At 71.6% G+C, this 113065-nt stretch carries 105 protein-coding genes, 1 tRNA gene, 1 pseudogene and 1 riboswitch (2 of these 108 cut by a window edge); of the genes and pseudogenes, 43 read left to right on the forward strand and 64 right to left on the reverse strand.

All coding sequences use genetic code 11. The annotated features are described in order from the left end of the window. Positions 1-637 carry the 5' portion of a class I SAM-dependent methyltransferase gene (locus tag ACX25U_RS11790; protein WP_454391299.1) on the reverse strand. It extends 143 nt beyond the left edge of the window, so 637 of the gene's 780 nt are visible here — the first part of the coding sequence; it begins with the start codon at positions 635-637; the stop codon falls past the left edge of the window. A gap of 102 nt (positions 638-739) precedes the next feature. On the opposite strand from ACX25U_RS11790, the gene ACX25U_RS11795 reads away from it, so the two are divergent. Next, entirely contained in the window at positions 740-1369 is a 630-nt protein-coding gene (locus ACX25U_RS11795) for a CGNR zinc finger domain-containing protein (RefSeq protein ID WP_454391301.1), read from the forward strand. On the opposite strand, the gene sodX is transcribed toward ACX25U_RS11795, so the two are convergent. Then, complete coding sequence (gene sodX / locus ACX25U_RS11800) at positions 1273-1707, reverse strand: nickel-type superoxide dismutase maturation protease (protein WP_454394217.1); 435 nt, start codon at positions 1705-1707, stop codon at positions 1273-1275. The genes ACX25U_RS11795 and sodX overlap by 97 nt on opposite strands. 145 nt (positions 1708-1852) lie before the next feature. Here sodX and sodN point away from each other — a divergent pair, with 145 nt between their 5' ends. The 3 genes from sodN to ACX25U_RS11815 all read left to right on the forward strand — a co-directional run bounded on the left by sodN (position 1853) and on the right by ACX25U_RS11815 (position 3233). Further along, positions 1853-2248: a superoxide dismutase, Ni gene (gene sodN / locus ACX25U_RS11805; protein ID WP_109539088.1), complete on the forward strand. Its 396-nt coding sequence runs from the start codon at positions 1853-1855 to the stop codon at positions 2246-2248. 142 nt (positions 2249-2390) lie between these two features. Beyond that, a complete protein-coding gene (locus ACX25U_RS11810; protein WP_454391304.1) occupies positions 2391-2801 on the forward strand; it encodes a helix-turn-helix transcriptional regulator in 411 nt (136 codons plus the stop codon). 9 nt (positions 2802-2810) lie between these two features. Then, positions 2811-3233, forward strand: coding sequence for a VOC family protein (locus ACX25U_RS11815; protein WP_454391306.1), 423 nt, complete (start codon positions 2811-2813; stop codon positions 3231-3233). A gap of 318 nt (positions 3234-3551) precedes the next feature. On the opposite strand, the gene ACX25U_RS11820 is transcribed toward ACX25U_RS11815, so the two are convergent. Continuing rightward, positions 3552-4136 carry a dihydrofolate reductase family protein gene (locus ACX25U_RS11820; RefSeq protein WP_454391308.1) on the reverse strand — a complete coding sequence of 195 codons (585 nt, stop codon included), beginning with the start codon at positions 4134-4136 and terminating at the stop codon, positions 3552-3554. 122 nt (positions 4137-4258) lie between these two features. Between ACX25U_RS11820 and ACX25U_RS11825 the strand changes: the two genes are divergently transcribed. Further along, positions 4259-4849 carry a TetR/AcrR family transcriptional regulator gene (locus ACX25U_RS11825; protein ID WP_454391310.1) on the forward strand — a complete coding sequence of 197 codons (591 nt, stop codon included), beginning with the start codon at positions 4259-4261 and terminating at the stop codon, positions 4847-4849. Here the strand turns inward: ACX25U_RS11825 and ACX25U_RS11830 are convergent. From ACX25U_RS11830 to ACX25U_RS11840, 3 genes are all read right to left on the reverse strand, one after another. Next, positions 4846-5448, reverse strand: coding sequence for a GNAT family N-acetyltransferase (locus ACX25U_RS11830; protein ID WP_454391312.1), 603 nt, complete (start codon positions 5446-5448; stop codon positions 4846-4848). The two genes, ACX25U_RS11825 and ACX25U_RS11830, sit on opposite strands and share 4 nt — an antisense overlap. 179 nt (positions 5449-5627) lie before the next feature. Then, positions 5628-6830, reverse strand: a complete 1203-nt coding sequence (locus tag ACX25U_RS11835) for a family 2 encapsulin nanocompartment cargo protein polyprenyl transferase (RefSeq protein WP_454391314.1) — start codon at positions 6828-6830, stop codon at positions 5628-5630. Between the two features lie 139 nt (positions 6831-6969). Beyond that, positions 6970-8376, reverse strand: a complete 1407-nt coding sequence (locus ACX25U_RS11840) for a family 2B encapsulin nanocompartment shell protein (protein WP_454391316.1) — start codon at positions 8374-8376, stop codon at positions 6970-6972. Positions 8377-8564: 188 nt separating this feature from the next. Between ACX25U_RS11840 and ACX25U_RS11845 the strand changes: the two genes are divergently transcribed. Further along, positions 8565-9482 (forward strand): 1-aminocyclopropane-1-carboxylate deaminase/D-cysteine desulfhydrase, encoded by a 918-nt coding sequence (locus ACX25U_RS11845; RefSeq protein WP_454391318.1) that lies wholly within the window; start codon positions 8565-8567, stop codon positions 9480-9482. Positions 9483-9513: 31 nt separating this feature from the next. Here the strand turns inward: ACX25U_RS11845 and ACX25U_RS11850 are convergent, their stop codons facing one another. Next, positions 9514-11109 carry a Na+/H+ antiporter gene (locus ACX25U_RS11850; protein ID WP_454394219.1) on the reverse strand — a complete coding sequence of 532 codons (1596 nt, stop codon included), beginning with the start codon at positions 11107-11109 and terminating at the stop codon, positions 9514-9516. A gap of 75 nt (positions 11110-11184) precedes the next feature. Here ACX25U_RS11850 and ACX25U_RS11855 point away from each other — a divergent pair, with 75 nt between their 5' ends. The 3 genes from ACX25U_RS11855 to ACX25U_RS11865 all read left to right on the forward strand — a co-directional run bounded on the left by ACX25U_RS11855 (position 11185) and on the right by ACX25U_RS11865 (position 13346). Beyond that, positions 11185-11445: a UBP-type zinc finger domain-containing protein gene (locus ACX25U_RS11855; protein WP_454391320.1), complete on the forward strand. Its 261-nt coding sequence runs from the start codon at positions 11185-11187 to the stop codon at positions 11443-11445. A 270-nt stretch (positions 11446-11715) separates the two neighbouring features. After that, on the forward strand, positions 11716-12132 hold the full coding sequence (locus ACX25U_RS11860) for an anti-sigma regulatory factor (protein WP_454391322.1): 417 nt from the start codon (positions 11716-11718) through the stop codon (positions 12130-12132). Between the two features lie 17 nt (positions 12133-12149). Then, positions 12150-13346, forward strand: a complete 1197-nt coding sequence (locus tag ACX25U_RS11865; RefSeq protein WP_454391324.1) for a SigB/SigF/SigG family RNA polymerase sigma factor — start codon at positions 12150-12152, stop codon at positions 13344-13346. Between the two features lie 45 nt (positions 13347-13391). On the opposite strand, the gene ACX25U_RS11870 is transcribed toward ACX25U_RS11865, so the two are convergent. Then, complete coding sequence (locus tag ACX25U_RS11870) at positions 13392-13850, reverse strand: hypothetical protein (RefSeq protein ID WP_454391326.1); 459 nt, start codon at positions 13848-13850, stop codon at positions 13392-13394. Positions 13851-13965: 115 nt separating this feature from the next. Here ACX25U_RS11870 and ACX25U_RS11875 point away from each other — a divergent pair, with 115 nt between their 5' ends. Both ACX25U_RS11875 and ACX25U_RS11880 read left to right on the forward strand, forming a co-directional pair. After that, positions 13966-14934, forward strand: coding sequence for a diacylglycerol/lipid kinase family protein (locus ACX25U_RS11875; RefSeq protein WP_454391328.1), 969 nt, complete (start codon positions 13966-13968; stop codon positions 14932-14934). Positions 14935-15252: 318 nt separating this feature from the next. Next, positions 15253-15510, forward strand: coding sequence for a WhiB family transcriptional regulator (locus tag ACX25U_RS11880; RefSeq protein ID WP_003992873.1), 258 nt, complete (start codon positions 15253-15255; stop codon positions 15508-15510). A gap of 201 nt (positions 15511-15711) precedes the next feature. Here ACX25U_RS11880 and ACX25U_RS11885 read toward each other — a convergent pair whose 3' ends face one another. Continuing rightward, positions 15712-17178 (reverse strand): sensor histidine kinase, encoded by a 1467-nt coding sequence (locus ACX25U_RS11885; RefSeq protein ID WP_454394221.1) that lies wholly within the window; start codon positions 17176-17178, stop codon positions 15712-15714. 680 nt (positions 17179-17858) lie between these two features. Between ACX25U_RS11885 and nagB the strand changes: the two genes are divergently transcribed. Next, positions 17859-18644, forward strand: a complete 786-nt coding sequence (nagB, locus tag ACX25U_RS11890; protein WP_454391329.1) for a glucosamine-6-phosphate deaminase — start codon at positions 17859-17861, stop codon at positions 18642-18644. 304 nt (positions 18645-18948) lie between these two features. Here nagB and ACX25U_RS11895 read toward each other — a convergent pair whose 3' ends face one another. From ACX25U_RS11895 to ACX25U_RS11910, 4 genes are all read right to left on the reverse strand, one after another. Further along, positions 18949-20433: a glycoside hydrolase family 3 protein gene (locus tag ACX25U_RS11895; protein ID WP_454391331.1), complete on the reverse strand. Its 1485-nt coding sequence runs from the start codon at positions 20431-20433 to the stop codon at positions 18949-18951. Between the two features lie 9 nt (positions 20434-20442). Further along, positions 20443-21294 (reverse strand): carbohydrate ABC transporter permease, encoded by an 852-nt coding sequence (locus ACX25U_RS11900; protein WP_454391333.1) that lies wholly within the window; start codon positions 21292-21294, stop codon positions 20443-20445. Then, positions 21291-22277 (reverse strand): carbohydrate ABC transporter permease, encoded by a 987-nt coding sequence (locus tag ACX25U_RS11905; RefSeq protein ID WP_454391335.1) that lies wholly within the window; start codon positions 22275-22277, stop codon positions 21291-21293. Before ACX25U_RS11905 ends, ACX25U_RS11900 begins: the two co-directional genes overlap by 4 nt. A gap of 127 nt (positions 22278-22404) precedes the next feature. Beyond that, positions 22405-23691, reverse strand: coding sequence for an extracellular solute-binding protein (locus ACX25U_RS11910; protein ID WP_454391337.1), 1287 nt, complete (start codon positions 23689-23691; stop codon positions 22405-22407). Between the two features lie 459 nt (positions 23692-24150). Between ACX25U_RS11910 and ACX25U_RS11915 the strand changes: the two genes are divergently transcribed. From ACX25U_RS11915 to ACX25U_RS11940, 6 genes are all read left to right on the forward strand, one after another. Beyond that, entirely contained in the window at positions 24151-24915 is a 765-nt protein-coding gene (locus ACX25U_RS11915; RefSeq protein WP_454391339.1) for a GntR family transcriptional regulator, read from the forward strand. A gap of 73 nt (positions 24916-24988) precedes the next feature. Beyond that, entirely contained in the window at positions 24989-25303 is a 315-nt protein-coding gene (locus ACX25U_RS11920; RefSeq protein ID WP_454391341.1) for a DUF3311 domain-containing protein, read from the forward strand. Next, complete coding sequence (mctP, locus tag ACX25U_RS11925; RefSeq protein ID WP_454391343.1) at positions 25300-26910, forward strand: monocarboxylate uptake permease MctP; 1611 nt, start codon at positions 25300-25302, stop codon at positions 26908-26910. Before ACX25U_RS11920 ends, mctP begins: the two co-directional genes overlap by 4 nt. A 74-nt stretch (positions 26911-26984) precedes the next feature. Beyond that, positions 26985-27494 carry a GNAT family N-acetyltransferase gene (locus ACX25U_RS11930; RefSeq protein ID WP_454391345.1) on the forward strand — a complete coding sequence of 170 codons (510 nt, stop codon included), beginning with the start codon at positions 26985-26987 and terminating at the stop codon, positions 27492-27494. A gap of 72 nt (positions 27495-27566) precedes the next feature. Beyond that, a riboswitch (cobalamin riboswitch) is annotated at positions 27567-27703 on the forward strand. A 122-nt stretch (positions 27704-27825) separates the two neighbouring features. Then, positions 27826-30231, forward strand: a complete 2406-nt coding sequence (locus ACX25U_RS11935) for a ribonucleoside-diphosphate reductase subunit alpha (RefSeq protein ID WP_454391347.1) — start codon at positions 27826-27828, stop codon at positions 30229-30231. After that, positions 30231-31241, forward strand: coding sequence for a ribonucleotide-diphosphate reductase subunit beta (locus tag ACX25U_RS11940; RefSeq protein ID WP_454391349.1), 1011 nt, complete (start codon positions 30231-30233; stop codon positions 31239-31241). The genes ACX25U_RS11935 and ACX25U_RS11940 overlap by 1 nt, the downstream gene beginning before the upstream one ends. Here ACX25U_RS11940 and ACX25U_RS11945 read toward each other — a convergent pair. Then, the gene (locus tag ACX25U_RS11945) at positions 31154-31414 is read right to left on the reverse strand and encodes a hypothetical protein (RefSeq protein ID WP_454391351.1); all 261 of its coding nucleotides are present in this window, start codon (positions 31412-31414) and stop codon (positions 31154-31156) included. The two genes, ACX25U_RS11940 and ACX25U_RS11945, sit on opposite strands and share 88 nt — an antisense overlap. Before the next feature lie 93 nt (positions 31415-31507). On the opposite strand from ACX25U_RS11945, the gene ACX25U_RS11950 reads away from it, so the two are divergent. Then, positions 31508-32473 carry a helix-turn-helix domain-containing protein gene (locus ACX25U_RS11950; RefSeq protein ID WP_454391353.1) on the forward strand — a complete coding sequence of 322 codons (966 nt, stop codon included), beginning with the start codon at positions 31508-31510 and terminating at the stop codon, positions 32471-32473. 24 nt (positions 32474-32497) lie between these two features. Here ACX25U_RS11950 and ACX25U_RS11955 read toward each other — a convergent pair whose 3' ends face one another. The 11 genes from ACX25U_RS11955 to ACX25U_RS12005 all read right to left on the reverse strand — a co-directional run bounded on the left by ACX25U_RS11955 (position 32498) and on the right by ACX25U_RS12005 (position 42717). Next, positions 32498-33871, reverse strand: a complete 1374-nt coding sequence (locus ACX25U_RS11955) for a bifunctional albaflavenone monooxygenase/terpene synthase (protein ID WP_454391354.1) — start codon at positions 33869-33871, stop codon at positions 32498-32500. Further along, a complete protein-coding gene (gene cyc1 / locus ACX25U_RS11960) occupies positions 33868-34959 on the reverse strand; it encodes an epi-isozizaene synthase (protein WP_454391356.1) in 1092 nt (363 codons plus the stop codon). The genes ACX25U_RS11955 and cyc1 overlap by 4 nt, the downstream gene beginning before the upstream one ends. Before the next feature lie 327 nt (positions 34960-35286). Next, complete coding sequence (gene def, locus ACX25U_RS11965) at positions 35287-35937, reverse strand: peptide deformylase (protein ID WP_454391358.1); 651 nt, start codon at positions 35935-35937, stop codon at positions 35287-35289. 59 nt (positions 35938-35996) lie between these two features. Continuing rightward, positions 35997-36977 carry a tetratricopeptide repeat protein gene (locus ACX25U_RS11970; RefSeq protein WP_454391360.1) on the reverse strand — a complete coding sequence of 327 codons (981 nt, stop codon included), beginning with the start codon at positions 36975-36977 and terminating at the stop codon, positions 35997-35999. A gap of 105 nt (positions 36978-37082) precedes the next feature. Further along, the gene (locus ACX25U_RS11975) at positions 37083-38315 is read right to left on the reverse strand and encodes an HD-GYP domain-containing protein (protein ID WP_454391362.1); all 1233 of its coding nucleotides are present in this window, start codon (positions 38313-38315) and stop codon (positions 37083-37085) included. Beyond that, the gene (locus tag ACX25U_RS11980) at positions 38312-38473 is read right to left on the reverse strand and encodes a hypothetical protein (RefSeq protein WP_454391364.1); all 162 of its coding nucleotides are present in this window, start codon (positions 38471-38473) and stop codon (positions 38312-38314) included. Before ACX25U_RS11980 ends, ACX25U_RS11975 begins: the two co-directional genes overlap by 4 nt. Beyond that, the gene (locus ACX25U_RS11985; RefSeq protein ID WP_454391366.1) at positions 38470-39777 is read right to left on the reverse strand and encodes an HD-GYP domain-containing protein; all 1308 of its coding nucleotides are present in this window, start codon (positions 39775-39777) and stop codon (positions 38470-38472) included. Before ACX25U_RS11985 ends, ACX25U_RS11980 begins: the two co-directional genes overlap by 4 nt. A gap of 129 nt (positions 39778-39906) precedes the next feature. Further along, positions 39907-40218 carry a mycothiol system anti-sigma-R factor gene (rsrA, locus tag ACX25U_RS11990; protein WP_454391368.1) on the reverse strand — a complete coding sequence of 104 codons (312 nt, stop codon included), beginning with the start codon at positions 40216-40218 and terminating at the stop codon, positions 39907-39909. Continuing rightward, positions 40215-40910 (reverse strand): sigma-70 family RNA polymerase sigma factor, encoded by a 696-nt coding sequence (locus ACX25U_RS11995; protein ID WP_454391370.1) that lies wholly within the window; start codon positions 40908-40910, stop codon positions 40215-40217. The genes rsrA and ACX25U_RS11995 overlap by 4 nt, the downstream gene beginning before the upstream one ends. Before the next feature lie 309 nt (positions 40911-41219). After that, positions 41220-41846, reverse strand: a complete 627-nt coding sequence (locus ACX25U_RS12000; protein WP_454394223.1) for an alpha/beta hydrolase family protein — start codon at positions 41844-41846, stop codon at positions 41220-41222. A 55-nt stretch (positions 41847-41901) separates the two neighbouring features. Further along, positions 41902-42717, reverse strand: coding sequence for an SOS response-associated peptidase (locus tag ACX25U_RS12005; RefSeq protein WP_454391371.1), 816 nt, complete (start codon positions 42715-42717; stop codon positions 41902-41904). A 50-nt stretch (positions 42718-42767) separates the two neighbouring features. Between ACX25U_RS12005 and ACX25U_RS12010 the strand changes: the two genes are divergently transcribed. The 4 genes from ACX25U_RS12010 (at position 42768) to ACX25U_RS12025 (ending at position 46344) form a co-directional block, all read left to right on the forward strand. After that, a complete protein-coding gene (locus tag ACX25U_RS12010) occupies positions 42768-43490 on the forward strand; it encodes a M50 family metallopeptidase (RefSeq protein ID WP_454391373.1) in 723 nt (240 codons plus the stop codon). 55 nt (positions 43491-43545) lie between these two features. Continuing rightward, positions 43546-44862, forward strand: coding sequence for a 3-phosphoshikimate 1-carboxyvinyltransferase (gene aroA / locus ACX25U_RS12015; RefSeq protein WP_454391375.1), 1317 nt, complete (start codon positions 43546-43548; stop codon positions 44860-44862). A gap of 18 nt (positions 44863-44880) precedes the next feature. Continuing rightward, complete coding sequence (gene rsgA, locus ACX25U_RS12020; protein ID WP_454391377.1) at positions 44881-45891, forward strand: ribosome small subunit-dependent GTPase A; 1011 nt, start codon at positions 44881-44883, stop codon at positions 45889-45891. Positions 45892-46020: 129 nt separating this feature from the next. Beyond that, a complete protein-coding gene (locus tag ACX25U_RS12025) occupies positions 46021-46344 on the forward strand; it encodes a DMT family transporter (protein WP_100568156.1) in 324 nt (107 codons plus the stop codon). 20 nt (positions 46345-46364) lie between these two features. Here the strand turns inward: ACX25U_RS12025 and ACX25U_RS12030 are convergent, their stop codons facing one another. Continuing rightward, entirely contained in the window at positions 46365-46973 is a 609-nt protein-coding gene (locus tag ACX25U_RS12030; protein WP_454391379.1) for a TetR/AcrR family transcriptional regulator, read from the reverse strand. Between the two features lie 240 nt (positions 46974-47213). On the opposite strand from ACX25U_RS12030, the gene hisN reads away from it, so the two are divergent. Both hisN and ACX25U_RS12040 read left to right on the forward strand, forming a co-directional pair. Further along, positions 47214-48014 (forward strand): histidinol-phosphatase, encoded by an 801-nt coding sequence (gene hisN, locus ACX25U_RS12035; protein WP_454391381.1) that lies wholly within the window; start codon positions 47214-47216, stop codon positions 48012-48014. A 148-nt stretch (positions 48015-48162) separates the two neighbouring features. Continuing rightward, positions 48163-48564, forward strand: coding sequence for a CBS domain-containing protein (locus ACX25U_RS12040; RefSeq protein ID WP_454391383.1), 402 nt, complete (start codon positions 48163-48165; stop codon positions 48562-48564). 80 nt (positions 48565-48644) lie between these two features. Here ACX25U_RS12040 and ACX25U_RS12045 read toward each other — a convergent pair whose 3' ends face one another. After that, positions 48645-50096, reverse strand: a complete 1452-nt coding sequence (locus ACX25U_RS12045; RefSeq protein ID WP_454391385.1) for a catalase — start codon at positions 50094-50096, stop codon at positions 48645-48647. Positions 50097-50238: 142 nt separating this feature from the next. Between ACX25U_RS12045 and ACX25U_RS12050 the strand changes: the two genes are divergently transcribed. Next, the gene (locus ACX25U_RS12050) at positions 50239-50655 is read left to right on the forward strand and encodes a Fur family transcriptional regulator (protein WP_454391387.1); all 417 of its coding nucleotides are present in this window, start codon (positions 50239-50241) and stop codon (positions 50653-50655) included. A gap of 130 nt (positions 50656-50785) precedes the next feature. Here the strand turns inward: ACX25U_RS12050 and ACX25U_RS12055 are convergent. From ACX25U_RS12055 to ACX25U_RS12065, 3 genes are all read right to left on the reverse strand, one after another. Beyond that, positions 50786-50859, reverse strand: a tRNA-Met gene (locus ACX25U_RS12055). 88 nt (positions 50860-50947) lie between these two features. Further along, positions 50948-52792, reverse strand: a complete 1845-nt coding sequence (locus ACX25U_RS12060) for a sel1 repeat family protein (RefSeq protein ID WP_454391389.1) — start codon at positions 52790-52792, stop codon at positions 50948-50950. A gap of 216 nt (positions 52793-53008) precedes the next feature. After that, on the reverse strand, positions 53009-55981 hold the full coding sequence (locus tag ACX25U_RS12065; protein WP_454394225.1) for a UPF0182 family membrane protein: 2973 nt from the start codon (positions 55979-55981) through the stop codon (positions 53009-53011). Between the two features lie 176 nt (positions 55982-56157). Between ACX25U_RS12065 and ACX25U_RS12070 the strand changes: the two genes are divergently transcribed. Beyond that, complete coding sequence (locus ACX25U_RS12070; RefSeq protein WP_454391391.1) at positions 56158-56700, forward strand: PPA1309 family protein; 543 nt, start codon at positions 56158-56160, stop codon at positions 56698-56700. Positions 56701-56755: 55 nt separating this feature from the next. Here ACX25U_RS12070 and ACX25U_RS12075 read toward each other — a convergent pair whose 3' ends face one another. From ACX25U_RS12075 to ACX25U_RS12090, 4 genes and pseudogenes are all read right to left on the reverse strand, one after another. Then, positions 56756-57196 (reverse strand): S16 family serine protease, encoded by a 441-nt coding sequence (locus ACX25U_RS12075; protein WP_454394227.1) that lies wholly within the window; start codon positions 57194-57196, stop codon positions 56756-56758. 90 nt (positions 57197-57286) lie between these two features. Continuing rightward, positions 57287-57853 (reverse strand): annotated as a pseudogene (locus ACX25U_RS12080) (PDZ domain-containing protein); the annotation flags it as partial. A gap of 415 nt (positions 57854-58268) precedes the next feature. Then, positions 58269-58730 (reverse strand): molybdenum cofactor biosynthesis protein MoaE, encoded by a 462-nt coding sequence (locus ACX25U_RS12085; protein WP_454391393.1) that lies wholly within the window; start codon positions 58728-58730, stop codon positions 58269-58271. Positions 58731-58766: 36 nt separating this feature from the next. Next, a complete protein-coding gene (locus tag ACX25U_RS12090; protein ID WP_454391395.1) occupies positions 58767-59879 on the reverse strand; it encodes an SDR family oxidoreductase in 1113 nt (370 codons plus the stop codon). A 192-nt stretch (positions 59880-60071) separates the two neighbouring features. On the opposite strand from ACX25U_RS12090, the gene ACX25U_RS12095 reads away from it, so the two are divergent. Next, positions 60072-61520: a zinc-dependent metalloprotease gene (locus tag ACX25U_RS12095; protein ID WP_454391397.1), complete on the forward strand. Its 1449-nt coding sequence runs from the start codon at positions 60072-60074 to the stop codon at positions 61518-61520. Next, positions 61517-62038 carry an NUDIX hydrolase gene (locus tag ACX25U_RS12100; protein ID WP_454391398.1) on the forward strand — a complete coding sequence of 174 codons (522 nt, stop codon included), beginning with the start codon at positions 61517-61519 and terminating at the stop codon, positions 62036-62038. The genes ACX25U_RS12095 and ACX25U_RS12100 overlap by 4 nt, the downstream gene beginning before the upstream one ends. A gap of 51 nt (positions 62039-62089) precedes the next feature. Here the strand turns inward: ACX25U_RS12100 and ACX25U_RS12105 are convergent, their stop codons facing one another. The 4 genes from ACX25U_RS12105 to ACX25U_RS12120 all read right to left on the reverse strand — a co-directional run bounded on the left by ACX25U_RS12105 (position 62090) and on the right by ACX25U_RS12120 (position 66024). Continuing rightward, entirely contained in the window at positions 62090-62845 is a 756-nt protein-coding gene (locus tag ACX25U_RS12105) for an AIM24 family protein (protein ID WP_454391400.1), read from the reverse strand. A gap of 17 nt (positions 62846-62862) precedes the next feature. After that, on the reverse strand, positions 62863-63543 hold the full coding sequence (locus ACX25U_RS12110) for an AIM24 family protein (RefSeq protein WP_454391401.1): 681 nt from the start codon (positions 63541-63543) through the stop codon (positions 62863-62865). Positions 63544-63555: 12 nt separating this feature from the next. Next, a complete protein-coding gene (locus tag ACX25U_RS12115; protein WP_454391403.1) occupies positions 63556-65292 on the reverse strand; it encodes a TerD family protein in 1737 nt (578 codons plus the stop codon). Positions 65293-65427: 135 nt separating this feature from the next. Further along, the gene (locus ACX25U_RS12120; protein ID WP_454391405.1) at positions 65428-66024 is read right to left on the reverse strand and encodes a M48 metallopeptidase family protein; all 597 of its coding nucleotides are present in this window, start codon (positions 66022-66024) and stop codon (positions 65428-65430) included. A 181-nt stretch (positions 66025-66205) separates the two neighbouring features. On the opposite strand from ACX25U_RS12120, the gene ACX25U_RS12125 reads away from it, so the two are divergent. Beyond that, positions 66206-67438 carry a TOMM precursor leader peptide-binding protein gene (locus ACX25U_RS12125; protein WP_454391407.1) on the forward strand — a complete coding sequence of 411 codons (1233 nt, stop codon included), beginning with the start codon at positions 66206-66208 and terminating at the stop codon, positions 67436-67438. Beyond that, positions 67431-68819, forward strand: coding sequence for an ABC1 kinase family protein (locus tag ACX25U_RS12130; RefSeq protein ID WP_454391409.1), 1389 nt, complete (start codon positions 67431-67433; stop codon positions 68817-68819). Before ACX25U_RS12125 ends, ACX25U_RS12130 begins: the two co-directional genes overlap by 8 nt. Before the next feature lie 13 nt (positions 68820-68832). Here ACX25U_RS12130 and ACX25U_RS12135 read toward each other — a convergent pair whose 3' ends face one another. From ACX25U_RS12135 to ACX25U_RS12155, 5 genes are all read right to left on the reverse strand, one after another. After that, positions 68833-69042: a hypothetical protein gene (locus ACX25U_RS12135; protein WP_454391410.1), complete on the reverse strand. Its 210-nt coding sequence runs from the start codon at positions 69040-69042 to the stop codon at positions 68833-68835. A gap of 146 nt (positions 69043-69188) precedes the next feature. After that, positions 69189-69512 carry a hypothetical protein gene (locus ACX25U_RS12140; protein WP_454391412.1) on the reverse strand — a complete coding sequence of 108 codons (324 nt, stop codon included), beginning with the start codon at positions 69510-69512 and terminating at the stop codon, positions 69189-69191. After that, positions 69509-69886 (reverse strand): WhiB family transcriptional regulator, encoded by a 378-nt coding sequence (locus ACX25U_RS12145; RefSeq protein ID WP_454391414.1) that lies wholly within the window; start codon positions 69884-69886, stop codon positions 69509-69511. The genes ACX25U_RS12140 and ACX25U_RS12145 overlap by 4 nt, the downstream gene beginning before the upstream one ends. A gap of 174 nt (positions 69887-70060) precedes the next feature. Then, positions 70061-70381: a hypothetical protein gene (locus tag ACX25U_RS12150; protein WP_454391416.1), complete on the reverse strand. Its 321-nt coding sequence runs from the start codon at positions 70379-70381 to the stop codon at positions 70061-70063. 164 nt (positions 70382-70545) lie between these two features. Then, complete coding sequence (locus ACX25U_RS12155; protein ID WP_454391418.1) at positions 70546-72753, reverse strand: ATP-dependent DNA helicase UvrD2; 2208 nt, start codon at positions 72751-72753, stop codon at positions 70546-70548. A gap of 193 nt (positions 72754-72946) precedes the next feature. Here ACX25U_RS12155 and ACX25U_RS12160 point away from each other — a divergent pair, with 193 nt between their 5' ends. After that, positions 72947-73204 carry a mycoredoxin gene (locus ACX25U_RS12160; RefSeq protein ID WP_454391420.1) on the forward strand — a complete coding sequence of 86 codons (258 nt, stop codon included), beginning with the start codon at positions 72947-72949 and terminating at the stop codon, positions 73202-73204. A 93-nt stretch (positions 73205-73297) separates the two neighbouring features. On the opposite strand, the gene nudC is transcribed toward ACX25U_RS12160, so the two are convergent. From nudC to ACX25U_RS12185, 5 genes are all read right to left on the reverse strand, one after another. Continuing rightward, positions 73298-74242 carry an NAD(+) diphosphatase gene (gene nudC, locus ACX25U_RS12165; protein WP_454391422.1) on the reverse strand — a complete coding sequence of 315 codons (945 nt, stop codon included), beginning with the start codon at positions 74240-74242 and terminating at the stop codon, positions 73298-73300. Between the two features lie 154 nt (positions 74243-74396). Next, positions 74397-75800, reverse strand: coding sequence for a dipeptidase (locus ACX25U_RS12170; protein ID WP_454391424.1), 1404 nt, complete (start codon positions 75798-75800; stop codon positions 74397-74399). A 10-nt stretch (positions 75801-75810) separates the two neighbouring features. Next, positions 75811-79332 carry a UvrD-helicase domain-containing protein gene (locus ACX25U_RS12175; protein WP_454391426.1) on the reverse strand — a complete coding sequence of 1174 codons (3522 nt, stop codon included), beginning with the start codon at positions 79330-79332 and terminating at the stop codon, positions 75811-75813. 100 nt (positions 79333-79432) lie between these two features. After that, positions 79433-82789 carry an ATP-dependent helicase gene (locus tag ACX25U_RS12180; RefSeq protein WP_454391428.1) on the reverse strand — a complete coding sequence of 1119 codons (3357 nt, stop codon included), beginning with the start codon at positions 82787-82789 and terminating at the stop codon, positions 79433-79435. A 302-nt stretch (positions 82790-83091) separates the two neighbouring features. Beyond that, positions 83092-83478 carry an MGMT family protein gene (locus ACX25U_RS12185; protein WP_454391430.1) on the reverse strand — a complete coding sequence of 129 codons (387 nt, stop codon included), beginning with the start codon at positions 83476-83478 and terminating at the stop codon, positions 83092-83094. Positions 83479-83664: 186 nt separating this feature from the next. Between ACX25U_RS12185 and ACX25U_RS12190 the strand changes: the two genes are divergently transcribed. Together ACX25U_RS12190 and ACX25U_RS12195 are read left to right on the forward strand one after the other, a co-directional pair. Further along, entirely contained in the window at positions 83665-86415 is a 2751-nt protein-coding gene (locus ACX25U_RS12190) for a lysylphosphatidylglycerol synthase domain-containing protein (protein ID WP_454391432.1), read from the forward strand. 72 nt (positions 86416-86487) lie between these two features. After that, positions 86488-88059 (forward strand): alpha/beta hydrolase, encoded by a 1572-nt coding sequence (locus ACX25U_RS12195; RefSeq protein ID WP_454391434.1) that lies wholly within the window; start codon positions 86488-86490, stop codon positions 88057-88059. 260 nt (positions 88060-88319) lie between these two features. On the opposite strand, the gene ACX25U_RS12200 is transcribed toward ACX25U_RS12195, so the two are convergent. The 10 genes from ACX25U_RS12200 to ACX25U_RS12245 all read right to left on the reverse strand — a co-directional run bounded on the left by ACX25U_RS12200 (position 88320) and on the right by ACX25U_RS12245 (position 99935). After that, on the reverse strand, positions 88320-88934 hold the full coding sequence (locus ACX25U_RS12200) for a hypothetical protein (protein ID WP_454391436.1): 615 nt from the start codon (positions 88932-88934) through the stop codon (positions 88320-88322). Between the two features lie 154 nt (positions 88935-89088). Then, complete coding sequence (locus ACX25U_RS12205) at positions 89089-89760, reverse strand: hypothetical protein (protein WP_454391438.1); 672 nt, start codon at positions 89758-89760, stop codon at positions 89089-89091. A 557-nt stretch (positions 89761-90317) separates the two neighbouring features. Further along, positions 90318-90518 (reverse strand): hypothetical protein, encoded by a 201-nt coding sequence (locus tag ACX25U_RS12210; RefSeq protein ID WP_454391440.1) that lies wholly within the window; start codon positions 90516-90518, stop codon positions 90318-90320. A 255-nt stretch (positions 90519-90773) separates the two neighbouring features. Further along, on the reverse strand, positions 90774-91952 hold the full coding sequence (gene moeZ / locus ACX25U_RS12215) for an adenylyltransferase/sulfurtransferase MoeZ (protein ID WP_454391442.1): 1179 nt from the start codon (positions 91950-91952) through the stop codon (positions 90774-90776). A gap of 63 nt (positions 91953-92015) precedes the next feature. Next, positions 92016-92765 carry a spherulation-specific family 4 protein gene (locus ACX25U_RS12220; RefSeq protein ID WP_454391444.1) on the reverse strand — a complete coding sequence of 250 codons (750 nt, stop codon included), beginning with the start codon at positions 92763-92765 and terminating at the stop codon, positions 92016-92018. Beyond that, on the reverse strand, positions 92753-93715 hold the full coding sequence (locus tag ACX25U_RS12225) for an NAD-dependent epimerase/dehydratase family protein (protein WP_454391446.1): 963 nt from the start codon (positions 93713-93715) through the stop codon (positions 92753-92755). Before ACX25U_RS12225 ends, ACX25U_RS12220 begins: the two co-directional genes overlap by 13 nt. Positions 93716-93922: 207 nt before the next feature. Next, a complete protein-coding gene (locus ACX25U_RS12230; protein WP_454391448.1) occupies positions 93923-95131 on the reverse strand; it encodes a hypothetical protein in 1209 nt (402 codons plus the stop codon). Next, complete coding sequence (locus ACX25U_RS12235; RefSeq protein WP_454391450.1) at positions 95128-96846, reverse strand: DUF3492 domain-containing protein; 1719 nt, start codon at positions 96844-96846, stop codon at positions 95128-95130. Before ACX25U_RS12235 ends, ACX25U_RS12230 begins: the two co-directional genes overlap by 4 nt. A 219-nt stretch (positions 96847-97065) precedes the next feature. Continuing rightward, the gene (locus ACX25U_RS12240; RefSeq protein WP_454391452.1) at positions 97066-98688 is read right to left on the reverse strand and encodes a DUF3152 domain-containing protein; all 1623 of its coding nucleotides are present in this window, start codon (positions 98686-98688) and stop codon (positions 97066-97068) included. Positions 98689-98900: 212 nt separating this feature from the next. Continuing rightward, on the reverse strand, positions 98901-99935 hold the full coding sequence (locus tag ACX25U_RS12245) for an alpha/beta fold hydrolase (RefSeq protein WP_454391454.1): 1035 nt from the start codon (positions 99933-99935) through the stop codon (positions 98901-98903). A 189-nt stretch (positions 99936-100124) separates the two neighbouring features. Here ACX25U_RS12245 and ACX25U_RS12250 point away from each other — a divergent pair, with 189 nt between their 5' ends. From ACX25U_RS12250 to ACX25U_RS12265, 4 genes are all read left to right on the forward strand, one after another. Further along, entirely contained in the window at positions 100125-100337 is a 213-nt protein-coding gene (locus ACX25U_RS12250; RefSeq protein WP_454391456.1) for a hypothetical protein, read from the forward strand. Between the two features lie 230 nt (positions 100338-100567). Beyond that, entirely contained in the window at positions 100568-101215 is a 648-nt protein-coding gene (locus ACX25U_RS12255) for a TetR/AcrR family transcriptional regulator (RefSeq protein WP_454391460.1), read from the forward strand. A 121-nt stretch (positions 101216-101336) separates the two neighbouring features. Further along, entirely contained in the window at positions 101337-101564 is a 228-nt protein-coding gene (locus tag ACX25U_RS12260) for a DUF3107 domain-containing protein (RefSeq protein ID WP_454391462.1), read from the forward strand. A 172-nt stretch (positions 101565-101736) separates the two neighbouring features. After that, positions 101737-102006 (forward strand): hypothetical protein, encoded by a 270-nt coding sequence (locus ACX25U_RS12265; protein ID WP_454391464.1) that lies wholly within the window; start codon positions 101737-101739, stop codon positions 102004-102006. Between the two features lie 67 nt (positions 102007-102073). On the opposite strand, the gene ACX25U_RS12270 is transcribed toward ACX25U_RS12265, so the two are convergent. Beyond that, positions 102074-102820 carry a ferritin-like fold-containing protein gene (locus ACX25U_RS12270; RefSeq protein WP_454391466.1) on the reverse strand — a complete coding sequence of 249 codons (747 nt, stop codon included), beginning with the start codon at positions 102818-102820 and terminating at the stop codon, positions 102074-102076. 495 nt (positions 102821-103315) lie between these two features. Here ACX25U_RS12270 and ACX25U_RS12275 point away from each other — a divergent pair, with 495 nt between their 5' ends. After that, positions 103316-105439, forward strand: a complete 2124-nt coding sequence (locus ACX25U_RS12275) for a DEAD/DEAH box helicase (RefSeq protein WP_454391468.1) — start codon at positions 103316-103318, stop codon at positions 105437-105439. Positions 105440-105588: 149 nt separating this feature from the next. Beyond that, positions 105589-106494, forward strand: coding sequence for an alpha/beta fold hydrolase (locus ACX25U_RS12280; protein ID WP_454391470.1), 906 nt, complete (start codon positions 105589-105591; stop codon positions 106492-106494). On the opposite strand, the gene ACX25U_RS12285 is transcribed toward ACX25U_RS12280, so the two are convergent. Then, on the reverse strand, positions 106491-107396 hold the full coding sequence (locus ACX25U_RS12285; protein ID WP_454394229.1) for an NYN domain-containing protein: 906 nt from the start codon (positions 107394-107396) through the stop codon (positions 106491-106493). The two genes, ACX25U_RS12280 and ACX25U_RS12285, sit on opposite strands and share 4 nt — an antisense overlap. Before the next feature lie 194 nt (positions 107397-107590). Here ACX25U_RS12285 and ACX25U_RS12290 point away from each other — a divergent pair, with 194 nt between their 5' ends. Further along, positions 107591-107767 carry a hypothetical protein gene (locus ACX25U_RS12290; RefSeq protein WP_157977486.1) on the forward strand — a complete coding sequence of 59 codons (177 nt, stop codon included), beginning with the start codon at positions 107591-107593 and terminating at the stop codon, positions 107765-107767. 115 nt (positions 107768-107882) lie between these two features. Here the strand turns inward: ACX25U_RS12290 and ACX25U_RS12295 are convergent, their stop codons facing one another. The 3 genes from ACX25U_RS12295 to ACX25U_RS12305 form a co-directional block, all read right to left on the reverse strand. Beyond that, entirely contained in the window at positions 107883-108488 is a 606-nt protein-coding gene (locus ACX25U_RS12295) for a MarC family protein (RefSeq protein ID WP_454391472.1), read from the reverse strand. A gap of 71 nt (positions 108489-108559) precedes the next feature. Then, positions 108560-109417 (reverse strand): PHP domain-containing protein, encoded by an 858-nt coding sequence (locus tag ACX25U_RS12300; RefSeq protein ID WP_454391474.1) that lies wholly within the window; start codon positions 109415-109417, stop codon positions 108560-108562. A gap of 96 nt (positions 109418-109513) precedes the next feature. Next, positions 109514-110155 (reverse strand): DUF6758 family protein, encoded by a 642-nt coding sequence (locus ACX25U_RS12305; RefSeq protein WP_454391476.1) that lies wholly within the window; start codon positions 110153-110155, stop codon positions 109514-109516. Positions 110156-110315: 160 nt separating this feature from the next. Between ACX25U_RS12305 and ACX25U_RS12310 the strand changes: the two genes are divergently transcribed. Then, positions 110316-111608 carry an MFS transporter gene (locus ACX25U_RS12310; RefSeq protein ID WP_454391478.1) on the forward strand — a complete coding sequence of 431 codons (1293 nt, stop codon included), beginning with the start codon at positions 110316-110318 and terminating at the stop codon, positions 111606-111608. A gap of 30 nt (positions 111609-111638) precedes the next feature. Here the strand turns inward: ACX25U_RS12310 and ACX25U_RS12315 are convergent, their stop codons facing one another. Next, positions 111639-112223, reverse strand: coding sequence for a suppressor of fused domain protein (locus ACX25U_RS12315; protein ID WP_454391480.1), 585 nt, complete (start codon positions 112221-112223; stop codon positions 111639-111641). Between the two features lie 494 nt (positions 112224-112717). On the opposite strand from ACX25U_RS12315, the gene ACX25U_RS12320 reads away from it, so the two are divergent. Then, positions 112718-113065, forward strand: the 5' portion of a protein-coding gene (locus ACX25U_RS12320) for a magnesium and cobalt transport protein CorA (protein ID WP_454391482.1). Its footprint extends 768 nt past the window's final position; the window shows 348 of its 1116 coding nt (coding positions 1-348); it begins with the start codon at positions 112718-112720; its stop codon lies beyond the right edge, outside the window.

Consider the following 113065-nt stretch of genomic DNA (forward strand, 5'->3'; position numbering starts at 1 on the left):
GGCGGGCCGTCGGCTCGGCGAGGACCGGGTCCTTGGCGGCCAGGTCCCACCATTCCGCCCAGTCGAGGGCGCCGTTCTTCATGGCCCGGTCCCTGCGGGCGCGGCTGTAGGAGGCCTCGGCGGCGTCGATCCTCGGCGTGCTGTCGTCGATCATGTGGTCGGCGTTCATGAAGACACCGCCGTAGCGGACGAGTTCCGCGACCTGACCGTAGAGGACCTCCAGGGCTTCCGCGCGCAGCCAGTGGAGGGCCGTGGCGGTGAGGACCGCGTCGTACGTGTCGTACGGGAGCCTGGCGGGCCAGCCGGGGTCCTTGAGGTCGGCCTCGACGAGGGTCACCCGCTCGTCGCCGGTGAAGGTGCCCCGCGCGATGGCGAGCAGGGCGGGGTCGAGGTCGACGCCGGTGCTGGTGGCCCCCGGGAACCTGTTCAGGAGGCGGGCGGTGATGCTGCCGGTGCCGCAGGCGAGGTCGAGGACGCGCGGCTCGGGCCCCACGAAGGCCTCCACCATGTCGAGCATGGTGCGGAAGCGGTCCTCCCGGTCGGGCATGTACCACTCCTGCTGGCGGTCCCAGCTCTCCTGCCAGGCCTGCCAGTCACTGCCGGCGGCGGTGGTGGCCCCCGTGTCCGTGTCCGTCATCGCGAACCCCTCCCTCACGCATGCCACGTAATACCCTGGAAGCGCGACCGTCTGTTACTCGACCACGTGACGACCATAGAGCCCCGCCCGTAAGGACTACAAGTGGAACTGGCCTATTACTCGGATTACGCCGTACGTCTCGTCAACAGCGAGGAACCGGCCCGGGGCAAGGACACCCTGACGTCGGTGGACGCGGTCCGGGACCTGTTCGGCGCCAACGCCTCGGCCGCCCGCCGCGCCACCGACGCCGACGTCACGCGCTTCCGCTCGGTACGGGCCCGGCTGCGCGCGGTCTTCGAGGCGGCCGACACGGGCGACGAGACGCTCGCGGTGGCCCTGCTGAACTCGCTGCTGCTGGAGTTCCCGGTGAGCCCGCAGATCTCCGGGCACGACCACCGCGACGAGGACGGCCGCCCGCTGTGGCACATGCACCTGGCCGACCACCCGTCCAACGCCACGGCCGGCTACGCGGCGATCGCGGCGATGGGACTGGCGTTCCACCTGACGGAGTACGGGGTCGACCGCCTCGGCCTGTGCGAGGCCGCGCCGTGCCGCAACGCCTACCTCGACACCTCGACCAACCGCTCGCGCCGCTACTGCTCCGACCGCTGCGCGACCCGCGCCAACGTGGCCGCCTACCGGGCCCGCAAGCGCCTGGAGGCCGACCGGTCGGTGAAGACGGGCCTGGCCGCCGACAGCGCCCAGCGCACCAGCGCCAGCGGCGAGCGCTGAGCGGGCTTGCGCGGCCGGTAGCGGAACCACACCTTGCCCAGGACCAGGTCCTCGGGCACGGTGCCGTAGTCGGTGCTGTCGCCCCCCGCGTACGCGTTGTCCCCGAGCACCCACCAGCCGCCCTCGCGCAGCTCCGCCGCGCGCTTGACGACCAGCAGGTCCTGCTGGAAGGGATGCCGCAGGACCACCACGTCACCCGGCCGGATCCGTGCGCCGTACTGCACCACGAGCCGGTCCCCGTGGTACAGCGTGGGCACCATGGACGGCCCGGTCACCTCGGCCAGCCCGAAGGGCAGTACGGCCCCCCTGCGCTCGCTCTCCTGCGACAGATCCGGCATCCCCGGCACCTCCCCGGTCCGTTCCTCCACCAGTCTCAGTCTCACCCGGGACTTTTGTCCTAAGCCCCAGGGGGCACCCGCGAAAACACGCCTTGCAGGGAGTAATGTCCCACCTGAGAAGACGATCACGAGGAAGGAATGCTCCATGCTTTCCCGCCTGTTTGCCCCCAAGGTCAAGGTCAGCGCGCACTGTGACCTCCCCTGCGGTGTGTACGACCCGGCCCAGGCCCGTATCGAGGCGGAGTCGGTGAAGGCCATCCAGGAGAAGATGGCCGGCAACGACGACCCGCATTTCCAGGCGCGTGCCACCGTCATCAAGGAGCAGCGCGCCGAGCTGGCGAAGCACCACGTCTCCGTGCTCTGGAGCGACTACTTCAAGCCCCCGCACTTCGAGAAGTACCCGGAGCTGCACCAGCTGGTCAACGACACGCTGAAGGCCCTCTCCGCCGCCAAGGCCTCCACCGACCCGGCCACGGGCCAGAAGGCGCTGGACTACATCGCCCAGATCGACAAGATCTTCTGGGAGACCAAGAAGGCCTGACCGCAGGTGTCGCCCGCTGATCGGCGGTCGGTGCACCACCGCGGGTCGGTGAGGACTGCGCAGGGGGTCCGGTCGGTCGTCCGGCCGGGCCCCCTCTGCTGCGCCGGGGCTCTCCTCCGTCGGCTCGTGCCAAGCTGGCGGGATGACACCCGAAGACCTGGTACGGCTGCGGCGGGCCCGTGACCGGATAAACCGTGAGTACGCCGAGCCGCTGGACGTGGCCGCGCTGGCGCGGACCGCGCTCATGTCGCCGGGGCACTTTCAGCGCAGTTTCCGGGCCGCTTTCGGGGAGACGCCGTACGGGTATCTCATGACCCGGCGTATCGAGCGGGCGAAGGCGCTGCTCAGGCGGGGGGACATGAGCGTGACGGAGGTGTGCCTGGCGGTGGGGTGTACGTCGCTGGGGTCGTTCAGCTCGCGGTTCACCGAGCTCGTCGGGGAGACGCCGAGCGCCTATCGGGCGCGGTCGCACGAGGACAGCGCGGTGATTCCGGCGTGCGTGGCCCGGACTTTCACGCGCCCGAGGCGCACGGGACCGCCGCCCGCGCCCTAACGTGAGGGGATGGACCTCAAACTCCACCAGTGCTTCATCGCCGTCGACGATCACGACAAGGCGCTCACCTTCTACCGCGACGTGCTGGGGCTGGAAATCCGCAACGACGTCGGGTTCGAGGGGATGCGGTGGGTGACCGTGGGGTCGCCGCTGCAGCCGGACGTGGAGATCGTCCTGGAGCCGCCCGCAGCCAACCCCGACGCCTCCCCCTCCGACAAGGAGGCCATGGCCCGGCTGCTGGCCAAGGGCATGCTCCGCGGGGTCATCTTCAGCACCGCCGACTGCGACGCGCTCTTCGCCCGCGTCCAGGAGTACGGCGCCGATGTCGTCCAGGAGCCGATGGACCAGCCGTACGGGGTCCGCGACTGCGCGTTCCGCGACCCGGCCGGAAACCTGCTGCGGTTCATGGAGCGGGCCGAGGGTCAGAGGTGATCCACGTACGCACACGCGTACACGCTCTGACCCTCCGCGGGCGGGGGCGAGGAGCCCGGGGGTGGACATGGGCCGAAGCCGTCGAAGCCGTCCTGGCCCGGCGCCGGCGTTTCGTTCGCGTCCTGCCAGACGTACGGCCCCCGTGGCTCGTTCGATTCCTGCAGCCACAGGGTGAGCCCACCGCCCACAACCACTGCGGTCGCCCACACAGTCACGGCCCACCGCCACACCCTGCGGCGCCGCTCCCCGCCCCGCTCCACCTCAACTCCTCCCCGCTCAACCGGATCCGACGGCAACGCTGCCGCCGGGCCGGGGCACTCAGCGCTTTCTGCGGTAGGTGCGGACCAGTACGCCGTTGCCGAAGGTCCGTACCTCGTCGAGGGTGAACTCCGTGACGCGGAAGCCGGAGCCGAACATCGGCATGCCCGAGCCCAGAACGACCGGGTAGGTCTTGATGACGAGTTCGTCGACCTCGTCGGCCAGCTCGCCCGCGAGCTTCGAGCCGCCGCACAGGTAGATGCCGAACTCGCCGGCCTCCGCCTTCAGTTCCCGGATCCTGCCCAGCAGGTCCGTGGAAATGATCTCCACCTTCGGGTCGGGAGACTCGCCCAGGGTGCGCGAGGCGACGTACTCGCGCAGGTGGGCGTAGGGGCTGGTGACGCCCTCCTTGAGGGCCACGTCGTAGCTGGCCCGGCCCTGGACGATCGTGTCGAACCGCTTGTTCTCCAGGTCATCGATGCCGAGCGCGCGGCGGCCGTGGGTGGCCACGGTCTCCGGGTACTCCGCCTTCAGGAAGGCGAGGAACTCCTCGTCGACGAAGGGGTAGAACATCCGCGCGTCGCCGCCCGGGTCCCCGATGAAACCGTCGATGGAGCAGGCGATGAAGTAGGTGAGCTTTCGCAAGCCGGTCCCTTTCCGTAGGCTGCCGTAACCACTCTGCTTGTAGTGCTTCAGTTGTAGTACTTCACTCGTAGTGGTTGCAAGGGGTTTCCGTGAGCCCGGGCAAGTGAGAGAAGGGATTCCGCATGGCCGGCAATCCGGAACGGCGGGCGGCGCTGGTCGACGCCGGGGTCGAGGTGCTCGCGCGCGAGGGCGCGCGCGGGCTGACGTTCCGCGCGGTCGACGCCGAGGCCCGCGTGCCGGTGGGCACCGCCTCGAACTACTTCACCAGCCGCGACGACCTGCTGCGCCAGATCGACGCCCGGCTGCACAGCCGCCTCGCGCCCGACCCCGAGGTGTTCGCCGCGCTGATGAACCGCCCCAAGGACCGCTCCCTGGTCGCGGCCTTCATGCACGACCTGCTGGCCCGCGCGACCCGTGACCGCACGGGCTACCTGGCCCTGATGGAGATGCGTCTGGAGGCCACCCGGCGTCCCGGACTGCGCGCCTCCTTCACCAAGTCGGTGCGCGGGGACCTGGAGGAGGCTCTGGAGCACCACCGGGCCGCCGGTCTCCCCGGCGGCGACGAGACCGTGACGGTGCTCTACCTCGCCGTGCTCGGCCTGCTCCTGGAGCACCTGACCCTGCCGGACGTCCTGGACGGCGTACTGCCCGGGGTGAGCGTGCCGGACGGCCTGGTGGACCGCATCGTGGCGACGGTCGTGCCGGAGGGCTAGGGCGTGCGGGATTCCCGCCACATCGGCCACATCCGGGGGCCGCCCGGGAGGTCGAGGGTGGTGCCGGTGAAGGTGAAACCCAGGCGTTCGTAGAGTTTGGTGCTGCGCTTGCTGCTGGCCTCCAGGTAGGCGGGCAGACTCTCGCGGTCACAGTGGTCGAGGACGTGCCGGATGAGCGCACTGCCCAGGCCCTCGCCCTGGCGGCCCGGGGTGACGCCGATCATCCACAGGTACTCGTGGGCGCGGTCCGCCGGGTGGGAGTCGGCCATCAGGCGGGCGATCTCCTCCACGCGCGCGTTGGCCGGGTCGACCGTCTCGCGCAGGCGTACGGCGTCGTCGGGGTCGTCCGGGCCGTCGGGGACAGCCGCCGGGATCGACAGCCACAGTGCGCACGCCGTGCCGTCCTCCGTCACGTCGATCCGGCCCTCTTCGAGCACGATGTCGGTGAAGGCGGCCATCAGCCGGTGGTGGGTCGTGCGGCGGTACTCCTCTCCGGGGAAGACCCAGCCGCTCACCGGGTCGTCCTGGAAGGCCTCGTCCAGCAGCCGTACGACCAGTGCGCGGTCGTCCTGCCCCGCTGACCGGATGCCTACGCCCATCTTCCGCCCTCTCAGCTCAAGTGACCCTGGAACTACGGGTGTTGAGCCTAGGGGAAAGGAGCGGGCCCCGCACACCGTGGGGCAGTGCGGGGCCCGCCGGACCGGAGTGCCGGCGGCCGTACGGGGTCAGGAGCCGTACGGGCCCGGTGGCTCCGGGGTCTTTCCCGGTGGGGCGGGTGTCAGCTGGTGCGCCTGGTCACGAACTCGGCCAGGGCCAGCAGGCCGCCCGCGTGCGCGGGGTCGGGGACGGCGCGGGCCAGGTCGTCCACGGCCCGGGCCATCCGGTCGGCCGCCTGGGCCTGGGCCCAGTCCCGGCCGCCGGCCCGCTCCACCGCCAGCGCGGTGCGCTCCAGCTCCCCTTCTCCTTCACGCCCTTCCCGGTGCGGCCGGGAGTACAGCTCGGCGAGTTCGGTGGCGGCCGGGGTGCCGGAGGTGAGCGCGGCGACCACCGGCAGGGACTTCTTGCGGGCGGCGAGGTCGGCACCGGCCGGCTTTCCGGTGCGGCCCGGGTCGCCCCATATGCCGATCACGTCGTCGATCAGCTGGAAGGCGAGCCCCGCCTGCCGGCCGAACGCGTCCAGCGCCTCGACCTCCTCCTCGCCCACTCCCGCGTACAGCGCGCCGACGGCGCAGGAGCAGCCGAGCAGTGCGCCCGTCTTGGCCTCGGCCATGGCCAGCACCTCGACGAGCGTGACCTCGTCGGGAGCCCGGTGCTCCAGGGCCGTGTCCGCCTGCTGGCCCGCACACAGCTCGACCACGCAGGCCGCGAGCCGGGCGGCGGCCGCCTGGGACGCCGGATGCCTGTCCTCGGCGAGCAGCCTCAGGGCCAGCGCCTGCAGGGCGTCCCCGGCGAGGATCGCGTCGGTGTCACCGAACACCGTCCACGCGGTGGGCCGGTGCCGGCGGGTGGCGTCCCGGTCCATCACGTCGTCGTGCAGCAACGTGAAGTTGTGGACCAGTTCCACCGCCGCGGCGGCCCGCGCCGCCGCGGCCCTCGCCTCCGGCCCGCCGAGCGCGGCGGCCGCCGTGAGGACGAGTGCCGGGCGGATCGCCTTGCCCCCGTTCCCCGCGGCCGGCGTGCCGTCCACGTGCTCCCAGCCGAAGTGGTAGCGCGCGACCCGGCGCATCGAGGCGGGCAGGGAGGCGACCGCCGCTCGCAGTTCGGGATCGACCGATCTCCGGGAGTGCTCGAGGATCAGCGCCGCGTCGTGCCCGTCGGGCGCGTCCGCCGGGCCGCCCGCGCGGCTGCCGGCGGCGCGTCGCGGGGGCGGCGGATCGGCGGAGCCCCCCGTCCCTCCCGGCCGCTCCGTCCCTCCCGGCCGGGGCACGGCCGCAGGACGCTGTGCCGTCCGCTCTGTCGTCCGGTGTGTCGTCTCCGTCATGAACTCAGCCATCCGATCCACATCCGATCCCCCTCGGAAGAGACCGCGGACGGTGGGGCTTCCGCAGCCGGAACCTGGCGCGTACCCCCGGGGTGTACCCGGCCCGGAGGGCCGGGACACCGGGAGGCGGCGCGAGTCGTCAGCGCCAACGGCCGACCTCGATGTTCTCCAGGACGCCCAGCGCGTCCGGCACCAGCACCGCCGCCGAGTAGTAGGTCGTCACCAGGTACTTGATGACCGCCTGCTCGTTGATGCCCATGAACCGCACGGACAGGCTCGGCTCGATCTCGTCGGGGATGCCCTTGGCGCGCAGCCCGATGACGCCCTGATCGTCCTCGCCGGTGCGCATCGCGATGATCGAGCTGGTCCTGGCCTCGGTGACCGGGATCTTGTTGCACGGGAAGATCGGCACCCCGCGCCAGGTGGGGATGCGGTTGCCGCCCATGTCGACGGTCTCCGGGACCAGCCCCCGTTTGTTCAGCTCGCGGCCGAACGCTGCGATCGCGCGCGGATGGGCGAGGAAGAGCTTGGTGCCGCGGCGCCGGCTGAGCAGCTCGTCCATGTCGTCGGGGCTCGGCACGCCGTCGTGCGGCTGGATCCGCTGGTCGTACTCGCAGTTGTGGAGCAGGCCGAAGTCGCGGTTGTTGATCAGCTCGTGCTCCTGGCGCTCCTTCAACGCCTCGACGGTCAACCTCAGTTGCTGCTCCGTCTGGTTCATCGGCTGGTTGTAGAGGTCGGCCACGCGCGAGTGGATGCGCAGGACGGTCTGGGCGATGCTCAGCTCGTACTCGCGGGGCCTGGCCTCGTAGTCGACGAAGGTGTGCGGGATGTCCGGCTCACCGTCGTGGCCGGCGGCGAGCTCGACCGCCTTCTCGCCGTACTTGTTGGCGCGCTGCCCCGGGATCGAGCGCAGCCGCTGGAGATGGGCGCGCAGCGACTCGGCACGGTCGGCGACCTGTTCGAAGTCGTGGCGGGACAGGACGAGGACGGTGCACGTGGTGTCCGCGCGGGCCGTGTACTCCCAGATGGCGTCCGGGTCGAGGAGCGCCTGGTCGCCGAAGTACGCGCCGTTGGCGAGGACGCCGAGGACCTGGTCGTCGCCGTAGGGGCCGGTACCGATCTTCTGGACCCTGCCGTGCGCCAGCAGGTACACCTCCTCGGCCTGGTTGCCGAACGAGGCGATCACCTGGCCGGCCCCGATCTCCCGCTGCCGGCAGCGCTGGGCGAGCTCCGAGAGCACGTCGTCGTCCTCGTACCCGCGCAGGGCCGTCAGTTCGCCGAGTTCGGCGGGGATGACCTCGACGCGGTCGCCGGTCTTCACGAAGGTGATACGCCCGTCGCCGACGGCGTAGGTGAGCCGCCGGTTCACCCGGTACGTGCCGCCCTGCACGTCGACCCAGGGCAGCATGCGCAGCAGCCAGCGCGAGCTGATCTCCTGCATCTGGGGAACGGACTTGGTGGTGGTGGCCAGGTTCCGCGCGGCCGCGGTGCCGAGACTCTGCTGCGGCCGGCCCTGCTCCGCGCGGACCTCTTCGCCTACCGACATAGAGAATTGCCCTCCCGCTCATGCCCGGCACGCTCGGCGCCGCGCATCGATTTGCGGGCACCAGCCTTCCATCACGGAGCGTGGCCGTGCCATTACCCGAACGAGCGGGAATGGATCACCACCGCCACGGGCAGACAGGGGGACCCCTCCCGGCTGCGGGCGGATCCGCGGCCCCGGACAATGGCCGGGTGACCAGCTCCGCCGTCCCCGATCTCGCCGCGCTCTCCCCGAGGCTCCCCTCGCCCCTGCAGGAGGTCGCCGACGACCGCTTCGCCCGGCGCGGTCTGCGGCTGCTCCTCAAGCGCGACGACCTGATCCACCCGGAGCTGACCGGCAACAAGTGGCGCAAACTCGCCCCGAACCTCGAGGCCGCGGCCGGACGGACGGTCGTGACCTTCGGCGGCGCCTGGTCCAACCATCTGCGCGCGACCGCCGCCGCGGGCCGCCTGCTGGGCCTGCGCACGGTCGGCGTGGTCCGCGGGCAGGAGCTCGCCGACCGCCCCCTCAACCCCTCCCTGGCCCGGTGCGCGGCCGACGGGATGCGGCTGCACTTCGTCGACCGGACGACGTACCGCCGCAAGTCCGAGCCGGAGACGCTCGCCGCCGTACTGCGCGACATCGGGGTCGAGGAGCCGTACGTCGTCCCCGAGGGCGGCAGCAACGCCCTCGCCGTACGCGGCTGCCGGGCCCTGGGCGAGGAGCTCGGCGCCCACGCCGACGTCGCCGCCCTGGCCTGCGGCACCGGAGGCACCCTGGCCGGACTGGCCGCGGGCCTCCCGCCCGGCCGGCGCGTCCTGGGCGTACCGGTCCTCAAGGGCGGTTTCCTGACGGCGGAGGTACAGGCCCTGCAGGAGCGGGCCTTCGGCACCCGCCGCGGCACCTGGTCGCTCGACGAGCGCTTCCACTTCGGCGGCTACGCCCGCGTCACACCCGAACTCGACTCCTTCGCCGAGGACTTCACCGCCCGGCACGGCGTCCCCGTCGAGCGCACCTACGTCGCCAAGCTGCTGTACGCCCTGGTCGCTCTGGCCGGCGAGGGCGCCTTCGCGCGCGGGACGACGATCGCCGCGGTCGTCACGGGCAGCCCCTTCCCGGCGCAGTCCTGACCCATGCGCCCGTCCGCGTGCCCGCCCCCGCTCACACCGTCTCCCGGTAGGCGGCCGCCTCCTCCAGGTCCAGCCTGCGCAGCAGGGTGCGCAGCATCTCGTCGTCGATGTAGCGCCCGTCCCGCAGGCGTACGAAGACCTCGCGCTCGGTGCTGATCACGTCCCGGGACAGCCGGCGGTAGGTGTCGTCGACCGACTCGCCGGTGACCGGGTTGGCCTGGCCGAGGCGCTCCCACACGGAGTTGCGACGGCGCTCCAGGACCGTGCGGAGCCGGTCGGCGAGCGGCTGGGGCAGGGCGTTGCGCTCGTCCTGGAGGAGTTCCTCCAGGCGCTGCTCGGCGGCTCGGGAGGCCTGTGCCTGGGCGTTCGCCTCGGCCAGGGTCTCCGCCTGCGCACTCCGGCCGGGGAACTTCAGCAGGCGGATCAGCGGCGGCAGCGTCAGGCCCTGCACCACCAGCGTCCCGATGACCGTCGTGAAGGTCAGGAAGAGCAGCAGGCTGTGCCTGGGGAACGGCTCGCCGTCGTGCAGCGTGGCCGGGATCGAGAAGGCGATGGCCAGGGACACCACGCCCCGCATCCCGGCCCAGGCGGTGACCATCGCGCCCCTCCAGGTGGGATTCTCCTCCCGCGCGCGGACGCTCCGGAACAGCAGGCGGGGCAGGAACGCCGCCGGGTACACCCACACGAACCGGGTGGCGACGACCACCAGGAAGACGGCGACCGCGTACCAGGCGGCCTCGGCGCCCGCGTGCGTCCTGAGGCCCCTCAGGACGATCGGCAGCTGCAGTCCGATGAGGGCGAACACCGAGGACTCCAGGACGAAGGCGACCATCTTCCACACTGCCTCCTCCTGGAGCCGGGTGGCGAAGTCGACCTCCCACGCGCGGTGGCCGAGGTAGAGGGCGACCGTGACGACGGCGAGCACACCGGAGGCGTGCAGCTGCTCGGCGACGCCGTAGGCGACGAACGGGATGAGCAGGGAGAGCGTGTTCTGCAGCAGCGGTTCCCTCAGGCGGGTGCGCAGCCAGTGCAGCGGCGCCATCAGCACCAACCCGACGCCGACGCCCCCGACGGCCGCGACCAGGAACTCCTCGACGCCCCCGGCCCAGGTCGCGCCCTCGCCGACCGCGGCGGCCACCGCCACCTTGTAGGCGGTGATCGCGGTGGCGTCGTTGAACAGGGACTCCCCCTGCAGGATCGTGGTGATCCGCGAGGGCAGCCCGACCCGGCGGGCCACCGCCGTCGCCGCGACCGCGTCCGGCGGCGCCACCACCGCGCCCAGCACCAGCGCCGCCGTCAGCGGCAGCCCCGGCACGATCAGGTACGCGGCCCAGCCGACCACGAAGGTCGCGAACAGCACATACCCGACCGAGAGCAGCGCCACGGGCCGCAGCTGCGCGCGCAGGTCGAGGTAGGAGCTGTCGCGGGTCGACGTGTACAGCAGCGGGGGCAGCAGCAGCGGCAGGACCACTCCGGGCTCGAGGGTGTAGACGGGGACTCCGGGGACGTAGGAGACCGCCAGTCCGACCGCGACCAGCAGCAGGGGTGCCGGTACGGGGGTGCGCCGGGCGGCCCCGGCCACCGCGGCACTGCCCGCGACCAGCAACAGCAGCGGCATCACGTCCATCGTCCTCACCCGCCCGTCGTTCTCGCCGCCCGCTTTCCGCACGGTCACCCGCACGCCCGTCGTAACCTGGCAATCATGAAACAGTGCACGCACGCCGGCACGCTGCCGCGTCCGGAGCCCGCGCCCGAGAGCGAGACCTGCCCGGAGTGCCTGGCGGACGGCACGGATCCGGTGCAGCTGCGGCTGTGTCTGACCTGTGGGCACGTCGCGTGCTGCGACTCCTCGCCGAGGCAGCATGCGACCAAGCACCACAAGGACACCGGGCATCCGGTGATGCGGACCTTCGAGCCCGGCGAGGACTGGCGTTGGTGCTTCGTGGACCACGTGCTCGTGTGACCGCGCTCCTGCGACCGGGGGTCGGGCGGTTCGACGGTTCGACCCTCTGACGTCTGGGTACGACAATCCGGCCCGCGCTGTTCCCATTTGGGCCCGCAGACCCCTAGCCACGGAGCGTATCCGTAGCTTTACTATGAGTGACAACAAGGGGTTGGGGTCCCGGGACAGGAATGCCGAGAGCGCGGTAGCGTCACCGCTGAACCATGTATCGCGTTACCCCGGGGGGCGACCCTCGGCCCTGAGAGAGCTTGTACCACCTTGGAGGTGAGGGTGTCCCAGATCGCAGGCGAGCCCGTGGCGAACCAGGACTTCGTGGAGGTCCGGCTGCCGGCTGCGGGTGCCTACCTGTCGGTGCTGCGGACGGCCACGGCCGGCCTTGCGGCCCGTTTGGACTTCACCCTCGACGAGATCGAGGACCTGCGCATCGCGGTGGACGAGGCCTGCGCGATCCTGCTCCAGCAGGCCGTGCCCGGCTCGGTGCTCAGTTGTGTCTTCCGGCTGGTCGACGACTCGCTCGAGGTGACCGTCTCGGCCCCGACCACGGACGGTCACGCGCCCTCGCGGGACACGTTCGCCTGGACCGTCCTGTCCGCGCTCGCGGGCAAGGTCTCCTCCGCCGTGGACGAGGACAAGACCGTGTCGATCAGCCTCTACAAACAGCGCGGCGCGGGACCCGGGCCGACGTGAGGAACGGGGACGGGCCGGTGCGGGACGAAGAGCGCGGCACACGGGAGCTGCCGGCCGAGGGCGGGATTCCCGCCCGCGCGGAAGGGGCCACAAGCCCGGGCGGGACCGCCCCGGGCGGCCCGGCCGTGCCCCGGTGCACGGCGGGCGGCATCGACGGCATCCCGGAGCAGGCCAGGCCGCATCCGGAGGACGAGCCGTCGGCGGCCGGCCTCCCGGGCGACGGGCGGGCGCGCGGGGACGCCGTGCGGGGCACGCCCGCGCCGGCGCGGAGCGGAGCCGGTGCCGGCCATGGAGGTCCTCCCCCTCACGGGGATTCCCCCTGTTCACGCGAAGGCGAGAACGCGGGGAAGGAGGCGGGGGCTCGGGGAAGGGCAACGGGCGGGACGATGAGCGAGCACGAGCGAAACTCCGAGGGCGACGGGCAGGGCGTGCCGAGCGTGCACGGCGCGCAGCACGGTCCTCAGGACCGCAGCGGCGCACGCGCGATGTTCGTCGAGTTGCGCACGCTGAAGGAGGGCAGCCCGCAGTACGCGGAGCTGCGCAACCAGCTGGTCCGCATGCACCTGCCGCTCGTCGAGCACCTCGCGCGCCGTTTCCGCAACCGCGGTGAGCCGCTGGACGACCTGACCCAGGTCGCCACCATCGGTCTGATCAAGTCGGTCGACCGGTTCGACCCGGACCGCGGCGTGGAGTTCTCGACGTACGCGACCCCGACGGTCGTCGGCGAGATCAAGCGGCACTTCCGGGACAAGGGCTGGGCGGTACGCGTGCCGCGCCGGCTGCAGGAGCTGCGCCTGGCGCTCACCACGGCGACGGCCGAGCTGTCCCAGCTGCACGGCCGCTCCCCCACGGTGCACGAGCTGGCCGAGAAGCTGGCCATCTCCGAGGAGGAGGTCCTGGAGGGCCTGGAGTCGGCCAACGCCTACTCCACGCTGTCCCTGGACGTCCCCGACACCGACGACGAGTCCCCGGCGGTCGCCGACACCCTCGGCGCGGAGGACGAGGCGCTGGAGGGCGTGGAGTACCGGGAGTCGCTCAAGCCGCTGCTGGAGGGCCTCCCGCCGCGCGAGAAGCGGATCCTGCTGCTGCGCTTCTTCGGCAACATGACCCAGTCGCAGATCGCGCAGGAGGTCGGCATCTCGCAGATGCACGTGTCCCGGCTGCTGGCCCGCACGCTGGCCCAGCTGCGGGAGAAGCTGCTGGTGGAGGAGTAGAACGAGGGGCCGCACCGAAAGGGTCGTACCGCTCCTGCCGTACGGCTAACGCCGTTCGGTTTCCCGGGTGCGGCCCGGGCCCTTGATGCCGAGGGCCTGGGTCGTCGCCGGGTTCACGAGCAGCACCAGCGAGGTCACGGCCACGACGGCGAGCGCGATGCCGGCCGGAATGGCCGCACTGTCGGCCTGGAGCAGGTTGTAGGCCACGGGCAGCGCCAGGATCTGTGTGATGACCGCCGGTCCCCGGCTCCAGCTGCGGCGCAGCAGCAGCCCCCGGGCGGCGAGCAGCGGCAGCAGCGCGAGCACGAGCACCGTGATGCCGCCGGTGATGCCGGTCTGCCGGTCGCCCCCGTCGCCGAGGACGCCGAGGACGAGCATCCAGATCCCGCCCACGAGCAGAGCGAGCCCTTCCAGCGCGGACAGCACCGCCGCGCAGGTCAGCCGCCGCGGGCGCGGGCCGGCGGCGTCCGTGGTTTCCTGGGTGGGGTTCTGCTCACTGCTCACCCCAGCAGGGTAGCCCTCGCGGCACGGATCACCGTGCGCAGGTTCACGTCCGGATCCTTACCTGATCCCTACCTCGGTGTGGGCCGGGTACTGCCCGGTAGGTACGCTGCACCCCATGCGTGCACTTCTCGTGGTCAATCCGGCGGCAACCACCACAAGCGCACGTACGCGCGATGTGCTGATCCACGCGCTCGCCAGCGAGATGAAGCTGGAGGCGGTCACCACCGAGTACCGCGGCCACGCCCGCGACCTGGGCCGGCAGGCCGCGGACAGCGACGACATCGACATGGTCGTGGCCCTCGGCGGCGACGGCACGGTCAACGAGGTCGTCAACGGCCTGCTGCACCGCGGCCCCGACCCCGAGCGGCTGCCCCGCCTCGCCGTGGTCCCCGGCGGCTCCACCAACGTCTTCGCGCGCGCCCTGGGTCTGCCCAACGACGCCGTGGAGGCCACCGGCGCGATCCTGGACGCCCTGCGCGACGGCAGCGAGCGCACGGTCGGCCTGGGGCTGGCCTCGGGAACGCCGGACACCGACGACGCGGCCGTCCCGGAGCGCTGGTTCACCTTCAACGCCGGGCTCGGCTTCGACGCGGGCGTGGTCGGGCGGGTGGAGCAGCGGCGCGAGCGCGGCAAGAAGTCCACGCACGCCCTGTACGTACGGCAGGTGGTCCGCCAGTTCCTCGGCGAGCCGAGCCGGCGGCACGGGGCGATCACGCTGGAGCGGCCCGGGGAGGATCCGCTCGCCGAGCTGGTGGTGGCCATAGTGTCGAACACCTCGCCGTGGACGTATCTGGGCAATCGCCCGATGTACACGTCTCCTAAGGCCTCGTTCGATACGGGGCTCGACGTGCTCGGTCTCAGCCGTCTGTCCACCGCCGCGGTTGCCCGGTATGGGACCCAGTTGCTCACTTCGTCCCCCGAGCGCGGCCCTCATGGCAGGCATGCTGTTTCACTGCACGACTTGAGCCGCTTCACCTTGCATTCGAAGGTGCCGTTGCCCCTTCAGATGGACGGTGACCACCTCGGGCTGCGTAAGAGCGTGACGTTCACAGGCGTACGCCGTGCACTGCGTGTGATTGTGTGAGTGGAAGGGCCTAAAGTCCTTTCACTCGAACGTTTAGGCCAGGATCCACCCCATGGAAGTACGGCTGTGACCTAGTCGACACCGAGGAATCAAAAAAAACTTTCCGGAAGGGGTTGTATCCGCCGCCGAGGTTTGCGAGTCTCTACGTGGCGATCGGGGCGGCCCGTCACACGGGCCCCAGAGATCACCGAGAACCCCTCTTCAATCCACAGGACCACGCCAGGGAACCTGGCGATCGGCCCTTCACTTGTCGAGGGATTCGTGAAAGCGTTCACATTCACAAGCAACCTGCACGTCACACAAGGAGAGGTAGCAGCCATGGACTGGCGTCACAACGCCGTTTGCCGCGAGGAAGACCCCGAGCTGTTCTTCCCCATCGGCAACACCGGTCCTGCGCTGCTGCAGATCGAGGAAGCCAAGGCCGTCTGCCGTCGCTGCCCGGTTATCGAGCAGTGCCTGCAGTGGGCGCTCGAGTCCGGTCAGGACTCCGGCGTCTGGGGTGGTCTCAGCGAGGACGAGCGCCGCGCGATGAAGCGCCGTGCCGCCCGCAACCGGGCCCGTCAGGCCTCCGCCTGACCACAGCCACCCCGCTGACAGCCTGAGCTTGGCGGCGCGTACAGCGAGTACGCATCCCCCGCCCCCGAGCCGCAGCGCGCAGTACCCCCGATGCGCAAACGAGCCGCAACGAGCGACTAGCCCCGGACCGATCCCGGTCCGGGGCTCTTTGCTGTGTGCGCTGCTTGTGCGCCCCGAAGCGCTGCTTGTACGCCCGAGCCGCTACTTGTGCGCCCGCACCGGAATGTCGAGGATCACACGCGTGCCGCGCTCCGGGGCCGGCACCATGTCGAAGGTGCCGCCCAACTCGCCCTCGACCAGGGTGCGCACGATCTGCAGGCCGAGGTTGCCGGAGCTGTGCGCGTCGAAGTCCTCGGGCAGGCCCACGCCGTCGTCCTGGACGGTGACGAGCAGGCGGGCCTCGCGCGAGGTGCCGCCGCGGACCGCGGAGACCTCCACGGTGCCCGTGTCGCCCTCGCGGAAGCCGTGTTCCAGGGCGTTCTGCAGGACCTCGGTCAGCACCATCGACAGCGGGGTGGCGACCTCGGCGTCCAGGATGCCGAAGCGCCCGCTGCGCCGGCCGGTCACCTTGCCCGGCGAGATCTCGGCGACCATCGCCAGCACCCGGTCGGCGATCTCGTCGAACTCCACCCGCTCGTCCAGGTTCTGAGACAGCGTCTCATGGACGATCGCGATCGACCCGACCCGGCGGACCGCCTCCTCCAGGGCCTCCCGGCCGCGCTCGGACTCGATGCGCCGGGCCTGCAGCCGGAGGAGGGCCGCCACCGTCTGCAGGTTGTTCTTGACCCGGTGGTGGATCTCCCGGATGGTCGCGTCCTTGGTGATCAACTCCCGCTCGCGGCGCCGCAGTTCGGTGACGTCCCGCAGCAGCACCAGCGAACCGATACGCGTGCCCTTGGGTTTGAGCGGGATCGCCCGGAACTGGATCACTCCGCCGTTGGTCTCGATCTCGAACTCCCGGGGTGCCCAGCCGCTGGCCTGCTTCACCAGCGCCTCGTCCACCGGGGCCAGGGACGGGGCGAGTTCGGCGGTGGTCTCGCCCAGGTGGTGGCCGACGAGGTCGGCGGCGAGGCCGAGACGGTGGTAGGCGGACAGCGCGTTGGGCGAGGCGTACTGGACGATGCCGTCCGCGTCCAGCCGGATCAGTCCGTCGCCGACGCGCGGCGAGACGTCCATGTCGACCTGCTGGTCCGGGAACGGGAACGAGCCGGCCGCGATCATCTGCGCCAGGTCCGAGGCGCTCTGCAGATACGTCAGCTCGAGACGGCTCGGGGTCCGCACGGTCAGCAGGTTGGTGTTGCGCGCGATGACGCCGAGGACGCGGCCCTCCCGCCGTACCGGGATGGACTCGACGCGGACCGGGACCTCCTCGCGCCACTCGGGGTCGCCCTCGCGCACGATCCGGCCCTCGTCGAGCGCGGTGTCCAGCATCGGGCGGCGGCCGCGCGGGACGAGGTGGCCGACCATGTCGTTCTGGTAGGAGGTCGGGCCGGTGTTCGGCCGCATCTGGGCGACGGAGACGTAGCGGGTGCCGTCGCGGGTGGGGATCCACAGGACCAGGTCGGCGAAGGAGAGGTCGGAGAGCAGCTGCCACTCCGAGACCAGCAGATGGAGCCATTCGAGATCGGAGTCGTCGAGGGCGGTGTGCTGGCGTACGAGTTCGTTCATGGAGGGCACGAGTGCGAGCGTACCCGGGCGTTTGTACGGTTCTGAAATGGTACGGCCGCGTACGGCGGTGAACGGTGGCGTACGGTCCGGAGGCCCCGGAGACACCCGCGGGCCGCGGCGCCTGGGAGGGACCCTCAACCCTCCCGGCACCGCAGCCCGGAGCAGTATCGGCCTTGGGGTGTGCGGTCCCGGTCGGCCGAAGGATGAGGAGCCGGGGCAGTCAGGGCAGAGAGCTCCGGATCCTCGGTCCGCCTTCCTGTGCGGGGAAGACGGAGGCTCGTGCGTTGGCCGTTCCGAGCATTCTGGACTAGACCACTTGGCCTGTCCATGCGCCGGACGGCGGTTGTTGTGGTTTCTTCATCGGTCGGTCGGTCGGCCGAGCCGGGTCCGGGCCCGGACGGATCGGCCAACCGGCCGGAGCTTCCCGGCGTGCACCACGCAGCCTAGCCCGCCCGGCTCGGCAGCGGGACCAGATGGTCGGGGCGATTTCCGCGTGCGCCTCGAGCGCCTCGGGTTCCTCATGGCCCGCGCCGTCGCGCGCCGGTCGCGCACCTGGCCCTCATGGGTACGGACGTGCACGTCTCTGTTAGATTGGACGTAGGCTGGATTGGTCTAAACCACCTACTTGTCGACCCTCGTCAACGGGTCCCGTCCCCTCTCCTCAGATCGGCAGGCTCAGCGTGGAAGTTGTCATCGTTCCGGACGCCAGAGCAGGCGGCGAGCTCGTCGCGGAGGCCATGGCGCAACTGCTCAGGCGCAAGCCCGACGCCGTGCTCGGCATGGCCACGGGTTCGACGCCGCTGCCCGTGTACGAGGCACTGGCGGACAAGGTGAGCTCCGGCGCCGTGGACGCCTCACGAGCGCGGATCGCCCAGCTCGACGAGTACGTGGGGCTGCCCGCCGGTCACCCGGAGTCGTACCGCGAGGTCCTGCGGCGCCAGGTGGTGGAGCCGCTCGGCCTGGGGATGGACTCCTTCCTGGGGCCCGACGGCACCGCGGAGGACGTGCAGGCGGCGGCCGACGCCTACGAGAAGGCGCTGGCCGAGGCCGGTGGTGTGGACCTGCAGCTGGTCGGGATCGGAACGGACGGGCACATCGCGTTCAACGAGCCGTGCTCCTCGCTGTCCTCGCGCACCCGGATCAAGGTACTGACCGAGCAGACCCGCGCCGACAACGCACGCTTCTTCGACGGTGACATCACGCAGGTGCCGCACCAGGTCATCACGCAGGGTGTCGGCACGATCCTCGACGCGCGGCACGTGGTGCTGATGGCCACGGGCGAGAGCAAGGCGGAGGCGCTCGCGGCGACCGTCGAGGGACCGGTCGCCGCCATCTGCCCGGCCTCGGCCCTGCAGCTCCACCGGCACGCCACGATCGTCGCCGACGAGGCCGCCGCCTCCAAGCTGAAGTTCGCGGACTACTTCCGTTACGCCTACGCCAACAAGCCGGCCTGGCAGGGTATTTAGCCTCCGCACGCACGCGCCCAGGTGCCGGTCACCCCGAGTGGGGTGACCGGCACCTGGCCGTTGGGGCCGCGTCCCTGGGGGAAGGCAGCGGAACACCCGCCTCTACGACGATCGTGGCCGGCGTCACGGACAGCGAGGGGCCGGTCCGTCCCCGGGGTACGGCGTCCGGCCCCCTGGTCGTCCGGGCCACGCCCCCGCGACGGCCTCCACCGCCCGGCCGCAGACGCGCGCCGCGCCGTGGGTGGCGATGTGGAGGGGGGCTCGGGGGGCAGGGGCCCGCGACAGCCGTGGCCGGCGACGTCGGCTACACCCCCACGATGACCTCCGCCGCCGCCCGGCCGCAGACGCGCGCCGCGCCGTGGGTGGCGATGTGGAGGGGGGCTCGGGGGGAGGCCTGGGGGACGCCCATTTCCACGACGATCGTGTCGGGGCGGGCGGCGAGCAGGGTGTCGAGGGCGGAGACCATCCACGGGTGGCGGTGCTCGTCGCGGACGACGGCGACCACAGGCCGGTCCCCGGCCGCCTCCAGGGCCGCGCGGCCCGCGCCCTCACCGGCGAAGCTGCCCGTCTCCGTGCCCGGCAGGAGACGGGCGAGCTCGGCGGCCACGCCCCAGGGGGTCTCCTCCCCGACCGCGATGTTGGCGACCGGGGTGAGGGCGGCGACGTAGGGCGGCTCGGTGAGCGGGGTGAAGGTCTCGCCGCCGGTGATCCGCAGCGCGCGCCTGGCCGCCCGCAGGCCGACCTCCTCGTCGGCGGTGCCGGGCGCTCCCGAGGCCGCGGACGCCGTCCAGCGGGCGAGCGCGCGCACGCGTGCGGCCGCGTCCGCCAGCCGTTCCTCGGGCAGTTCACCGGCGCGGACCGCGGTGACGAGGGCGTCCCGAAGGCGCCGTACCGTCTCGTCGTCCGCCAGGCCGCCGCCCACGCAGATCGCGTCGGCGCCGGCCGCGACGGCGAGGACGCTGCCCCGCTCGATGCCGTAGGTGCCGGCGATGGCCCGCATCTCCATGCCGTCGGTGACGATCAGGCCGTCGTAGCCCAGTTCGCCGCGCAGGAGACCGGTCAGGATCCGGCGGGACAAGGTTGCCGGGCGGTCCGGGTCCAGCGCGGGGACCAGGATGTGCGCGCTCATCACGGCCTTGGTGCCCGCGTCGATCGCCGCGCGGAACGGCGCGAGTTCGCGCTCCCGGAGCACCGCGGGGTCCACGTCGATGCGCGGCAGTGCGTGGTGGGAGTCGACCGCGGTGTCGCCGTGCCCGGGGAAGTGCTTGGTGCAGGCGGCGACGCCCGCGGACTGCAGTCCGGCCACGTAGGCGGCGGTGTGCCGGGCGACCAGCTCGGTGTCGGCGCCGAAGGAGCGGACACCGATGACCGGGTTGCCGGGGTTGGAGTTGACGTCGGCGGACGGCGCCCAGTTGAGGTTGACGCCGCACTCCGCGAGCCGCCGGCCGAGCTCCAGGGCCACGCTCCGGGTCAGCTCCACGTCGTCGACCGCGCCGAGCGCGTGGTTGCCGGGGAAGCTGGAGCCGGTGCGCACTTCCAGGCGGGTGACGTCGCCGCCCTCCTCGTCGATGGCGACCAGGACGTCGTCCCGTTCCTGGCGCAACCGTGCGGTCAGTGCGGCCAGTTGCCCGGGCGAGGCGATGTTGCGGCCGAACAGGCCGACCGAGGCCAGGCCCTCGCCGAGGCGGCGCAGCAGCCAGTCGGGGGCCGTGGTCCCGGTGAAGCCGGGCTGGAGGACGGTCAGCGCGTCGCGGGTGAGAGTGTCGGTGCCGCTGGCGAGTGTCGTCATCGGGTGGCGTTATCCCTTCACTGCGCCTGCGGTCAGGCCCGCGGCCATCTTGCGCTGGACGAGCAGGAACAGGACGACGATCGGTACGGCCATCATCGTGGCTCCGGCCATCATCGGGGCGTATTCGGTGCCGTGCTTGGTGGTGAAGTTGGCGAGCCAGACGGTCGCGGTCTGGTGCTCCTGGCTGAGCAGCATCAGGGCGTACAGGTACTCGTTCCAGGCCTGGATGAAGCCGTAGACCGAGGTGGCGACCAGGCCGGGGGCCAGCAGCGGGAAGACGACCCGGACGAACGCACCGGTGCGGGAGCAGCCGTCGACCATGGCGGCCTCCTCCAGCTCCCGGGGGATGTTGACGATGAAGCCGCGCAGCGTCCACACCGTGAAGGGGAGGATGAGGGTCAGGTAGGTGATGATCAGGCCGGTGAGCCTGTCGTACTGCTTCAGGTCGTTCAGCAGCAGGAAGACCGGGATGATCATGGCCACCAGCGGCACCATCTGGACCGCCAGGATGCCCACGATCACGACCTTGCGGCCGCGGAAGGCGAAGCGGGAGATGGCGAGCGCGGCCAGCATGCCGACGACCATGCCGATCGCCACCACCGACAGCGACACCACCAGGCTGCGGCCGACCGGGCCCCAGAAGTCGGCGATGTCCAGCGCCCGGCGGAAGTTCGACAGGGTGATCCCCGTCGGCAGCAGGCTCGGGTCCGGGTCGATGGCGTCCTTGGCCGGCTTGAACGCCGTGTTGAGCATCCAGTAGAGGGGGAAGCCGACGGTGACGAAGACGAGCAGGCCGAGCAGGTTCCAGCCGATCCTCGCCCTCCGGCGGCGGGGAGCTGCGAGGGTACTCGTCCCGCTCATTCGACTTCTCCGATCTTCAGCATCTGGCGCATGTAGACGGCGACCACGCCGAGCAGCAGCAACACGGTGATCAGGGCGATCGCCGAGCCCTGCGCGTAGTCGTTGACCACGAAGGCGCGGTCGTAGGAGTAGGTGTTGAGGACCTGGAACTCCGCCTCGGGGTGGCCGCCCCGCATCACGAACACCTGCGGGAAGACGCCCATGTCCCAGATCACCGACAGGGTCGTGAGCATCACGATGATCGGCTTGAGGATCGGCAGGGTGACGTGGCGGAAGACGCCCCAGGCGCCCGCGCCGTCCAGCCGCGCGGCCTCCTCCAGCTCCTTGGGCACCTGGGTCAGGCCCGCGCCGAGCGTGATGACCACGAAGGGAACGGCGCCCCACACCACAAGGAGCATGATCACGGCCAGGCCCTCGGGTCCGCTCGCGAACCAGTTGTGGCCGACCATCTCGACCCCGGGCAGCTTGCTGAGCAACGCGTTGAAGACACCGTAGTCGGAGTCGAAGAGCCACTTGAAGACGGTGGTGGCCACGATGACGGGCATGCCCCAGCTGGCCACCAGCACGATGTTGATCAGGACCTTGAGCCAGGTCGAGACCCGCTGCAGCAGCAGTGCGATCGCCATGCCGGCGACCATGGTGAAGACCACGCAGCCGACGGCGAAGACGATCGTGCGCAGAACGACCGCCCAGAACTCGCCGTCGCCCAGCACATGGGTGAAGTTGGCGAACCCGGCCCACTCGGCCGGCTGGAAACCCCACAGCTGCGGCTGGCCGAACTTCTGGAAGGACAGGGTGACCAGGCGTGCCAGCGGATACGCCATGACCAGGGTCAGCACCAGCAGGCAGGGCGCGAGCAGCAGCCAGGGGGTCGCGGCCTCGCCGGAGGTGCGCTGTCCGCGCGGGCGGTCGGGGACGGCTGGTGGTGGCGCCTGCCGTGGTGGCGGCGCCTTGGCAGGGGTGGTCGTGTCTGCGGCACTCATCGCGCGCTCCTCAGCGGTCCCTCAGGTCGTACGCAGGCAAAGCCCCGTACGACCGTGCGCGGGCCGGGCCGTCGCACGGTCGTACGGGAAGCAGGGCCCCGCCCGGCGGCAGAGCCCTGCACGCAGGTCATTTGGTGTTGATGACCTTGTCGATCGCGGCGTCCGCCTCCTTGGCGGCCGCCTCGACCGACTTCTTGCCGGTGCCGATGTTCTGCAGCATGGTCTGCAGTACCTGGGCCTTCTCGACCTGGCCCCAGCCGGGGGCCATCGGAACGAACCAGTTGGACTCGGCCGCGGTGGCCGGGACGGCCGTCGCCGGGTCGTTCTTCAGCGTCGTGAGGTCGGTCTTGTTGTTGGGCAGGTTGCCCTTGCCCATCAGTCCCTTCTGGCCCGAGGGACCGGTGAAGGCGTCGATCCACTCGGCGGCGAGCGCCTGCGCCTTGGACTTCACCGGGACGGCGAGGTCGGAGCCGCCCAGGAAGACCGGCATGTTCTTGCCGGACGGGCCGGGCATCACGAAGTTCTCGATGTTGTCCTTGAGCTTGCCGGTCTTGTCGTTCTTCGGGTCGGCCGAGGTCGCGCCCTCCCAGGCGGCGCCGAAGATCATGCCGGACTTGCCCTGGCCGTAGACGATGTAACGGTCCGACTCGTCCTTGGTCTTGTCGCCGTGCATGTACTTGTCGACGACGTTCTTGAACTCGTTGAGTCCCTTGAGGGACTCGGGCGAGGAGAGGTCGGCCTTCCACTGGCCGCCCTCCTCCTTGGCGATGGAGCCGCCGGCGTCGTAGACGAAGGACATGGCCGCGTACCAGTCGCGGGTGGGCTGGTACCAGGCGCTGAACTTGTCGCCCTGCTTCTTCTGGACCTTGTCCAGGTCGGCCGTGAGTTCCTGGTATGTCTTCGGCACGGACTTCACACCGGCCGCGGCGAAGACGTCCTTGCGCCAGTTGGCGACCCGGCCACCCGCGTAGTACGGGACGCCGTAGGTCTTGCCGTCGTAGGTCACCGAGGCCTTCAGGCCGTCCAGCCAGGCGTCGGACCCGGCGAACTTCGCCGGGTCGACGGGGGCGAAGGCGCCCTTGACCATGTAGCCGAGCATCTCGGTGTTGCCCATCTCGACCACGTCGGGGGCCTTGTCCGTGGCGAGAACGGCGTCCAGCTTGGTGTTCTTGTCCGGCCAGCCGTAGTACTCGTGCTTGATCTTCAGGCCCGGGTGCTTCTTCGTCACCGCGTCGTCGGCGGCCTTGACCAGCTCGGGCCAGTTGTTCTGGGCGTCCACGGTGAGCCAGACGGTCAGCTCCTTGGCGTCGGCGCCGCCCTTGTCGGAGCCCCCGTCCTTGTTGTCACTCCCACACGCCGCGATGGAGACCATCATGCCCGCGATACAGATCGCGGCAACCAGCTTGCGCTTCACGCCATCCTCCTCAGGGATGCCACAAACCCCCCTGCCTCCCCGCGGTTGAGCGACATACGAGCGTCGGCGCATCACCGCCCGTGGGGCCGGGACCTGGACCAATGGTGTAGACCAGTAGGGGGAGCTTGGCCCAGACCAATAGGGCTGTCAAGGGCGCGCAAGCAGGCTCGAGAAGGCCGTTACGGGACCGCGATATGCAGGGACCTTTCATTGCCCATCCGGCCAAACGGACGCGTCCGCTCCCCTGGACCACTGGCGACCGCCTCCCGTCCGGGGCATGTCCGCCGACGTGGACCACCGGGCTCGCGCCGGGGATGGACTAGACCAACCGCGGTCACGACGGTATACAGAGGAGATCACGGAGCGTGCGGGTGACCACCGCGCACCAAGCCGTGCCACGATGTGAGCCGTGGCCGATGGATGTCGGTCGCTTCGGCACAGGAGCCGGGAAGGCAGAGCATGAGCACCGACGTCAGCAGTGCGGAGAACGAGGGTGGGACGACCGTCCGTACCGCGCGCGTGCCCAAGTACTACCGCCTGAAGAAGCACCTGCTCGACATGACGGAGACCCAGGCGCCCGGCACGCCGGTCCCGCCGGAGCGGACGCTGGCGGCCGAGTTCGACACCTCGCGCACCACCGTGCGCCAGGCCCTGCAGGAACTGGTCGTCGAGGGCCGGCTGGAGCGCATCCAGGGCAAGGGCACCTTCGTCGCCAAGCCGAAGGTCTCCCAGGCCCTGCAACTCACCTCCTACACCGAGGACATGCGCGCCCAGGGACTGGAGCCGACCTCGCAGCTCCTCGACGTCGGCTACATCACCGCCGACGACCGGCTGGCCGACCTGCTCGACATCACCGCCGGCGGGCGCGTGCTGCGCATCGAGCGGCTGCGCATGGCCAACGGCGAGCCCATGGCCATCGAGACCACGCACCTGTCGGCCAAGCGCTTCCCGGCGCTGCGCCGCAGCCTGGTGAAGTACACCTCCCTCTACACCGCCCTCGCCGAGGTCTACGACGTCCGTCTCGCCGAGGCCGAGGAGACCATCGAGACCTCGCTGGCGACTCCGCGCGAGGCGGGTCTGCTGGGCACCGACGTGGGCCTGCCGATGCTGCTGCTCTCCCGGCACTCGGTGGACCGGGAGGGCCGGCCGGTGGAGTGGGTGCGGTCGGTGTACCGCGGGGACCGCTACAAGTTCGTGGCCCGCCTCAAGCGCCCGCAGGAGTAAGGATCTTGTGACGGAGCAAGGCTCTTGTGGCACGCGTGCTCAGCGGTGAACAGCGAGGGGACGGAGTCGCCACATGTCGAATGCCCCGGATATCACCAGAGCGGCGGTGACACCCGCACGGGTGGTCATCGCCCTCTGTCTCGTCGCACCCTTCGTGGCGCTGTTGTGGGTGGGTTCCTACGCCAGGACGGAACCCACCTTCATCGGCGTCCCGTTCTTCTACTGGTACCAGATGCTGTGGGTGGTCCTCTCCACGGTCCTGACCATGGTCGCCTACCGGCTGTGGCAGCGTGACCGGCACGCCCGGACCGCAGCGACCGCCCCGTCCGCCGCGAGCGGCCCGTCCGCCACGACCGCCGCGACCGAGGACGGGGGTGCGGACCGGTGAAGGACGGCGTCAACGGCGTCGCGCTCGGCGTCTGCATCTTCTTCTTCGTGCTCGTCACCGTCATGGGATTCCTGGCCGCGCGCTGGCGCCGGGCCGAGAACGAGCACAGCCTGGACGAATGGGGCCTGGGCGGCCGGTCGTTCGGCACCTGGGTCACCTGGTTCCTGCTCGGCGGCGACCTCTACACCGCGTACACCTTCGTGGCCGTGCCCGCGGCGATCTACGCCACGGGCGCGGCCGGATTCTTCGCGGTGCCGTACACGATCCTGGTGTATCCGCTGATCTTCACGTTCCTGCCGCGGCTGTGGTCGGTGTCCCACCGGCACGGGTACGTGACCACCTCGGACTTCGTCCGCGGCCGGTTCGGCTCCAAGAGCCTGTCGCTGGCGGTGGCGCTCACCGGCATCCTCGCCACCATGCCGTACATCGCGCTCCAACTCGTCGGCATCCAGGCCGTGCTGGACGTGATGGGCGTCGGCGGCGGCGACAACACCCACTGGTTCGTGAAGGACCTGCCGCTGCTGATCGCCTTCGGCGTGCTGGCGGCGTACACCTACTCGTCGGGGCTGCGCGCGCCCGCGCTGATCGCGTTCGTGAAGGACTCGCTCATCTACATCGTGGTGGCGGTGGCGATCATCTACATCCCGATCAAGCTGGGCGGGTTCCACAACGTATTCGCCAAGGCGGGCGAGAAGTTCACCCAGGCGGGAGCGGGCGGGGTGGTGCCGGCGCCGGCCGGCCAGTGGACGTACGCCACGCTGGCCCTGGGCTCCGCGCTCGCGTTGTTCATGTACCCGCACTCGATCACCGCGACGCTGTCCTCGCGCAGCCGTGAGGTGATCCGCCGCAACACCACGATCCTGCCGCTGTACTCGCTGATGCTGGGCATGCTCGCCCTGCTGGGCTTCATGGCCATCGCGGCCGGGGTGAAGGTGAGCAACGGTCAGCTCGCCATTCCGCAGCTGTTCGAGAACATGTTCCCGGACTGGTTCGCGGGCGTGGCGTTCGCGGCGATCGGCATCGGCGCGCTGGTGCCGGCGGCGATCATGTCGATCGCGGCAGCGAATCTGTTCACCCGCAACATCTACAAGGACTTCATCCGGCCGGAGGCGACGGCGAAGGAGGAGACCCGGGTCTCCAAGATCGTCTCCCTGCTGGTGAAGGTGGGCGCGCTGGCCTTCGTGCTGACCATGGACCGGACGGTGGCCATCAACTTCCAGCTGCTCGGGGGCATCTGGATCCTGCAGACCTTCCCGGCCCTGGTCGGCGGCCTGTTCACCCGCTGGTTCCACCGCTGGGCGCTGCTGGCGGGCTGGGCGGTCGGCATGGTCTACGGCACGGTCGCGGCCTACGGGGTCGCCTCGCCGACGCAGAAGCACTTCGGCGGCTCGGCCAAGGAGATCCCGGGCATCGGCGAGATCGGCTACATCGGTCTGACGGCGTTCGTGGTCAACGTGGCCTTCGTGGTGGTCCTGACGGTCGTCCTGAAGGCGGTCAAGGCACCCGAGGGCGTCGACGAGACCAGGCCGGAGGACTACACGGCGGACGCGGGCGACCCGGGGGTCGAGGTCGAACTCCCGCCGGCCACCGCGGGAGCCGCCCACTGAGGAGCGGGCACAGCACGGGCCGCCGGAGGAGAACCGGCGGCCCGCTGTCGTACCCGTGCGGCACACTCACCCCCATGGACATCGCGATCCGGCCGGTCGAGCCCGGCGAGTACGACACCCTCGGGGAGATCACCGCCCAGGCCTATCTCCAGGACGGGCTCCTCGACTTCGGGGAGAGCGACACGTACCTCGTCGAGCTGCGCGACGTGGCCAAGCGGGTGGCCGCCGCCGAGGTGCTGGTGGCCGTGGCGGACGGGAAGGTGCTCGGCGGCGTGACCTTCGTGCGCACCGGGGGCCCCATGGCCGACATCTCCGGCCCGGGCGAGGCCGAGATACGGATGCTCGCGGTCGCGCACGCGGCACGCGGCCGGGGCGCCGGCGAGGCGCTCGTGCGGGCCTGCCTGGACCGGGCGCGGGCCACGGACGGCTGTGTCCGCGTGGTGCTGTCGACCCAGAGCTCCATGCGCGCCGCCCACCGGATCTACGAACGCCTGGGCTTCGTCCGCGCGCCCGAGCGGGACTGGAACCCGATGCCGCACGTCGACGACATCTCTCTGCTCGCCTACGAACTGAACCTGAGCTGACGCCGAGTTGCCGCCCTGACACGGACTCGGCACAACATCTGGGGGTGTCTTCCCCCGCCCGACACGACATGTATGCTCATGCTCGCTGTCACCGCAGGGGAATCCGGTGCGAATCCGGAACTGTCCCGCAACGGTGTACTCGTACACGTATGCCCGCATGGCCGTGTACGTGCGTCAGTCCGAGGACCTGCCGACAGTGCGCCCGGCCGTCCGGTCCGGGTGCCCTGACGTCCGGGCCTCGTGGAATGGGCCGGTGGACGCGACGCCACGTGCGCTCGTGTGCTGCCCCCTGCCCTCGGCGAGGCCCCGTGCCGAGCGAGGGAGACCCCACGTGACCATCGCGCCAGCCGACCCGGCCTCAGCCGCGGCCCCGGAGCCCGACAGTCCCGGCACCGCACTGCTGCGGACCCTGACCGAGCTGACCGCCGACCTCCCCGACGCCGACCCCGGCCGGGTCGCCGCCGCCGCGCTGCGCGGCCGGTCGGCGCACGCCGACGAGGCCGAGCTGCGCGAGCTGGCCACGGAGGCGGCCGCCGGGCTCATCTCCGAGGACCCCTCCTACTCGCGGCTGGCCGCCCGGCTGCTGACCATCGGCATCCGCGCCGAGGCCGCCTCCCAGGGCGTCACGTCGTTCACCGGGTCCATCGCCGTCGGCCACCGCGAGGGCCTGATCGCCGACCGGACCGCCGCGTTCGTCCGCGTGCACGGCGAGCGCCTGGACGCGCTGGTCGACCCGGCCGCCGACGACCGCTTCGGCTACTTCGGCCTGCGCACCCTGCACAGCCGCTACCTGCTGCGGCACCCGATCACCCGCAAGGTGATCGAGACGCCCCAGCACTTCATGCTGCGGGTGGCGAGCGGCCTCGCCGAGGACGACACCGCGCGCTCCCTCGACGAAGTCGCGGCACTGTACGGGCTGATGAGCCGCCTCGACTACCTGCCCTCCTCCCCCACGCTGTTCAACTCCGGCACCCGACACCCCCAGATGTCGTCCTGCTATCTGCTGGACTCCCCCAGGGACGAGCTGGACTCGATCTACGAGCGCTACCACCAGGTCGCCCGTCTGTCCAAGCACGCCGGCGGCATCGGCATCGCCTACTCCCGCATCCGCTCGCGCGGTTCGCTGATCCGCGGCACCAACGGGCACTCGAACGGCATCGTGCCGTTCCTGAAGACCCTGGACGCCTCGGTGGCCGCCGTGAACCAGGGCGGCCGGCGCAAGGGCGCGGCGGCGGTCTACCTGGAGACCTGGCACTCGGACATCGAGGAGTTCCTGGAGCTGCGGGACAACACCGGCGAGGACGCCCGCCGTACGCACAACCTGAACCTCGCGCACTGGGTCCCGGACGAGTTCATGCGCCGGGTGAACGCCGACGAGCGGTGGTCGCTGTTCTCCCCCTCCGACGTGCCCGAGCTGACCGATCTGTGGGGCGAGGAGTTCGACGCCGCGTACCGGGCCGCGGAGGCGAGGGGCCTGGCGAGGAAGACGATGCCGGCCCGCGACCTGTACGGCCGCATGATGCGCACCCTGGCGCAGACCGGCAACGGCTGGATGACCTTCAAGGACGCCGCCAACCGCACCGCCAACCAGACGGCCGAGCCGGGCCACGTGATCCACTCCTCCAACCTGTGCACGGAGATCCTGGAGGTCACGGACGACGGCGAGACGGCGGTCTGCAACCTCGGGTCGGTCAACCTGGGCGCGTTCGTGCACGACGGGGACATCGACTGGGAGCGGCTGGACGAGACGGTGCGTACCGCCGTCACGTTCCTGGACCGGGTGGTCGACATCAACTTCTATCCGACCGAGCAGGCGGGCCGGTCCAACGCCCGGTGGCGCCCGGTGGGTCTGGGCGCCATGGGCCTGCAGGACGTGTTCTTCAAGCTGCGGCTGCCCTTCGACTCCCCGGAGGCGAAGGCCCTGTCCACCCGGATCGCCGAGCGGATCATGCTCGCCGCGTACGAGGCCTCCACCGATCTCGCCGAGCGCCCCCAAGCACCTACGACAAGCTCCGGTGCAGGGGGGACCCCCATCGGCCCTCTTCCGGCCTGGGAGAAGACCCGTACGTCCCGGGGTGTGCTGCACCCCGACCACTACGGCGTCGACTTCTCCTGGCCCGAGCGCTGGGCGGCCCTGCGCGAGCGCATCGCGGCGGTCGGCATGCGCAACTCGCTGCTGCTCGCCATCGCCCCGACCGCCACCATCGCCTCGATCGCGGGCGCGTACGAATGCATCGAGCCGCAGGTCTCCAACCTGTTCAAGCGCGAGACGCTGTCCGGGGAGTTCCTGCAGGTCAACTCCTACCTGGTGGCCGATCTGAAGAAGCTCGGTGTCTGGGACGCCCGGACCCGGGAGGCGCTGCGCGAGGCGGGCGGCTCGGTGCAGGACTTCGCCTGGATCCCCGAGGACGTACGGAAGCTGTACCGCACGGCGTGGGAGATCCCGCAGCGCGGCCTGATCGACATGGCGGCGGCCCGCACCGCGTTCCTGGACCAGTCGCAGTCCCTGAACCTGTTCATGGAGACGCCGACCATCGGCAAGCTCTCCTCGATGTACGCGTACGCGTGGAAGCGGGGCCTGAAGACGACGTACTACCTGCGCTCCCGCCCGGCCACCCGGATCGCCCGCGCGGCCCAGGCGCAGAACCGCGCCACCGCCCCCGTACAGCAGGTGACCGAACCGGACGCCGTCGCCTGCTCCCTGGAAAACCCCGAGTCCTGCGAGGCCTGCCAGTGATGACCAGCAACCAGAATCTCCTCGACCCCGGCTTCGAGCTGACTCTGCGTCCGATGCGCTACCCGGACTTCTACGAGCGCTACCGGGACGCCATCAAGAACACCTGGACCGTGGAGGAGGTCGACCTCCACTCGGACGTCGCCGACCTCGCGAAGCTGACGGCGGGCGAGCAGCACCTCATCGGCCGGCTGGTCGCGTTCTTCGCCACCGGCGACTCGATCGTCGCCAACAACCTGGTGCTGACCCTCTACAAGCACATCAACTCCCCCGAGGCGCGGCTGTACCTGAGCCGGCAGCTCTTCGAGGAGGCGGTGCACGTCCAGTTCTACCTGACGCTGCTGGACACCTACCTCCCCGACCCGGACGACCGCGCCGCGGCCTTCGCGGCCGTGGAGAACATCCCCTCCATCCGCGAGAAGGCCGAGTTCTGCTTCAAGTGGATGGACTCGGTGGAGAAGCTGGACCGTCTGGAGACGCAGGCGGACCGCCGTCGCTTCCTGCTCAACCTGATCTGCTTCGCCGCGTGCATCGAGGGCCTGTTCTTCTACGGCGCCTTCGCCTACGTCTACTGGTTCCGCAGCCGGGGCCTGCTGCACGGGCTGGCGACCGGCACCAACTGGGTGTTCCGGGACGAGACGATGCACATGTCGTTCGCCTTCGACGTGGTGGACACCGTCCGCAAGGAGGAGCCGGACCTCTTCGACGACGAGCTGCGGCGGCAGGTCACCGACATGCTGAGGGAGGCCGTCGAGGCCGAACTGCAGTTCGCGCGCGACCTGTGCGGTGACGGCCTCCCGGGGATGAACACCGACTCGATGCGGCAGTACCTGGAGTGCGTCGCCGACCAGCGCCTGACGCGCCTCGGCTTCGCCCCGGTGTACGGCTCGGAGAACCCCTTCTCCTTCATGGAGCTCCAGGGCGTTCAGGAGTTGACCAACTTCTTCGAGCGGCGTCCGTCGGCGTACCAGGTGGCGGTGGAGGGCACCGTCGACCTGGACGAGGACTTCTGACCGTCGCGGTCCACTCGGGATTCCTGGGCCTCCCGGTCCTCCTGGGCCTGCCTGATCCGGCGGTCGATACGGCGGTCGTGGACGATGCCGATCGCCGCCGGCAGGACCATGAGGACCAGGAGCCCGAGGACGGCGATCATGGTGATGAGGCCTTGCAGCTGTGTCGTATTCATGAACACCACTGTCGCGCCGGACGCTCCTTACCGTGAGTGGCAGGACTGCCGTACATCTTCAAATTCCTGCCACTGCCGGGGCACACTGGCAGCATGCTGAGCAACGTGGCCGCCGTCCTGCTGGACGGAGTGCATCCCTTCGAGCTCGCCGTCGTCTGCGAGGTCTTCGGGCTCGACCGCAGTGACGAGGGGCTGCCGGTGTACGACTTCGCGGTCGCCTCCGCGGAGGGCGCGTCACTGCGCACCCACGTCACCGGCCTCACTCTCTCGACACCGTACGGCCTGGAGCGGCTGGAGGAGGCCGACCTGATCGCGGTGCCGGCCTCGGACGCGAACGTCTCGCGTGACCACCCGCCCGCGCTGCTCGACGCGCTCAACCGGGCCGTGGGGCGCGGCGCGCGGGTACTCAGCGTCTGCTCGGGCGTGTTCGTGCTGGGCGCCGCCGGGCTGCTGGACGGGCGGCGCTGCGCCGTGCACTGGCGGCACGCGGACGAGCTGGCCCGGCGCTTCCCGCGGGCAGTCGTCGAGCCGGACGTGCTGTACGTGGACGAGGACCCGGTGATCACCTCGGCCGGGACCGCGGCCGGCATCGACGCCTGCCTGCACATCGTGCGCAAGGAGCAGGGCCCGGAGGTCGCCAACAAGATCGCCCGGCGGATGGTGGTGCCCCCGCACCGGGACGGCGGGCAGGCACAGTACATCGAGCGGCCGCTGCCCAAGTCCCCGTGCGACACGGTCGGCGAGGTGCTGACCTGGATGGAGGAGCACCTCGACCAGGAGGTCACCGTCGAGCAGCTCGCCGCCCGCGCACACATGTCCCCGCGGACCTTCGCCCGCCGCTTCCAGCAGGAGACGGGCACGACCCCGTACCGCTGGATCCTGCGTCAACGTGTGCTGTTGGCACAGGAGTTGCTGGAGGCGACGGACGAGACGATGGACGCGATCGCGGACCGGACGGGATTCGGGACGGCGGCGGCGCTGCGGCACCAGTTCGTCCGCGCGCTGGGCACCACCCCGAACTCCTACCGGCGCGCGTTCAGGGGCCCGCGGGCCGCCTGAACGCGCGGTACGTCCCCGCTCGCCTCACCTCGGCACCGGCCGCACCAGCAGCTTGCGCGGGCGCAGGGTGATGCCGATCTGGGGGGTGTCGTTCGACCCGGCGACCTGCTCCAGGCGGAACCTCGTCGCCACCGTCGCCGTGAAGAGGCTCAGCAGCGCCGTGGAGAAGTGGTCGGCGGGGCACTTTCGGTTGCCCACGCTGAACGGGCTCATGGCGTATTTCGGTACGTCCTTGGACCGCTGAGGAAGCCAGCGGTCGGGATCGAACTCCAGGTGGTCCGGGTACGATCGCGGATCGCGCTGGATGGCGTACGGACTGTAGATGATGTCCGCCCCGGCGGGAATGCGCCGGCCACCGAGTTCCGTGTCGGTGACCGCCCGTCGCGTCAATACCCATACGGAGGGCCGCAAGCGCATCGTTTCCACGACGACATTGTTGGTGTGCGTGAGCTTGCGGACGTCGTCGAATGCCACGGGCCTGCCGCCGGTCACGGATTCGACCTCCGCATGGATCCGGTCCGCGTGTTCCGGGTGGTTCGCGAGTGTCTGAAGCAGCCACATGATCGTGGCGCCCACCGATTCACCGCCGGGAGTGAGTATCGCGACCACCTGATCGTGGATCTCCTGCTCCCCGATGGGCTCGCCATTGTCGTTCTTGGCCGTCAGCAAAGCCGTCAGCAAATCGTCCGGATTTCGCCCGGACGCCCGGCGGTCGGCGATGATCTCGTCGACGAGGCGGTGCAGATCGGCCAGCGCGCGGTTGAATGCGCGGTTGGCCGGCAGCGGCAGCCGGTACAGCGGCCCGAGCGGCAGGACCATCCGCCGGTACATGCCGCGGAAGACGGTGGCGAACGCGTCGCACAGCCTCTCGGCCCACTCGTCCGTGTACTGGCCGCGCAGCAGGCAGCGGGCCGAGACGCGTACGGCGATCCGGAAGGCCTCCGAGGTGCAGTCGACCGGCCGGCCGGAGCTCCAGCGCTCGGTCAGCGCGTGCGTCTCCTCCTCCATGATCGGACCGTAGGCGGGGAGGGCGTCGAGCCGGAAGGCGGGCTGGACGGTGCGGCGCCGGCGACGGTGCAGGGGGCCGTTGGCGGTGGCCACGCCCTCCTTGCCGAGCAGGCCCTCCAGGGACTCCCACAGCGGGCCGGAGATGATGTAGTCGGGGCTCAGGGCCACCGCCCCGGTGAGGGCGGGGGTGGTGACGGCGTACACCGTCTTGGGGCCGAGCCTGAGGCGGACGACGTCGCCGTGGTCGCGCAGCCGGCACATGAAGGCCAGTGGGTCGCGGGCCAGTTTCAGGCCGTGGCCGAGAAGCGGTACCGCCCCTCCGGCCATCGGTGGCTCGTGCGGTTCCTTCGTATTCTGCCGGGCTTCGGGATTCACCGACTCGACGGTCATTTCTCACCTGCCGCTTCGTTGTTGACGTACGGGGGCGTGGACCGGTCGTCCCAGCCGTCGACCATGTACCGGCCGGACTCGTGATGGAACCAGTAGACGGAACTGAACCAGTTCCGCATGTTGCCGAGGCAGTCCCTTACGGTGGCACTCAGTTCCTTTCCCCGCACCGTGCCGTCCGCGAGGTCGTCGGCGAAGCGCAATCCCTCCTGCTCGGCGACGAGGAATTCGGAAATGCACTCCTCGATGCGCCGGCGCATTTCCTTCACCGCCTCCTCGAGGGTCAGTCCGTCATGTCTGACGAGACTGATCCCGAGATTGTGCACCTCGCCGCCCGCCAATTCCTTGGGCAGCGAGCACAGGTCGTTGTACCAGGCGGCGAATTCCTGGCTGAGCAGTGCCGGGCGCCGGTAGGCGGGGTTCTTCCGGACGGTGTCCGGGAGTTCGCAGCCGGCACTCGGCTCCAGCAGGTCGGTCCAGATCCAGTGCGCGAAGGTGAGCCGGCGCAGCGCGAGGTACTCCTCGACCGTGGGCACCACGCCCTCGGTGCGGTTGTGGAACTCCCGGTCGTACGCCTCGATCACCGCGTGGAAGTGCCGGGCGAAGCGGGCGTTCCACTCCGGCGACAGGAACGAGTGGAGCCGCAGCACGCTGTCCGCGAACCCCGCGACCAGGGCGTCCCGGTGGTGCAGGTGGCTCCGGGGGGAGTCCAGGGCCGTGTGCAGCGCACCGCGCAGCCGCCGCCAGGCGGCGGGCCGGCCGTGGACGATGTCGCGGTCGTGACGGTCGTCCCAGACGAAGAACCACGCGCTGTAGTCCGCTATCGCCTGGAGCACCTCGTCCGGGGCGCCGATGTAGTACCCCGCCATGAGGTCGGTGTAGCACAGGCGGTCGGCGTGTTCCTCGACCTTGTCGGCCGGCATGAGCCGCTTTTCCAGCAGCCAACCGCGGGTCTTCTCCTGGAGTTGGGGCCAATAGGAGTGCAGCTGCCTGGGAAACGCGGCCTCGATCACCGGGAGAGCGAGCTGTGGCGGGACTGCGACCGCCGTCGGTGTGGATGTCGTTGTGGTGCTGTGTGGGAAAGCCGGCACGAACAAACCCCTCTCAGCCGCCGGTGACGTACACCCCTTCCGTTGTGCCGGGCGCACGCCGTCGCGTATCCCGCACCCCCATTCAGCACCACAACTGACCATTCTGGGAACGGATTTGCCTCATTCACCACTCCGGGATGCGGAGAATCTCCCCTTGTGTGACCGAATACGAATCGGCGGAAACGCACAAAGGATCGAATGCGCGAGGCATCTGCGACACATGTGCGAGGGCAGTGCGACGGCACACGAACGGCGCCCGGCCGGCTTTTCCTGCCGGCCGGGCGCCGTACGGGCGGGTCACCCCCGCCCCAACTGCCGTGACGCGTATCAGTCGTTGGCGACGACGGGGTAGCGCGGCTCGTTCTCGGCCATCTGCCGCAGCGCGTCCTTGCGCTCGCGCTTGGAGAGCCGGTCGATGTAGAGGTAGCCGTAGAGGTGATCGGTCTCGTGCTGCAGGCACCGCGCGAAGTAGCCGGTGCCGCGCACCTTGATCGGGTTGCCCCGCTCGTCCTGCCCGGTCACCTCGGCGTAGTCGGGGCGCGCGAGCGGCGCGTAGGCGGTGGGCACGGACAGGCAGCCCTCGTTGCTGTCGTCCAGGCGGCGGCGGTCGGCGGGCAGCTCGACCAGCTTGGGGTTGCAGACGACGCCGACGTGCCGGGCGCCGTCGTCGTCCGGGCAGTCGTAGACGAAGACCTTCAGGTCCACGCCGATCTGGTTGGCGGCCAGGCCCACGCCCTCGGCGGTGCGCTGGCTGGCGAACATGTCCGCGACCAGCTGCTGGAGCTCCTCGCCGAAGTCGGTGACGTCCTTGCACTCCTTGTGCAGCACCGGGTTGCCGACGACCGTGATGGGCCGGGAGGTGCCGCGCTCGCGCCAGGCCGTCTCGCGCTCCTCGCAGTCCTCCGTGTCCACGACGTACCCCTCGTCGTCGACGGGGAGCACGCCCGCGTGCTGCTGATCGGTGTCCTGCTGCGCCATGACCGCCCTGTGCCTGCCTTCCTGAAACGACTGATGCTGTTAAAGAGTACGGCGAGTGCTCAGCAGACCTCTTCCAGGTCCCGCCAGTCCCGGGAGTCCGGACTGTCGGCGACCCAGCCGTCCAGCAGCCCCCTCACCAGCGCGGCGGGCGCGGCCACTCCGCACTCCCGCTCCGGCACCCACAGCTGTCCGTCGGTGCGGTGGCCGAGGGGTCCGGGGTGTCCCGGCTCGCTGTGGTCGTGCGGGTCGAGGTGCTCGCCGTCGCCCTCGTCGGACGGCATCCGCGACTCCGAGCACATCCGGCACAGCAGCCGTACGGACGACGACCAGTCCTCGGCGGCGAAGCCGGCGTCGGCGGCCAGTTGCTCCAGGGCGTCCCGGTCGGCCTCGGTGGCGGCCTCGAGGAGGACCACCCAGGTGGGCACGGGCGAGGGCGCCCACAGCTCGATCTCGTCGAAGACGGGGTAGATGTCGCCGGCCGCGGTGGTCCGCTCGCCGTGGGGCACGCCGTCGTGCAGCACGACCTCGCCCCAGCGCCGCCCCGAGGAGGGCAGCGGGATGGACAGCACCTCGATCCGGGCCGGGTCCAGGCGGCGGCCCCAGACCACCTCGGCCTCGCCCTCCGGCGACAGCCGCACGGCCGCGCTGCCCAGCTCCATGCCCACCGGCTCCACGGCGGCGGCCGCGCCTCCGGGCACCTTCAGGCCGTACGCCTGCCAGGCACGCCGGGCCAGCGGCCAGTCCTGCAGGGCGGTGGCGGCGATGCCGACGTTCCACCAGTCGGGCGCCCCGGTCTCCTTCTCCAGCAGGGCCACGGCCCTCAGGCCCGCCGTCCTGGCCTGCTCCCAGTCGTGCCGGAACTTGTGCAGCAGGGCGAGGTTGAACCAGGACTCGGACAGCCAGGGTTCCAGGTCCGCGGCGCGCGTCAGCAGTGCGCCCGCGTCCTCGTACCGGCCGTCGCCGATCAGGGTGAACGCGCGGTCGGTGGCCTGCCGCCAGGAGGCGGAAGGCCGGTGCCGTACCTTGCCGAAGATCCTCACGATTCCCGCCTGCCAGTTCCGTTCAGTGGGCTGGCTTGTGCCCCCGGACGCCCTCTCCTTCGCATCCAACCACGTACGGCTGGAAGGGCGCTCATTACCCATGGGTTACCCCACGGCGGGCGACGTCAGACCGTCGCGTGAGAGTACACGGGCCAGTGATTCCACCACATCGGGGGCGTACTCGGCCGCCAGCCGCAGCTCCTCCAGGGCCTGGAGCGACCCGCCGGGTCCGGCGTCGCGCGCCTTCTCCTCGTAGGCGTTGACGGCCCGCACGATCCGCGCGGGCAGCGGCTGCTCCCGGCACGGGTCGGCCTGGCGCTCCACCACGACCGCGACCCGCGCGTCGACCCCGGTCTGCCGTACGACGGCCCCGCCGAGCAGCGCGATACGCCGCTGCTGCTCGGCGGGCAGGCCGGCGGTGGCGCCCGCGGGGACCGGGTCGACCAGGCTGAGCTGCCCGATGTCGTGCATGAGGGCCGCGTGCTCCAGCACGGTCAGCTCCGGCTCCGTCAGGCCCAGGTCCCGGCCCACGGCCCGGCTGAGCGCGGCCACCCGCCGGGCGTGCCCGGGCGGGGTGTACCCGGCGACCTCGGTGGCGCGGGCCAAGGAGGCGATGGTCTGCCGGTAGGTGCTCCGCACGGCCGCGTACCGTCTCAGGGACAGCTGGGTGAGCAGCAGCGGCAGCGAGAACACGGGCAGCGCCCACAGCCCGACCACGGCGACCGCGAGGGCCATGACCGCGCCGGTCGCGCACACCGCCGAGCCGATCCCGAGCAGCCCGCGCAGCTCCTCGCGCAGCAGCGGGCCGAACGGCCACCGGGTACGGCAGTGCGCCGACGCGGCGGCCAGCACGGCGCCGCACAGCGCGGTGAGCACCAGCAGCGCGAGCAGCAGCAGGGCGTACGCCGGGCCGATCCAGTCCCGGAACGCCCCCTCGCCGTACAGCGGCTGAAAGCAGACGGCCGCGAAGGCGACGGTGAGGATCCGCCGCGCGAGGTGGTCGAGGGCCTGCCCCTCCCCGCGCGCGAGGTGCGGCACGCTGCCGAGCAGACACGCGCCGAGCACCACGGCGACGGCCTGGAAGGCGCCGTGGTGACTGGCCCGCCCGGCGTCCTCGCCCAGCAGGGCGTACGACAACGCCCCGGCGGCACCCAGCGGCGCGGCCTCCCGGACACCGGCTCCGCTCCACCGCGCGAGTTCCCCGACGAGCACGAGCACCCCGAAGGCAAGGGCGGCCCCGCGCTCCTCCACGCCGGTCCACAGGGTGACGCCGAGGGACAGCAGGGCGACGAGGAGAGCCGAGCCACGGATGAGAACCAGCAGCACGGACCGGCTCATCGACACGCTCCCTCACGGCCGGCCGCGGGCGACACCGGCGGGGAGACGGACGTCCCGTCCTCGGCCGTGACCGCCGGGTGCCGGCCGTACGCGTCCAGGGCCCGCACCCGCGCCACGACCATCCTCGGATCAAGGACCAGCAGCACGGACCGGCTCATCGACGCGCTCCCTCACGGCCGGCCGCGGGCGACACCGGCGGGGAGACGGACGTCCCGTCCTCGGCCGTGACCGCCGGGTGCCAGCCGTGCCGGTCCAGGGCCCGCGCCAGTGCCGTGACCATCCGCGGGTCGAACTGTGCGCCGGCGCAGCGTTCCAGTTCCTCCAGGGCGGCGCCGACCGGGCGGGCCCGCCGGTAGGAGCGGGTGGAGGTCATCGCGTCGAAGGCGTCCGCGACGGCCACCATCCGTGCGGACTCGGGGATCTGGCCGCCCGTCAGCCCATACGGGTAGCCGCTGCCGTCCAGGCGTTCGTGGTGATGCAGGATCGCCGAGCGGGCCTCGCCGAGGAAGGAGATCCCGCGCACCATCTCGTGCCCGTACTCGGGGTGCAGCTCGATCACCCGACGCTCCTCGGGGGTCAGCGGCCCGTCCTTGCGCAGCAGCCGGGTGGGAACGCCCAGCTTCCCCACGTCGTGCAGGATGCCGGCGAACCGCAGCACCTCGACGCGCTCGTCGTCCATGCCGAGCTCGCGCGCGATCATCATGGAGGCCTGACCGACCCGCTCGCTGTGCCCGCGCGTGTACCCGTCCTTGATGTCGACGGCCTGCACCAGCGCGCGGATGGTGGCCCGGTGGGCGGCCCGCTCCCGGTGGTACTGGGCGTACACCCACCACGACACGCACATCGGCAGCAGCACCAGCAACGCGGCGACCGGGCCGTAGGGGCTGCGCCACAGCACGGCCATCATCAGTCCCGCGAGCCCGTGGACCCCGATCGGCGCCAGTGACCGGGTGAACAGCCCTGGCCACGCCCGCCGTACCGGCACTCTCTCGACGAGCGCGTGGATCCCGCCGTCCAGTGCCGTCAGCACCAGGCAGAAGGCGAGCACGGCGGCCCCGGCGGGGGCGAGGGCGTAGGGGAAGTCGGAGGCGACGACTGCGTCCCGGCCGCCCAGCGCCCAGTGCGCCCGGGAGGCGGCCCACACCGCGAGGACGAGCTGGGCGGCCTGCCAGACACGGCGCAGCCCCTCGGGCCGCTGCCCGACGCGGGCGAGCAGGACGGCCGGCAGCGGAACCAGCGCGGCGGCGGCCGGCGGCAGCAGGAAGGCCGCCGCCAGCAGGACCGGGTAGAAGGGGCCGGCGAGACCGCGCCGGACGAGGTGCCTGCAGCCGGCGTACACCGCGGCGAGCAGGGCGACCGCCCACCAGGGGGTGCGGGTCACCGGCAGCGGCAGCAGACAGGTCAGGGCGCCGAGGACCACACAGGCGACGTACGCACGGGCCCGTGGTGGAACCGCCTCCATGCCGCTCCTCCCCGGTCACGCCTGTCCACGGTGGGAGCGTAGGGCGGGCAACGGGGAGTACACGGGGCAAAGCCCCGCGGATTAGCACGTTCGGGTGAACAGTGCCCGGGCGTACGCGCGGGCGGCGGGTCAGGACTCCTGCGGAGTCACCGGCGCCGCGGTCACGTCGCTCTCGGGGACGGTCTGGCCGGAGCGGATCAGCTCGATCCGCCCCATGACCTTGGCGCGCAGGTCGGCGGGTACGTCGTCATGCCCGCAGCACCGCTTGACCAGCTTCTTCACGGCCTGCTCCAGGCCGTACTTCTCGAGGCACGGCGAGCACTCCTCGAAGTGGTGCTCGACCTTGGTGCGATCGACTTCCGGCATCTCACTGTCGAGGAACTCGTAGAGATGGTCGAGTACCTCACTGCAGTCCGTCTCGTGCGGCTCTCCGCAGCTCATGAGCCCGAGCCTTTCGCTTCGTTCGACTCTCCGGCACCGGCCGGGACCAGCCCGCGCTCGCGGGCGTAGTCCTCGAGCATTCCGCGCAGCTGACGGCGGCCCCGGTGCAGCCGGGACATCACCGTACCGATGGGTGTCCCCATGATGTCCGCGATCTGCTTGTAGGCAAAGCCCTCCACGTCCGCGAGGTAGACGGCTATGCGGAATTCCTCGGGGATCGCCTGCAGCGCTTCCTTCACGTCCGAGTCGGGCAGGTGGTCCAGCGCCTGCGACTCGGCGGAGCGCAGACCCGTCGACATGTGCGACGCGGCCCGCGCGAGCTGCCAGTCCTCGATGTCCTCGGCCGCGCTGCGCTGGGGTTCGCGCTGCTTCTTGCGGTAGGAGTTGATGAAGGTGTTGGTGAGGATCCGGTACAGCCACGCCTTGAGGTTGGTGCCCTCACGGAACTGGTGGAAGGACGCGTACGCCTTGGCGTAGGTCTCCTGCACCAGGTCCTCGGCGTCGGCCGGGTTGCGCGTCATGCGCAGCGCGGCCGAGTACATCTGGTCGAGGAATTCGAGCGCGTCCCGCTCGAAGCGCGCACTGCGCTCGACGGTCGACTCCCCGGACGCTTCCATACGCGCGCCCCGGCCCTCGGGCTGCTCCGCCTGGCCGTTGTCGGCCCCTGCGTCGGTACCGGGAACCGGACCCACCTCCTCAAGCGATGTCGGAGGACCGGAATCGGTCCCACCCGAATCGGAGGATAGACGACGATCCGGCCCGCCCGCCGCCCGAACCGGGGCGGTCCTGGCCGCGTGCAGCACCGTCCAGTCCAGGGCGGTACGGCTGCTGCGGCTCGAATCGAACTCTGCCGGGCGCAGCCCGTCCACGGGGTGGTGGTGGGAGGCGGGCGGGCAGATGGTCGAACCCATGCGGCGGACTTCCTCTCCTACGACGTGGGTGCCGGTGACCGGCACTTCTGTCCGCCTCAACAGCGCCCGGGGGCCAGGCATTCCCGGGCGTCACCCGAGTGACGCGGCCCACTGCGCGACGCCCTCGGTGATGATCTCCAGTGCCTGCTCCTGCGTGATGTCCGCCCGCTTCGGGACGGCGAAGCCGTGATCGGCGTACGGCACCTCGACGAGCTCGTACGAACCCTCCGGGAACTCCTCGGGCCTGCCGAACGGGTCGTTGCCGCCCTGGACGACGAGGGTGGGCGCTCCGGGTGCGAGCAATTCCTCCGCGCGGGACTTCTCCGGCTTGCCCGGCGGGTGCAGCGGGAAGCTGAGCGCCAGTACGGCGTGCGCGCCCAGCTCGGTCGCGGTGCGGCAGGCGACGCGCGCGCCCGCGCTGCGGCCGCCGGAGATCACCGGCAGTCCGGGCGCGGTGAGCGCCGGCCAGAGCCCGCGCCAGCCGGTGTCCAGGGTCTTCGGCGCCGGGGCGACCTTCTTTCCGGCCACCCGCCAGGGCTGCTCGACGAGCGCGACGGTCACACCGTGCCCGGGGAGGGTCTGGGCCAACGCCCGCAGGTCACGGGCCTCGATACCGCCGCCGGCGCCGTGGCTCACGGCGAGGACGAGCCGCGCGTCGTCCGCCCGGTGCCAGGTGACGCGGGCCTGGCCCGCACCGGTCTCGACGATCTCGGCGATCTCGGCGATCTCGGCGATCCTGGCGTTCTCGCTCACGTCCACGTCCACGTCCACGTCAGAAGAGTGTGCCCTCTTCGGGCGCCGGAAGCTCCCTCAGCAGCTCCGGGCCGTTGTTGCGGACGTTGCTCACGGCCGTCGAGACGGGATGGGCGCGCATCAGGCCGGGCGGCGGGGGCGCCAGCAGGGCGCGCAGGTCGTCCACGTCCGTGCGGGCCGGGTCCAGCCAGGCGTCCCAGCGGTCGGGGGTCAGCATCAGCGGCATCCGGGGGTGGATGTCGTGCAGCGAGCGCGGGCCCTCGGCCGGGGCGACCGCCAGCGGGGTCCGCTCGGCCTCCGTGGTGATCACCGAGCAGGTCACCCACCAGGCCCGCGGGTGGTCGTCGGGCAGCGTACGGTCCCGCCAGAACTCGTAGAGCCCCGCCATCGCGAACACCGAGCCGTCCGCCGGGGTGACGAAGTACGGCTGCTTGCGGGGGCGCTTGCGCCTGCCCTCGACCTCCAGTTCGCGCTCCTGGGTGCCGGTGACCCACTCGTAGTAGCCGTCGGCGGGCAGGATGCAGCGCCGGGCGGCGAAGGCACGGCGGTACGACGGCTTCTCGTGCACGGTCTCCGCGCGCGCGTTGATCATCCGGGCGGCGCCCTCGGGGGACTTCGCCCAGGAGGGGACGAGCCCCCACTTCAGCTTCCGCAGCTGCCGAACCGGGCGCCTGTCACCGGCGTCCTTCAGAGGGCGGTCGAGGACGGCGGGGACCTCCTTGGTCGGGGCCACGTTGTAGTCGGGTGCCAGGGTCTCCTCCGGCTCCCACTTCCCGACCTCGAAGATTCCTGCGAGATCCTCAGGTCCGCGACTCGCCGCATACCGTCCGCACATACGTGCAACACTGCCAGACTCCGTACAAGGACAGGGAGCCACCGGGAAACATGGCCAGCACCGCCGCCTCCGCGCTGCCCGACCTCTGGGACCGGCTGATCGGCACCCAGCCCGATCCCGACCTGTGGGTGGTGGTCGCCACCGCGGTCGCCGCGCTCGCCGTGGTCGTCCCTCACGGCCTGTGGCGCGTCTCCCGCAACGCGATCACCATCGCGCACGAGGGCGGCCACGGACTGGTGGCGCTGCTCACCGGCCGCACGCTGACCGGGATACGCCTGCACTCCGACACCAGTGGCCTGACCGTCAGCCGCGGCAAGCCGTACGGCATCGGCATGATCCTCACCGCGGCCTCCGGCTACACCGCTCCCCCGCTGCTGGGCCTGGGCGGCGCGGCCCTGCTCGCCGCCGGGCGCATCACGCTGCTGCTGTGGGTGGCCACCGCGCTGCTGGTGGCGATGCTGGTGATGATCCGCAACGCGTACGGGGCGCTCACCGTGCTCCTCACCGGCGGCACGTTCCTGCTGGTGTCCTGGCTGGCCGGACTCCAGGTGCAGGCGGCGTTCGCGTACGCGGTGGTGTGGTTCCTGCTGCTCGGCGGGGTGCGCCCGGCCTTCGAGCTGCAGGCCAAGCGGTCCCGAGGGGGCGCCGGGGACTCGGACGCGGACCAGCTGTCGCGGTTGACGCACGTACCGGCGGGGCTGTGGCTGTTCCTGTTCCACGCGGTGTCGCTGTGCTCGCTGATCGGCGGGGGCCGCTGGCTGCTGGGGGTGTGATCACCCACCTGGTCGGACGGCGGCCGGTCCAACCGCCTCCTTATAGAGTGGGGCCATGGCTCCGAACCCCGCGCACACCGCCCTCTGGCCCGCCCCGCACGCGAGCGGAGCCGTCGACGCGACGGTCCACGTGCCCGGGTCCAAATCGGTCACCAACCGCGCCCTGGTGCTCGCCGCCCTCGCCTCCGAGCCGGGCTGGCTGCGCCGCCCGCTGCGCTCCCGCGACACGCTGCTGATGGCGGACGCCCTGCGGGCGATGGGCGTGGGCATCGACGAGGGCGTCGGCCCGGACGGCACCGGGGAGGCCTGGCGCGTGATCCCCGCGGGCCTGCACGGCCCGGTCACGGTCGACGTCGGCAACGCGGGCACCGTGATGCGCTTCCTGCCGCCGGTCGCCGCGCTGGCCGACGGCCCCATCCGCTTCGACGGCGACCCGCGGTCGTACGAGCGTCCGCTGCACGGAGTCATCGACGCGCTGCGGACTCTGGGCGCCCGGATCGACGACGACGGCCGGGGCACGCTGCCGATGACCGTACACGGCGGCGGCGCGCTGGACGGCGGCCCGGTGGAGATCGACGCCTCCTCCTCGTCCCAGTTCGTCAGCGCCCTGCTGCTGTCCGGGCCGCGCTTCAACCAGGGCGTGGAGGTCCGGCACACCGGTTCGACGCTGCCGTCGATGCCGCACATCCGGATGACGGTGGACATGCTGCGCGCGGTCGGCGCCCAGGTGGACACTCCCGAGTCGGGCGGCGAGCCGAACGTGTGGCGGGTCACGCCGGGCGCCCTGCTGGGCCGGGACCTGACCGTGGAGCCGGACCTGTCCAACGCCCAGCCCTTCCTCGCGGCGGCGCTGGTGACCGGCGGCAAGGTCGTCGTCCCCGACTGGCCGGCCCGGACGACCCAGCCGGGTGACCGGCTGCGGGAGATCTTCACCGAGATGGGTGGTTCCTGCGAACTCACCGAGTACGGCCTGGTGTTCACCGGTTCAGGCGCCGTGCACGGAATCGACGTGGACCTGAGCGAGGTCGGCGAGCTGACCCCGGGCATCGCGGCCGTCGCCGCCCTCGCGGACTCGCCCTCGACCCTGCGCGGCGTGGCCCATCTGCGGCTGCACGAGACCGACCGGCTGGCCGCGCTGACCAAGGAGATCAACGAGCTCGGCGGTGACGTGACCGAGACGGCCGACGGCCTGCGCATCCGCCCGCGCCCGCTGCACGGCGGGGTCTTCCACACCTACGAGGACCACCGCATGGCGACCGCCGGCGCGGTCATCGGCCTGGTGGTGGAGGGCGTGCGGATCGAGAACGTGGCGACCACGGCGAAGACCATGCCGGACTTCCCCGAACTGTGGACCGGGATGCTCGGGGCGTAGGGACGCGGGGAACACGTCATGCGGCGCTACGGCAAGCACACCGACGAGGACGACATCCGCACCCGCCCCAACCGCCGGGGCAACCGGCCGCGTACGAACATCCGCCCTAAGCACGAGGACGCCGCCGAGGGCATGGTGCTCACCGTCGACCGGGGTCGGCTGACGTGCCTCGTCGACGGCCGTACGATCGTCGCGATGAAGGCCCGCGAACTGGGCCGCAAGGCCGCCGTCGTGGGCGACCGGGTCGCCCTGGTCGGTGACCTGTCCGGGACGAAGGACACCCTCGCGCGCATCGTCCGCATCGAGAAGCGCGCCTCCGTCCTGCGCCGCACGGCGGACGACGACGACCCGTACGAGCGCGTGGTCGTCGCCAACGCCGACCAGCTGGCCATCGTCACCGCGCTCGCCGACCCCGAGCCGCGCCCGCGCCTGATCGACCGGTGCCTGGTGGCGGCGTACGACGGCGGCCTGGACCCGCTGCTGGTCATGACCAAGTCGGACCTGGCCCCGCCGGACGAGCTCCTGGAGCTGTACGGCGCGCTGGACATCCCCTACGTCGTCACCAGCCGCGGAGAGCTGGAGAACGGGGACGCGGCGGACCGGGTGCGCGAGCATCTGGACGGGAAGGTCACGGCGTTCGTCGGCCACTCCGGTGTCGGCAAGACCACGCTCGTCAACGCGCTGGTGTCCAAGGAGCGGCGGCGGGAGACGGGCCGTGTGAACGCGGTGACCGGCCGGGGCCGGCACACCACGACCTCGGCGCTCGCGCTGCCGCTGACGGGCGCGTCCGGCTGGGTCGTCGACACCCCGGGCGTACGGTCGTTCGGCCTCGCGCACATCGACCCGTCCCGGGTCATCCACGCCTTCCCCGACCTGGAGCCGGGCATGGAGGGCTGCCCGCGCGCGTGCAGTCACGACGAGCCGGACTGCGCGCTGGACGAGTGGGTCGCCGAGGGCCACGCGGACCCGGCGCGCCTGTACTCGCTGCGCCGGCTGCTGGCCACGCGGGAGCGCAAGGAAGGCGACTGACCTGCCTGACCTCCGCGTTGTTTGGGTGCGGTGCGGGTAGGCAAGTGCATAATCGCACGGAGCCGGATCAGGACCTGCCCCAAGTACGACCAAGCGGTCACGGCGCGCGGACGCACGGGAGGACAGCACATGGCGTGGCTGCTGGTCATTGTGGCCGGGTTGCTCGAGACCGGCTTCGCCGTGTGCCTGAAGCTGTCGCACGGTTTCACCAGACTCTGGCCGACCATCGCCTTCTGCTGCTTCGCCCTGGGCAGCTTCGGGCTGCTCACCCTGTCGTTGAAGAAGCTCGACGTGGGCCCGGCGTACGCGGTGTGGACCGGTATCGGCGCGGCGGGCACCGCGATCTACGGCATGGTCTTCCTCGGCGACCTGGTCTCCACGCTGAAGATCGTCTCGATCAGCCTGGTCATCATCGGCGTGATCGGGCTGCAGCTGTCCGGTTCCGCGCACTGAGGCGCAGTACCCGGGGCGGATCAGACCGGTTGGCGGTGCAGGACGCCGCGGACGAGTCCGGCGATCCCGTCCTCGCCCGGCGGCGCCGCCACGCACGACAGGGCGAGGCGGAGCACCAGTTCGCAGGTGCGGGTCAGGTCGGCGGTCTCCGCCTTGGGCGTGCCGGGCGCGGACAGCAGGGCCACGGCACGGTCGCGGACGATCGCCACGAAGTCGCCGGGCGACGGCAGCGGGCCGTCCGCCCTGCGCTGCGCCGGCACGGCGGAGGAGGACGGCACCGCCGAGAGCGTGGGCGCGGGCAGCCGCTCGCTCCAGCAGCCGGTGAGCATCGCCTTCACCAGCGCGTTGTCACGGGCGGCCGACGCGGTCCACTCGGCGACGGCGGTGAGCCGTTCGCGCGGGTCGCCGTGGGTGGCGAGGGCGCGCTCGGCGCCGGCGAGATAGCCGTCCGTCTCCCTCCTGACCAGTGCGCGGGCGAGTCCTTCCTTGCTGCCGAACTCGTTGTAGAGCGTCTGCCGGGAGACTCCGGCCGCCGCGGCCACGTCCACCATCCGCACGGCGGACCACGGCCGGCGCGCCAGCGCCGTGTAGGCGGCGTCCAGCAGGGATTCCCGCGCTGCAGGCATCATCGCCTCCCTGGGGCGGAGCGACTCTGCGCCCAGATTTGACGCGCGGGAACGCACTGTCAAGGGTCTGTGACGGAGTGTGGAGGAACATAGCTGCGCCTGCCCGTGCCGCTTCAGGCACGGGCAGGCGCAGCAGCACGCCGCAAGCGCGGTGAGCGGACCCACCCTTCAGCGCCCCACGTGCACCGTCGCGCCCATGCCCCCCGGTAGCCCCGTACCCGCAGGGCGGATACCGTGCCTTACATGCCCGACTACCTCGACGACCTGCGCCTGGCCCACGTCCTCGCGGACGCCGCCGACGCCGCGACCATGGACCGCTTCAAGGCCCTCGACCTCAAGGTCGAGACGAAGCCGGACATGACCCCGGTCAGCGAAGCGGACAAGGCGGCGGAAGAGCTCATCCGCGGCCAGCTGCAACGCGCCCGCCCCCGCGACGCGGTCCTCGGCGAGGAGTACGGCATCGAGGGCACCGGCCCCCGCCGCTGGGTCGTCGACCCGATCGACGGCACCAAGAACTACGTCCGCGGTGTCCCGGTCTGGGCGACGCTCATCTCGCTGATGGAGGCGACCGAGGGCGGCTACCAGCCCGTCGTCGGCGTCGTCTCCGCGCCCGCGCTCGGCCGCCGCTGGTGGGCCGCGCAGGGCTACGGCGCCTTCACCGGCCGCAGCCTGACGAAGGCGAGCAGGCTGCAGGTCTCGCGCGTGGCGAAACTCGCGGACGCCTCCTTCGCGTACTCCTCGCTCAGCGGCTGGGAGGAGCAGGGCCGTCTGGACGGCTTCCTGGACCTGACCCGCGAGGTGTGGCGCACGCGCGCGTACGGCGACTTCTGGCCGTACATGATGGTCGCCGAGGGCTCGGTCGACCTCTGCGCCGAGCCCGAGCTGTCCCTGTGGGACATGGCCGCGAACGCGATCATCGTCACCGAGGCCGGCGGTACCTTCACCGGCCTGGACGGCCGTCCCGGCCCGCACGGCGGCAACGCGGCCGCGTCCAACGGACTGCTGCACGACGAGATGCTGGAGTACCTCAACCGGCGCCGCTGAGAAACCGCCGTGTGCCGCGCACGTCCCCAACCGACCGCGCGCACCCCCTTGTTGACCCTCGTTTTACCTGCGACTCTGAGAGTCTCCCCACTTGTGCGTTTGTGAATCCGTGAACTATCCGGGTTCCCCAAGGAGGTGGCTCCATCCCATGCTCGTCCGCGACGCCATGAGCTCGGTGGTCCTCACCATCGGCCCCGCACACACCCTCCGCCAGGCGGCGGCGCTGATGTCCGCGCGCCGCGTCGGCGCCGCCGTGGTCTACGACCCCGACGCCGGCGGCATCGGCATCCTCACCGAACGCGACATCCTCGACTCCGTCGGCCTGGGCCAGAGCCCGGACACCGAGCACGCCCACGCCCACACCACCACCGACGTGGTGTTCGCCGCCCCGACGTGGACCCTGGAGGAGGCGGCCCGGACCATGATGCACGGCGGCTTCCGGCATCTGATCGTGCTGGACGGCGGCGAACCGGCGGGGATCGTCTCCGTCCGCGACATCATCCGCTGCTGGACGCCGGCCCGGCAGCGGGCGGCGCAGGTACCGGCCTGACGGTTCCTGCAGACACGACAGCGGGCCGGGCCCCCGGAGGGACCCGGCCCGCCGGCCACGGCAAGCGGTCCAGCGCTGGCTCAGCCGCGCAGGGCCTGGACCGCGGCCTCCAGCCGCTTGCCGAAGTCGTCGTCCGCCTGACGGAAGTTGTTGATCGCGCGCTCGGCGATGTCGTCGCGCGAGACCTGGGAGATGGAGCCCGCCAGGTTGTTGATCAGGCGCTCCCTCTCCTCCTCCGTCATCAGGCGGTAGAGGTTGCCGGCCTGGACGAAGTCGTTGTCCTCGGCGTGGACGGGCGCCTCGTGGTTGCCGGTGACGCCGGTGACCGGGCTCGGCTGCCACAGCGGCCGGTCCGTCTGGACCGGGCCGCCGAAGCTGTTGGGCTCGTAGTTCTTCGCGCCCTTGTGGCGTCCGTCGTACAGGTAGCCGTCACGGGAGTAGGTGCGTGCCTCGGTGGCGTGCGGACGGTTCACCGGCAGCTGGTCGGCGTTGATGCCGACTCGGTAGCGGTGGGCGTCGCTGTAGGAGAAGATGCGGCCCTGGAGCATCTTGTCCGGCGAGGGGCCGATGCCCGGGACGAAGTGGCCGGGGCTGAAGATCGACTGCTCGACCTCGGCGAAGACGTTCTCCGGGTTGCGGTTGAGCTCCAGCTTGCCGAACTCGATCAGCGGGTAGTCCGCGTGCGGCCAGACCTTGGTGAGGTCGAACGGGTTGAAGCGGTAGGTCGCCGCCTCGGCCGCCGGCATCACCTGGACGTGGACGGTCCAGGACGGGAACTCGCCGCGCTCGATCGCCTCGCGCAGGTCACGCTGGTGGGAGTCGGGGTCCTTGCCCGCGAGGACCTCGGCCTCCTCGGCGGTGAGGCACTTGATGCCCTGGTCGGTCTTGAAGTGGTACTTGACCCAGAAGACCTCGCCGGCCTCGTTGTTCCACTGGTAGGTGTGCGAGCCGAAGCCGTCCATGTGGCGGTACGACGCCGGAATGCCGCGGTCGCCGAACAGCCAGGTCACCTGGTGCGTGGACTCCGGCGACAGACCCCAGAAGTCCCAGACGTTGTCCGCCTCCTGGCTGCCCGTGTACGGGTCGCGCTTCTGGGTGTGGATGAAGTCGGGGAACTTGATGGCGTCCTTGATGAAGAACACCGGGGTGTTGTTGCCGACGAGGTCGTAGTTGCCCTCTTCGGTGTAGAACTTCAGCGCGAAGCCGCGCGGGTCGCGGACGGCGTCCGGGGCGCCCAGGTTGCCGGCCACGGTCGAGAAGCGCAGGAAGGTCTCCGTCTGCTTGCCGACCTCGGAGAGGAACTTCGCGCGCGTGTACTTCGTGACGTCGGCGGTGACCGTGAAGGTGCCGTAGGCACCGGCGCCACGGGCGTGCACCACGCGCTCCGGGATGCGCTCACGGTTGAAGTGGGCGAGCTTCTCCAGGAGGAGCTGGTCCTGGACGAGCACCGGGCCGCCGACGCCCGCGGTCTCGCTGTTCTGGTTGTCGGCCACCGGAGCACCGGCTTCCGTCGTGAGCGGCCCCTGCGTCACGTCGCCTCCTGGATCGAATTCGTCTGGTCACACCACTTGGCCAAAGCCGATATCGATCCTACACTGGACAATGTCTAAGTCAAGCAAGATTCCAAAGTCACACCCATTCGGAAATTGTTCCCTTGCTGTTAGGCTGGTCTGCATGAGTGACCTTCTGGAACGGCTGCGTGGACGCGGATGGCGTATGACCGCGCAGCGACGCGTCGTGGCCGAGGTACTCGACGGCGAACACGTCCATCTGACGGCCGACGAGGTCCATGCGCGGGCCGTCACGAGGCTGCCCGAGATCTCCCGGGCGACCGTCTACAACACGCTGGGCGAGCTGGTCTCCCTCGGTGAGGTCATCGAGGTGACCACCGACAAGCGCGCCAAGCGGTACGACCCCAACGCGCACCGGCCGCACCACCATCTGATCTGCGCCGGCTGCGGCGCGATCCGTGATGTCCACCCGAGCGGCAACCCGCTGGCCGACCTGCCCGACTCGGAGCGCTTCGGCTTCACGGTCTCGGACGTCGAGGTGACGTACCGCGGCCTGTGTCCGAACTGCGCGGCGGCCTGACCGCGACGACGTTTCCAGGAGACCCCCGGCACCAAGTCGAGGCGCCGGGGGTCTTTTCGTGATGCACGCGGCTGTACGGGAAACACCGAGGGCCGGAATCCCTGATCGGATTCCGGCCCTCGGCCTTCAGTAGCGGGGACAGGATTTGAACCTGCGACCTCTGGGTTATGAGCCCAGCGAGCTACCGAGCTGCTCCACCCCGCGTCGGTGATTGCAACAGTACGTGAACGACGGGGAAAGAAGCAAATCGCTCAGGGCGACGCGCGCCGCGGCGTGCGTCACACCCCGTACGTCACGCCGACAACTCCTCGCGCAGTGCGTCCCGCAGCCGCGCCGCCCGCTCGGCGACCGCCGCCGGCCCCAGCTCCACGGCCCGGTCGGCCCACCGCTGGCCCTCGGCCAGCTCGCCCCGGCGCGCGTAGACCAGGGCGAGCCGGAGCGCCGCCCGTCCGTGCCCGGCGTCGGCGGCCCGTGCCCACCACACGGCGGCCTCCGGCTCGCTGCCCTCCCGGGCGAGCAGCAGCCCCAGGTTGAAGGCGCCGTTGCGGGACCCGGCCTCCGCCGCCGTCCGGTACCAGCGCGCCGCCTCGACCACGTCCCCGCGGGCCGCGGCCAGCATCCCGACCCGCACCTGCGCGCGCCGGTGCCCCTGGGAGGCCGCCCGCTCGTACCACTCCTCGCACTCGGTCTTGTCATGAACCGCCGGCTCGCCGAGCTCATGCGCGGGCGCCGGCGGCCGCCGGGCGTCGAGCAGGGTGGCCAGCCGGTACGCGGCCTCCGCGCTGCCGCCGCCGGCCGCGCACCGCAGGTGCCGCTCGGCCGCCCGCTCGTCCCCCGCGCGCAGCCGGGCGATCCCCACCTGCAGCGCCGCCTCCGTGTGCCCGGCGGCCGCCGCCCGCTCGTACCAGCGCAGGGCCTCGGGCTCCAGCTCCCGCCCGGCGTAGAGGATCCCCAGGTTGAACGCGGCGTCGACGCTGCCGGCCTCGGCCGCCTTGGAGAACCACGGCTCGGCCCCGCCGGTGTCGCCGCCCTGCAGCAGCAGGACGGCCAGCGCGTTCGCCGCCTCCCGGTGCCCGGCGTAGGCCGCGCGCCGGTACCACTGCTCGGCCTGCGCGGTCCGGCCCTGCTCGGCGCAGAGCAGCCCGAGGTTGTAGGCGCCGTTGACGTCGCCCGCGTCCATCGCGGCCCGGTACCACCGCTCGGCGGTCTGCGTCTCGCCGCGCTCGGCGTGCAGCGCGCCCAGCGCGTTCGCCGCGTTGCCGTCGCCGTCCTGCGCGGCCCGCAGCCACCACACGGCGGCGCTCTCGGTGTCGCCGGCGTCCCGCAGCAGGAACCCGAGCGCGCAGGCGGCCCGCGCCTCGCCGTCCTTGGCGGAGGTCAGGTACCAGCGGCCGGCCTCCTTGAGCTCGCCGCGCTTCTCCAGGATCGCGCCGAGGTGCAGCGCGGCACGGCGGTGGCCGCGCGCGGCGGCCTGCCGGTACCACTGCTCGGCCTCCGCCATGAGGCCGGTGCCGTCGTCGCGGGCGGACTCCCGCGCGGCCCGGCGGTCCAGTGCCCGCGCCAGCCGGTACTCGGCCTCCCGGTGGCCCCGCTCGGCGGCGGCCCGCATCCAGCGCTCGGCCCCGGCGTCCCCGCGGTGCTCCAGCAGGTCGGCGAGCGCGTAGGCGCCGAGGACGTGCCCCTGCTCGGCGGACTGGCGCAGCCAGTACTCGGCGGCCGGCTCGTCGCCGCGCTCGCGGTGGTGGCGCCCGAGCGCGTGCGCGGCCGCCGCGGATCCGGCGACGGCGGCGATCCGCCACCATCCGGCGGCCTCGTCGGCGTACCCGCGCCGGTGGAGGAGAACTCCCAGGTTGTTGGCGGCGGCGCGGTCACCGGCCGCGGTGGCGGCCCGCAGATGGGGTTCGGCTCCGTCGAGATCGCCGCGGCGCAGCAGCATGGCCCCGAGGACGCTCATGGCCTCGACGTCTCCCGACTCCGCGGCGAGGCGGCGGCGCGCCAGCTCCGCGACCTCGTCGGCGGCCGCTCCGGTCTCGTCCCGGGTCTCGTCCCGGTCGTCGCTTCCGGTCTCCTCAGGATCGGAAGCCCGTACAAATCGCCCCGTCTCGAACAGAGTTGCCTTGTCCCCCATAACGTCCATCGTCGCACCACCTGCAACCTGGGTACACCTGGTATACCGCAGCCAGTGAGGTCACTTCAGCGTTTTGTCGACATGCCCACAGAGAGACAAGTCAAACACAGATCGCCCAACTCCCCACGGCGGCACGGCCGCAGGGCATGTCGGCACATGCGTTCGTACGCCGCGAGGGGCCCGGATCCGTGGTACGGATCCGGGCCCCTCGGCTCGGTCGAACGATCAGCCGTTGGTGGGGCTGCCGCTGGGACTGGCGCTCGGACTCCCGTCCGGCGCCGGCTTGTTGTCACCGCTGTCGGCGTTCTTGCCGCTGCCGCCGGCCTTCTCCGCCTGCGCCTGCGCGTCCTCGGCCTGCTTCAGCGCGTCCTGAAGGTCCTTCTGCGCCTGGCCGTACGCCTGCCAGTCGCCCTTCTTCAGGGCGGCCTGCCCGTCGTCGAAGGCCTTCTGCGCGTCCTTCAGCGCCTGTTGGACCGTCGGGTTGCCGCTCGACGGCGGCGGGGTCTTGCCGGTCCCGGTGTCCGAGGGGGGCGGAGGCGTCGAGCCCGACGCGCCGAAGACCTTGTCGAGGGCTTCGCCGAGGGTGTTCTCGAACGAGGTGACGCCGTCGTAGGTCACCAGCACCTTCCGCATCAGCGGGTACTTCAGCTGCCCGCCGCGCACGTAGACCGGTTCCACGTAGAGCAGTCCGCCGTCCAGCGGGACGGTCAGCAGGTTGCCGTACTCGATCTCCGAGTCACCGCCTCTGATGAGCCGGACGAACTCGGCGATGTTCTGCTGCGAGTTGGAGTTGAACTGGCTCTGCACCTGCTTGGGACCGCCGACCGTGGTGCTCGTCGGCAGCTTCAGGATCCTGATCTGGCCGTAGCCGGGCGTGCCCGCCTGGGCGTCGACCGCCATGAAGGCGCTCAGGTTGTCCCGGCCCGTCGGCGTGAACGTCGTCGTCAGCGAGAACGCCTGGGAGTCCTGGTCGGGCATCTTCATGGTCAGGTAGTACGGCGGCACCGCGTTGCCCGACTTGTTGGTCGGGTCGTCCGGCACCTGCCACACCTCGCTGCCGCTGAGGAAGGTCTGCGCGTCCTGCACGTGGTAGCGGGTGAGCAGCTCGCGCTGGACCTTGAACAGGTCCTGCGGGTACCGCAGGTGGTCCATCAGCGCCGGCGAGATGTCCTTCCTGGGCTCTACCGTGCCGGGGAACGCCTTCATCCAGGTCTTCAGGACCGGGTCCTCGGTGTCCCACTGGTACAGCTTGACCTCGCCGCTGTAGGCGTCGACGGTCGCCTTCACCGAGTTGCGGATGTAGTTGACCTGGTTCTGCTGGGCCACCACCGCGCGCTGGCTGTTGTTGTACGTCAGCGAGTCGGCCGTGGTGTCGCCGAGGGTCGTGCGGGAGGCGTACGGGTAGCCGTTCGTCGTCGTGTAGGCGTCGACGATCCACTGGATGCGGCCGTCGACCACCGCCGGGTAGGCGTCGCCGTCGATGGTCAGCCAGGGCGCCACCGCCTCGACGCGCTCCTTGGGCGTGCGGTTGTACAGGATCCGCGAGCCGTCGCCGATCGCGCCGGAGTAGAGGATCTGCGGCTCGCCGAATGCCACCGCGTACGCGGCCCGGTTGACCGGGTTGGAGAGGCTGACGCCGCTGTCGCCCCGGTAGCTGGTGGTCTTCTCACCACTGTCGTCGGAGTAGTCGACCTCCTTCTGGGGGCCGCCGACGATCGAGTACGTGGTGGTCTTCTCGCCGTAGTAGACCCGCTGTTCGTACTCCCCCAGCTGGCCGGTGGAGGGCAGGTCGGACTCGGTGAAGGACGGCTGGCCGTTGTTGTCGGCCTCGGTGCCCTTGGCCGCGACGACGCCGTAGCCGTGGGTGTAGCGGAAGTGGTTGTTGATCCAGTTCTTCTTCGGGATGCCGTCGAGGTTCAGCTCGCGCAGACCGACGACCGTGTCCTGGACCTTGCCGTCCTTGGTGGTGTAGCGGTCGACGTCCAGGTTGGTCGGGAATCCGTAGAAGTTCCGGATCTGCTGGAGTTGCTGGAAGGTCGGCGAGACGACGTTCGGATCCAGTATGCGGATGCTCGCCGTCTTGTCGACCTCGTCGCGCAGCGTCGACTTGTCCTTGGTCTTGCTGATGCCGTCGTAGCCGGACACCTTGGTGTCGTCGATGTCGTACGCCTCACGCGTCGCCTTGATGTTCTTCGCGACGTACGGCGCTTCCTTGGCCTGCTCGTTGGGCTGGACCTGGAACTTCTGCACGATCGCCGGGTACAGGCCGCCGATGAGGATGGCCGAGAACACCATCAGGCCGAAGCCGATGACCGGCAGCTGCCAGGTGCGCCGCCACAGGGTGGCGAAGAACAGCAGCGCGCAGATGACCGCGATGCAGAACAGGATCGTCTTGGCCGGCAGATAGGCGTGGGCGTCGACGTACCTCAGGCCCGTCCAGTTGCCGGTCGCCTTGAAGTCGCTGGACTTCACCGCCAGTCCGTACCGGTCCAGCCAGTACGCCACCGCCTTCAGCGCCACGAAGACGCCGAGGAGCACCGACAGGTGCCCGGTCGCCGTGGCCGTGGCACGCGCGCCGGGGCTGGTGACGCGCAGCCCGCCGTACAGGTAGTGGGTGAGCGCCGCGGCGATCAGGGACAGGATCGTGGCGGCGAAGCCGAAGCCCAGCAGGAACCGGTACCAGGGCAGGTCGAAGGCGTAGAAGGAGACGTCCAGGTTGAACTGCGGGTCCCGCTTGCCGAACGGCACGCCGTTGACCCACATCAGCCAGGTCCGCCACTGGCTCGCGGCGGAGGCGCCGGCGATCAGCCCGACCAGCGCCGTGATGCCGAGCAGCAGCCACTTCTTGTACGGCGCGATGCCCATCCGGTAGCGGTCCAGGCTCTGCTGCTCCATCGACATGGCGCTCAGCGGCGGCCGCAGCCGGTGCGCCAGCCAGATGTTGAGTCCGACCGCGCCCGCCATCAGCAGGCCGAAGACGAAGAACAGGCCGATCTTGGTCCACAGGGTGGTGGTGAACACGGACGAGTAGTGCACCGACCGGTACCACAGCCAGTCCGTCCAGAAGCCCGCGAACATGGCGAACGCCATGCCGAGGACGGCGAGGACGCCCAGTGTCATGAGCAGGGTCCTGGCGCGCCGGGACGGGCGGCCCACTCTGATCCGCGGCCCTGTCGGGCCTCCGCCGCGGTCCGGCATCTGGAAAGCCAAGGGTGTGCACCTCGAAATTCGCTGTTGGTTGGGTCTCGTTGCGTCAGGCCCCGTGTCCATGGACCGTACGGTGCGCCCCCGTCGCCGTGGGCCCACACTTATGCAACTTACTCACCGCTTACTCAGTTCCCGATTCCGGCCAGGAACGAGGCAGGATTGTGACCATGTCCAACACTCCCATGGCAGCGAGCCCGCTCACCCGGGCCGTACTCGAGATCGACGAGTACGCCTCCGGCCTCGGCTGGGACCAGCCCGCCCGCCTCTTCGCCCTCGTAGACACCGCACGGCTGCGGGTCCAGGAACCTGCCCTCGCGGCCCAGCTCGGCCTGGAGGACGAGCAGGAGACCTCCGGTCTCACCCCGATCGAGCAGGACGAGATTCCGACGGGCCGGCCGCTCGACGAGTTCCTGGGCACGATCGCCTGGCCCGACGCGGTGACCGGCTGCGCGCTGACCGTGGAGCGCCTGATGCTGCCGCCGTCCGCCGAGGCGCAGGTCCCCGAGGGGCTGGACGAGGCGAAGCTGGCGAAGTGGGTGGCGGGCCACCCCGAGCGCCAGGAGGTCCGCATGACGGTGGCGGTCCTGCGCGACGGTGCCCGGGAGTCGGCCCTGCGGCTGCGCGAGAAGGACTCCGCGACGGAGGTCCTCACGGGCGCGGACCTGGTGCCGGGGCTGGCGGAGGCGCTGGCGGCGACGTTCGAGGACTGATGACGCTCGAGGGCTGACGCCGTTGACCCGCCGCCGCCTCGAGGGGCGCCGCCCGTCAGCCCTTGACCGTGCACTTCGGCAGGTCGGCGGTGTTGCCGGTGCGGATGTCCCTCAGGGCGGCGAGGGCGTCGCCCATGGTGTTCACCTTCACGAGGGTGAGCCCCGAGGGGGTGTCCTTGACGGCGGACGCGCAGTTGTCGGCGGGGGTCAGGAAGTACCGGGCGCCCCTGTCGCGCGCGCCCACGGTCTTCATCTCGATGCCGCCGATCGGGCCGACCTTGCCGTTGTCGTCGATCGTCCCGGTGCCGGCCACGAACTTGCCGCCGGTCAGGCTGCCCGGGGTGAGCTTGTCGTAGATGCCGAGGGCGAACATCAGTCCGGCGCTCGGTCCGCCGACGTCGGCGAGCTTGATGTCGATCGTGAACGGGAAGGTGTGATCGGTCCCGGCGGAGATCCCGACGATGGCACGCTTGGCACCGGCGTCGGCGGACTGCACCGTGGTGATGGTCACATTTTTGGTGACGGTCGCCGTCCTGTGCTGCTTCTCGGCGGCGGCCTGCTCCTTGGCGGGCACGATCGTGAAGACGACGTTCTGCCCGGGCTTGTGCTTGGTGACCAGCTTGGCGACGTCGGAGGGCCGCTTGACCGCCGTGCCGTCGACGGCCTTGATGACGTCGCCCGCGTGCAGCTTGCCCTGGGCGGGGGTGCCCTTGACGACCGTGGAGACGATCACCCAGGACTGCACCGGGATGCCGAGCTCCTTCAGGGCGGCGACCTTGGCGCTCTCCTGGGACTGGGTGAACTCCTCGGCGTTCTCCTGCGTCGACTGCTCCTCCGTCTTGCCGTCGGGATAGAGCGTGTCGTGCGGGACGATCTTGTTGTCGTGTGCCAGCCAGCCGTAGACGGCCTCGACGAGGTTCATCCGGTAGTCGGCGCTGGTGACCCGGACGGTGGTCATGTTGAGGTGGCCGTCCGTCGGGTAGGTCTTGCGACCCGAGATCTGCAGCACCGGCTCGCCGTTGTGCTCGCCGAGAGTGTTGACCGTCGGCCCCGGGGACATCTCCGAGTACGGCACGGGAAGGAAGACCCCCGCGCACAGGAGCGCGATCAGCATCAGGGTGGAGGCGAGCATCGTCGCGGTGCGGCGTGGCATGACTCGACAGTACGGGACGCGTCTGTCAGCGCACCGTCAGGGCGGTCCGTCTCACGTACTGGAGTGCGACCTCTCCATGGCCTCGCGGAACCGGGCGTATCCGTCCAGCTCGGGACCGTCGCTGCGCGCCTTGCGGGTCCGGTTCGCCCAGCTCCCCCAGAGTCCCGCGCCTATCGCAGCCAAAAACGGAATCAGCAACCAGGCGAGAGCCACCATGCCGACCTCCAACCCCAATTGAGCGAGGGCAACTGACTGATCAGCAGATTAACCATCCGCAGTGACAACGCTCGCGCCAGGGGTGCGGTTACGCAACCGGAGCTGCGGCGAAAGGGTGTGGGTCCAACGGGCGCGCGCGTGGGTCGACAGGCGCGCGCCCGGGTCAGCAGGCGCGCACGGGTCAGCAGGCGCGCACGGGTCAGCAGGCGCCGACCCATTCATCGGTGCCGTCGGAGAACTTCTGGTGCTTCCAGATCGGCACCTGGTGCTTGAGGTCGTCGATCAGCTTCCGGCAGGCCTCGAACGCCTCGCCCCGGTGCGGACACGACACCCCGACCACGACGGCGAGGTCCCCGATCTTCAGATCCCCCACGCGGTGCACGGCCGCCAGGGCCCGCACCGGGTACTCGGCGACGACCTTCTCGGCGATCCGCCGCATCTCCGCCTCCGCGCCGGGATGGCAGGAGTACCCGAGCTCGTCGACATCGGCGCCCCCGTCATGGTTCCGCACGGTCCCCACGAACAGCGCGGTCCCGCCGGCGGCATCGTCCCCCACGGCCCTGAACACCTCGTCCACGGAGAGCGGGGTCTCCCTGATACCGATCAGCTTGATGGGCTCGTCGGCGGCGTACTCGCCGGGGTGATCGCTGGTGGCTGCCATGGCTCCATCTTGCCGCACACGCTCCCACGGCCGCCCTCAGATCCGCCGCCGCGCCTTCCGGGCCCGCCGTACGACCGCCGCCGCACCCAGCAGCGCGACCGTCGCCCCCGCGGCCCCCGCCGCCGTCGCGTCCTTCCGCCCCAGCCGCCGCCCGGCGACCGTGTGCCGCCCGGACACCTCGTCCAGCAGCTCCGCGAGGACCTCCTCGTTGGTCCACCTGGGCCGCCACCCGGCATCGTGCAGCCGGCTGCCACTGACCACCCACGGGTACATCGTGTACGCCAGGTCCCCCGCGGGCGACGGCGTGAGCCCGATCCGGTGCAGCCGGGCCGCTGCCCCCAGCGCGACCGCCGACGGCAGCTCCATCCGCCGGATCCCGCTGAGCTCCTCGACCTCCTCCTGCTCCAGCCACCCGTCGCACCCCACGGCCAGCTCCCCGTCGACCTTCTCCAGCACGGCGTACTCCAGCGCACCGCACAGGTCCTCCACGTGGCAGAACTGCCACGCGGGCCGCGACCCGGCCACGACGAGCAGCCGAGGCGACTCGAAGTACCTGGTCAACGCGGTGTCCGTGCCTCCGACCAGCACGGCCGGCCGTACGACGGTGATGTTCAGCCCCGGATGGGCCCGCGGCGCGCGCCGCGCCAGCCGTTCGATCTCCAGCAGGTCCCCGACCCCGGTCGCCTCGGCGGTCGCCCGCAGCTCCGCGTCCTCCGACAGCGGCAGCTCGTTGTCCGGCAGGGCCCCGTACACCATCGCGGAGGTGCAGAGCACCACGCGGTGCACCCCGGCCGCCGCGGCCGCGGTCAGCACGGTCTGCGTCCCCCGGACGTTGTAGGCCGTACGGGCGGCGGCGTCGGTCTCCAGGTCGAGGTCGAGCGCCAGGTGCACCACGACGTCCGCGCCGCGCAGCTTGTCCGCGATCGCCGGATCCCGCACGTCGAGGATGTGCCACTGCGCCGCCGCGCACTCCCCGCGCCGCTCGTCGATGGCGATGACCTGCCTGACCTCGCCGGACTCGGCCAGCCGCTCGGTGAGCAGCGCGCCGACCCCGCTCGCGGCTCCGGTGACCGCGACGACGGGCCCCCGGACGGCGGGAGTGTTTTCATGGTTTCGCGCTGCGCGAACCTGCGGATCTGGGGAACTCACCGGGCGTCTCCAGAGGTTGTGTTCCATACGGGCGCGAAGGACGCGTACGTACCAGGTGGCATCCATCCTGCCGCAGGCGTTCCGTCGGCGAAGCACCGAGGCTCGAACGGCCCTGGGTGTCTACGCTGGGTGGTGTTGTCGGGCAGCCGCGCCGCCGGAGAGAACCGGTGGCCTTACCAGCCGAGGAATCCCGTGAGTGACACCCCATTCGGATTCGGCCTTCCGCCGGAGGAGCCGGACGACGGCGACGAGGGCAAGAAGAAGGACCAGCAGAGCGGTGGTGGGCAGGGACCGGCCAACCCGTTCGGTTTCGGGCTGCCCGGCGCCGGAGGCCTTGGCGGCCCCGGCGCCGACAATCCGCTCGCAGCCATGTTCGGTTCGCTGAACCCCACCGACCTGGGCGCCGCGTTCCAGCAGCTCGGCCAGATGCTCTCCTACGAGGGCGGCCCGGTGAACTGGGACATGGCCAAGCAGATCGCCCGCCAGACGGTCTCCCAGGGCACCCCGGACGGCACGAAGGACGCGAGCGTCGGCCCCGCCGAGCGCACCGCGGTCCAGGACGCCGTCCGCCTGGCCGACCTGTGGCTGGACGACGTGACGTCCCTGCCCTCGGGCGCCGGCTCCGCGGTGGCGTGGTCCCGCGCGGAGTGGGTCGAGGCGACCCTGCCGGCCTGGCAGGAGCTCGTCGACCCGGTCGCCGAGCGCGTCGGCACCGCCATGGGCGACGTGCTGCCGGAGGAGATGCAGGCCATGGCCGGCCCGCTGATCGGCATGATGCGCTCCATGGGCGGCGCCATGTTCGGCACGCAGATCGGGCAGGCCGTCGGCGTGCTGGCCGGCGAGGTCGTCGGCTCCACCGACATCGGCCTGCCTCTCGGCCCGGCCGGCAGGGCCGCGCTGCTGCCGGTCAACATCGAGACGTTCGGCAAGGACCTGGGCGTGCCCAAGGACGAGGTGCGGCTGTACCTCGCGCTGCGCGAGGCCGCCCACCAGCGCCTGTTCGCGCATGTGCCGTGGCTGCGCTCGCACCTGTTCGGCGCGGTCGACGGGTACGCGCGCGGGATCAAGGTCGACACCGCGAAGCTGGAGGACGTGGTCGGCCAGTTCGACCCGCAGAACCCCGAGCAGCTGCAGGACGCCCTGCAGCAGGGCATGTTCCAGCCGGAGGACACCCCCGAGCAGAAGGCCGCCCTGGCCCGCCTGGAGACCGCTCTGGCGCTCGTGGAGGGCTGGGTGGACGCCGTGGTGCACGCGGCCGCGAAGCCGCGCCTGTCGTCCGCGGACGCGCTGCGCGAGACGCTGCGCCGCCGCCGTGCCTCGGGCGGCCCGGCCGAGCAGACGTTCGCCACACTGATCGGCCTGGAGCTGCGCCCGCGCCGGCTGCGCGACGCCTCCCGTCTGTGGGCCTCGCTCACCGACGCGCGCGGGGTCGAGGGCCGCGACGCCCTGTGGGCCCACCCGGACATGCTGCCGACGGCCGCCGACCTGGACGACCCGGACGGCTTCGTGCACCGCGAGCACATGGACTTCTCCGAGCTGGACAAGATGCTCGGCGAGGCGGCGGGCGGCTCCGCGCCCAAGCCGGACCTGCGGAAGAAGGACGAGAAGACCGAGGACGGCAAGGACGACGACGCCGAGTGAGCCTGTACGACGACGCGGTCCTCGTCCTGAAGGGGTACGAGGACCAGGCCGAGCTGCGCCAGGCTTACCTGGACCATCTGGCGGCGCATCCGGACGGCATGTGGAAGGCCTGCCAGGCGGGCCACATCACCGCGAGCGCCCTCGTGATCGATCCCGAGCGCGGACGGGTGCTCCTGACACTGCACCGGAAGCTGCGGATGTGGCTGCAGATGGGCGGCCACTGCGAGCCCGGTGACACCGCGCTGGAGGCCGCCGCCCTGCGGGAGGCCACGGAGGAGTCGGGCATTCCGGAGCTCACGCCGCTGCCCGGCGGGCCGGTGCGGCTGGACCGCCATCCGATCCCGCCGCCGTGCCACTGGCACCTCGACGTCCAGTACGCCGTCCTGGCCCCGCCCGGCGCGGTTCAGAAGATCAGCGACGAGTCCCTGGACCTGCGCTGGTTCGCCTACGACGAGGTGGCCGGCGTGGCGGACGAGTCGGTCGTACGGCTGCTGAAGGCGACGCGCGCCAGGCTCTGACGATGCAGGGGGCGGCCGCCACTGCGGTCGCCCCCTGCACCTTGCCTCGGCTCAGCCCCAGACGTTCCCCTGGTTCTGCCCCCGCGCCCCCTGCCCGCCCATGCCGAACTGTGCGGCGAGGCCCTGTCCGATCACCGCGTTCTGCGGCGGCAGCAGCTCGCTGGGCTGGACGAGCGCGTAGCCGCTGCCCATGAAGCTGAGCTCCCAGCCCTCGCCGGTGCTGCCGCGGCGCCGCCACACCCCGGAGGAGTGGGTCTGGGCCTGCATCTGCACCCGCAGGGCGGTGGACCAGGCGACGATCGCGTCGGCGTCGCAGCTGACGTACTTGTCGGGTGTCACCTGCATCAGCAGCGGCGCGCCCGAGGTCATCAGGGCGACCCTGCCGTGGCCGGTGATGTTCAGCTGGTACTTCCCCGAGCCGGAGATGCCGTACATGCTGTCGACGGCCACGACCTCGTGGTACAGCGAGGAGTCCATCGCCAGCACATAGCTGCTGTCGACGGTCAGACCGTCCTGGTCGACGTCCATGATGTGCACGTACTGGGCGAGGTTGGCGAGGTAGACCGTGCCCTGTCCGTGACAGCGCATCAGGTCCAGGCCCTCGCCGGTGTACGCACGCGTGCGTGCCTGACCGCCGCTCTGGTACTCGGCGTCGAACTCGATCATGCCCTGGTAGGCGACCATCGTGCCCTTGCGGGCGAGGACGTCGTCGTGGCCCTCCAGGGTGACGCGCAGCATCTGCTTGTTCTGCAGGCTCCAGCGCTCCTGGGTCTGGGCTTCGTTGAAGGCGAAAAGCGGGCTCTGCATGGTGTTCTGTCTCCCCCTCAGCCGCGGAACCGGAGGCGGTCGGTGCTGTCCTCGCTGGGCTGTACGACGACGATGCCCTGGCCGGAGAAGGCCATCTGGTAGGCCTCGCCGCTGCCCCGACCGATCAGGGACTGCGCCTTGAAGCTGCGCTTGCCCTTCACCTTCAGGTTCGGCGACCAGGCGACGAGCGCGTCCGGGTCGACGTAGGTCTCGTTCTCGCCGCCGCCGCAGTCGACGACGATCGGCTCGCCCCGGGAGGTCAGCGCGACCCAGCCCTGTCCGGAGATCCTGGTGTTCCACAGGCCCTGTCCGGCGAACTTCGCCAGTCCCTTGACCCGCTCGACGCCCCAGGTCAGGTCGGCGTCGAAGGCCAGCAGGTTGGTGGCGTTGACGGAGATCGCGTCACCGGCCAGGTTGATGACGACGACGTTGGCGCCGTAGTCGGCGAGGTAGAGCAGTCCGTCGCCGGAGCACTTCATCAGCGGGGCGCCCTCGCCGGTGATCCAGTCGCGCGCGATCTGGCGCACGGCGGAGGGATTGGGCTCGTACTGGATGAAGCCCTCGTAGGCGACCATCGACCCCACGCGCGCGAAGAGGTCGTTTCCGGTCTGCATGGCGACCTTCAGCATGTGGCTGCCGTGGTTCTCCATGCGGGCGGTGACGGGTGCGGGGGCGTAGCCCGCGAGCGGCTGGTTCATGACGGGCTCCCCTTAGACCTCGTAGGGCTGGACGACGACGAAGTTGCCGGGGGCGGCCCGGAACTGGAGGTTGACGCCCTCTCCGGTGTCGCCCGGGTAGGCGTTGCGGCGCATGCGCACCTGGCTGGAGACGATCACCTGGGCGGCGGCCGACCAGGCGACGACGGCGTTGGAGTCGACGAACGTCGTCGGCGTCACGGGCAGGACGACGGGTGCGCCGTGCGTCTTGACGACGATCGTGCCGGTGCCCTGGAACTGCATGGTGAACAGGGCGCCGCCGGGGATGCCGTGTCCCTCGATGCGGCGCACCTCGTACTGCAGGCTCTCGTCGAAGGCGAGGACGTTCTCGGCGGAGACGCAGATGGCGTCGCCCTGGAGCTCGACGGGGTGCAGGTGGGTGGAGTCCTCGGCGAAGAACACCTGGCCCTGGCCGGTGCAGCGCATCAGCTGCATCTCCTGGCCGGTGGCGTTGCCCGTGATCCGGCCCGCGAAGCCGGCGCCCTTGTAGCTGAAGTCGACCTTGCCCTGATAGAGCACCATGCTGCCCTGCCGGGCCAGCACCGGCCGGCCTCCCATGCCCAGGTCGGCGCGGATCAGCTTGCTGTTCTGCAGGGTCCAGCGCTGACCGGTGGGCGTCTCCTTGTAGAGGTTCAGCGCTCCGGCCACACCGGCGGCCTGGGGGACGCCCTGCGGGACGCCGTAGGGCGCGGCCTGACCGAGGGGCGGCTGGTGCCCGTATCCGGGGGCCGGGGTGGGCCGGCCGTAGCCGGGCGGCGGGGGCGGGGCCTGCGGCGCCTGGGGCTGGGCGTAGCCGGGGGGAGGGGGCGGGGCCTGTCCGTGGGGAGGGCCGTACGGCGGCTGCTGGCCGGGGTGCCCGTAGGGCGCGGGGGCCGGAGCGGGCGGCGGGACGGTGCCTCCGGGTGGGACCATGGGGGCGATGATCGTCGGCGCGGCGTGCACCGAGGGCGTGGGGCCCGGGGTCGGGGGCGCGGGCGGCGGCGGGGTGGCTCCCGGGGGCGGCGCGAAGCCCTGCACGGCGGGCTGGGGCGCGGGGGCGGCCGGGGCCGGCGCGGGTGCGGCGGGGGTGGCCGGTACGGCGGGCCCAGAGGGTCCGGAGGGCACGCCGAACCGCGGGGGCGGGGCGCTCTGGGCCGGCGGGGCGAAGCCCGGGACGGCACCGGGCTTGGGCTGCTGCGGGGCCTGGTCGGGGGCGCTCTCCTCCTCCAGGACCTCGCCGCCGAAGTTCTTCAGCAGCGCCTCGAGGCCGCCGTCGAAGCCCTGGCCGACGGCCGCGAACCGCCATACGTCCTTGAGGTAGAAGTCGCCCAGCATGACGGCCCGTTCGGTGGAGAACTCCGAGCCGTTGAACGCGTACCGGGCCACCTCCTCGCCGCCCGCCACGATGCGCAGGTACCCGGGGTCGATCTGCGACATCTGTCCGGCGCCGTCGATGGTCGCGGTGAACGACAGCTTCTGGATCCGCGGCGGGATCTTCTCGAGCGTGACCCGGAAGGACTCCGTGTCACCCGCCTGGGAGCCCAGCAGCTGGATGGCTTCCTCGGGGGACTTCGGCTGGTTGAAGAAGACGAAGTACCGGTCGTCCGAGAGGCGTTCGTCGGCGTCCAGCCCGAAACAGCTGATGTCGAAGGTCAGTCCGGGGGCCGAGATCTGCACGCCTACGTACAGATCCGTGCCCGCGGTCAGGTCACTGATCCTGGCCTTGTGGCCGCGCTGGAATTCCCTGGGCATGCGTAACGACCGTCCCCCATCCCGAGTGCGAGTACGTCGCGTCAGGCTAACCGCAAACTCCGACACCGGACGAAGTCGGTACAGACCCGGTACACAAACCCGGTCCGGCGGAACCTCACGCCCCCGAGGCCGTGGTCACTCGCCGCGGGCGCCCGGCACATGCGGCAGCCGTCCGGCGGCGACCACCCCTTCGAGGTAGCCCCGGGCCCGCTCGGTACGCGGATACGCTTCCAGCAGCCGCCAGAAGTCGGGGCCGTGGCCGGGGACGAGCAGGTGGGCGAGCTCGTGCAGGAGGACGTAGTCGACGACGTACTCGGGCATCCCCTGCAGGCGGTGCGAGAGCCGGATGCTGCCCTCCGCCGGTGTGCACGAGCCCCAGCGTGTGTTCTGGTTGGTGACCCAGCGCACCGAGGCGGGCCGGGCCCGGCCGCCGAAGAACTGGGCCGACAGCCGCTCGGCACGCTCGGCGAGCTCCGCGTCACCGAGCGAGCGCCGGCTCTCCTGAGCCGCCAGCTTGTCGAGCATGACGGTCACCCAGCGCCGCTCCTCCGCCTCGGACATCCGGGCGGGGATCAGCACGACGGTGCGATCGCCCTCACGGTACGCGGAGACCGTCCGGCGGCGACGGGCGCTCCTGCGGACCTCGATCGCGCTCGCCGCCGGGCCGCTCGGCGGCGGGCTCGTCTTGCTGCGCTGTGGCATTCCGGCGCGGTGCAGTGGGTCGGCGGACACGCCCCGACGTTACCGGGTGTACGTACGAGAAGTCCCGGGTCCGGAACGGTTCCGTGCAGATCCCTCACCCAGCGTCTTACTTGTACGACGAATATCCCCAGCCTGTGGACAACTTTCGGCGCCGGTCGGCCGGGGAGGGCATGCTGGCACTCACTTCGTTCTTCGGGCCACGGGGGTTCGCATGCATCCGATGGTGAAACCCGCGCTCAGGCGCGGCTGGCGTGATCTCAACACCGTGCAGTTCGGGATGACACCCGCGCACGCGCTGACACTGGGACCGATGGACACCGCGACAGGCAGTTTCCTGGCCCTGCTCAACGGCACACGCGGACTGCCCCTGCTGCGCGAGGAGGGGCACCGCATGGATCTGCCCGACGGCCATGTGGACCGCCTCGTGGAGCGGCTGGCCCACGCGGGGCTCCTCGACGACGCCCGGGGCGGCGGTGCGGCGGCGGACGCGCTCCGGGAGAAGAAGGAGGTCATGGACCGGCTGGCGCCTGATCTCGCCTCCCTCTCCCTGGTCGCGCGCGAACCGGGTGAGGCGATCGGGCGTCTGGCGGCCCGACGTGGCCTGCGCGTGCAGGTCCGGGGCGCGGGCCGTGTGGGCACTGTGCTGGCCACGCTCTTGTCCGGCGCGGGGATCGGCGAGGTCGACGTGCGCGACGGCGGCTGCGTGGAGCCGTGGGACGTCACCCCGGGCGGGCTGCCCGCCGAGGCCGTCGGCGAGCGCCGGGACGCCGCGGCGCGGCGGGCCGTGCGCCGGGCCGCTCCCGACCGCCCGGTCCGGCGCACTCCCCGGGCACCGGCCGAGCAGGGTGCGTCGGCCGGGCAGGGCGAGCAGGGCTTCTCCCTGGTGATCCTCGCCCCGCGGGACGACATCGCCGTGCACGCGCCCGACCCGTCCCAGTCCGCTCCCCTCGTCGAGTCCGGGACCCCCCATCTGTACGCGGGAGTGGTGGAGGGCACGGGCGTCGTGGGCCCGCTCGTCCTGCCCGGCGAGACGAGCTGCGCCGGCTGTCTGCATCTGGGCCGCACGGACCGGGACGCGACCTGGCCGCGCCTGGTGGCTCAGTGGCGCTCGGGAAGACCACGCCATGTACGTCCCTGTGATCTGTCTCTCGCCGCGACGGTGGCCGCCCTGGCGGCCGGGCACGCGCTGGCCTTCCTGGACGGGGAGTTGCCGTCCAGCGCGGGCGCTCGCTGGGAGGTGTCCGTACCGGGCCTGAACTGGCGTGCGCGGCCGATGTGGCCGCATCCCGCCTGCCCGTGCGGAGCGGCGGGGAAAGCCGAGGGGGAACGGGCCTCAATGGACGAGGAGGCACGCGAGACAATGGCTGGGCAAGGGCCGTCATCGACGCCCTGCCGTCAGGCAGACGCGGCGCGGCTTGCTGGGACTTGGAGGGCGCATGTCTGATCTTCCCCGGAAGGCGGTCACCCGGACCGCCAAGCTCGCCGCGCTCCCGCTCGGTTTCGCCGGGAGAGCGACCTGGGGGCTTGGCAAACGGATCGTCGGCGAGTCCGCGGAGCTTGTCGGCCGCGAGCTGCAGCAGCGCACGGCCGAGCAGCTGTTCAAGGTGCTCGGCGAGCTCAAGGGCGGGGCGATGAAGTTCGGGCAGGCGCTGTCCGTCTTCGAGTCGGCGCTGCCCGAGGAGATCGCCGGCCCCTACCGGGTCGCGCTGACCAAGCTCCAGGAGGCAGCGCCGCCGATGCCGACCCGCACCGTGCACGCCGTGCTGGAGGAGCGGCTCGGCGCGAACTGGCGCGACCTGTTCGAGGAGTTCGAGGACAAGCCGTCCGCGGCGGCCTCCATCGGGCAGGTGCACCGGGCGGTGTGGCACGACGGCCGCGAGGTCGCGGTCAAGGTCCAGTATCCGGGCGCAGGCGAGGCCCTGCTGTCCGACCTGAGTCAATTGAGCCGGTTTGCCAGACTGCTGGGGCCGCTGGTTCCCGGCGTGGACATCAAGCCGCTGATCACCGAGCTCAAGGACCGGGTCTCCGAGGAGCTGGACTACGGCCTGGAGGCACAGGCCCAGCGGGCGCACGCCGAGGAGTTCGAGGACGACCCGGACGTCGTGGTCCCCGCGGTCGTCCACCAGCGCGAACAAATCCTGGTCACCGAGTGGATGGACGGCGTCCCGCTGTCCGAGGTGATCGCGGACGGAACCAAGCAGCAACGCGACCGCGCCGGCCAGTTGCTGGCCCGCTTCCTGTTCTCGGGCCCGGCCCGCACCGGCCTGCTGCACGCCGACCCGCATCCCGGCAACTTCCGTCTCCTGCCCGGCGGACCGGACGGCGAGGACGACTGGCGGCTGGGCGTCCTGGACTTCGGCACCGTCGACCGGCTCCCCGGCGGGCTGCCGACGCCCATCGGCCAGTCCCTGCGCATGGCGCTGGACGGAGAGGCGGAAGCGGTCTACCGGATGCTGTGCGCGGAGGGCTTCGTCAAGGAGTCCATCGAGCTTGACTCCGGCGCCGTCCTCGACTACCTGCTGCCGATCATCGAACCGGCTCAGGTAAAGGAGTTCACCTTCACCCGTAACTGGATGCGCAGCCAGGCAGCACGGATCGCCGACCCCCGCTCCCCCGCCTACCAGCTGGGCAAGCAGCTCAACCTGCCGCCGGCGTATCTGCTGATACACCGCGTCACGCTCAGCACGATCGGAGTGCTGTGCCAGCTGGGGGCGACGGTGCGGCTGAGGGAGGAGCTGGAGCAGTGGCTGCCGGGCTTCGCCGCCGACACCGCCGGCCCGGAGGGCGAGGAACCGGAGGACGAGCAGGCGGCCGCCGAGGCCTGAACGCGGGCGGGACCTACCACCAGGCCGAGTCGAGCCGGCCCTCGATCGAGCGGAGGTTCTTCCGGGAGCAGGCGTCGCAGAAGTAGCGCCGGACGCCGCCTTCCACGGAGCAGGTCCAGATGGGCGGCGGACCGTCGGCCGGGGTGCCGCAGCGCGCGCACACCAGGGCGGGGCGCTCCGCGGTGGAATCGCCGTGGCCCGTGCCTCCTGGAAGACTCGTCACCCGGCGACGATACCTCCGGGCCGTGGATCGGCGGGCGCAACGCACCGCGGGGGCCGGTCCGTTCGGACGGACCGGCCCCCGCGGGGAGAGTTCGTGGCCTCCCGGGCGGGGAGGCCACCGCTGGGCGGTGTGCGCAGCGTGGTCGGTTACTGCATCACTGCCATGGCGAGCGCGCGACGGGCGCGCAGCGAGGCGCGCTCGGCGCGGCGCTGCATCCGGCGGGCGGTCGCCAGGCGCACGGCCTGGCGTTGCTGCTCCGCCTCGTGCAGTCGCTCGTGCATATGCGCACGGGCCAGGGCTTCTGGGATGAGTTGCATCTCTCGGGTCCTGTTCTGACGCGAGTCGTTCGCGCCGGTGGTGGTGACGTCTTCGGTCGCGGAGCCTGCGGGCTCGCTGGTGGACGGCTTCATCGGGGCCTGCTTCTGGGGGTCGTGCGTGAGGGGGCGGTCGATCGTTCCTGCGGTGTTCATGCCATGACCGGGTTCTTGCGCGGGCGGCCACGGGGCCGCTTCCTGGCGACGACAACACCCTGGACGAACAGCTCGCCACCCCAGACGCCCCAGGGCTCACGCCGCTCCTTGGCACCGGCGAGGCAGGCCTCGATCAGCGGGCAGGTGCGGCAGAGGGACTTGGCGTACTCCACGTCCGCCGGCGACTCGGCGAAGAAGACCTCCGGGTCGTAGGAACGGCACGGGACGGGCACGCCGAGGTTCTCGATGGCGTCGTCGAGCGCGGTGAGCGTGGTGAGCGCGGTGAGCGAGGTCAAGGTGGGGTCCTCCGTGAGACCGGGCTTGGGGATCGTGCCGGAAGGCGGTACGGACGGGGCGTGCGCTTCGAGTTGCACGGTTCGTCTTCCTCGTCTGGTCGGACCGGCCGGTGGGCCGGGTGTCGGCTGGGTACCGGGTTCTTTTCTTGCCCCGAGGCACCTTCACTCCGTCGTCCCCGTTCGGGGAAAACAGAAGGGCCGCGGATCCCGGATGGGGTTCCGCGGCCCTGAAGGCGCCGGCCTGATCGGCGATCAGGCTGGATCACTCCAGGGTTCTGGCCCACGGAAGGCCCACATCAGGTGGTGCTGCGTCGTCTGCTTCCGGTTTCCGGCACCGGCCGCCGTAAAGGCATAGGCCTGCGCCTGTGCCACTACTGCTTCCAGTGCCTTGGTCGGTCGCTCATCGCGCTCACGGACGGGAAGACCCGCGAGAGACACGGAGGACGCCGGACGCACGGCACGAATGCCGGACAGACCGGTGCCCTGGTTCGAGGCGCCGAGCATGCACAGGGAGACGATCGAGCGATCGGTCATTTTGGCGGTGCTGAAGAAGCTGCTCTTGATGCTGATCACTGGACTCGCCTCCTCTCGGCGTCTGAGGGACTGGGGTGAGCCAGTCCGAACGGATACACAAGTACAACACGGAACCGGGGCCTCAGGAAGGCCACCGTTCCCGCGACCAAGAACCTATGGGGCTTGACGGGGCGCGCGCAAACTATTTTCTCGACGAGTTCGCATCAGTTCTCCCCCTCTTCTGCGCCGGGCTCTTGGCCTGCGCAGATGGCTAGAACATCCGCTCCGTACCGGCGGAGCTTGCGCATCCCGACCCCGGGGACGCGCGCCAGTTCACGCTCGTCGTCCGGGACGGACTCGGCGATCGCCATCAGGGTCTTGTCGGTGAAGACGCAGAAGGCGGGCTGCCCGCTGCGTCCGGCCTGCTCCGCCCGCCACTCGCGCAGCCGCTCGTACAGACCCTCGTCCATGTCGGAGGGGCAGTCCTCGCAGCGCATCAGCTTCAGTTCGCCGCCGTCGGTGAGAGTGCGTCCGCAGACCCGGCACCGGGCGGGGATACGCCGGGTGCGCCGCGGGACGGGCGCCACCACGACCCCGGGGGCCGTGGTGAAGCCTCGCTCGATGCCCCCGGAGGCGCCGAACCCGGCCCGGCCCGCGGTACCGGCCGAGCCGGGCCGCAGCCCGTCGAGGAAGCGGCTCGGGCGGCGGTTCGGACGGCCGCCGGGCGAGCGGGACAGCGACCAGGAGACGTACAGCTGCTCGCGGGCGCGGGTGACACCGACGTAGAGGAGGCGGCGCTCCTCCTCGATCTGCTCGTCGGTTCTGGCATAGGTGATCGGGATCATGCCCTCGGCGACCCCGACCAGGAAGACGGCGTCCCACTCCAGGCCCTTGGCGGAGTGCAGCGAGGCGAGAGTGACGCCCTGGACGGTGGGGGCGTGCTGAGCGTTCGCCCGCTCGTCGAGCTCGGCCACGAGGTCGCTCAGGGTGGCGCCCGGTCTGGCGGCGGCGAAGTCCTGCGCGAGATTGACCAGGGCGGCCAGCGACTCCCAGCGCTCCCTGACCGCACCGGAACCGACCGGCGGCTGCGGGGTCCAGCCCTCTCCGGACAGCACGGCACGCACCTGGGAGGGCAGGTCGACGGCGTCGTCGAGGAGGGAGTCGTTGCCGCCGAAGCGGGCCGCGCCGCGCAGCGCGACCCCCGCCTTGCGCACCTCGGGCCGGTCGAAGAAGCGCTCCGCGCCGCGCAGCTGATAGGGCACACCGACGTCGGCGAGCGCCTGCTCGTAGGTCTCGGACTGGGAGTTCGTCCGGAACAGAACGGCGATCCCGCTCGCCGGGACACCGGAGGCGATGAGGTCCTGGATACGGCGGGCGGCGCCCTCGGCCTCGGAGGGCTCGTCGGTGTACTCGGTGTAGACGGGCTCGGGGCCCGGGGCGCGCTGGGAGACCAGTTCCAGCCGGTGGTCGGCGGCCCGGCCGCGGGCCTGGGCGAGCAGTCCGTTGGCGAGGTGGACGACCTGCGGGGTGGAACGGTAGTCGCGGACCAGCTTGACGACGGTGGCGCCGGGGTGTCGTGTGCGGAAGTCGAGCAGATGGTCGGGGGTTGCTCCCGTGAACGAATAGATCGTCTGGCTGGCGTCACCGACCACGCACAGGTTGTCCCGCTCGCCCAGCCACAGCTCCAGCAGACGCTGCTGGAGCGGGCTGACGTCCTGGTACTCGTCCACCACGAAGTGCTGGTACTGGGCACGGACCTGTTCGGCCACGTCGTGCCGGTCCTGCAGGACAGCGACGGTCAGCAGCAGGACGTCCTCGAAGTCGATGACCGAGCGGTCCCGCTTGAGGTCCTCGTAGACGGAGTACAGCTGGGCGATCTCGGCCGGGTCGCGGGGGACCTCGCGGCCGGCCTTCGCGGCTGCGAGGGCGTAGTCGGCCGGGACGGTCTGGGTGACCTTGGACCACTCGATCTCCGCGGTGACGTCCCGCAGCTCGCCCCGGTCCAGGCGGATACGGCAGGCGGCGGCCGCGTCCGCGACGAGTTGGATCTTGCGGTCGACGAGCCGGGGCATGGTGCCGCCGATCGCTTTCGGCCAGAAGTACTGCAGCTGGCGCAGGGCGGCCGAGTGGAAGGTGCGGGCCTGCACGCCGTGCGCGCCGAGCTGGCGCAGCCGGCCGCGCATCTCGCCGGCCGCCCGGTTGGTGAAGGTGACGGCGAGCACACTGGAGGGCTGGAGGATCCCCGCCCGCACTCCGTAGGCGATGCGGTGGGTGATCGCACGGGTCTTGCCCGTGCCGGCACCCGCCAGGACGCACACCGGCCCGTGCAGGCAGGTGGCCACCTCGCGCTGCTCCGGGTCGAGCCCGTCGAGCACCGCGTCGGCAGAATCCGGGACCTGCGGGAAGAGCGGGGAGTGCGTTGCTGCTGTCACACGGCCATGCTGCCAGGTCGCGGGAGACGGGTGAGCCGGTTGTCCACAGGCGGGCCCTCGCAGTCGTACCAATGCGACAGGCGTCACGCTCGTGCCGGCACCCGGATACCCCCGGTGGGAATGCCGGGTCGATGGCGTACGTTCCCCCAGTGCTACTACTCCGTCCCCGACCCGCCGAAGGAGCACAAGAGACATGCCGGGCACTGTGACGATGTACAGCACCACGTGGTGCGGCTACTGCCGTCGGCTGAAGAGCCAGATGGACCGCGAGGGCATCCCGTACACCGAGATCAACATCGAGCACGACCCGGAGTCCGCGGTCTTCGTCGAGAAGGCGAACGGCGGGAACCAGACGGTTCCCACCGTTCGGGTGATTTCCTCCAACGGTGGGGGCGAGGTCGTCATGACGAACCCGAGCCTTGCCCAGGTGAAGCAGGCCCTCAGCGCCTGATCCCGGCGCGTCTCGCGCTTGTGCGGAAGGCGGCTCCCGAGAGCTCTCGGGAGCCGCCTTCTCTTTCTCTCCGGCTCAGACCGTCTCTTCGGCTCAGACGGCGGTCCGCGTCGGCAGTGGCTTGCCGTACCAGAGTTCGATGAGGCGGGCCGCGATGGAGATGCCGTAGGGGGGCAGGACCTCGCCGGAGTCGAAGGCCGTTCGGAGTTCCTCGCGGGAGAACCAGCGGGCCTCGTGGATCTCGTCGCCGTCGACGGCGATGTCGGTCGAGGTGGCGCGGGCCATGAAGCCCAGCATCAGGCTGGACGGGAACGGCCAGGGCTGGCTGGCGACGTACTCGACCTGGCCGACGGTGACGCCGACCTCCTCGTGGACCTCGCGGCGCACCGACTGCTCGATGGACTCCCCGGGCTCGACGAAGCCGGCGAGCGTGGAGAAGCGGCCCTCGGGCCAGTGCACCTGGCGGCCGAGCAGGATGCGGTCCTCCTCGTCGGTGACGGCCATGATCACCGCGGGGTCGGTGCGCGGGTAGTGCTCGGCGCCGCAGGCCGGGCAGCGGCGGATGTGGCCGGCCGCGGCGATCACGGTGCGCTCGCCGCAGCGGGAGCAGAAGCGGTGCAGGCGCTGCCAGTTCTCCAGGGCCACCGCGTGCACCATCAGGCCCGCGTCGCGCGGCGCCAGCAGCAGGCCGGCCTCGCGCAGGCCGGCCGGGCGGGCGGACTGGTCCATGCGGCCGGGCAGGGAGTCCTTCTGCAGGGCGAAGTAGCTGACGCCGTCCTCGTCGGTGCCCAGGAAGTAGCGGTGTGCTTCTGTGAGGGGGGCCTCGAAGGAGGGGGTCGTGACGAGTTCGGTCCGGCCGTCGGGCGTCTCGTCGATCAGTGCCTGGCCGCCGGAGACCACGAAGCAGCGCGTCGAGGGGTGGCTCCACGCCGCGGCGAGCCAGGCCTCGTCGAGCCGGTGGTGGGCGGCCCGGTCGATGCCGCTGGGCGCGGTGAGCGAGATGGGTCGGTCGGCGGTGTGGTCGGTCCAGGTGGTCACGAGTGCTTCCAACTCCCCCGGTGCAACGGTTGTTTCGGCGGCGGTTCAGCGGGACGTGCGGCAGGAGGCGTCCGCGTGCGGCGGGGCCTGGAGGCGCGCGGCAGCCTCTCCAGTGTGCTCCTGGCAGGAGACTGCCCGCGCCGGTGGCCGCCCGTCAGGGCGCATCGCGCCAGTGCTCCGCGAGGTCGCCCCACAGGTACGCGCTGGTCTCGACGCCCTTGAGCAGGAGGTCGAGCTCGACCTTCTCGTTCGGCGCGTGCCAGCCGTCGGACGGGACGGAGATGCCCAGGAAGAGCACGGGCGCGCCGAGTACCTCCTGGAGGTCGGCGGCCGGACCCGAGCCGCCCTCGCGCGTGAAGCGGACGGACGTGCCGAAGGCCCGGCCCATGGCGCGGACCACGGACTGCAGGGCCGGGTGGTCCAGCGGCGTCAGGCACGGGCGCGTGGCCGCGCCGAAAGTGATCTCGGACCGGATCCCGGCGGGCACCTGCTCGGCGGCCCAGGCGCGCACGGCCTTCTCGACGTGCTCGGGGTCCTGACCGGCGACCAGGCGGAACGACAGCTTGACCATCGCGGTGGACGGGATGATCGTCTTGCTGCCGGGGCCCTGGTAGCCGCCGCCGATGCCGTTGACCTCGGCGGTGGGGCGGGCCCAGATGCGCTCCAGGGTGGTGTGCCCGGCCTCGCCGTGGGTGGCGTACGACTTGGCGGTGCGCAGCCACTGCTCCTCGTCGAAGGGCAGCTCGGCGAAGAGTTCGCGCTCGCGGTCGGTGAGCTCCACGATGCCGTCGTAGAAACCGGGGATCGCCACGCGTGCGTGCTCGTCGTGCAGGGCGGCGACGAGGCGGGCGGCGGCGGTCGCCGGATTGGGCACCGCGCCGCCGAAGGAGCCGGAGTGGATGTCCTGGTCGGGGCCGGACAGCCGGATCTCGCACTCGGCGAGGCCCCGCATTCCGGTGCACACCGTGGGCGTGTCCTCGGACCACATGCCGGTGTCCGAGACGATCACGGCGTCGGCGGCCAGGCGGTCCGCGCGGCTCTCGACGAGCGCCCGGAAGTGCGGGGATCCGGACTCCTCCTCACCCTCGATCAGGAGTTTGAGGTGGACGGCCGGGGCGGTGCGGTCGGTGGCGGCGAGGTGGGCGCGGACGCCGAGTGTGTGGAAGAACACCTGGCCCTTGTCGTCGGCCGCCCCGCGCGCGTAGAGGCGGCCCTCGCGGACGACGGGCTCGAAGGGCTCGCTGTCCCAGCCGTCCTCGCGGGCGGCGGGCTGGACGTCGTGGTGGCCGTAGACGAGGACGGTCGGGGCGTCGGGGTCGTCGGAGCGCCACTCGGCGAAGACGGCCGGGGCGCCCGGGGTCTGCCAGACCTCCGCGGTGGTGAAACCGGTCTCCCGCAGCTTGCCGGCGAGCCAGTCGGCGCTGCGGCGTACATCGGGCGCGTGCTCGGGCTGGGCCGACACGGAGGGGATGCGCAGCCATTCGGCAAGGTCGTCGAGGAAGGCGGTGCGGTGCTGTTCGATGTACGTGCGGACGGCGCTGTCCGGGGTCTGGCTCATGCTTCCGAGCCTATCGGCCCGCGGTGGCATCCCGTTCGGGCGGTTCGTCACACCGCGGCTCGGGCTGCGGTTCCTGGAGCAGCAGCCTCTCCAGCTCTGCCCGGCCGGGCAGGTCGTCGTGCCGTACGACCTCGCCGGTGCGCACGTACACGAACGCGGCGGTGACGCGCTCCAGGGGAATGCCGTGCTGCTCGGCCCAGGCCAGCCGATACACGGCGAGCTGGAGCGGGTCGGCGGTGCGGGAGCGGTTCGTCTTCCAGTCCACGATCTCGTACGTCGCCGTGGTCCCGTCGCTCTCCTTGTAGACGGCGTCGATGCGGCCCCGGACGACACGGCCGGCGACGGCGAGCTGGAAGGGCGCCTCGACTCGGTGGGGCGTGCGGTGCGCGTACTCGGTGCGTTCGAAGGCCGCCTTGAGGGCTTCCAGGTCGTGTTCGTCGGCGATCTCGGCGTCGCTGCCGGGCAGTTCCTCGGGCTCCAGCATGGGCAGCGTCAGCTCTTCGAAGCGGGTTTCGACCCAGGCGTGGAAGCGGGTGCCACGGCGTGCGGCGGGTTGCGGGGGGCGCGGCATGGGGCGCGCGAGCTCCCGCGCGAACCCGTCGGGGTCGGCCGCCAGGTGCAGCAGCTGCGACGCGGTCAGTGTCGTCGGCAGGGGTACGTCGATGACGCTCTGCCGGGCACGCCGGAGCTCTCCGGTGAGCGCGTCGAGGTCGCGGTCCCAGGATGCGACGATGCGGGACTCCTCCGGGGTGAGGGGCTCGGGCTCGGGCTCGGAGTCGTGTTCACCGAGGTGGGGGCGTCCGGGTGGCGGGGCGGAGCGCGGTTCGGGCGCGGTGGCCTGGTGCGGGACCGTCGGGCGGTCGCTGCTCCAGGAGTCCCAGTCGCCGGGGTCTTCCTCGAAGGGGGTGTCCTCGTCGTAGGGCGGCGCGTCGTCGTAGGGCGGTGCGCCGTCCTCCGGTGGCGGGGGCCAGTCCGGGTCGTCGTGGGCGGCCGGGTCGTGGGCGGCCGTCGGGTGGTGGTCCGTGCGGCCGGCGAGGTTCTCCAGGTGGTCCAGGACGATCGCGGCGGCCTCGCGGCGGCGGGCCAGGGCGGCCTCGTCCAGGGGCAGGGGCCACACCTGGTCGGAGGTGGCCCGGTGCAGGGCCGGGTTCTCCTCGTCCTCCCCGGGCTCGTCCGCCCAGGCCTCGATCTCGCCTCCTCCGGCGGCGCAGTGGTCGTGGAGGGCCTGCAGGAAGGCGGACGGGCCGCGCGGTCGCTTCTGGCTGGGGCCCCACCAGTGGCCGGAGCCCAGGAGCAGGGAGCGGGGGCGGGTGAAGGTGACGTAGCCGAGACGCAGTTCCTCGGTGTGCTGGTGGTCCTTCATGGCCTCGTGGAAGGCCTTCATCCCGCGCGCGTCCCAGCCGTCGACGTCGGGAAGGGTGTCGGCGTCGCCGCGCAGGGTGTGCGGCAGCACCTTGCTCTGGCTGGTCCACTTCTCGCGGCCCTGGCCACTGGGGAAGGTGCCGGTGACCAGGCCGGGGACGGCGACCACGTCCCACTCCAGGCCCTTGGACTTGTGCGCGGTGAGCACCTTGACGGTGTTCTCGCCGCCGGGCAGCGCGTTGTCGAGGCCCTTCTCGTACTGGGCCGCGGTGCGCAGGAAGCCGAGGAAGGCCAGCAGTGACGCCTCTCTCTCGTTCGCGGCGAAGGAGGCGGCGACGTCCAGGAAGTTCGACAGGGTCTCGCGGCGGCGGGCGGCCAGCGCGTGCGGGGAGGCCGACAGCTCCACTTCCAGGCCGGTGACGGCGAGGACGCGGTGCAGGACGTCCATGAGCGGGTCGGACAGGGAGCGGCGCAGGTCGCGCAGTTCTTCGGCGAGCCGGGCGAACCGCACGCGCGCGTCCGGGGAGAACGGCAGCCGGTCGTCGTCCCCGGCGCCGTTCAGGGGTGTTTCGAGGAACGTGTCGAGGGCGTCCGCGAGCGAGATCACCTCGGCCGGGTCGACGCCCTCGACGGCCTCGGCCAGCCGGCTGTCGGGATCGTCGTCGGCGTTCACGCGTGTGTGGGCGACGAGCAGCCTCGCCCTGCGGCCGAGGAGCGCGAGGTCGCGCGGGCCGATGCGCCAGCGCGGACCGGTCAGCAGCCGGACCAGGGGGGCGTTGGCGCCGGGATCCTGCAGGACCTCGCAGACGGCGACGAGGTCGGCGACCTCGGGCAGGTGCAGCAGCCCGGACAGGCCGACGACCTCGACCGGGACGTCACGGGCGACCAGGGCGCCCTGGATCTCGGCGAAGTCGGTGGCCGTACGGCACAGGACGGCGATCTCGCCGGGCGCCTTCCCGGTCCGTACCAGGTGGGCGATGGAGTCGGCGATCCACTCGATCTCCTCGGCGTGGGTGGGCAGCAGGGCGCAGCGCACCAGGCCGTCGCGCTCGGCGCCGGGGGCGGGGCGCAGGGCCTGCACGCCCGCGTGCATGGCGCGCAGGGGTTCGGCGAGGCCGTTGGCGAGGTCGAGGAGGCGGCCGCCGCTGCGGCGGTTCTCGCTGAGGGCCTGGCGGGTGGCGGGGCGGCCGTCGGCGTGGGCGAAGTGCTCGGGGAAGTCGTCGAGGTTGGCGACGGAGGCGCCGCGCCAGCCGTAGATGGCCTGGCAGGGGTCGCCGACGGCGGTCACGGGGTGGCCCGTGCCGTCGCCGAAGAGGCCGGCCAGCAGGATGCGCTGGGCGACCGAGGTGTCCTGGTACTCGTCGAGGAGGATCACCCGGAACTCCTCGCGCAGGATGCGGCCCACTTCGGGGAGCTGGGCGAGCTGTGCGGCCAGGGCGATCTGGTCGCCGAAGTCGAGCAGGTCGCGCTCGCGCTTGGCGGCCCGGTAGCGGAGTACCAGTTCGGCCAGTTCGCGGCGGGCGGCGGCCGTCTCGGGGACCTTGCGCAGGTCGGCGTTGGTGAGTTTGGTGCCCTCCAGGGTGTGCAGCAGCCCGGTGTCCCACGCGCGCAGCTCCTCGGGGCGTACGAGGTGTTCGGCGAGCTCGGCGTCGAGGGCGAGGAGGTCGCTGACCAGGTCCGGGAAGGAACGGGTCAGCGCCGGGTACGGGCCGGGGGCCTCCCGCAGCACGCGCGCGGCGAGCTGGTAGCGGGTGGCGTCGGCGAGGAGCCGGGTGGTGGGTTCGAGGCCGATGCGCAGGCCGTGGTCGGTCAGGAGGCGGCCGGCGAAGGCGTGGTAGGTGGAGATCACCGGTTCGCCGGGCGGGTTGTCCGGGTCGATGGCCTCGGGGTCGGTGACGCCGGCCTTGATCAGTGCTTTGCGGACGCGCTCGGCGAGCTCGCCGGCGGCCTTGTTGGTGAAGGTCAGGCCGAGGACCTGTTCGGGAGCGACCTGTCCGGTGCCGACCAGCCACACCACGCGGGCCGCCATCACGGTGGTCTTGCCGGACCCGGCGCCGGCCACGATCACCTGCGGGGCGGGCGGCGCGGTGATGCAGACCGTCTGCTCCGGGGTGAACGGAATCCCGAGGAGCTCCTTGAGCTGCTCGGGATCAGTGATACGGGCGGGCACCTCAGAGAGGCTAGCGGTGGGCGCTGACAACGGATGCCGAATCGCCCTCCGAATCCGCAGAAGCGCAGGTCATCACCCATGGTGCCGTTCATCACGCAGGTCACTCGACGACGTGGCGTCCCTCCGGCCGCGCGCTGCACGACGCGCGGAACGCGCAGTGCGCGCAGTGCTGTCCGGCCGTCGGCGTGAACCGCTCGTCGAGGACCTTTCCGGCGGCGGTGGCCAGCAGCTCTCCGACCCACTCCCCCTCCAGCGGCTCCTGCGTCTGCACCTTGGGCAGGCTGTCACCGCCGTCCCGCTTGGCCGCGCCCTGGCGCAGCTGGACGAGTTCGGCGCCGCCCGGCTCGGGGCGCGTGCCGTCGAAGACCTCGTCGACGGCGCCCTCGCGGACGGCGAGCTGGTAGACGGCCAGCTGCGGGTGGCGGGCCACCTCGGCGGCGGTGGGCGCCTGCTTGCCGGTCTTGAAGTCGACGACGTAGGCGCGGCCCTCGCCGTCGGCCTCCACGCGGTCCATGGAGCCGCGGATGCGCACCTGGTGGTCGCCCGCCGCCAGGGTTACGTCGAAGTCGTGCTCGCCGGCCACGGGAGTGCGGCCGGCACGCTCCAGGACGTGCCACTTCAGGAAGCGTTCGAGCGCCACGCGCGCGTTCTCCTTCTCCTGCTCCGACTTCCACGGCGCGTCGAAGGCGATCGCGTTCCACACCGTCTCCAGGCGCTCCATGAGGACCGCGAGGTCGGCGGGGGTGCGTCCGGAGGCGACCTCGTCGGCGAGCACGTGCACCACGTTGCCGAAGCCCTGGGCGGCACTCGCGGGGGCGTCGGCCTTGACCTCGCGGCCGAGGAACCACTGCAGGGCGCAGGTGTTGGCGAGCTGGTCGAGGGCGCTGCCGGACAGGACGACGGGCTGGTCGCGGTCGCGCAGCGGCACCTTGCTCTCGGTCGGGTCGGCCATGCCCCACCAGCGGTAGGGGTGGGCCGAGGGCACCAGCGGGCGGCCTTCGTCGTCGGCGAGCGCGGCGAGCCGGGCCAGCCGGTGCGCGGCGGCCTGCCGGAGGGTGGCGGAGACACGCGGGTCGACGGTCGTGGCGCGCAGCTCGGCCACCAGTGCCGCCACGGACAGCGGGCGGTGCGGGCGGCCGGTGACGTCCTTGGGCTCGACGCCGAGTTCGGTGAGGAAGCGGGAGGGCTGGTCGCCGTCGTCCGCGGGCGCCTTCACGGCGGTCACGACGAGGCGTTCACGCGCGCGCGTGGCGGCGACGTAGAACAGGCGGCGCTCCTCCGCCAGCAGCGCGCCGGGGGTGAGCGGCTCGGCGAGTCCGTCGCGGCCGATGCGGTCGGCCTCCAGCAGGGAGCCGCGGCGCCGCAGGTCCGGCCACAGCCCCTCCTGGACGCCGGCGACCACGACCAGGCGCCACTGCAGGCCCTTGGAGCGGTGCGCCGTCATCAGGCGCACCGCGTCGGGACGTACGGCGCGCCGCGTGAGTGTGTCGGCGGCGATGTCCTCGGCCTCGATCTCCTCCAGGAAGTTCAGGGCGCCCCGGCCTCCGGTGCGCTCCTCCGCGCGGGCTGCGGTCGCGAACAGCGCGCACACGGCGTCCAGGTCCCGGTCGGCGTTGCGTCCCGCGGCGCCGCCGCGCCGGGCGGCCCGCTCCAGGCGGGCGGGCCACGGTGTGCCCTCCCACAGGTCCCACAGCGCCTCCTCGGCCGTACCGCCGCCCGCCAGGCGCTCGCGGGCCTTCCTGAGCAGCGCGCCGAGGCGCTGGGCGCCACGCGCGTACGTGGGGTCGTGCGCGACCAGGCGCTCGGGTTCGGCCAGGGCCCGGGCGAGCAGTTCGTCCGAGGGCGGGGGCAGGGGGTTGCCGGCGGCGCGTTCCTCCTCGCGCAGCGCGCGGCCCAGGCGGCGCAGGTCGGCGGTGTCCACGCCGGCCAGTGGTGAGGCGAGGAGGGTGAGCGCGGTCTCGGTGTCCAGCCAGCAGGTGTCCGCCTCGGGCTGTTCTTCGGGCAGCTCCCCGGATCGCCCTTCCGGATCCTCGCCGGCCGCTTCCGCCGCGCCGCGCCGCGCCGCTTCAGCGGTCGCCACCGCCCGCAGCGCCGTCAGAAGGGGCGCCACCGCCGGTTCGTGGCGCAGCGGCACGTCGTCACCGTCGACGTCCAGCGGCACCCCGGCGGCCGTCAGGGCGCGGCGGAGGGTCGGGATGGTGCGGGCGCCGGCACGCACCAGGACGGCCATCTCGCTCCACGGGACACCGTCCTCCAGGTGTGCCCGGCGCAGGATGTCGGCGATGTTGTCCACCTCGGTGCCCGGTGTCGGGTACGTGTGGACGTCGACGCGGCCGCCGTCACGCACCGGGGTCAGCTCGCGGTGGGCGCGGACCTTGTCGGCGGGGAGGCGGGTGAGCGGCATCCGCCGGGTCAGCAGACGGGTCGCGGCGAGCAGCGCGGCGCCGGAGCGGCGGGAGGTGCGCAGGACCTGTACGGGGGCCGGGCGGCCGTCCGCGCGCGGGAAGGTCTGCGGGAACTCGAGGATGCCGTTCACGTCCGCGCCCCGGAAGGCGTAGATCGCCTGGTCGGGGTCGCCGAAGGCGAGCAGGGTGTGGCCGTCCCCGGCGAGCGTGCGCAGCAGCCGCACCTGGGCCGGGTCGGTGTCCTGGTACTCGTCGACGTAGACCGCGTCGTACCGCGCGGCGAGCCGCTCGGCGACCTCGGGGCGGCGGGCGAGGAGCACCGCGCGGTGGACGAGTTCGGCGTAGTCGAGGACGCCCTGCAGGTCGAGGACGTCGAGGTACTCGGCGAGGAAGGCGGCCGCCGCCTGCCAGTCGGGGCGGCCGATGCGGCGCGCGAAGGCCGCCAGGGCGTCGGGACCGAGGCCCAGTTCGCGGCTGCGGGCGAGGACCGCGCGAACCTCGTCGGCGAAGCCGCGGGTGGTCAGGCAGGCGCGCAGTTCGTCCGGCCAGCGCATGTGTCCCAGGCCCAGGCGCTCCAGGTCGACCTGGCCCGCCAGGAGATCGCGGACGGTCACGTCCTGCTCGGGTCCGGACAGCAGCCGCAGCGGCTCGACGAACAGGCCGCTGTCCTGGTGGGCGCGGACCAGGGCGTAGCAGAACGAGTGGAAGGTGGTCGCCTGCGGGACGTGGGCCGCGCCGGCGCGCAGCGCCATGCGGTCGCGCAGGTCGACGGCGGCCCTGCGGCTGAACGTCAGCACCAGGATCCGTTCGGGGTCCCCGCCACGGGCGATCCGCGCGGCCACGGACTCCACCAGGGTGGTGGTCTTGCCGGTGCCCGGACCTGCGAGGACGAGCAACGGACCGGTCTCGTGGTCAACCACGGCGCGCTGTGCGGCGTCCAGAAGAGGGGGGTCCGGTCTGGACGGTGGGGTACGCACCAGTCGGTAGGCGCCACGGTTCCCCTGCCGCATCTGGGGGTGCGGCAGGCGTCTGGTGGAGGAAGAGGAGCTCACGTGGTTCGCCGGTCCTGGTGGGTGTGCTGGGGTCTGTCACGGTCGGCGCGCAGCGCCGTCGTCGCGGGGACGCACGGGCCGATGGGGAGGGCGGTGGCCGCGGGGTGAGGGGGACACGTGCAGCCGACGCTACGCCGAGGCCGGGTGCGGAAGGAGGACTTCCCCTTCTTCCCGTGGCCCTCACTGTGCGCTGCCGTCACGTGTGTCCCTCGACTCACGAACGTACGGCATGGCGCGCACGTGCTCCGATTCCCCCGTACGGGCCAGGGGCTCCCCGCGGGTCCCTCGAATGGCGGAAGCTGTCAGGTGTGACCCTGCGCACGTTCGCCGCCGTCCCACCGGGCCCGCCGCATGTCGAGGCGCGGCAGGTGGCCCTCGGCCGCCCTGCCCGCCTCCTTCAGGGGCGTGCCCTCGGTGCGGTAGTGGGCGAGGGCGCGCAGTTCGTGGCCCGGGAGCAGAACGCCGTCCGCGCGTACGACCCGCCACCACGGGACGGCTCCGCCGTAGAGGGCCATCACGCGGCCCACCTGGCGGGGGCCGCCCTCCTGAAGCCATTCGGCGACGTCCCCGTAGGTCATGACGCGCCCCGGCGGTATCAGGTCGGCGACATCGAGGACCCGCTCGGCGTACTCGGGCAGCGCGTCGGGATGTTCCGGGCGGCCGTCGTCCGGAAGGCTCACTTCGCTCATCCGCCCCATCCTGCCCCACCCCACCGACAGCGGGACGCGCTCGGGGCGAGGCCGCGCCCTCGCTCCCGGGCGGTGCTTCGGGCAGACTGTGCGGCCCCGCACATGCACCCTGACGCCCCCGCGCGTCGGTGGGGCATGCCACCATCGTGCGGGCGGTGACCGGTGATACGAGACCAAGAAGAGACCATGAAGCAGCAGGGTGTGCACCCCGATGGCGCGGAGGGCACCTCTGGGGTTTCGTCGCGTCCGGGCACCAGGGACAAGGACGGTCCGAAGGCGGGCAGGAAGCCCGCCGAGGACAGGGACGTGGCCCACGTCGACGAGCTGGAGGGCGACGAACCGCTGCTCCCCGCGCGCGTGCACCGTCCCTCGGACCTGATGCGACTGCTGGTGGGCGTGCTCGCCATCGTGGTGCTGCTGGCGATCGCCGCGTTCGCGCACGGCACCACCTCGGGCCTCGAACAGGACATCAACAAGGGCACCGGTCAGGCACCCGATCTGCTCATCAAGATCGCCGGTTTGGCGTCCAGCATCGCGATCCTGCTGGTCCCGGTCGCGTTCGCGATCGAGCGGCTGATCAAGCGGGACGGGCTGCGGATCGCCGACGGCGTGCTCGCGGCGGTCCTCGCCCACGGGGTGACGCTCGCCACCGACCTGTGGGTCGCCAAGGGCGCCCCGCACTCGATCCAGGAAGCGCTCACCCAGCCCTCCCCCGGTGACATCCACGCGCTGACCGACCCGGTGCACGGCTATCTCGCTCCTGTCATCGCCTATATGACGGCCGTGGGCATGTCCCGCAGACCGCGCTGGCGCGCGGTGCTGTGGATCGTGCTGCTGCTCGACGCCTTCTCGATGCTGGTCACCGGCTACACCACGCCGTTCTCGATCATCCTTACGGTGCTGATCGGCTGGACCATCGCCTACGGCACCCTGTACGCGGTCGGCTCGCCGAACGTCCGCCCCACGGGGCGGACGCTGGTGGCGGGACTGCGGACCGTCGGCTTCCACCCGGTGAGCGCGGCCCGCGAGGACGTGGCGGAGACCGCCGACAACGGCGACCGCGGCCGGCGCTACTTCGTCACCCTGGAGGACGGCCCTCCGCTGGACGTCACGGTCGTCGACCGCGAACAGCAGGCGCAGGGCTTCTTCTACCGCCTGTGGCGCAACCTCACGCTGCGCGGTTTCGCCACCCGCAGCAGTCTGCAGTCGCTGCGCCAGGCCCTGGAGCAGGAGGCGCTGCTCGCCTACGCGGCCATCGCGGCCGGCGCCAACGCGCCCAAGCTGATCGCGACCTCCGAGCTGGGCCCCGACGCCGTGATGCTCGTCTACGAGCACACCGGCGGGCGCATGCTCGACTCGCTGGAGGACAAGGAGATCACCGACGAACTGCTGCGCCACACCTGGCAACAGGTGCGGGCGCTGCAGTCACGGCGCATCGCGCACGGCAGGCTGGCCGGTGACGCGATTCTGGTGGATCGTTCCGGCAGGGTGATCCTCACCGATCTGCGCGGCGGCGAGATCGCGGCCGGAGACCTGCTGCTGCGCATGGACATCGCCCAACTGCTGACGACACTCGGCCTGAGGGTGGGCGCGGAGCGCGCCGTGGCCTCCGCGGTCGGTGTCCTCGGGCCCGACGCGGTCGCCGACTGCCTGCCCATGCTGCAGCCCATCGCGCTGACGCGCTCCACGCGCGCGACCCTGCGCCGGCTGGCCCGGGAGCGGGCGCAGCGGGAGCGGGAGGCGGTCCTGGAGGCGTCCCGGCAGAACAAGCAGGACCGGCTGGAACAGTCCGCCGCGGAGGTCGGCCCCATCGTCCTCGAGAAGCCGGAGAAGCCGGAGAAGCACGACAAGAAGGACAAGAAGGCCGAGCGCGCGGAGGCGCGGGCGGAGAAGCGGGCCATCGACGAGGCCCTGGAGGAGGCCCGCGAGGAGGACCTGCTCACCCAGATCCGCCACCAGGTGCTGCGGATCAGGCCGCAGGCGCCGGTCGAACCTGCCCGGCTGGAACGGGTACGGCCACGCACCCTGATCAGTTTCATCGCGGGCGCCATCGGCGCGTACTACCTGCTGACGCAGCTCACGCACATCGAGTTCGGCACGCTCTTCGCCCACGCCCAGTGGGGCTGGGTGGCGGCGGCGGTGCTGTTCTCGGCGCTCAGCTATGTCGCGGCGGCCATGGCGCTGCTGGGCTTCGTGCCCGAGCGGGTGCCGTTCCCGCGGACCGTGGCGGCGCAGGTCGCCGGGTCGTTCGTGAAGATCGTGGCACCAGCAGCGGTCGGCGGGGTGGCCCTCAACACGCGCTTCCTGCAACGCGCGGGCGTACGCCCCGGGCTGGCGGTGGCCAGTGTCGGCGCCTCGCAGCTGTTCGGGCTGGGCTGCCACATCCTGATGCTGCTGTCCTTCGGCTATCTGACCGGCACCGAGAAGACGCCGTCGCTGTCGCCGTCCCGGACGGTCATCGCGGGGCTGCTGACGGTCGCGGTGCTCGTGCTGGTGGTCACGTCGGTGCCGTTCCTGCGGAAGTTCGTCGTCACGCGCGTGCGTTCCCTGTTCGCGGGCGTCGTGCCGCGCATGCTGGACGTGCTGCAGCGGCCGCAGAAGCTCGTCACCGGCATCGGCGGCATGCTGCTGCTGACCTTCTGCTTCGTGATGTGTCTGGACGCCTCGATCCGGGCGTTCGGCGGCCAGTCGACCTCGATCAGCATCGCCAGTGTCGCCGTCGTCTTCCTCGCCGGCAACGCGCTCGGCTCGGCCGCCCCCACGCCGGGCGGTGTGGGCGCGGTCGAGGCGACGCTCACGGTCGGTCTGATCGCCGTGGGTCTGCCCAAGGAGGTGGCCGCTCCGGCGGTTCTGATGTTCCGTCTGCTGACCCTGTGGCTGCCGGTGCTGCCCGGCTGGCTGGCCTTCAACCATCTGACACGCAAGGGCGCCCTGTAGGGCACCGCCTCCGCTTGCCCCGAACGGCCCCCGTCCCGCGCGCGAGCCTGCCGGCGGCGCGAGGATGAGGACATGCAGAACCCCCGCGGACTGTGCGCCGCCTCCCTGACCGCGACCACCGTCCTGCTGACCTCCCTGGTGGCAGGCTGCGGCAATGGTTCGACGGGCGCGGACACCGCGGGCGGGGGTACGACGGGCGGGGACATGACCGCCCAGAAGCTGGACTGGAAGGACTGCCCGGCACCGTCCGCGTCCGAGGGCGGCGGCGCGGCACCCTCCCCGCTGCCGAACGGCGGCAAGTGGCAGTGCGCCACCATGAAGGCGCCGCTGGACTGGAGCAAGCCCAACGGCGACACGATCGACATCGCGCTGATCCGGGTGAAGGCGACCGGGCCGGGCAGGCGGATCGGCTCGCTGATCTTCAACTTCGGCGGTCCGGGCGGCTCCGGCGTCAACGTCCTGCCGTCGATCGCCCAGGACTACACCAAGCTCGCCACCCGCTACGACCTGGTGAGCTTCGACCCGCGCGGGGTCGGCCGCAGCGCGGGCGTGAAGTGCAAGAGCGACGCACAGCTCGACCAGTACTTCCAGCAGGACGCCACCCCGGACACCCCCGCCGAGCGCGCCGCGTTCCTGAACAACACCAAGCAGTTCAACGCCGCCTGCGAGAAGAACTCCGGGAAGATCCTTCCCCATGTGCGCACCACCGACGCGGCCCGCGACATGGACCTGATGCGCCAGGTCCTCGGTGACTCCAAGCTGTACTACTTCGGGATCTCCTACGGCACCGCGCTCGGGGGCGTGTACGCCCATCTGTTCCCCACACATGTGGGCCGCGCCGTCTTCGACGCGGTCATCGACCCCACGCAGAGCCCCGAGCAGATCTCACTGGGCCAGGCCAAGGGCTTCCAGTTGGCCCTGGACAACTTCGCGAAGGACTGCGTGTCGAAGGGCGCCAAGTGCCCGATCGGCACCAGCGTGCAGGACGTCGAGAACCGCATCGCCGCCCTGCTCAGGAAACTCGACAGCAACCCGATCCCCGGCATCTTCCCGCGCCGGCTGACCCAGTCGGCCGCGACCAACGGCATCGCCCAGGCCCTGTACTCCAAGGACCTGTGGGCTCCCCTCACCGAGGGACTGCGGCAGGCATACGCCGGCAACGGCCAGATCCTCATGCTGCTGTCGGACGCCATGAACGGCCGCAACGAGAAAGGCCGGTACAGCAACCTCGCCGCCGCGAACGCCGCCATCAACTGCGCCGACCAGAAGCAGCGGTACACCCCCGCCGACGTGGAGCGGGCGCTGCCCGCGTTCCGGGCCGCCTCCCCGCTGCTCGGCAACTTCCTGGCCTGGGGAACCCTCAGCTGCACCAACTGGGCGGTGCCCGGCGCGGCCAACCACCCCGACGTGAGCGCGCCCGGCTCGGCGCCGATCCTCGTCGTGGGCAACACCGGCGACCCGGCGACCCCGTACCAGGGCGCGCGGAGGATGGCGGACGCGCTGGGCAAGGGCGTCGCCGTCGAACTCACCTGGAAGGGGCAGGGACACGGCGCGTACAACAGCAAGGACAAGTGCGTCCAGAACGCGGTGAACGGCTATCTGCTCGACGGGAAGCTGCCCGCGACCGGAACAGTCTGTGCCTAGGGTCTGCCCGGCGGCCGCGGGCCTGGGCACCTTCCGGTTCACCGCCGTCCGGCCGCCCTCACCCATCGCCGGCGATCTGCGACCGCCGGCGATGCACATCGATTCTCACGTACGCCTGCCTCACGGCCTCCTGACCCAACCCGGCTCCCCGCGCCCATCGTCCTCCCGGACCACCGAAGCGAGAAGTCCCAGCCCTCATAGGGCCAGGTCAGAGCGTTGATCGATTAGTACTCCAACTGTGGATCGCGACAGCTGGAGTACTAGCCAGCAACCTTCACGGTCCAATCACATTCACTGATGATCTGAAGCTGACGGGTACCCGACGTGTGCTGCGGCGTGCTGCCCTTGCCGGACTTGTCCATCTCGTTGACGAGCTTGTCGTTCTTGTCGAAAACAATGAAGTTGCCCTTACCGTCGACGGCACCCATGGCCTTGGTGCAGTCGAATGCGTAGGACAGCGTCCACTTGTCGCCGACCTTGAACGCGCTCGTGTTCTTGGTGCCGGAACCCGTGAGGGCGAGCACCGTGGTCGGCTCGGCCTCGTGCGTGGGAGCGGGAGCCGCCTTGCGCGTGGCGGCAGGCGCCGCCTTCTGAGACGCCTCCGCCGACGGCGAAGCCGGTGCGCTTGCAGTCGAGTCGGCCTTGTCGCTCTTGTCGTCACTCCCACAGCCGGAGACAGCGGCGACGATCACGACGACGGCGAGCAAGCCGCCGAACCTCCACTTGAAACGACCGCCCTTCTTCTCGGCCGGCTGCTGCCGGCCCGTCACCGGCCATCCTTCGGAGAAGGGTTGGACACCCTCATCCCCCCTGTTCATCTGCAACTGCGGAACCCCCTGGCGCCGCATGGTGCCCACCGTGACCTCGAAGTCCATCCCGCGATTTCCGGGCGGTGGGCCAGTACTTCCACCTGGGTGATCAAGCCAGGAGGGCGCTTTGCCGCCAATCCCGTTCAACCCCGGCGCGGTACTTTCGCAGTACACAAGAAGGCCGGACTGAACGTCCGTCGTTCGCAATGTCATGCCCGTTCTACCGGCCGACCCGTCCGAGTCGCAGGTCTCGGTGGAGGAAGCAGGCCGTACCTGCGACGACCACCCCGCAGACCGTGGGCACGAGCAACCACGGGAGGCCCGTCCACACGGTGGACAGACCCACGACGGTGCAGGCGGCCCCCGTGACGATGAGCAGCCGCTTGCCGTACGGGCGCCAGGTGAAGGGTCCGGGGTCGCGCGGCCTGGCCAGGTACATCGCACCGAAGATCAGCGCCAACGCCGCCAGCAGCCCCGCGAACGTGCCCACGGCGGCTGTCATCCGGGGCTCGTCGCGAGGCGCGTCGCTGGAATTCTGCCGGGCGTCCCCCTCGGCAACCACCACGACGGCGCCGCGCCGCACGGTGCCGGTGACCCGGTCTCCCCGCCGAAGCCCGCTCAGCACCGGCCCCAGGTCGCCGAATGGCACGACCATCCTCCGGAAGGGCTCCGGGCCGAGCAGGGTCGCCGTTGTCCTCTTGGCGCCAAGCGAGGTGTCCTCGACGGTGAAGGTGACCTCCCGCAGGAAGTCCTCCGCCCTCGGTATCACCCTGCGCGCGGGGCACGCCTCGGCCGCCTTGTACTCCCGGTACTGGGTGCGATCGCTGGGCAGCCAGCTGGTGAAGACTGAATGGGAGGTCAGTGCGGCGGCCAGGGACAGAACGATCAGCACCGCGCCCACCAGCAGGTTCCGGCCGGCCCTCGGCCGGGGCGGCGGCGGTCCGTCCGTCCGTCCGTCCCCCGGACGGCGCCCATTCTCATCGTGGTCATCGCCCGCCTCCCGCCGTTCCCCACCGAAAGGCCACCAGTCTTCTCCCGCCGCGATCAAGCAGGCAAGGAGATCGACCGGCAGCCGGAGGTCACTGGTCCTTGCCGTATCCGGGCAACGTGATCCTCAGACGCGCTTGGGCGCCCGGCGCGGCACCACCGCCCGCAGGACCCGCCGCCGCTCCGCGAACGCGTCCACTGCGCGGCGCAGTCCGCCCATGCGTGGGCCGCGAGCAGTTCCAGGACGGTGGTCTGGCGGCGCAGTCCTGCGGCGACGAGGGGCGGCCTGCCCTCCGTACGGCCTTCGCGGCGGGAGGCGGCCGAGCCGGTGTCCTCGGCCGGGTCGAGCACCTCCCCGTCGTCCTTGCCCGAGGCCCTCAGCGACCCAGGTCGTTCGAGGCCGGACAGTGATCACTCAAACTCCGGATGAGAAGTGGCTGTGCCGAAGGGCCATCCTCAGGTTCACCAGGAGTGAGATCGCGTTCGACCACGGCCGAGAAGTTTCCGGATCAGCAAGAACGCGGCCACAGCGATCAGGGCCATCCCCATAAAGATCAAGACAACCCCGATGGCGATCAGAAACGCCCCGATAAAGACCAGAAATGCCCCGATCAGGACCAGGAGCGCCCCGATGATGAGGAGAAAGATCGCGAGGACGGTCACAGTTGTCTCCTGTCCTCCCTCCCGCTCTGACTCCTTCCCCGCTCCCCTGCAAACACTCTGCTTCACGATCACCGACGGCTTGCCACGGCCAAGAGGTCGGCCCACGGTCCGCTGGTTCCAACCAGGACCGGCGCTGAGCCGCCTCCGGGCCGTCCGAGGTCACCCGACGCCGACCGACAACGACCGAAGCCCACGGCATCTGAACTGGTCAGAGCCGTGGGCTTCTTCAGTCTTGCTGGTCAGCCGGACCGGTGATCAGTAGACCGGCTTCTCCGGCTCGATCTGGTTGACCCAGCCGATCACGCCGCCGCCGACGTGCACCGCGTCCGCGAAGCCCGCGGACTTCAGCACGGCGAGGACTTCCGCACTGCGGACACCCGTCTTGCAGTTCAAGACGATCTTCTTGTCCTGCGGGAGGCTCTCCAGGGCGGAGCCCATGAGGAACTCGTTCTTCGGGATCAGCCGGGCGCCCGGGATGGAGACGATCTCGAACTCGTTCGGCTCACGGACGTCGATGATCTCGATGTTCTCGCCGTCGTCGATCCACTCCTTGAGCTGCTTGGGAGTGATCGTCGAGTCGGCGGCCGCCGCCTGGGCCTCTTCGGAGACGACGCCGCAGAAGGCCTCGTAGTCGATGAGTTCGGTGACGGTGGGGTTCTCGCCGCAGATCGCGCAGTCGGGGTCCTTGCGGACCTTGACCTGGCGGTACTGCATCTCCAGGGCGTCGTAGATCATCAGGCGGCCGACCAGCGGCTCGCCGATGCCCGCGAGAAGTTTGATGGCCTCGTTGGCCTGGATGGAGCCGATGGACGCGCACAGCACGCCCAGGACGCCGCCCTCGGCGCAGGAGGGAACCATGCCGGGGGGCGGGGGCTCCGGGTAGAGGCAGCGGTAGCAGGGGCCGTGCTCGGACCAGAAGACGGAGGCCTGGCCGTCGAAGCGGTAGATCGAACCCCAGACATACGGCTTGTTGAGGAGCACGCACGCGTCGTTGACCAGGTAGCGGGTCGCGAAGTTGTCCGTGCCGTCGATGATCAGGTCGTACTGGCTGAAGATGTCCTTCACGTTCTCGGCCTCGAGCCGCTCCTGGTGAAGGACCACGTTCACGTACGGGTTGATGCCCTTGATCGAGTCCCGGGCGGACTCGGCCTTGGGACGGCCGATGTCGGACTGGCTGTGGATGACCTGGCGCTGCAGGTTCGACTCGTCGACCTCGTCGAACTCCACGATGCCGAGCGTGCCCACGCCCGCCGCGGCCAGGTACATCAGCCCCGGCGAGCCCAGGCCACCGGCGCCCACAAAGAGCACCTTGGCGTTCTTCAGCCGCTTCTGCCCGTCCATCCCGACATCGGGAATGATCAGGTGGCGGGAGTACCTGCGGACCTCGTCTACGGTGAGCTCGTCAGCCGGCTCGACCAGGGGTGGCAGCGACACGGGGACTCCGTTGGTCGGTCAATCACTACGGTTGTTCTCCTCGTAACACTGCCACGCCCTTCTTCATTCCGAGACACCCGTTCCGATGCGCGAGACGATTTCGTCCCAGTAGCCGGGCAGGTTCTCCCAGGGGTCGGCGAGGCCGCCGCGGTCCGTGCGGTCGGTGAACCAGATCGTCGCCGCGCCTTGCCAGCGGGCGATGCGCAGTGCCTCGTCGAGGTGGCCGCGCGGGAGGCCGTGCACCAAGTGGCAGAAGCGCTCGGGCGGGTAGTCGGCGGTCCACTCCGCCACCTGCGACCAGCGGTAGTCGCTCCACGGGCCGCGGAAGGTCACCAGTTGGTCGGCGTTCTCGGCGTAGCCCGGGTGCGGGTGGGTGCCGTGGCCGAGGACGATGTGGGCATCGTCACGCAGCGCCCGCAGCGCGCCGGCCGTACGGCGGACCTCGGGCAGTCCGGCCCGGTCGGCCGGGCAGCGGTCCAGGAGGAAGCCGTCGGCCCGGTACCACTCGAGGTACCGGCGCGCATCCGCGATCAGCTCGGTGAAGGGCCGGGCGCCGTGCGCGGCGTCGAGGTGGCCGAGGACGCGGACGCCCGCGTTGCGCAGGCGTCCGGCCGCGTCCAGGCAGTGCGGGTCGGGCTGGACGCCGGGTCCGTCGGCGACGTCGAGGACGACCCAGTGCAGCGGCGTACCGGGGCGGGTGAGCTCGCCCCACTCGGTCGGGGCGAGAAGGGGGTGTGCGCAGCCGGGGACACCGAACCCGGTGCGTACGTCGGTGCTCGAGGTGCCCGCCGGCGTGCTGGTCAGATACGGCATGCCGCCTCCATCCAGATGTCGGCGAGGGATTCCTCGAGGTTGATCCGGGGCCGCCAGCCGAGCCGGTCGCGGGCGGTGCGCACGTCGGCCTGCTGCCAGCTGCCGCAGCCGTCGGGGTACGGGAACGCGACCGGGGCGGGGTGGTCCGGGTCGGTGCGGGGGTGTCCGATGGTGGGCCTGAGGTGGCCGCCGGGCGGGCCGTCGAGTTCGTGGAGGGCGCCGCCGTATCCGGCGACGCGGGAGAGGATCGCCGCGGCGTCGCGCAGCCGGACGGCGCGGCCGGAGCCGATGTTGATGACGCCCTGGGCGGCGGAGAGGGAGGCGGCGTGGACGGCGCGGGCCACGTCGCGGACGTCGACGAAGTCGCGCTGGGCACCGAGGCCGCCGAGCTTGAGGTCGCTGTCGCCGGACTGCATGGCGCGGCGCATGGCCTCGGCGAGCCGTCCGAGCGGGGAGCCCGCCGGGGTGCCGGGTCCGGCGGGCGAGAAGACCCGGAGCACGACGGCGTCCAGGCCGGAGCCGAGGACCAGTTCGGTGGCGGCGAGCTTGCTGACGCCGTACGGCCCGCCGGGGCGGGGCACGGCGTCCTCGGCCGTGGAGGAGCCGGGCTGGCTGGGGCCGTACTCGGAGCTGCAGCCGATCTGCACCAGCCGGGCGCCGCAGCCGCTGCGGCGCAGGGCCTCGCAGACGGTGGCGACGGCGACGGTGTTGTGCCGGGTGAGTTCACGGGCGCCGCCCCGGGTGGCGCCCGCGCAGTTGACGACGACGCCGGGGTGGACCGCGTCCAGGAAGCGGGTGAGCGCGCCGGGGCTGCCGGTCGCGAGGTCGAAGCGGACGTCGGCGTCGTCGCCGCGGCCGAGCGCGGTGAGCTGGACGGCCGGGTCGGCGAGCAGGCGGTCGGCGACGAAACGGCCGAGGTATCCGTTGGCTCCGATCAGCAGAACCCTCATCGGGCGGCTCCCGGGGTGTGCGCTCCGGTGGCTCCGGATGCTCCGGACGCTCCGGATCGGGCGGTGATCATCTGGTGTTCTCCTTCAAAGGGATGGTGCGACGGGCTCCGGCGGTGGGCCGGGTGCCTGCGGCCGACCGGGGGATGCGGGCCGTGCCCGCGGCTCCGGCCGTGTGGAGGTGCGTGCGCGGGGCCGGCCATGGGTCCGTCATGGCTGTTCCTCCGCTCGCGCATGGGCCGAGGCCCTGGTCAGCGTGCGGCTCGCGTGCACGAGCAGGGCCAGGGCCGCCGCTCCGCAGGCGAGGGCCTGTACGCCGCCCGGGCCCCAGAGGGCCACGAGGGTGTCCACCGGGGTGGCGAGGAGACGGCAGCCGGGAAGGCGGGCGGCGAAGACACTGGCCTGTGCCGTCACCTCGGCCGTGGCCGCGGCGCCGAGGGCGACGGCCGGGGCCCGGGTGAAGCCGTGCACGGTGAGGAGGCGCGCGAGCAGCAGCAGCGCGCCCAGCGTGAGGGCCTGCGCGTAGCCGGCGGGCTCGTCCAGGGCCGCCCCGCACACGGCGGTGAGAGCGGCCAGGGCGCACAGGAACAGGCCGAAGGTGCCGAGCAGCAGGGGCCGTACGGACGCGGCGAACTCCTCCAGGCCGCGGCTGGTGGTCACCCTGCGCCGGGCGTGGACGGCGAAGAGGTGGGCGGTCCAGACCGCCGGCGCGCCGGCGAGGACGAGGGCCAGCACGGGGGCGGTGGTCAGCGGCCAGGCCCCGGCGGCGGCTCCGTCGGGCAGTGCGTCGGGGCCGCCGGTGACGGCTGTGCCGAGCAGGCCGTCGCCGAGGAGGGCGTGGGCGAGCAGCAGGCACGTCCACGCGCGTGTGCCGGGCGTGTGCGGGCCGGCCGGTGTCCGTCTGCCGGTGCTCAGCGGGCCGTGGCGGAGCACGGCGCGCAGGCCCAGCCCCACGGCGAGGACGCCGAGCGCGGCGACGGCCAGTCGCATCCGGCCCTCGGTCAGCCGCAGCCCGGCCACGGCGGCCGCGCACAGGGCGCCGGGCAGCAGGCCGAGCCCGGCCGGGCCGAGGCCCATCGGGGGCACGGCGGCGGCCTCGTGGCGCGGAGGTGTCCCGGTGTCGCGGGAGATCCGGGCGTACATCTCCTCGGCGAGCGAGAAGACGTCGCGGTGGCGGAAGCGGGCGGCGGTGCGGTCGGTGACGCCGTGTGCCTCCAGACCGGCGGCGATCTCCAGGGGGTCGACGGCCCGTTCGCACAGTTCGCGGTGCCGGTGCATCAGCGTCTTGACCGGGTCGGCGGCGCCGTGCCGGGAGGGCACGGACGGGCTCCGGGCGAGGGCCGGCTCGTCGAGGTCACCGGCCGGGAGGGCGGGGACGGCCGTGGCGCCGGGGTGGTCGCTTTGTCCCGGGCCGCTCATCCGGGGGCCTCCGTGATGGTCAAGGGGGCCGGGCACGGCGCCGGTGAGCCGGAGGCCCGGCGGGCCGCGACGCGGGCGGGGGGCCCGGTCCAGCTGCCGGGTACGTGCGCCTCGGCCGGGGCGGCGAACGGGAGGGGTTCGCCGGTCTCGCCGAGGACGACGCGCCGGACCGGGCAGTGCGAGACGACCTCGAGGTACATGCCGTGAAACGCCGCGACGTTCTGCTCGACGGTGAACAGTTCGAGTGCGCGGGCGCGGGCGGCGGCGCCCAGGCGCGCACGGCGCTCGGGGTCGCGCAGCAGCGTCACGCACGCCTCGGCGAGCGCCCGCGGGTTGCGCGGGGGTACGACGAGCCCGGTGCCGCCGATGACCTCCACGACCGCGCCGACGTCCGTGGAGACCGTCGCACGGCCGCAGAACATCGCCTCGACGAGACCGGTCGGGAAGCCCTCGACGACGCTCGACAGGGCGATCACGGCACCCGAGGCATACGCCTCGGCGAGCGTCGGTGCCTCCGGACCGCCGACCTCCTCGAAGGACACCGGGTTGTCGCCCACGGTGTGCGGGCCCTCGGCCTCGTCGGGGAAGAGCTGGGCGGCGAGCGCCCGGCAGTGGCCCAGGTAGGCCGCCCCGTCGGAGCCGGTCGCGGTGCTCACGATCCGCAGCCGCGCCTTCGGTTCCTGCCTGCGCACCTGAGCGAAGGCGTGCAGCAGGGACACCAGGTCCTTGGTGGGCTCGATACGGCCGACCCACACCAGCGTGTACGGGTCGGCGGCCTCCGGCGACTCTCCGGCCTCGGCGAAGCCGGCGGCGTCCATGCCGGGGTGGACGGTGCGCAGTTTGGCGCGGTCGGCACCGCAGCGCTCCTGCCAGCGGCGGGTGTGCGCGTTGCCGTGGGTGACGAGGGCGGCCTGCCGGTACGCCTCGGCGGCGACCCCGCCGTGGAACGCGGCGAGCAGGGCCCGTACGGCCGGGGTCGTCCCGTCGGCGCCGGTGGCGAGGTAGTGCGCGCGCAACTGTGCGCCGTACTCGGTGACCAGTAGGGGGACGCCGGTGAAGTGGCGGGCGAGCAGCCCGGACAGGGCCGCCGCGCCGCCTGCCGCCGCGTGGCAGAGGTCGACGGCGCCGAGGCCGTCGTCCTCGTACCAGTCGACCGCGAGAGGGCTCAGAGCCTGCCGCAGGTGCCCGGCGGCCGCGAGCAGATCCGGGACGCGGGCCTCGTGCGCCGCACGCGACGCGCCGGGCGCACGACAGGCGCGTTCCAGCGCGCGTACGGCGGTTTCCGAGCGCAGCGCGCCCACCAGGCCGCCCTCGTCGCGGGCGAGTTCGGCGAGCCCGTACAGCGCGCTGCCGAAACGGTCCGCCTCGTCGTCGGCACGGTCCCGGCCGACCTCCTCGCCGTGGTCGCCGGGGTCGCCGCCGCTCGCCGCGACCAGGGCCGACGCCAGCTCGCCGTAGCACTCGGCGAAGCGCCGGCGCGCGCGCCGTCCGTACGTGATGCCGTCGTCCTCGGCCGCCCACAGAGGTGCGGTACGGACCCGGCTGACCTGCGGCGGCAGCGGCACCCAGCCCACGTCCTCCTGCCGGCGGCTGCGGCTGAGCGCGTAAAGGTCGAACTCGTGCTGTCCGAGCCCGCGCACGAGCCGTTCGCACCAGAGTCCGGCGTCACCGCCCACATACGGATAGCCACCCTCCGTCACCAGTCCGATGCGCACGCGTGCACCCCCGATCTCTCCCGTTCACTCCGTGTGGGGAGCCGCCGTCGCACCGGCGGCTCGCAGCGGGACGAACGTATGCGGACATGAGGGTGGCGCGATGGACGGTTGTCCATCGCGCCACCAAAAGGGGTGAACGGGCGTAACTTTCCCGTGCAGGGCGCGTTCCGTCGCGCTAGGAGATCGTCCGGGTACGGAAAGTCACGCGCTGAGTCGCGGTCAACTCCCTGGATATGGCCAGGGGTTGGGCAGGCAGTGGATTCCGTCGTGGTCCAGGAACTTGGTCTGCTGCTGCATGACGGGCGCCAGGGCGTCGTTCCTGTCGCAGGTGACGTGTCCGTAGCCGAGCCGGTGGCCGATCTCGTGGTTGATCAGCATCTGCCGGTAGGCGTACATCTTGTCGCCGTAGGTCTTCGATCCCTGCGCCCACCGGTAGGCGTTGATCATCACACGCTCGGTGGCGGCCGAGTCGCACGAGACGTTGTCCTCGGTGGTGTCCAGGCCGGACTTGGCGCACCAGGTGGCGGTGGTGCCGGGGCTGGCGAGCGTGATCACGAAGTCGGGCTTGCCGGAGGAGACGCGCTCGAAGGTGCGGCCGCCGTTGTGTGCCCAGCTGCGGTCGTCGTTGAGCGTCTTGTGCACGGCCTGGGCGAAGAGTTCGCCGTCGAGGCCGAGGCCCTGCTCCACGTCGACGCGGTAGGTGTACTTGCGCCCCTTGCCCGGAGCCTTGGCGAAGCCCGGGACCGCCTCGAACCTGCCCGAGCCCTTGAGAGTGGGGCTGAGCGCGTACCTCACGCTCATCTTCTGGCCGTACGTCAGCGTCGACGCGTTCGGCGGCGGTGCCGCCTGCTTGCCGTCGGCGCCCACGATGCCCGCGGCGTCGCCGTCCGCGCGGTCGGTGGCGGACTGCGACCGCACGTCGGCGCCGGAACGGTCGTCGGCGACCTGTCCGGCGACGACGACGGCGAGCACGGTGGTGACGGCGGCGGCCGCGATGCCGGTGAACGTCCGTCCCTTGGCGCCTGTGCCGCGTGCGGGCTCGCCGGCGGGCTGTCGCACGGCCTCGACGCCCTGCCCGGCCGACGGGACGGGCGAAACCACGACCGGATGCGTGGACGGCACGTCACCGCGGGGCCGGGACGTGAAGACATCGTCCTCGCCGAAGGCGTCCAGGTAATCCTGCCGGGGCCCTGCGGGAGGCGCCTGCCGCTGCCGGGGAATGGGAACGCGGGCCCCCGCGGAGGCGCCCGCGCCCCTCGAAACCCCGGGCCCGGCGGCCGTCGGCCCCTGCGCCCCGCCGTCACCGGCCCCCAAGTCCCCCCAGCCGCCCCCGGCTTCCCGCTGTTCGGGGTGCCCACCCCGGACTCTGGGGACACCGCGAGCAGGGGTGTCGTCAGGAAGGCGAGGGATTCCGTGAGCCGGGGTGCCGTCAGCACGTCGCGGAGCACCGCGCGCGGGAGTGCCGTCCGGGGCCCGCGGAACATCCCACGCGGGCGTCCCATCGGCGAACCCCGGTACCCCCTGCGCGGGCGTCCCATCGGCGAACCCCGGTACCCCCTGCGCGGGCGTCCCATCGGCGAACCCGGGCAGGCCGTGCGCAGGCGTCCCGTCAGGCGACCACGGAACGCCCTGAGCCGGCGTCCCGTCAGGCCGACGCACGCCCCCGCGCGCGGGAGTGTCGTCCGGAGACCGCGGGACGCCCCGCGCGGGGGTCCCGCCCTCGAAGTGCGGCACCCTCTGGGCAGAGGTCCCGTACGCCGGACCTCCCGGACCGGCCGGCCCCCCGGGCACCGGGCCGGAACCGGACCACGGCTCCGGCGGCAAGCCGCCCGTTTCCTGCATGCTCTCCGGCACCGTGCCCGGCCCCGGCCGGCCTCTGCGGCCACCCCGGGGATCCGTGCGGTCCCAGGCCTCCCCCGGGCCGCCCCTGGGTTCGCGGCCCTGCCGCGGCTCCCGGCCGCCCCGAGGCTCGCGGCCGTCCCGTGCTGCGGTCGTGTCCGCGGTGTTGCCCCGGGGTGCGGGCCCGCGGCGGCTGTGGCGTCCCACCTCGCCCCTCAGCCCCCCGCACCCACGTCGGAAGCCCCGCCACCGGCTCGTTCGGCCGCGTCCGTGTGCGTCACAGCTCTGCCCTCCAACTCCCCCGTGTCCACCAGCAGTTCCCGGAATGCGGTCGCCACCGTATCCGGGTACTCCATCATGGCCACATGGCCGGCGTCCGGCAGGGTGAGGAGGCGGGAGTCGCGGAAGGCGCGGGCCGCCCGCTGGGCCATGCGGAAGCCGACGAGCTGGTCGCGGCCGCCGTAGATCAGCAGCGTGGGCGCGAGGACCCGCTCGGCCTGGCGCCACAGCCCGTGCTGGCCGCCCAGCGTGTACGCGTCCACGATCCCGCGCGCGGAGCGCGCCATCGCGTCCCAGAAGTACGGCAGTCGCAGCCGCCGCTCCATCTCCCGCACCGCGTTGCGGAACCCCTCCGGCGTCACCTGCCCCGGGTCGCCATAGCACAGGGCCATGACCCCGCGGACCCGCTGCTCCGCCGTCCACTCCTGAGTGAGCCGCGTGAACAGGGCGGCCACGCCCGGCACCGCGAGCAGCCCGGTCGGCACGGCGGTGCGCTGCACCCGGAGTTCGGGCAGCGCGGGCGAGACGAGGGTGAGCGTGCGCACGAGGTCGGGGCGCAGCGCCGCGACACGCGTGGAGACGGCGCCGCCCAGCGAGTTGCCGAACAGGTGGACGGGTCCGCGACCGGAGGCGTCGAGGAAGCGGATCACCGCACGCGTGTGCCCGGTGATGGAGTAGTTGCCGTCGTCCGGTGGCGGGGAGTCCCCGAAGCCCGGCAGGTCGAGCGCCTCGCCGTCGACGACACCGTCGAGCAGCGCCATCAGCGCCGACCAGTTCTGCGAGGAACCACCGAGGCCGTGCACGTACAGCGCGGGCGGCAGCCCCTCCCGCGCGGGTGGGCGCGAGCGCACCGTCAGCGTGGTCCCGGGCAGCTCGACCGAGCGCAGACGCTCTCCCTCCTCGAACCCGACGGGTGCCACCCTGGGTAGAACGTTGGCGGGCGGCACGGAGGGCAGCTCGGTCGAAGACATGCGGCAATGTTACGAGACGATCACGTAGCGACTCCTGTGTTCGCTGTCACAGATCGCGCACGCGCGGGGCCGCGGATCGCATAGCGTCCGCTTCGGGTGTCTCCTACGCTCGTACAGAGGGCACCCGTACACGGCCCCTGCTTCCGCCAGGGACACCCGCAGGGACATTCCGCACGAAGGGAGCCCAGCATGGCATTCGACCCCACCGATCCCGAGACGTTCGAGGGCGACGACGCCACGGAGATCGACGTCGAGGCCCCGGAGAACGACGCCGCCGAGCAGCTGGCGGACGTCACGCCGGACCACGACGAGCCCCCCAGCGGGGACCCGGACCGCGCCAACGAGGCAGATCTCATCGAACAGGCGCGGGTCGTCTCCATCGACGAGGACGACTACCGGTGAGGCACAAGGTGGTGCGCGAATCCGTGTTCGAGACGTCGAACGGGAGAGACCGCCACTGACCAGGAACGAAGCCGCATTATGCCCGGACTGAACCTGTTTGAAACCTTCTGCGCCGCTTTCGTCACCGTCCAGTCCGTGAAATCCTGCGTTCGCACCGCGCACAGCACGGTTACCGAAAAGTACGATGACGGCGCGGCGCACACCGCATGTGGACGACTTTGGGAGGCGGCGTGACAGCCATCGAGCAGACAGAGGCGGCACGCCCGCGAGGTACGCGCCTGCCGCGCCGTGCCCGACGGAACCAGTTGCTGGGCGCCGCTCAGGAAGTCTTCGTGGCGCAGGGCTACCACGCCGCCGCCATGGACGACATCGCCGAGCGCGCCGGCGTCAGCAAGCCGGTGCTCTACCAGCACTTCCCGGGCAAGCTCGACCTCTACCTCGCACTGCTGGACCAGCACTGCGAGGCACTCATCCAGTCCGTACGGAGCGCGCTGGCGTCGACGACCGACAACAAGCAGCGCGTGCGCGCCACGATGGACGCCTACTTCGCGTACGTCGAGGACGACGGCGGCGCCTTCCGGCTGGTCTTCGAGTCGGACCTGACGAACGAGCCGGCGGTGCGCGAGCGCGTCGACAAGGTCACCAACGAGTGCGCCGAGGCGATCTGCGACGTGATCGAGGAGGACACCGGCCTCTCGCGCGATGAATCGATGCTGCTGGCATCCGGCCTCGGCGGCCTCGCGCAGGTGGTGGCCCGCTCCTGGCTGCACAGCGACCGCAGCGTCCCGCGCGACCAGGCGGTCCAGCTGCTGACGTCCCTGGCCTGGCGCGGCATCGCCGGTTTCCCGCTGCACGGCAACGAGCAGCAGCACCACTGAGCCGTGGGCTGTTCGCTCCTGGCGAGCTTCGGCACAGCGTGTTCGTCCCCTCACCGGGCTAATGTGTGCAGGTACGGCGCGGAAGGTCGCGCACTTCACTGACCGTCGGAGGGACATAGCCGTGGAGGTCAAGATCGGCGTGCAGCACGCGCCCCGCGAGATCGTTCTGGAGAGCGGTCAGAGCTCCGAGGAGGTCGAGCGGGCGGTGGCCGAGGCGCTGGCCGGCAAGTCGCAGCTGCTGACCCTCGTGGACGAGCACGGCCGCAAGGTGCTGGTCCCGGCCGACCGTCTCGCATACGTCGAGCTCGGCGAGCCGGCCCCGCGCAAGGTGGGCTTCGGCGCGCTGTAGCCACGGACGGCGAGACGACGAGAGGGGCCCGGCGGCCTTCCACCGCCGGGCCCCCTCGCGTTTCTTCACGGACGGCGCACAATCCGCTCACGGAGAGGGTTGCATTCCGCAGGTCAGGGGTATGACGGGCTACGACCGTCAGCACCGGCCGACCGTGTGGGAGGGAACCGTCATGTTCTTGGAAGCGCTCGGCTCCGCGCTGATCGGTCTGCTGCTCGGCTGGACCGCGTTCCACCGCCTGGCCCACCGTCTGCCGTCCCGCCTCCTGGTGCAGTCGACCGGCCTCGCCGGCTCCCTCTTCGGCGCCTTCGTCACGCACAGCGCGCTCGGTTCCGGCAGCCTGGTGCCGGCCCTGCTCGGCGCGGTGGTCGTCTCGGCCGCCTCCCTGTCGCTGCTGGTGCGCCCCGCGGGAAGACTGCGCCGGCGATCGGCGCCGGCCTGATCCGACGCCGACGGCCGCGCGTTCCCCGGGGCGGCCCCGGAAACTCCCGAGGCGGCCCCGCAGAGCCCTACGCCGCCAGTCCCAGCGCGGACATCCGCTTGGTGTGCGCCTCGGTGATCCGGGAGAACATCCTGCCGACCTCGGCGAGGTCGAAGCCGTCCGCGACGCCGCCGACGAGCATCGTGGACAGCGCGTCCCGCTCGGCCACGACCCGCTGGGACTGCGACAGGGCCTCGCCCATCAGGCGCCGCGCCCACAGCGCGAGCCGGCCGCCCACGCGCGGGTCCTTGTCGATCGCCGCGCGCACCTTCTCCACCGCGAAGTCGGCGTGCCCGGTGTTGGCGAGGACGGCGAGGACCAGCTCGCGCGTGTCGGAGTCCAGGCGGACGGCGACCTCCCGGTAGAAGTCGCTGGCGATCGAGTCGCCGACGTAGGCCTTGACGAGCCCTTCCAGCCAGTCCGAGGGCGCCGTCTGCTTGTGGAAGCCCTCGAGCGCGGCGACGAAGGGCTCCATCGCGGCGGTCGGCTCCTCGCCGATCTCCGTGAGCCGGTCGCGCAGCCGCTCGAAGTGGTGGAACTCGGCCGACGCCATCTTCGCCAGCTCGGCCTTGTCCGCGAGGGTGGGTGCCAGCTTGGCGTCCTCCGCGAGCCGTTCGAACGCCGCGAGCTCTCCGTACGCGAGCGCGCCGAGCAGGTCCACGACCGCGGCGCGGTACTGCGGGTCGGCGGCGGCCGTCGCCCAGTCCTGGGCGGCGATCCCGGTGTGTTCGGCGGGTGCGTCGGAGGTGTTGTCAGACTTGTCAGAGCTCGTCATGAAGCGCACAATAGCCCGCTCTCCGCGTGTTCGAAGGACCTGGTCAACCAGTGTGACGACGGCTACGTGACCGAATCAGCCATCGCGTGTGCGCGTTTCCGGGGTATGGTGGTAATGCGCCTGCTGGGTACGCCGACGCGCTTCGGCGTACATCGACAGGCCGCACGCATGAGGATGCCCGGTCGGTGGCCCGATCGGCTCCGACCCGACAGCCCTCCCTGACCGTACGGCTCTGCGCGTACGACGATCGGAGGGACACCCTCAGCGGTACGAGCGCTAGAGCGTCGGCTGTGGTCCCGTGCCACACCGTCCGCCCCGCGAGGGCGGCCGACGTCCCCGGCACGGTCAGGTGACACGACCCCCGCGCTCGCCTCGCGCCGCGTACACAGAAGAGGCAGCACCCTGACTACGACGTTCCGAGAGCTCGGGATCCTTCCCGAGACCGCCGAGGCCCTGGAAGCCGTCGGCATCACCACCCCCTTCCCCATCCAGGAGATGACGCTGCCCGTGGCCCTGACGGGCACGGACATCATCGGCCAGGCCAAGACCGGCACCGGAAAGACGCTCGGCTTCGGCCTTCCGCTCCTCGAGCGCGTGACCGTCCCCGTCGACGTCGAGGCCGGGCGCGCCGCCCCCGAAGCCCTCACCGACGCCCCGCAGGCGCTCGTCGTCGTCCCCACGCGCGAGCTGTGCGTCCAGGTCACCAACGACCTGCTGACCGCCGGCAAGGTGCGCAATGTGCGGGTCCTCTCGATCTACGGCGGCCGGGCCTACGAGCCCCAGGTGGAAGCCCTGAAGAAGGGCGTCGACGTGGTCGTCGGCACCCCGGGCCGGCTGCTGGACCTGGCCGGCCAGAAGAAGCTGAACCTGAAGCACGTGAAGTGCCTGGTGCTCGACGAGGCCGACGAAATGCTCGACCTGGGCTTCCTGCCCGACGTCGAGAAGATCATCGACATGCTGCCGGCCAAGCGGCAGACCATGCTGTTCTCGGCCACCATGCCGGGCGCGGTGATCGGGCTGGCCCGCCGCTACATGTCGCACCCCACGCACATCCGCGCCACCGCGCCGGACGACGAGGGCGCGACGGTCGCGAACATCAAGCAGTTCGTCTACCGCGCGCACTCGCTCGACAAGCCGGAGATGATCGCCCGCATACTGCAGGCCGAGGGCCACGGGCTGGCGATGATCTTCTGCCGGACCAAGCGCACGGCGGCCGACATCGCCGAGCAGCTGCAGCGCCGCGGCTTCGCCGCCGGCTCGGTCCACGGCGACCTCGGCCAGGGCGCCCGCGAGCAGGCGCTGCGCGCCTTCCGCAACGGCAAGGTCGACGTGCTCGTCTGCACCGACGTCGCCGCGCGCGGCATCGACGTCGAGGGCGTCACCCACGTCATCAACTACCAGTCGCCCGAGGACGAGAAGACGTACCTGCACCGCATCGGCCGTACGGGCCGCGCGGGCGCGTCGGGTACGGCGGTCACGTTCGTCGACTGGGACGACATCCCGCGCTGGCAGCTGATCAACAAGGCGCTGGAGCTGGGCTTCAACGATCCGGTGGAGACGTACTCCACCTCCCCGCACCTGTTCTCGGACCTGGGCATCCCCGAGGGTACGAAGGGTGTCCTGCCGCGCTCGGAGCGCACCCGCGCGGGGCTGGACGCGGAGGAGCTGGAGGACCTCGGCGAGACCGGCGGCCGTGGGCGCGGTCGCGGTGGCCGGGGCGGCCGGGACGAGGCGCACGGCGCCGACCGCGAGCGCCCGGCGCGTGCACCACGGCATCGGCGCCGCACGCGTGGCGGCGCGCCGGTGGACTCGGCGCCGGCCGAGGGCACCGCACCGGTCGAATCCACGGACACGGAAGAGACCACCGCCACCCGTACGCCGCGCCGCCGGCGCCGCATGCGCGGCGGCGTGCCGTCGCAGCCGGTGGCGACCGCGGAGTCCGCGGAAGCCGCGGTGACCACGGCCGAGGGCCCGGCCCTCGAGGCCACGGAGCCCCTCACGAAGCCGCGCCGCCGTCGCACCCGCAAGTCGGCGGAGACCGAGCCCACGGCCGCCCCGGAAACGCCGGAACCGGCCGGGGCAAACGCCGAGACGGCACCGGACACGACCGAGGCGACGACGGCCGAGCCGGAGCCCAAGCCGCGCCGCCGCACCCGCAAGACCGCCGAAGCAGCGGTCGGCGCGGAGGTCCCGGCGCAGGTTTCCGACAGCCCGGACAGCGCCGCTGCCGCGGCCGTCGACACCGCCGAAGGCGCGGAGCCCAAGCCGCGCCGCCGCACCCGCAAGACCGCCGAAGCCGCCGAGGCCGCTGCCGAGCCGACCGAGGCCGAGCCCCGCCGCCGCACCCGCAAGGCCACCGCGGAGGCGCCCGAGGCGCCGGCCACGGCCGAGGGTACGGAGACCAAGCCCCGCCGCACCCGCAAGGCGGTCGCCGTCGCCAAGGCTCCCGAGGAGGCCGAGGCCAAGCCCCGGCGCCGTACGCGCAAGGTCGCCGCTGAGACCGTCACCGCCGGGATTCCCGCGCAGGCCACCGGTGAGCCGGAGGCCGAGCCCCGCCGCCGCACCCGCAAGGTCGCCGAGGTGAAGGCCGCTGCCCTCGTGGAGTCCGCGGAGGCCTGATCCGGCGGTCCAGCACCGTACGACCCGGCAGTCCCGACGGCCCGGCCCACCCCGCGTGGGACCGGGCCGTCGGCATACGGACCCGGGCCGATTCCCCCAACTGCCGACCCAGCGCCCCTCACACGCCCCCTCCCCGATAGCCTCGGCGCATGAGCAGGCCTCCTACGTTCGCCCCGCCGCCCGGAGCGCGTGCGTACCGGTTGCGTACCGCGCGCGGCGAGTTCGCCGTGGTCGACGCGCCCGTCGCGGACGGTGCCGAGCCGCGGGGCACCGCCCTGCTGCTGCCGGGGTTCACCGGCAGCAAGGAGGACTTCAACCCGCTGCACGAGCCGCTCGCGGCGCGCGGGTACCGGACGGTGGCCGTGGACGGGCGCGGGCAGTTCGAGTCGGACGGGCCCGTGGACGACAAGTCCGTCTACGCCCAGGCGGAACTCGCCCGGGACGTCCTCGCGCAGGCGGAGGCGCTCGGCACCCCCCTGCATCTGCTCGGGCACTCCCTCGGCGGCCAGATCGCCCGCGCGGCCGTGCTGCTCGACCACTCCCCCTTCCTCTCGCTCACCCTGATGGCCTCCGGCCCGGCGCAGATCTCCGCCTCGCAGCAGCAGCGCGTGAAGCTGCTGCGGGACGCGCTCGGCGTGATGACGATGGCCGAGGTGTGGGAGGCCATCCGGGCGATGGAGACACCTGTGATGGAAACGCCCGAGGAGACCGACACCGGCGCCGAACTCGACGCGGGCCTCGACGACCGCGAGGACCTGCGCCGCCGCTGGCTGGCCAACAAGCCCGCCCAACTCCTCGCCACCGGGCGTCAGTTGTGCACCGAGCCGGACCGCGTCGCCGAACTCGCCGCCGTACCGATGCCGTTCCACGTGCTGTCGGGAGCGCTGGACGACACCTGGCCGGTGCCGCTCCTGGACGACATGGCCGTACGGCTCGCCGCCCGGCGCACGGTTGTCGAGGGCGCCGAGCACTCCCCCAACTGCGACCGGCCGCTCGCCACGGCCCGCGCCCTCGCCGACTTCTGGGACGCCACCCTCACCGGGGACGGTCGCTAGAACCGCGTCTGCAGGTGCTCCCAGAAGCCGTCCCGCAGCGCGCGCCGCAGGTCCGCCTGGCCGCGCAGGGAGTACTGGAGGATGCCTTCGGCCTCGACCAGCAGGTCCTGGTCCACCGAGCCCGGCAGATAGGGGTGGCCGGGCAGCAGCTCCCCCACGGTTTCGCGACCGCGCGCCGCGAGCCACTTCGCGGCGATCTGGGCGCCCACGAAGCGCACGTTCTCGCGGGTCGGGCGGGCCGTCGCGGTGGGGTCGTACGTGGGTGTGGTGCGCCGGGAGACGTACGGCTTGAAGAAGTCGAGGTCGAGCGTGCGCTGGCTGTCGACCTCCCAGAGCAGCGGTTCGGCCTGGTTGCGGCCCTCGGGGGCCTCGATGCCCCACAGGTGGACCCGGGCGCCGTAGCCCTGGGCCGCCTCCACCGCCGACACCAGGTCCTCGTCACCGCCGAGCAGGGCCGCGTCGCTGATGGCGCGGTGCCGGGCCAGTGACTCCAGGTCGGTCCGGATGAGGGAGTCCACGCCCTTCTGCTGGTTGTTGGCGTTCAGGTTGCCCAGGCGGACCTTGACGTCAGGGAGTTCGGCGATCGACTGCTGCTCGGCGGTGTGGATACGGCGCCTGGCGCCGTCGTACCAGTAGACGCGCAGCAGCCGGCTGTCGGCGAAGACGGTGCGGGCCCGGTCGATGAGCGCGTCGATCAGCCCCTCGGCATCCAGGTCGAAGGCCCGGCGGTCCTCCGTCCCGGCCACCAGCCGCCCCGCCGCCGCGTAGAGGTACCCGGCGTCGACGAAGATCGCATGGGTCGAGGGCGTCTTCGCCACCTCGGCGAGCATGCGCTCCAGCAGCTCGTTCGTGCGGTCGATGCGGGCGGACAGTGCCGCGAGGTCGTCGTTCATCGCCTCCATTGTCCCGGCGGTCACGCTGCGAACACAACCGGTCCCGTTCGGTCGACTGACATTCTCTTACTGGTCAGTGATTAGACATTCGAAAAATTTCTTTAGCGTAGGGAATGTTTGCAGCACACAGCTCGTTGTACCCGTATGGAACACGGAGCACCGCCGCCCCGTGCGCCTTCCACCAAGCAATTCTCCTCAGGAGGATGACCAGACGAAGGGAGAAGCCCGTGCGCTTCGAGATCATGCGACTCGACGAGGTCGACGGCACCGCCGTGGACAGCACCGTCGTGGACGCCGCCTCCGTCAACGGGATCGTTCAGCAGGCCGCCGCGATCGGCCAGAGGCTGTGGATCCGCCCGGCCGAGACCCCGGTCTCATAACAGCGGGCCCGCTTTCAGGCTTCACAGCCCCTGTACGGCGCTACGACGCATGCCGTACGGGGGCTTTGTCGCATACGGGGACCGCGTACGTACGTGGACCGTGTGCGTACGGTGCTCAGGCGCCCTGGATCACCTGGGTGACGCCGTTGATGACCTGCTGCACGGCGATCGCGGAGAGCATCATGCCCGCCAGCCGCGTCACCAGCACCACGCCGCCGTCCTTGATGACCCGGATGATCAGCAGCGAGTAGCGCATGACCAGCCACAGCACGACGTGGACGGCGAGGATGGCCGACCACACCGAGACCTGCGTGACCACGCTGTCGGCCTTCTGCACGGCGAGGATGACCGACACGATCGCACCGGGCCCGGCCAGCAGCGGCATGCCCAGCGGGACCAGCGCGACGTTGACGTCCTTGGTCTGCTTGGGCTCGTCCGTCTTGCCGGTGAGCAGGTCGAGGGCGATCAGCAGCAGAAGCAGCCCACCGGCGATCATCAACGCCGGGACGGACACGTGCAGGTAGTTCAGGATCTCGTGGCCGAGCAGGCCGAACACGGCGATGACCCCGCCCGCCACGCACACGGCCTGGAAGGCCATCCGCTTCTGCGCCTTGCCGGGCCGGCCGGCGGTCAGCGCGAGGAAGATCGGGGTGATCCCCGGGGGATCCATGATGACAAAAAGGGTGAGGAAGAGAGAGCCGAAGACGGCGGCGTCGAACATCGGTGAACAGGCCTTGCAGGAGAACGAACTACGGGAACTGCGGGAACCGGGGGCTGAGGGACAGTGCGGTCTCAGGCCCCGCCGGCCCCCGGCACCGGGAACGCCCCGGTCGCCCGCCGCGTGATCTCCCCGTACACCTCGGGGTCCGTCGTGTACTCACCGAGCGAGACGGTCTTCCGGCTGCCGTGGTAGTCGCTGGAGCCGGTCACCAGCAGCCCCAGCTCCCCGGCCAGGCCGCGCAGCCGTGCGCGGGTGTCGGGGTCGTGGTCCATGTGGTCGACCTCGAGGCCGTCGAGCCCGGCGGCGGCCAGCTCGGCGATCGTGGACTCCGGCACCGTACGGCCCCGCTTGGCGGCGGCCGGGTGAGCGAAGACGCAGACCCCGCCGGCGGCCTTGACCAGCCGGATCGCCTCGAACGGGTCCGTCTCGTGCTTCTCCACCCAGGCCCGGCCGCCGTCGGCCAGCCAGTCCTCGGTGAAGGCGTCGCCCACGGTCGGTACGACGCCGAGCTCGACCAGCGCCGAGGCGACGTGCGGTCGTCCGACCGAGCCGCCGCCCGCGATCCGCGCGACCTGCTCCCAGGTGACCGGCACGCCCAGCGCGCTCAGCTTGGCGATCATCGCCTTGGCCCGCGGCACCCGGTCGTCGCGGACCAGTTCCCGCTCGGCGAGCAGCGCGGGCTCCTCGGGGTCGAAGAGGTAGGCCAGCATGTGCATGCTGACGCCGTCGACACGGCAGGACAGCTCGGCGCCGGTGACGAGGGTCAGCCCCCCGGGCAGCGCGGCGATCGCCTCGGCGTGCCCGCGGGTGGTGTCGTGGTCGGTCAGCGCGACGACGTCCAGACCGGCCGCGGCGGCACTGCGCACCAGCTCGGCCGGGGTGTCCGTGCCGTCGGACGCGGTGGAGTGGGTGTGCAGGTCGATGCGCACGGCACGGACTCCAGGCGGTGACGGGACGGAAGGGGACACCCAAGGATAACGGGGGAAGAGCGGTGCCCTGTCACACCCGCAGAGCCTGTGCGCCCCCTACGGCCGCAGCAGCCGCGGCGACAGCGCCCCGCACGGCACCAGTTCCAGCTCGGCGCCCGCGTCCCGCAGGTCGGCCAGCACCAGTTCGTCGTACATCAGCAGCCCGGACTGCTCGGGCCACACCACCGCCCACAGCCACAGCCCGAGCGCCTCGCCCGCGAAGACGGCACGGTCGTCCGGGGCGCCGGAGACGTGCCACAGCGGGGTGGGGCGACCGCCGGCCAGGACCTTGGCGTCGGGCGGCTTCTCGACGTCCAGATACGTACCGGGGTCCGGGCCGCCGATGCCGGCGTAGCGCGCGCCGAGGCCGACGCCGAGCTCCTCGGCCACCAGGATGAGTTCACCCATGCCGCCGAGCGGACCGGGCCCCGAGCAGGCCACGGCCGTGGCACGGCCGCCGCTGCGGTCGTCCCCGGCATAGGTCACGCCCGTGAACAGCCAGCCGACCGGCAGGGGCCACGGCATCCACACCGGCACCTGCGTGCGGCGCACCACGACCCCGAGGGCCTCGACGCTGGGCGGTATCACGGGCTGCAGCGGATACACCGTCCCGTGCACACCGCACTGCCAGGAGTCGTTGAAGAGTCCGGGAGCCCTGACCCGGCCACCGCACTTCGGGCAACTGGGTTCGCCCCTCATAGGGCCCCACGGTCCTACCCCGGCCGCGCCGCGTCAAGGACGATCACCCTTCCGGCCGGAACACCGGCCGATGAAAAATTAGATGCATATTGCATCAATTAGCCTCTCTAATCTATTGTGTGTAAACAGCAACGATCCAGGCGTGTGAAGGAGCGCGTGCATGCGCAGCAGTACAGGGGGCTCCGCCGGAGGTGACCCGTTCGACGAGGGAGCGGGCAGCATCCTGCGGCAGCCGAAAGCGGTCTGGGCGACGGCCGGCGCCTCCGTCGTCGCCTTCATGGGCATCGGGCTCGTCGACCCGATCCTGCCCTCCATCGCCCAGGGCCTGAGCGCCACACCCAGCCAGATCTCCCTGCTCTTCACCTCGTACTTCCTGATCACCGCCTTCGCGATGCTGGTGACCGGCTTCGTCTCCAGCCGCATCGGCGGCCGCAGGACCCTGCTGCTCGGCCTCGCCTTCGTGGTGGTCTTCGCCGGGCTCTCCGGCACCTCGGGATCCGTCGGCGAGCTGGTCGGCTTCCGGGCCGGCTGGGGTCTGGGCAACGCGCTCTTCGTCTCCACCGCGCTCGCGGTCATCGTCGGCGCGGCGGCCGGGGGCAACGCGGCGGCGATCCTGCTCTACGAGTCGGCGCTGGGCCTCGGCATGGCGTGCGGCCCGCTGCTGGGCGCGCTGCTCGGGAACGCCAGCTGGCGCTACCCCTTCTTCGGCACCGCGTTCCTGATGGCCGTCGGCTTCCTGTGCATCGCGGCGTTCCTGAAGGAGCAGCCGAAGCCCGCCCGCAGGACCACACTTCTCGACCCGGTCAAGGCACTCGGCCACGGCGGACTCGCCTCGGCGGCGGTCTCGGCGTTCTTCTACAACTACACGTTCTTCACCGTGCTGGCCTTCACGCCGTTCGTGCTGAACATGACTCCGTACAAGTCGGGTGCGGTGTTCTTCGCCTGGGGTGTGCTGCTCGCGCTCTTCTCGGTGGTCGTGGCGCCCCGGATGCAGGAGCGGTTCGGCTCGCTGAAGGTGCTCGGCGGCTCGCTGGCGCTGCTGGCGGCCGACGTCGTGGTGCTCGGCTACGGCGGCCACACCACCGCCATCGTGTGCACGATCCTGTCCGGCGCGTTCATCGGCGTGAACAACACCGTCTACACCGAGCTGGCCCTCGGCGTCTCCGACGCCCCGCGCCCGGTGGCGAGCGCCGGCTACAACTTCGTCCGCTGGTTCGCGGCCGCCGCCGCGCCCTACCTCGCGCCGAAGATCGGGGAGTGGACCGACCTTCACATCCCGTTCGTGGTCGCCGGTGCCACCGCCGCGGTGGGCGCGCTGGTGGTCGCCGTACGGCGCAAGGCCCTCACACTCCCCCAAGCTCTCGACTCCGCTCGAGCAGGGGGACCCCCCACCGCGAAAGAGCCCCAGCAGCGGCACGCCACCGAGGACGGCGTCACGGTCTTCGTCAACTGACACCCCCGGCAATCCGGTTGGTGAGATCGGTCACTCCAGCGGGACGGACCGGCGGGCGGGGTCCCGCAGGTCCGTCCCGTTCGTCAGCCAGCGCTCCTGCAGGGCCTGCGCACCGTGCACCCGCTTCCAGGCGGCCTCGTTCGGGGTCATCGGCAGCAGCGGCAGGAACCGTACGGGCTCCATCGGCTCGTCGAGTTCCAGGTCCTCCACCAGGCCGCCCGGCTCGGCCACCAGCACCGAGGTGAAGGGTGCGCCGGGCCACAGCGGCCCGCCCACGTCCAGCGAGGCGCCCGGCGCCACCACCACGCCCTCGACCTGCGGGGACGCGCCGAGCACGGCGAGCGGGCGGAGTACCTTGTCGGTGTCGGCGAGGCCGGCCCGGACGGAGAGGACCAGCTCGGCGCGCGGCCCCTTGACCGGGTCGGCGAGCATCGCCGTGGGGTCGGTCATGGGGTGGGCGGACATGCCGAGGGTGGCGTACCGGACGATGTCCCCCTCATGGAAGCGCAGCACCTCGACACGGTCCGTGCCGAGGAAGGTGACCGCGGCGCGCGCGTCCGGCTCGCCCAGCGCGGAACGCAGCCGGGCCTCGGTCAGAGGAAGAACATCAGCCATGCGGCGAGCATAGAACTCGTCAGCACCGGGCAAAGCGGCGCCTTGACACGCCGGGCTGCTGATACTCTTGATCGGTCACCCGGGGCAGCATGCAGAAGCATCGCGATCGAGCCCCGGCACCGAAGGGACTCCCTCACGAGGGACCGGCCGGAGGAGGTGGGGCTGTCATGGACCGAAGTCGACCGTGCAGTAGCACCCGCTCTTCCTGCCGCTGATGTAGTTGTCCTGGCTCCGGCCGGCTGCCACCTCTCGCTTTCGTGCCCTGGTCGCCTCTGTGTCCTGGCGCGTGTCGTACGGAAGAGCGCTCGTTTCGTCTGCCTGATCCGAACGATCTGTCCGATCTGAATCAGCAACGAAGCCCGTGCCACCGCGACGGTGCGGTGCTCCCCGCTTTGTGGACGTGCCAAACATCCTCACGGCAAGGACGTCCTCATTCCGGGCAGTTCCAACCGCTGTCGGCGGCCCCTCGTTGCTCGCTGCGAAGGAGCCCCGCCATGTCGATGATCCGTGACCTGCGTGCCGCGGTCCGTCCCTCCCGTACGGCCGCGCGCAAGGACGAGTGCACGTACGCCACCACGCACGACACCGCGGCGCCCTCCGCCGTCGTCGACTGCGCCGTCTACCGCGACGGCGCCCGCGTCGAGACCGAGCGGCCGCTCACGCCGCAGGAGGCGATGCGCCTGGTGCGGCGCGACGGCGGCTTCGTGTGGATCGGCCTGCACGAGCCGACCGAGGCCGAATTCGCCGGTATCGCCGGGGAGTTCGGGCTGCACCCGCTGGCCGTGGAGGACGCGGTCACGGCCCACCAGCGGCCCAAGCTGGAGCGCTACGACGACACCCTC

The organism is Streptomyces sp. JNUCC 63 (genome assembly GCF_054366325.1).

Excerpts from the sequence above, each read along its gene's own strand:
- ACX25U_RS12160 (WP_454391420.1), top strand. The coding sequence starts at position 72,947 with ATGCCGGGCACTGTGACGATGTACAGCACCACGTGGTGCGGCTACTGC.
- ACX25U_RS12170 (WP_454391424.1), bottom strand. The coding sequence starts at position 75,800 with ATGAGCCAGACCCCGGACAGCGCCGTCCGCACGTACATCGAACAGCAC.
- ACX25U_RS11895 (WP_454391331.1), bottom strand. The coding sequence starts at position 20,433 with ATGACGACACTCGCCAGCGGCACCGACACTCTCACCCGCGACGCGCTG.
- ACX25U_RS11815 (WP_454391306.1), top strand. The coding sequence starts at position 2,811 with ATGGACCTCAAACTCCACCAGTGCTTCATCGCCGTCGACGATCACGAC.
- ACX25U_RS12190 (WP_454391432.1), top strand. The coding sequence starts at position 83,665 with ATGAAGCAGCAGGGTGTGCACCCCGATGGCGCGGAGGGCACCTCTGGG.
- ACX25U_RS11940 (WP_454391349.1), top strand. The coding sequence starts at position 30,231 with ATGACCAGCAACCAGAATCTCCTCGACCCCGGCTTCGAGCTGACTCTG.
- ACX25U_RS11825 (WP_454391310.1), top strand. The coding sequence starts at position 4,259 with ATGGCCGGCAATCCGGAACGGCGGGCGGCGCTGGTCGACGCCGGGGTC.
- ACX25U_RS12250 (WP_454391456.1), top strand. The coding sequence starts at position 100,125 with ATGGCATTCGACCCCACCGATCCCGAGACGTTCGAGGGCGACGACGCC.
- rsrA (WP_454391368.1), bottom strand. The coding sequence starts at position 40,218 with ATGAGCTGCGGAGAGCCGCACGAGACGGACTGCAGTGAGGTACTCGAC.
- ACX25U_RS11885 (WP_454394221.1), bottom strand. The coding sequence starts at position 17,178 with ATGAACGAACTCGTACGCCAGCACACCGCCCTCGACGACTCCGATCTC.
- ACX25U_RS12310 (WP_454391478.1), top strand. The coding sequence starts at position 110,316 with ATGCGCAGCAGTACAGGGGGCTCCGCCGGAGGTGACCCGTTCGACGAG.
- ACX25U_RS11875 (WP_454391328.1), top strand. The coding sequence starts at position 13,966 with ATGCGTGCACTTCTCGTGGTCAATCCGGCGGCAACCACCACAAGCGCA.
- ACX25U_RS12140 (WP_454391412.1), bottom strand. The coding sequence starts at position 69,512 with ATGAACACCGCAGGAACGATCGACCGCCCCCTCACGCACGACCCCCAG.
- rsgA (WP_454391377.1), top strand. The coding sequence starts at position 44,881 with ATGCGGCGCTACGGCAAGCACACCGACGAGGACGACATCCGCACCCGC.
- ACX25U_RS12295 (WP_454391472.1), bottom strand. The coding sequence starts at position 108,488 with ATGTTCGACGCCGCCGTCTTCGGCTCTCTCTTCCTCACCCTTTTTGTC.
- ACX25U_RS12060 (WP_454391389.1), bottom strand. The coding sequence starts at position 52,792 with ATGGACGTTATGGGGGACAAGGCAACTCTGTTCGAGACGGGGCGATTT.
- ACX25U_RS11920 (WP_454391341.1), top strand. The coding sequence starts at position 24,989 with ATGTCGAATGCCCCGGATATCACCAGAGCGGCGGTGACACCCGCACGG.
- ACX25U_RS12085 (WP_454391393.1), bottom strand. The coding sequence starts at position 58,730 with ATGGCAGCCACCAGCGATCACCCCGGCGAGTACGCCGCCGACGAGCCC.
- ACX25U_RS11900 (WP_454391333.1), bottom strand. The coding sequence starts at position 21,294 with ATGAGCGGGACGAGTACCCTCGCAGCTCCCCGCCGCCGGAGGGCGAGG.
- ACX25U_RS11830 (WP_454391312.1), bottom strand. The coding sequence starts at position 5,448 with ATGGGCGTAGGCATCCGGTCAGCGGGGCAGGACGACCGCGCACTGGTC.
- ACX25U_RS12185 (WP_454391430.1), bottom strand. The coding sequence starts at position 83,478 with ATGAGCGAAGTGAGCCTTCCGGACGACGGCCGCCCGGAACATCCCGAC.
- aroA (WP_454391375.1), top strand. The coding sequence starts at position 43,546 with ATGGCTCCGAACCCCGCGCACACCGCCCTCTGGCCCGCCCCGCACGCG.
- ACX25U_RS11810 (WP_454391304.1), top strand. The coding sequence starts at position 2,391 with ATGACACCCGAAGACCTGGTACGGCTGCGGCGGGCCCGTGACCGGATA.
- ACX25U_RS12005 (WP_454391371.1), bottom strand. The coding sequence starts at position 42,717 with ATGTGCGGACGGTATGCGGCGAGTCGCGGACCTGAGGATCTCGCAGGA.
- ACX25U_RS12125 (WP_454391407.1), top strand. The coding sequence starts at position 66,206 with ATGCATCCGATGGTGAAACCCGCGCTCAGGCGCGGCTGGCGTGATCTC.
- ACX25U_RS11985 (WP_454391366.1), bottom strand. The coding sequence starts at position 39,777 with ATGGAGGCGGTTCCACCACGGGCCCGTGCGTACGTCGCCTGTGTGGTC.
- ACX25U_RS12230 (WP_454391448.1), bottom strand. The coding sequence starts at position 95,131 with ATGAGCGGCCCGGGACAAAGCGACCACCCCGGCGCCACGGCCGTCCCC.
- ACX25U_RS12050 (WP_454391387.1), top strand. The coding sequence starts at position 50,239 with ATGAGTGACCTTCTGGAACGGCTGCGTGGACGCGGATGGCGTATGACC.
- ACX25U_RS11955 (WP_454391354.1), bottom strand. The coding sequence starts at position 33,871 with ATGACCGTCGAGTCGGTGAATCCCGAAGCCCGGCAGAATACGAAGGAA.
- ACX25U_RS12280 (WP_454391470.1), top strand. The coding sequence starts at position 105,589 with ATGAGCAGGCCTCCTACGTTCGCCCCGCCGCCCGGAGCGCGTGCGTAC.
- ACX25U_RS12115 (WP_454391403.1), bottom strand. The coding sequence starts at position 65,292 with ATGCCCAGGGAATTCCAGCGCGGCCACAAGGCCAGGATCAGTGACCTG.
- ACX25U_RS12265 (WP_454391464.1), top strand. The coding sequence starts at position 101,737 with ATGTTCTTGGAAGCGCTCGGCTCCGCGCTGATCGGTCTGCTGCTCGGC.
- ACX25U_RS12110 (WP_454391401.1), bottom strand. The coding sequence starts at position 63,543 with ATGAACCAGCCGCTCGCGGGCTACGCCCCCGCACCCGTCACCGCCCGC.
- ACX25U_RS12225 (WP_454391446.1), bottom strand. The coding sequence starts at position 93,715 with ATGAGGGTTCTGCTGATCGGAGCCAACGGATACCTCGGCCGTTTCGTC.
- sodX (WP_454394217.1), bottom strand. The coding sequence starts at position 1,707 with ATGCCGGATCTGTCGCAGGAGAGCGAGCGCAGGGGGGCCGTACTGCCC.
- ACX25U_RS11880 (WP_003992873.1), top strand. The coding sequence starts at position 15,253 with ATGGACTGGCGTCACAACGCCGTTTGCCGCGAGGAAGACCCCGAGCTG.
- hisN (WP_454391381.1), top strand. The coding sequence starts at position 47,214 with ATGCCCGACTACCTCGACGACCTGCGCCTGGCCCACGTCCTCGCGGAC.
- ACX25U_RS12130 (WP_454391409.1), top strand. The coding sequence starts at position 67,431 with ATGTCTGATCTTCCCCGGAAGGCGGTCACCCGGACCGCCAAGCTCGCC.
- ACX25U_RS12290 (WP_157977486.1), top strand. The coding sequence starts at position 107,591 with ATGACCAGACGAAGGGAGAAGCCCGTGCGCTTCGAGATCATGCGACTC.
- ACX25U_RS11930 (WP_454391345.1), top strand. The coding sequence starts at position 26,985 with ATGGACATCGCGATCCGGCCGGTCGAGCCCGGCGAGTACGACACCCTC.
- ACX25U_RS12065 (WP_454394225.1), bottom strand. The coding sequence starts at position 55,981 with ATGCCGGACCGCGGCGGAGGCCCGACAGGGCCGCGGATCAGAGTGGGC.
- ACX25U_RS11855 (WP_454391320.1), top strand. The coding sequence starts at position 11,185 with ATGAAACAGTGCACGCACGCCGGCACGCTGCCGCGTCCGGAGCCCGCG.
- ACX25U_RS12305 (WP_454391476.1), bottom strand. The coding sequence starts at position 110,155 with ATGAGGGGCGAACCCAGTTGCCCGAAGTGCGGTGGCCGGGTCAGGGCT.
- ACX25U_RS12040 (WP_454391383.1), top strand. The coding sequence starts at position 48,163 with ATGCTCGTCCGCGACGCCATGAGCTCGGTGGTCCTCACCATCGGCCCC.
- ACX25U_RS12195 (WP_454391434.1), top strand. The coding sequence starts at position 86,488 with ATGCAGAACCCCCGCGGACTGTGCGCCGCCTCCCTGACCGCGACCACC.
- ACX25U_RS12010 (WP_454391373.1), top strand. The coding sequence starts at position 42,768 with ATGGCCAGCACCGCCGCCTCCGCGCTGCCCGACCTCTGGGACCGGCTG.
- ACX25U_RS12025 (WP_100568156.1), top strand. The coding sequence starts at position 46,021 with ATGGCGTGGCTGCTGGTCATTGTGGCCGGGTTGCTCGAGACCGGCTTC.
- ACX25U_RS11945 (WP_454391351.1), bottom strand. The coding sequence starts at position 31,414 with ATGAATACGACACAGCTGCAAGGCCTCATCACCATGATCGCCGTCCTC.
- sodN (WP_109539088.1), top strand. The coding sequence starts at position 1,853 with ATGCTTTCCCGCCTGTTTGCCCCCAAGGTCAAGGTCAGCGCGCACTGT.
- ACX25U_RS12285 (WP_454394229.1), bottom strand. The coding sequence starts at position 107,396 with ATGGAGGCGATGAACGACGACCTCGCGGCACTGTCCGCCCGCATCGAC.
- ACX25U_RS11950 (WP_454391353.1), top strand. The coding sequence starts at position 31,508 with ATGCTGAGCAACGTGGCCGCCGTCCTGCTGGACGGAGTGCATCCCTTC.
- ACX25U_RS12315 (WP_454391480.1), bottom strand. The coding sequence starts at position 112,223 with ATGGCTGATGTTCTTCCTCTGACCGAGGCCCGGCTGCGTTCCGCGCTG.
- ACX25U_RS11905 (WP_454391335.1), bottom strand. The coding sequence starts at position 22,277 with ATGAGTGCCGCAGACACGACCACCCCTGCCAAGGCGCCGCCACCACGG.
- ACX25U_RS11835 (WP_454391314.1), bottom strand. The coding sequence starts at position 6,830 with ATGACGGAGACGACACACCGGACGACAGAGCGGACGGCACAGCGTCCT.
- ACX25U_RS12070 (WP_454391391.1), top strand. The coding sequence starts at position 56,158 with ATGTCCAACACTCCCATGGCAGCGAGCCCGCTCACCCGGGCCGTACTC.
- ACX25U_RS11915 (WP_454391339.1), top strand. The coding sequence starts at position 24,151 with ATGAGCACCGACGTCAGCAGTGCGGAGAACGAGGGTGGGACGACCGTC.
- ACX25U_RS12220 (WP_454391444.1), bottom strand. The coding sequence starts at position 92,765 with ATGCCGTATCTGACCAGCACGCCGGCGGGCACCTCGAGCACCGACGTA.
- ACX25U_RS12270 (WP_454391466.1), bottom strand. The coding sequence starts at position 102,820 with ATGACGAGCTCTGACAAGTCTGACAACACCTCCGACGCACCCGCCGAA.
- ACX25U_RS11840 (WP_454391316.1), bottom strand. The coding sequence starts at position 8,376 with ATGTCGGTAGGCGAAGAGGTCCGCGCGGAGCAGGGCCGGCCGCAGCAG.
- ACX25U_RS12200 (WP_454391436.1), bottom strand. The coding sequence starts at position 88,934 with ATGGACTTCGAGGTCACGGTGGGCACCATGCGGCGCCAGGGGGTTCCG.
- ACX25U_RS11850 (WP_454394219.1), bottom strand. The coding sequence starts at position 11,109 with ATGGACGTGATGCCGCTGCTGTTGCTGGTCGCGGGCAGTGCCGCGGTG.
- def (WP_454391358.1), bottom strand. The coding sequence starts at position 35,937 with ATGGCGCAGCAGGACACCGATCAGCAGCACGCGGGCGTGCTCCCCGTC.
- ACX25U_RS11975 (WP_454391362.1), bottom strand. The coding sequence starts at position 38,315 with ATGAGCCGGTCCGTGCTGCTGGTTCTCATCCGTGGCTCGGCTCTCCTC.
- ACX25U_RS11980 (WP_454391364.1), bottom strand. The coding sequence starts at position 38,473 with ATGAGCCGGTCCGTGCTGCTGGTCCTTGATCCGAGGATGGTCGTGGCG.
- ACX25U_RS12030 (WP_454391379.1), bottom strand. The coding sequence starts at position 46,973 with ATGATGCCTGCAGCGCGGGAATCCCTGCTGGACGCCGCCTACACGGCG.
- ACX25U_RS12275 (WP_454391468.1), top strand. The coding sequence starts at position 103,316 with ATGACGCTGCCCGTGGCCCTGACGGGCACGGACATCATCGGCCAGGCC.
- ACX25U_RS12245 (WP_454391454.1), bottom strand. The coding sequence starts at position 99,935 with ATGTCTTCGACCGAGCTGCCCTCCGTGCCGCCCGCCAACGTTCTACCC.
- ACX25U_RS12240 (WP_454391452.1), bottom strand. The coding sequence starts at position 98,688 with ATGCAGGAAACGGGCGGCTTGCCGCCGGAGCCGTGGTCCGGTTCCGGC.
- ACX25U_RS12105 (WP_454391400.1), bottom strand. The coding sequence starts at position 62,845 with ATGCAGAGCCCGCTTTTCGCCTTCAACGAAGCCCAGACCCAGGAGCGC.